Annotated in this window: 107 protein-coding genes and 1 pseudogene (2 of these 108 running past the window's edge); 41 read left to right on the forward strand and 67 right to left on the reverse strand. The window is 73.6% G+C overall.

All coding sequences use genetic code 11. The features are described from left to right. The 5 genes from ilvC to BLS43_RS10805 form a co-directional block, all read right to left on the reverse strand. Positions 1 to 799 carry the 5' portion of a ketol-acid reductoisomerase gene (gene ilvC, locus BLS43_RS10785; RefSeq protein WP_093081638.1) on the reverse strand. It extends 206 nt beyond the left edge of the window, so only the first 799 of its 1005 coding nucleotides appear in the window; the start codon lies at positions 797 to 799; its stop codon lies off the left edge, out of view. 76 nt (positions 800 to 875) lie between these two features. Next, a complete protein-coding gene (gene ilvN / locus BLS43_RS10790) occupies positions 876 to 1385 on the reverse strand; it encodes an acetolactate synthase small subunit (protein ID WP_093081642.1) in 510 nt (169 codons plus the stop codon). Then, the gene (locus tag BLS43_RS10795) at positions 1378 to 3375 is read right to left on the reverse strand and encodes an acetolactate synthase large subunit (RefSeq protein ID WP_245707421.1); all 1998 of its coding nucleotides are present in this window, start codon (positions 3373 to 3375) and stop codon (positions 1378 to 1380) included. The genes ilvN and BLS43_RS10795 overlap by 8 nt, the downstream gene beginning before the upstream one ends. A gap of 240 nt (positions 3376 to 3615) precedes the next feature. Next, positions 3616 to 4380 carry a maleylpyruvate isomerase family mycothiol-dependent enzyme gene (locus tag BLS43_RS10800; protein WP_218129781.1) on the reverse strand — a complete coding sequence of 255 codons (765 nt, stop codon included), beginning with the start codon at positions 4378 to 4380 and terminating at the stop codon, positions 3616 to 3618. Next, on the reverse strand, positions 4377 to 5051 hold the full coding sequence (locus BLS43_RS10805) for a TetR/AcrR family transcriptional regulator (protein WP_143030005.1): 675 nt from the start codon (positions 5049 to 5051) through the stop codon (positions 4377 to 4379). Before BLS43_RS10805 ends, BLS43_RS10800 begins: the two co-directional genes overlap by 4 nt. 76 nt (positions 5052 to 5127) lie before the next feature. Between BLS43_RS10805 and BLS43_RS10810 the strand changes: the two genes are divergently transcribed. The 3 genes from BLS43_RS10810 to BLS43_RS10820 all read left to right on the forward strand — a co-directional run bounded on the left by BLS43_RS10810 (position 5128) and on the right by BLS43_RS10820 (position 8469). Then, a complete protein-coding gene (locus tag BLS43_RS10810; protein ID WP_176921269.1) occupies positions 5128 to 5577 on the forward strand; it encodes a PH domain-containing protein in 450 nt (149 codons plus the stop codon). Between the two features lie 4 nt (positions 5578 to 5581). Continuing rightward, the gene (ilvD, locus tag BLS43_RS10815) at positions 5582 to 7423 is read left to right on the forward strand and encodes a dihydroxy-acid dehydratase (protein ID WP_093081656.1); all 1842 of its coding nucleotides are present in this window, start codon (positions 5582 to 5584) and stop codon (positions 7421 to 7423) included. Positions 7424 to 7494: 71 nt separating this feature from the next. Then, positions 7495 to 8469 (forward strand): aldo/keto reductase, encoded by a 975-nt coding sequence (locus BLS43_RS10820; protein ID WP_093081661.1) that lies wholly within the window; start codon positions 7495 to 7497, stop codon positions 8467 to 8469. A gap of 90 nt (positions 8470 to 8559) precedes the next feature. On the opposite strand, the gene BLS43_RS10825 is transcribed toward BLS43_RS10820, so the two are convergent. Both BLS43_RS10825 and BLS43_RS10830 read right to left on the reverse strand, forming a co-directional pair. Further along, a complete protein-coding gene (locus BLS43_RS10825; RefSeq protein ID WP_176921270.1) occupies positions 8560 to 9345 on the reverse strand; it encodes a phosphotransferase in 786 nt (261 codons plus the stop codon). A gap of 64 nt (positions 9346 to 9409) precedes the next feature. Further along, positions 9410 to 9994 (reverse strand): DoxX family membrane protein, encoded by a 585-nt coding sequence (locus BLS43_RS10830; RefSeq protein ID WP_093081671.1) that lies wholly within the window; start codon positions 9992 to 9994, stop codon positions 9410 to 9412. 103 nt (positions 9995 to 10097) lie between these two features. Between BLS43_RS10830 and BLS43_RS10835 the strand changes: the two genes are divergently transcribed. Further along, on the forward strand, positions 10098 to 10538 hold the full coding sequence (locus BLS43_RS10835; RefSeq protein ID WP_093081676.1) for a PPOX class F420-dependent oxidoreductase: 441 nt from the start codon (positions 10098 to 10100) through the stop codon (positions 10536 to 10538). Here the strand turns inward: BLS43_RS10835 and BLS43_RS10840 are convergent. Beyond that, a complete protein-coding gene (locus tag BLS43_RS10840; RefSeq protein WP_093081680.1) occupies positions 10535 to 11443 on the reverse strand; it encodes a 2-hydroxyacid dehydrogenase in 909 nt (302 codons plus the stop codon). The two genes, BLS43_RS10835 and BLS43_RS10840, sit on opposite strands and share 4 nt — an antisense overlap. A gap of 76 nt (positions 11444 to 11519) precedes the next feature. Here BLS43_RS10840 and BLS43_RS10845 point away from each other — a divergent pair, with 76 nt between their 5' ends. Then, entirely contained in the window at positions 11520 to 12662 is a 1143-nt protein-coding gene (locus BLS43_RS10845; RefSeq protein ID WP_245707422.1) for a PQQ-dependent sugar dehydrogenase, read from the forward strand. Positions 12663 to 12697: 35 nt separating this feature from the next. Here the strand turns inward: BLS43_RS10845 and BLS43_RS10850 are convergent, their stop codons facing one another. The 4 genes from BLS43_RS10850 to gatC all read right to left on the reverse strand — a co-directional run bounded on the left by BLS43_RS10850 (position 12698) and on the right by gatC (position 17096). Next, positions 12698 to 13387, reverse strand: coding sequence for a hypothetical protein (locus BLS43_RS10850; RefSeq protein WP_218129782.1), 690 nt, complete (start codon positions 13385 to 13387; stop codon positions 12698 to 12700). Between the two features lie 411 nt (positions 13388 to 13798). Further along, a complete protein-coding gene (gene gatB, locus BLS43_RS10855; RefSeq protein WP_093081685.1) occupies positions 13799 to 15301 on the reverse strand; it encodes an Asp-tRNA(Asn)/Glu-tRNA(Gln) amidotransferase subunit GatB in 1503 nt (500 codons plus the stop codon). Next, positions 15298 to 16788 (reverse strand): Asp-tRNA(Asn)/Glu-tRNA(Gln) amidotransferase subunit GatA, encoded by a 1491-nt coding sequence (gene gatA, locus BLS43_RS10860; RefSeq protein ID WP_093081690.1) that lies wholly within the window; start codon positions 16786 to 16788, stop codon positions 15298 to 15300. Before gatA ends, gatB begins: the two co-directional genes overlap by 4 nt. Continuing rightward, positions 16785 to 17096 carry an Asp-tRNA(Asn)/Glu-tRNA(Gln) amidotransferase subunit GatC gene (gene gatC, locus BLS43_RS10865; protein WP_093081695.1) on the reverse strand — a complete coding sequence of 104 codons (312 nt, stop codon included), beginning with the start codon at positions 17094 to 17096 and terminating at the stop codon, positions 16785 to 16787. The genes gatA and gatC overlap by 4 nt, the downstream gene beginning before the upstream one ends. A 244-nt stretch (positions 17097 to 17340) precedes the next feature. Between gatC and BLS43_RS10870 the strand changes: the two genes are divergently transcribed. Both BLS43_RS10870 and BLS43_RS10875 read left to right on the forward strand, forming a co-directional pair. Continuing rightward, positions 17341 to 18000, forward strand: a complete 660-nt coding sequence (locus BLS43_RS10870; RefSeq protein ID WP_093081700.1) for an ACT domain-containing protein — start codon at positions 17341 to 17343, stop codon at positions 17998 to 18000. Between the two features lie 15 nt (positions 18001 to 18015). Then, complete coding sequence (locus tag BLS43_RS10875; RefSeq protein WP_143030006.1) at positions 18016 to 19155, forward strand: helix-turn-helix domain-containing protein; 1140 nt, start codon at positions 18016 to 18018, stop codon at positions 19153 to 19155. Between the two features lie 45 nt (positions 19156 to 19200). Here the strand turns inward: BLS43_RS10875 and BLS43_RS10880 are convergent, their stop codons facing one another. The 4 genes from BLS43_RS10880 to ligA form a co-directional block, all read right to left on the reverse strand. After that, the gene (locus BLS43_RS10880) at positions 19201 to 20352 is read right to left on the reverse strand and encodes a fatty acid desaturase family protein (RefSeq protein WP_218129783.1); all 1152 of its coding nucleotides are present in this window, start codon (positions 20350 to 20352) and stop codon (positions 19201 to 19203) included. Between the two features lie 8 nt (positions 20353 to 20360). Further along, a complete protein-coding gene (locus tag BLS43_RS10885; RefSeq protein WP_218129784.1) occupies positions 20361 to 21410 on the reverse strand; it encodes a ferredoxin reductase in 1050 nt (349 codons plus the stop codon). A gap of 688 nt (positions 21411 to 22098) precedes the next feature. Further along, entirely contained in the window at positions 22099 to 22821 is a 723-nt protein-coding gene (locus BLS43_RS10890) for a 3-keto-5-aminohexanoate cleavage protein (protein ID WP_093081710.1), read from the reverse strand. A 173-nt stretch (positions 22822 to 22994) separates the two neighbouring features. Beyond that, positions 22995 to 25382 carry an NAD-dependent DNA ligase LigA gene (gene ligA / locus BLS43_RS10895; protein WP_093081715.1) on the reverse strand — a complete coding sequence of 796 codons (2388 nt, stop codon included), beginning with the start codon at positions 25380 to 25382 and terminating at the stop codon, positions 22995 to 22997. A 260-nt stretch (positions 25383 to 25642) separates the two neighbouring features. Here ligA and BLS43_RS10900 point away from each other — a divergent pair, with 260 nt between their 5' ends. Continuing rightward, complete coding sequence (locus BLS43_RS10900) at positions 25643 to 26263, forward strand: TetR/AcrR family transcriptional regulator (RefSeq protein WP_093082594.1); 621 nt, start codon at positions 25643 to 25645, stop codon at positions 26261 to 26263. A gap of 2 nt (positions 26264 to 26265) precedes the next feature. Here BLS43_RS10900 and BLS43_RS10905 read toward each other — a convergent pair whose 3' ends face one another. After that, entirely contained in the window at positions 26266 to 27495 is a 1230-nt protein-coding gene (locus BLS43_RS10905) for an MFS transporter (protein ID WP_093081727.1), read from the reverse strand. A 72-nt stretch (positions 27496 to 27567) separates the two neighbouring features. Here BLS43_RS10905 and pdxR point away from each other — a divergent pair, with 72 nt between their 5' ends. Next, positions 27568 to 28929 carry a MocR-like pyridoxine biosynthesis transcription factor PdxR gene (gene pdxR, locus BLS43_RS10910; RefSeq protein ID WP_425438538.1) on the forward strand — a complete coding sequence of 454 codons (1362 nt, stop codon included), beginning with the start codon at positions 27568 to 27570 and terminating at the stop codon, positions 28927 to 28929. Between the two features lie 13 nt (positions 28930 to 28942). On the opposite strand, the gene BLS43_RS10915 is transcribed toward pdxR, so the two are convergent. Further along, a complete protein-coding gene (locus BLS43_RS10915; protein WP_093081737.1) occupies positions 28943 to 30172 on the reverse strand; it encodes a uroporphyrinogen decarboxylase/cobalamine-independent methonine synthase family protein in 1230 nt (409 codons plus the stop codon). 147 nt (positions 30173 to 30319) lie between these two features. On the opposite strand from BLS43_RS10915, the gene BLS43_RS10920 reads away from it, so the two are divergent. Beyond that, positions 30320 to 31738 carry a multicopper oxidase family protein gene (locus BLS43_RS10920; protein WP_093081741.1) on the forward strand — a complete coding sequence of 473 codons (1419 nt, stop codon included), beginning with the start codon at positions 30320 to 30322 and terminating at the stop codon, positions 31736 to 31738. A gap of 17 nt (positions 31739 to 31755) precedes the next feature. Beyond that, a complete protein-coding gene (locus tag BLS43_RS10925; RefSeq protein WP_093081746.1) occupies positions 31756 to 32538 on the forward strand; it encodes a hypothetical protein in 783 nt (260 codons plus the stop codon). On the opposite strand, the gene mnmA is transcribed toward BLS43_RS10925, so the two are convergent. From mnmA to BLS43_RS10955, 6 genes are all read right to left on the reverse strand, one after another. Next, entirely contained in the window at positions 32531 to 33595 is a 1065-nt protein-coding gene (mnmA, locus tag BLS43_RS10930; RefSeq protein ID WP_093081751.1) for a tRNA 2-thiouridine(34) synthase MnmA, read from the reverse strand. The two genes, BLS43_RS10925 and mnmA, sit on opposite strands and share 8 nt — an antisense overlap. Next, positions 33592 to 34803 (reverse strand): cysteine desulfurase family protein, encoded by a 1212-nt coding sequence (locus BLS43_RS10935; RefSeq protein ID WP_093081756.1) that lies wholly within the window; start codon positions 34801 to 34803, stop codon positions 33592 to 33594. Before BLS43_RS10935 ends, mnmA begins: the two co-directional genes overlap by 4 nt. 97 nt (positions 34804 to 34900) lie before the next feature. Next, complete coding sequence (locus BLS43_RS10940; RefSeq protein WP_143030007.1) at positions 34901 to 35728, reverse strand: lysophospholipid acyltransferase family protein; 828 nt, start codon at positions 35726 to 35728, stop codon at positions 34901 to 34903. Next, positions 35725 to 36480: a GNAT family N-acetyltransferase gene (locus BLS43_RS10945; protein WP_093081766.1), complete on the reverse strand. Its 756-nt coding sequence runs from the start codon at positions 36478 to 36480 to the stop codon at positions 35725 to 35727. The genes BLS43_RS10940 and BLS43_RS10945 overlap by 4 nt, the downstream gene beginning before the upstream one ends. A gap of 140 nt (positions 36481 to 36620) precedes the next feature. Continuing rightward, entirely contained in the window at positions 36621 to 37568 is a 948-nt protein-coding gene (locus tag BLS43_RS10950) for an electron transfer flavoprotein subunit alpha/FixB family protein (RefSeq protein WP_093081770.1), read from the reverse strand. A gap of 28 nt (positions 37569 to 37596) precedes the next feature. Then, positions 37597 to 38382, reverse strand: a complete 786-nt coding sequence (locus BLS43_RS10955) for an electron transfer flavoprotein subunit beta/FixA family protein (protein WP_093081775.1) — start codon at positions 38380 to 38382, stop codon at positions 37597 to 37599. 314 nt (positions 38383 to 38696) lie between these two features. On the opposite strand from BLS43_RS10955, the gene BLS43_RS10960 reads away from it, so the two are divergent. The 3 genes from BLS43_RS10960 to BLS43_RS10970 are packed head-to-tail and all read left to right on the forward strand — an operon-like array spanning position 38697 to position 41205. After that, a complete protein-coding gene (locus BLS43_RS10960; protein ID WP_093081780.1) occupies positions 38697 to 39008 on the forward strand; it encodes a hypothetical protein in 312 nt (103 codons plus the stop codon). After that, on the forward strand, positions 39005 to 39745 hold the full coding sequence (locus BLS43_RS10965) for a class I SAM-dependent methyltransferase (RefSeq protein WP_093081785.1): 741 nt from the start codon (positions 39005 to 39007) through the stop codon (positions 39743 to 39745). Before BLS43_RS10960 ends, BLS43_RS10965 begins: the two co-directional genes overlap by 4 nt. Continuing rightward, on the forward strand, positions 39742 to 41205 hold the full coding sequence (locus BLS43_RS10970; protein ID WP_093081790.1) for a 1,4-alpha-glucan branching protein domain-containing protein: 1464 nt from the start codon (positions 39742 to 39744) through the stop codon (positions 41203 to 41205). The genes BLS43_RS10965 and BLS43_RS10970 overlap by 4 nt, the downstream gene beginning before the upstream one ends. 4 nt (positions 41206 to 41209) lie before the next feature. Here BLS43_RS10970 and BLS43_RS10975 read toward each other — a convergent pair whose 3' ends face one another. Continuing rightward, a complete protein-coding gene (locus BLS43_RS10975) occupies positions 41210 to 41980 on the reverse strand; it encodes a S1 family peptidase (protein ID WP_245707423.1) in 771 nt (256 codons plus the stop codon). Between the two features lie 102 nt (positions 41981 to 42082). On the opposite strand from BLS43_RS10975, the gene BLS43_RS10980 reads away from it, so the two are divergent. Continuing rightward, a complete protein-coding gene (locus BLS43_RS10980) occupies positions 42083 to 43378 on the forward strand; it encodes a glycosyltransferase family 4 protein (RefSeq protein ID WP_093081799.1) in 1296 nt (431 codons plus the stop codon). Between the two features lie 3 nt (positions 43379 to 43381). Here BLS43_RS10980 and BLS43_RS10985 read toward each other — a convergent pair whose 3' ends face one another. Next, positions 43382 to 44083: an acyltransferase gene (locus tag BLS43_RS10985; protein WP_093081803.1), complete on the reverse strand. Its 702-nt coding sequence runs from the start codon at positions 44081 to 44083 to the stop codon at positions 43382 to 43384. A 189-nt stretch (positions 44084 to 44272) separates the two neighbouring features. On the opposite strand from BLS43_RS10985, the gene BLS43_RS10990 reads away from it, so the two are divergent. Beyond that, entirely contained in the window at positions 44273 to 44848 is a 576-nt protein-coding gene (locus tag BLS43_RS10990; protein ID WP_143030008.1) for a response regulator transcription factor, read from the forward strand. Between the two features lie 8 nt (positions 44849 to 44856). Here the strand turns inward: BLS43_RS10990 and BLS43_RS10995 are convergent, their stop codons facing one another. From BLS43_RS10995 to BLS43_RS11010, 4 genes are all read right to left on the reverse strand, one after another. Beyond that, complete coding sequence (locus BLS43_RS10995; RefSeq protein ID WP_093081812.1) at positions 44857 to 45501, reverse strand: response regulator; 645 nt, start codon at positions 45499 to 45501, stop codon at positions 44857 to 44859. Beyond that, a complete protein-coding gene (gene macS / locus BLS43_RS11000; protein WP_093081816.1) occupies positions 45498 to 46619 on the reverse strand; it encodes a MacS family sensor histidine kinase in 1122 nt (373 codons plus the stop codon). Before macS ends, BLS43_RS10995 begins: the two co-directional genes overlap by 4 nt. A gap of 61 nt (positions 46620 to 46680) precedes the next feature. Further along, entirely contained in the window at positions 46681 to 47634 is a 954-nt protein-coding gene (locus tag BLS43_RS11005) for a class I SAM-dependent methyltransferase (RefSeq protein WP_093081820.1), read from the reverse strand. 15 nt (positions 47635 to 47649) lie between these two features. Continuing rightward, positions 47650 to 48597 (reverse strand): alpha/beta hydrolase, encoded by a 948-nt coding sequence (locus tag BLS43_RS11010; RefSeq protein WP_093081825.1) that lies wholly within the window; start codon positions 48595 to 48597, stop codon positions 47650 to 47652. Between the two features lie 97 nt (positions 48598 to 48694). On the opposite strand from BLS43_RS11010, the gene BLS43_RS11015 reads away from it, so the two are divergent. Then, positions 48695 to 49144, forward strand: coding sequence for a MarR family winged helix-turn-helix transcriptional regulator (locus tag BLS43_RS11015; RefSeq protein ID WP_093081829.1), 450 nt, complete (start codon positions 48695 to 48697; stop codon positions 49142 to 49144). Here BLS43_RS11015 and BLS43_RS11020 read toward each other — a convergent pair. From BLS43_RS11020 to BLS43_RS11030, 3 genes are all read right to left on the reverse strand, one after another. Continuing rightward, positions 49126 to 50034 carry a ribonuclease Z gene (locus tag BLS43_RS11020; RefSeq protein WP_093082598.1) on the reverse strand — a complete coding sequence of 303 codons (909 nt, stop codon included), beginning with the start codon at positions 50032 to 50034 and terminating at the stop codon, positions 49126 to 49128. The two genes, BLS43_RS11015 and BLS43_RS11020, sit on opposite strands and share 19 nt — an antisense overlap. A gap of 64 nt (positions 50035 to 50098) precedes the next feature. Beyond that, positions 50099 to 50878, reverse strand: a complete 780-nt coding sequence (locus BLS43_RS11025; RefSeq protein ID WP_093081833.1) for an enoyl-CoA hydratase/isomerase family protein — start codon at positions 50876 to 50878, stop codon at positions 50099 to 50101. Positions 50879 to 50897: 19 nt separating this feature from the next. Continuing rightward, positions 50898 to 51716 (reverse strand): ABC transporter ATP-binding protein, encoded by an 819-nt coding sequence (locus tag BLS43_RS11030; RefSeq protein ID WP_093081839.1) that lies wholly within the window; start codon positions 51714 to 51716, stop codon positions 50898 to 50900. Positions 51717 to 51735: 19 nt separating this feature from the next. Between BLS43_RS11030 and glgX the strand changes: the two genes are divergently transcribed. Both glgX and BLS43_RS11040 read left to right on the forward strand, forming a co-directional pair. After that, positions 51736 to 53754 (forward strand): glycogen debranching protein GlgX, encoded by a 2019-nt coding sequence (gene glgX / locus BLS43_RS11035; protein WP_093082601.1) that lies wholly within the window; start codon positions 51736 to 51738, stop codon positions 53752 to 53754. A gap of 96 nt (positions 53755 to 53850) precedes the next feature. Beyond that, positions 53851 to 54087 (forward strand): FmdB family zinc ribbon protein, encoded by a 237-nt coding sequence (locus BLS43_RS11040; protein ID WP_093081842.1) that lies wholly within the window; start codon positions 53851 to 53853, stop codon positions 54085 to 54087. Positions 54088 to 54134: 47 nt separating this feature from the next. Here the strand turns inward: BLS43_RS11040 and glgP are convergent, their stop codons facing one another. Beyond that, entirely contained in the window at positions 54135 to 56627 is a 2493-nt protein-coding gene (gene glgP, locus BLS43_RS11045) for an alpha-glucan family phosphorylase (RefSeq protein WP_093081845.1), read from the reverse strand. Between the two features lie 368 nt (positions 56628 to 56995). On the opposite strand from glgP, the gene BLS43_RS11050 reads away from it, so the two are divergent. The 7 genes from BLS43_RS11050 to glgB all read left to right on the forward strand — a co-directional run bounded on the left by BLS43_RS11050 (position 56996) and on the right by glgB (position 66723). Beyond that, positions 56996 to 58969: an alpha-1,4-glucan--maltose-1-phosphate maltosyltransferase gene (locus BLS43_RS11050; RefSeq protein WP_093081850.1), complete on the forward strand. Its 1974-nt coding sequence runs from the start codon at positions 56996 to 56998 to the stop codon at positions 58967 to 58969. Between the two features lie 177 nt (positions 58970 to 59146). Then, positions 59147 to 60076 (forward strand): SPFH domain-containing protein, encoded by a 930-nt coding sequence (locus BLS43_RS11055; protein ID WP_093081855.1) that lies wholly within the window; start codon positions 59147 to 59149, stop codon positions 60074 to 60076. Positions 60077 to 60079: 3 nt separating this feature from the next. Next, on the forward strand, positions 60080 to 60292 hold the full coding sequence (locus tag BLS43_RS11060; RefSeq protein WP_093081861.1) for a type II toxin-antitoxin system antitoxin: 213 nt from the start codon (positions 60080 to 60082) through the stop codon (positions 60290 to 60292). 73 nt (positions 60293 to 60365) lie between these two features. After that, positions 60366 to 61004: a GOLPH3/VPS74 family protein gene (locus BLS43_RS11065; protein WP_093081866.1), complete on the forward strand. Its 639-nt coding sequence runs from the start codon at positions 60366 to 60368 to the stop codon at positions 61002 to 61004. Between the two features lie 47 nt (positions 61005 to 61051). Then, on the forward strand, positions 61052 to 62785 hold the full coding sequence (gene treS, locus BLS43_RS11070; protein ID WP_093081870.1) for a maltose alpha-D-glucosyltransferase: 1734 nt from the start codon (positions 61052 to 61054) through the stop codon (positions 62783 to 62785). Continuing rightward, positions 62782 to 64176 carry a maltokinase N-terminal cap-like domain-containing protein gene (locus BLS43_RS11075; RefSeq protein WP_093081875.1) on the forward strand — a complete coding sequence of 465 codons (1395 nt, stop codon included), beginning with the start codon at positions 62782 to 62784 and terminating at the stop codon, positions 64174 to 64176. The genes treS and BLS43_RS11075 overlap by 4 nt, the downstream gene beginning before the upstream one ends. A 243-nt stretch (positions 64177 to 64419) precedes the next feature. Further along, entirely contained in the window at positions 64420 to 66723 is a 2304-nt protein-coding gene (gene glgB / locus BLS43_RS11080; RefSeq protein ID WP_245707425.1) for a 1,4-alpha-glucan branching protein GlgB, read from the forward strand. A gap of 40 nt (positions 66724 to 66763) precedes the next feature. Here the strand turns inward: glgB and BLS43_RS11085 are convergent, their stop codons facing one another. From BLS43_RS11085 to BLS43_RS11095, 3 genes are read right to left on the reverse strand one after another with little or no spacing between them, the layout of a single operon-like run. Continuing rightward, positions 66764 to 67933, reverse strand: coding sequence for a glycosyltransferase family 87 protein (locus BLS43_RS11085; protein ID WP_093081879.1), 1170 nt, complete (start codon positions 67931 to 67933; stop codon positions 66764 to 66766). 27 nt (positions 67934 to 67960) lie between these two features. After that, positions 67961 to 68947, reverse strand: coding sequence for a tetratricopeptide repeat protein (locus BLS43_RS11090; RefSeq protein WP_245707426.1), 987 nt, complete (start codon positions 68945 to 68947; stop codon positions 67961 to 67963). Positions 68948 to 68958: 11 nt separating this feature from the next. Continuing rightward, on the reverse strand, positions 68959 to 69819 hold the full coding sequence (locus BLS43_RS11095) for an SCO6745 family protein (protein ID WP_093082614.1): 861 nt from the start codon (positions 69817 to 69819) through the stop codon (positions 68959 to 68961). A 214-nt stretch (positions 69820 to 70033) separates the two neighbouring features. Between BLS43_RS11095 and BLS43_RS11100 the strand changes: the two genes are divergently transcribed. Then, positions 70034 to 70336 (forward strand): hypothetical protein, encoded by a 303-nt coding sequence (locus BLS43_RS11100; protein WP_093081884.1) that lies wholly within the window; start codon positions 70034 to 70036, stop codon positions 70334 to 70336. Between the two features lie 67 nt (positions 70337 to 70403). On the opposite strand, the gene BLS43_RS11105 is transcribed toward BLS43_RS11100, so the two are convergent. After that, complete coding sequence (locus BLS43_RS11105) at positions 70404 to 71087, reverse strand: alpha/beta fold hydrolase (protein WP_093081889.1); 684 nt, start codon at positions 71085 to 71087, stop codon at positions 70404 to 70406. After that, the gene (locus BLS43_RS11110) at positions 71080 to 71385 is read right to left on the reverse strand and encodes a thiamine-binding protein (RefSeq protein ID WP_093081894.1); all 306 of its coding nucleotides are present in this window, start codon (positions 71383 to 71385) and stop codon (positions 71080 to 71082) included. Before BLS43_RS11110 ends, BLS43_RS11105 begins: the two co-directional genes overlap by 8 nt. Positions 71386 to 71474: 89 nt before the next feature. On the opposite strand from BLS43_RS11110, the gene BLS43_RS11115 reads away from it, so the two are divergent. Continuing rightward, a complete protein-coding gene (locus BLS43_RS11115; RefSeq protein ID WP_093081898.1) occupies positions 71475 to 71978 on the forward strand; it encodes a MarR family winged helix-turn-helix transcriptional regulator in 504 nt (167 codons plus the stop codon). 39 nt (positions 71979 to 72017) lie between these two features. Here the strand turns inward: BLS43_RS11115 and meaB are convergent, their stop codons facing one another. Both meaB and BLS43_RS11125 read right to left on the reverse strand, forming a co-directional pair. Next, positions 72018 to 72941, reverse strand: a complete 924-nt coding sequence (gene meaB, locus BLS43_RS11120) for a methylmalonyl Co-A mutase-associated GTPase MeaB (RefSeq protein WP_218129785.1) — start codon at positions 72939 to 72941, stop codon at positions 72018 to 72020. Continuing rightward, positions 72938 to 74116: an acetyl-CoA C-acetyltransferase gene (locus BLS43_RS11125; protein ID WP_093081902.1), complete on the reverse strand. Its 1179-nt coding sequence runs from the start codon at positions 74114 to 74116 to the stop codon at positions 72938 to 72940. Before BLS43_RS11125 ends, meaB begins: the two co-directional genes overlap by 4 nt. Before the next feature lie 142 nt (positions 74117 to 74258). On the opposite strand from BLS43_RS11125, the gene mce reads away from it, so the two are divergent. The 3 genes from mce (at position 74259) to BLS43_RS11140 (ending at position 77611) form a co-directional block, all read left to right on the forward strand. After that, positions 74259 to 74729 (forward strand): methylmalonyl-CoA epimerase, encoded by a 471-nt coding sequence (mce, locus tag BLS43_RS11130; RefSeq protein ID WP_093081906.1) that lies wholly within the window; start codon positions 74259 to 74261, stop codon positions 74727 to 74729. A 216-nt stretch (positions 74730 to 74945) separates the two neighbouring features. Next, positions 74946 to 76277: a crotonyl-CoA carboxylase/reductase gene (gene ccrA, locus BLS43_RS11135; RefSeq protein ID WP_245707427.1), complete on the forward strand. Its 1332-nt coding sequence runs from the start codon at positions 74946 to 74948 to the stop codon at positions 76275 to 76277. Positions 76278 to 76387: 110 nt separating this feature from the next. Next, a complete protein-coding gene (locus BLS43_RS11140) occupies positions 76388 to 77611 on the forward strand; it encodes a DivIVA domain-containing protein (RefSeq protein ID WP_143030009.1) in 1224 nt (407 codons plus the stop codon). A gap of 256 nt (positions 77612 to 77867) precedes the next feature. Here the strand turns inward: BLS43_RS11140 and BLS43_RS11145 are convergent, their stop codons facing one another. The 5 genes from BLS43_RS11145 to BLS43_RS31645 all read right to left on the reverse strand — a co-directional run bounded on the left by BLS43_RS11145 (position 77868) and on the right by BLS43_RS31645 (position 85183). Next, a complete protein-coding gene (locus tag BLS43_RS11145; protein ID WP_425438536.1) occupies positions 77868 to 78128 on the reverse strand; it encodes a hypothetical protein in 261 nt (86 codons plus the stop codon). Between the two features lie 166 nt (positions 78129 to 78294). Continuing rightward, positions 78295 to 80079 (reverse strand): 3-hydroxyacyl-CoA dehydrogenase family protein, encoded by a 1785-nt coding sequence (locus tag BLS43_RS11150; RefSeq protein ID WP_093081920.1) that lies wholly within the window; start codon positions 80077 to 80079, stop codon positions 78295 to 78297. A 99-nt stretch (positions 80080 to 80178) separates the two neighbouring features. Beyond that, positions 80179 to 81642 (reverse strand): aldehyde dehydrogenase family protein, encoded by a 1464-nt coding sequence (locus tag BLS43_RS11155; protein WP_093081924.1) that lies wholly within the window; start codon positions 81640 to 81642, stop codon positions 80179 to 80181. Between the two features lie 144 nt (positions 81643 to 81786). Further along, entirely contained in the window at positions 81787 to 82446 is a 660-nt protein-coding gene (gene nucS, locus BLS43_RS11160; RefSeq protein WP_093082627.1) for an endonuclease NucS, read from the reverse strand. Between the two features lie 10 nt (positions 82447 to 82456). Continuing rightward, positions 82457 to 85183, reverse strand: coding sequence for an ATP-binding protein (locus BLS43_RS31645; RefSeq protein ID WP_176921273.1), 2727 nt, complete (start codon positions 85181 to 85183; stop codon positions 82457 to 82459). A gap of 70 nt (positions 85184 to 85253) precedes the next feature. Here BLS43_RS31645 and BLS43_RS11170 point away from each other — a divergent pair, with 70 nt between their 5' ends. Next, on the forward strand, positions 85254 to 86432 hold the full coding sequence (locus tag BLS43_RS11170; RefSeq protein ID WP_093082632.1) for an amidohydrolase family protein: 1179 nt from the start codon (positions 85254 to 85256) through the stop codon (positions 86430 to 86432). Positions 86433 to 86490: 58 nt separating this feature from the next. On the opposite strand, the gene BLS43_RS11175 is transcribed toward BLS43_RS11170, so the two are convergent. After that, positions 86491 to 87453, reverse strand: coding sequence for a helix-turn-helix transcriptional regulator (locus BLS43_RS11175; protein WP_093081932.1), 963 nt, complete (start codon positions 87451 to 87453; stop codon positions 86491 to 86493). 68 nt (positions 87454 to 87521) lie between these two features. On the opposite strand from BLS43_RS11175, the gene BLS43_RS11180 reads away from it, so the two are divergent. After that, positions 87522 to 88004: an NUDIX domain-containing protein gene (locus BLS43_RS11180; protein WP_176921285.1), complete on the forward strand. Its 483-nt coding sequence runs from the start codon at positions 87522 to 87524 to the stop codon at positions 88002 to 88004. Positions 88005 to 88015: 11 nt separating this feature from the next. Here BLS43_RS11180 and BLS43_RS11185 read toward each other — a convergent pair whose 3' ends face one another. Beyond that, a complete protein-coding gene (locus tag BLS43_RS11185) occupies positions 88016 to 88699 on the reverse strand; it encodes a TetR/AcrR family transcriptional regulator (RefSeq protein ID WP_176921274.1) in 684 nt (227 codons plus the stop codon). 25 nt (positions 88700 to 88724) lie between these two features. Here BLS43_RS11185 and BLS43_RS11190 point away from each other — a divergent pair, with 25 nt between their 5' ends. From BLS43_RS11190 to BLS43_RS11205, 4 genes are read left to right on the forward strand one after another with little or no spacing between them, the layout of a single operon-like run. Then, on the forward strand, positions 88725 to 89495 hold the full coding sequence (locus BLS43_RS11190) for an enoyl-CoA hydratase-related protein (RefSeq protein ID WP_093081948.1): 771 nt from the start codon (positions 88725 to 88727) through the stop codon (positions 89493 to 89495). A gap of 11 nt (positions 89496 to 89506) precedes the next feature. After that, on the forward strand, positions 89507 to 90382 hold the full coding sequence (locus BLS43_RS11195) for a transporter substrate-binding domain-containing protein (protein ID WP_093081952.1): 876 nt from the start codon (positions 89507 to 89509) through the stop codon (positions 90380 to 90382). 36 nt (positions 90383 to 90418) lie between these two features. Further along, positions 90419 to 90787 carry a YidH family protein gene (locus tag BLS43_RS11200; protein WP_093081958.1) on the forward strand — a complete coding sequence of 123 codons (369 nt, stop codon included), beginning with the start codon at positions 90419 to 90421 and terminating at the stop codon, positions 90785 to 90787. Beyond that, positions 90784 to 91104 carry a DUF202 domain-containing protein gene (locus tag BLS43_RS11205; RefSeq protein ID WP_093081963.1) on the forward strand — a complete coding sequence of 107 codons (321 nt, stop codon included), beginning with the start codon at positions 90784 to 90786 and terminating at the stop codon, positions 91102 to 91104. Before BLS43_RS11200 ends, BLS43_RS11205 begins: the two co-directional genes overlap by 4 nt. A 6-nt stretch (positions 91105 to 91110) precedes the next feature. Here the strand turns inward: BLS43_RS11205 and BLS43_RS11210 are convergent, their stop codons facing one another. Beyond that, complete coding sequence (locus BLS43_RS11210; protein ID WP_093081968.1) at positions 91111 to 91524, reverse strand: DUF6194 family protein; 414 nt, start codon at positions 91522 to 91524, stop codon at positions 91111 to 91113. On the opposite strand from BLS43_RS11210, the pseudogene BLS43_RS31980 reads away from it, so the two are divergent. Then, positions 91420 to 91716: pseudogene (locus BLS43_RS31980) on the forward strand (MerR family transcriptional regulator); the annotation flags it as partial. The gene BLS43_RS11210 and the pseudogene BLS43_RS31980 sit on opposite strands and share 105 nt — an antisense overlap. Positions 91717 to 91902: 186 nt before the next feature. Further along, complete coding sequence (locus BLS43_RS11215; protein ID WP_093081972.1) at positions 91903 to 92907, forward strand: hypothetical protein; 1005 nt, start codon at positions 91903 to 91905, stop codon at positions 92905 to 92907. Between the two features lie 60 nt (positions 92908 to 92967). Here BLS43_RS11215 and BLS43_RS11220 read toward each other — a convergent pair whose 3' ends face one another. Then, complete coding sequence (locus BLS43_RS11220) at positions 92968 to 93636, reverse strand: hemerythrin domain-containing protein (RefSeq protein WP_093081976.1); 669 nt, start codon at positions 93634 to 93636, stop codon at positions 92968 to 92970. Positions 93637 to 93721: 85 nt separating this feature from the next. On the opposite strand from BLS43_RS11220, the gene BLS43_RS11225 reads away from it, so the two are divergent. Continuing rightward, the gene (locus BLS43_RS11225; RefSeq protein ID WP_176921275.1) at positions 93722 to 96991 is read left to right on the forward strand and encodes an ATP-binding protein; all 3270 of its coding nucleotides are present in this window, start codon (positions 93722 to 93724) and stop codon (positions 96989 to 96991) included. A gap of 107 nt (positions 96992 to 97098) precedes the next feature. On the opposite strand, the gene BLS43_RS11230 is transcribed toward BLS43_RS11225, so the two are convergent. The 17 genes from BLS43_RS11230 to BLS43_RS11310 form a co-directional block, all read right to left on the reverse strand. Beyond that, positions 97099 to 99090, reverse strand: coding sequence for a protein meaA (locus BLS43_RS11230; RefSeq protein ID WP_093081985.1), 1992 nt, complete (start codon positions 99088 to 99090; stop codon positions 97099 to 97101). Positions 99091 to 99233: 143 nt separating this feature from the next. Then, a complete protein-coding gene (locus BLS43_RS11235; protein WP_093081990.1) occupies positions 99234 to 100109 on the reverse strand; it encodes a DUF1206 domain-containing protein in 876 nt (291 codons plus the stop codon). A 116-nt stretch (positions 100110 to 100225) separates the two neighbouring features. Continuing rightward, on the reverse strand, positions 100226 to 101497 hold the full coding sequence (murA, locus tag BLS43_RS11240; protein ID WP_093081994.1) for a UDP-N-acetylglucosamine 1-carboxyvinyltransferase: 1272 nt from the start codon (positions 101495 to 101497) through the stop codon (positions 100226 to 100228). 25 nt (positions 101498 to 101522) lie between these two features. Then, on the reverse strand, positions 101523 to 102104 hold the full coding sequence (locus BLS43_RS11245) for a cob(I)yrinic acid a,c-diamide adenosyltransferase (protein WP_093081997.1): 582 nt from the start codon (positions 102102 to 102104) through the stop codon (positions 101523 to 101525). Between the two features lie 9 nt (positions 102105 to 102113). Next, positions 102114 to 102539 carry a DUF2550 domain-containing protein gene (locus BLS43_RS11250; RefSeq protein ID WP_237193030.1) on the reverse strand — a complete coding sequence of 142 codons (426 nt, stop codon included), beginning with the start codon at positions 102537 to 102539 and terminating at the stop codon, positions 102114 to 102116. 21 nt (positions 102540 to 102560) lie between these two features. Beyond that, positions 102561 to 102947: a F0F1 ATP synthase subunit epsilon gene (locus BLS43_RS11255; RefSeq protein ID WP_093082000.1), complete on the reverse strand. Its 387-nt coding sequence runs from the start codon at positions 102945 to 102947 to the stop codon at positions 102561 to 102563. A gap of 7 nt (positions 102948 to 102954) precedes the next feature. After that, on the reverse strand, positions 102955 to 104388 hold the full coding sequence (gene atpD, locus BLS43_RS11260; protein WP_093082003.1) for a F0F1 ATP synthase subunit beta: 1434 nt from the start codon (positions 104386 to 104388) through the stop codon (positions 102955 to 102957). Continuing rightward, entirely contained in the window at positions 104388 to 105353 is a 966-nt protein-coding gene (locus BLS43_RS11265) for a F0F1 ATP synthase subunit gamma (RefSeq protein ID WP_093082008.1), read from the reverse strand. The genes atpD and BLS43_RS11265 overlap by 1 nt, the downstream gene beginning before the upstream one ends. 13 nt (positions 105354 to 105366) lie before the next feature. Continuing rightward, positions 105367 to 107013 carry a F0F1 ATP synthase subunit alpha gene (atpA, locus tag BLS43_RS11270; protein WP_093082012.1) on the reverse strand — a complete coding sequence of 549 codons (1647 nt, stop codon included), beginning with the start codon at positions 107011 to 107013 and terminating at the stop codon, positions 105367 to 105369. Positions 107014 to 107045: 32 nt separating this feature from the next. Continuing rightward, complete coding sequence (locus tag BLS43_RS11275) at positions 107046 to 107876, reverse strand: F0F1 ATP synthase subunit delta (protein ID WP_093082017.1); 831 nt, start codon at positions 107874 to 107876, stop codon at positions 107046 to 107048. Continuing rightward, positions 107876 to 108403, reverse strand: a complete 528-nt coding sequence (locus BLS43_RS11280) for a F0F1 ATP synthase subunit B (protein ID WP_093082021.1) — start codon at positions 108401 to 108403, stop codon at positions 107876 to 107878. The genes BLS43_RS11275 and BLS43_RS11280 overlap by 1 nt, the downstream gene beginning before the upstream one ends. A gap of 40 nt (positions 108404 to 108443) precedes the next feature. After that, positions 108444 to 108659: an ATP synthase F0 subunit C gene (gene atpE, locus BLS43_RS11285; protein ID WP_218129788.1), complete on the reverse strand. Its 216-nt coding sequence runs from the start codon at positions 108657 to 108659 to the stop codon at positions 108444 to 108446. A gap of 66 nt (positions 108660 to 108725) precedes the next feature. Further along, a complete protein-coding gene (gene atpB / locus BLS43_RS11290; protein WP_093082648.1) occupies positions 108726 to 109499 on the reverse strand; it encodes a F0F1 ATP synthase subunit A in 774 nt (257 codons plus the stop codon). A gap of 54 nt (positions 109500 to 109553) precedes the next feature. Further along, the gene (locus tag BLS43_RS11295; RefSeq protein ID WP_093082653.1) at positions 109554 to 109796 is read right to left on the reverse strand and encodes an AtpZ/AtpI family protein; all 243 of its coding nucleotides are present in this window, start codon (positions 109794 to 109796) and stop codon (positions 109554 to 109556) included. Between the two features lie 272 nt (positions 109797 to 110068). Then, positions 110069 to 110497 carry a Cg1360 family ATP-synthase-associated protein gene (locus BLS43_RS11300; protein WP_093082026.1) on the reverse strand — a complete coding sequence of 143 codons (429 nt, stop codon included), beginning with the start codon at positions 110495 to 110497 and terminating at the stop codon, positions 110069 to 110071. Between the two features lie 2 nt (positions 110498 to 110499). Next, entirely contained in the window at positions 110500 to 111696 is a 1197-nt protein-coding gene (locus BLS43_RS11305; RefSeq protein WP_093082030.1) for a glycosyltransferase family 4 protein, read from the reverse strand. Beyond that, positions 111697 to 112986 carry a serine hydroxymethyltransferase gene (locus BLS43_RS11310; RefSeq protein ID WP_245707428.1) on the reverse strand — a complete coding sequence of 430 codons (1290 nt, stop codon included), beginning with the start codon at positions 112984 to 112986 and terminating at the stop codon, positions 111697 to 111699. Positions 112987 to 113070: 84 nt separating this feature from the next. Between BLS43_RS11310 and BLS43_RS11315 the strand changes: the two genes are divergently transcribed. Further along, a protein-coding gene (locus tag BLS43_RS11315; protein WP_245707429.1) for a TetR/AcrR family transcriptional regulator crosses the window boundary here: on the forward strand, positions 113071 to 113586 show its 5' portion. Its footprint extends 180 nt past the window's final position; 516 of the gene's 696 nt are visible here — the first part of the coding sequence; its start codon is at positions 113071 to 113073; its stop codon lies beyond the right edge, outside the window.

Below are 113586 nucleotides of genomic sequence, written 5' to 3' on the forward strand. Positions count from 1 at the left end.
CGCGCGGACCACGGGTGAGGTCGCCGTACTCGGCGGTGTCGGAGATGGAGAAGCGCTCGTTGGCGATGCCGCCCTCGTACATGAGGTCGACGATCAGCTTGAGCTCGTGCAGGCACTCGAAGTACGCGATCTCCGGGGCGTAGCCCGCCTCGGTGAGCACCTCGAAGCCGGTCTGGACCAGCGCCGCCGCACCGCCGCAGAGGACGGCCTGCTCGCCGAACAGGTCGGTCTCGGTCTCCTCCTTGAAGGTGGTCTCGATGACGCCCGCACGGGCGCCGCCGATCCCGGCCGCGTAGGAGAGCGCGATGGACTTGGCGTTGCCCGAGGAGTCCTGCTCGACGGCGATCAGGGCCGGCACGCCCTTGCCGTCGACGTACTGGCGGCGGACCAGGTGGCCCGGGCCCTTCGGCGCGATCATGATCACGTCGACGTCCGCGGGGGCCTTGATCAGGTCGTAGCGGATGTTGAAGCCGTGGCCGAACGCGAGCACGTCGCCCGAGTTCAGGTTGGGCGCGATGTCGTCCGCGTAGATGAAGCGCTGCTTGGTGTCCGGCGCCAGGATCATGATCAGGTCGGCCCAGGCCGACGCCTCGGCCGGGGTGAGGACCTCGAGACCCTCGTCGGTGGCCTTCTGGCGGCTCTTCGAACCCTCGGGCAGACCGATCTTCACCTCGACGCCGGAGTCACGCAGCGAGAGCGCGTGCGCGTGGCCCTGCGAGCCGTAGCCGATCACGGCGACCCTGCGGCCCTGGATGATCGACAGGTCGGCGTCGTCGTCGTAGTAGATGTTGACACTCATGACGGGTGGTGGATCCTCTCGAAGGGGGTCTGGCGAAAGTAGTAGTGCCGATGGTCGGACCCTGACAAGCAGGTCCTCAGCGGGCCGACGCGGCGGTGATGGACCGGGGTCCGCGGCCGACGGCCACCATCCCGGAGTGCACCAGCTCGCGGATCCCGTACGGCTCGAGCATCCGGAGCAGGGCGTTCAGCTTGTCCATCGTGCCCGTCGCCTCGATGGTGAGCGCCTCGGGGGCGACGTCCACCACCTTCGCGCGGAACAGCTGCACGGTCTCCAGGACCTGGCTGCGCACGCCGGCGTCGGCGCGCACCTTGACGAGCATCAGCTCGCGCTGCACGGAGGCGGCGGGCTCCAGCTCGACGATCTTGATGACGTTGATCAGCTTGTTCAGCTGCTTCGTGACCTGCTCGAGGGGGAAGTCCTCGACGGACACGACGATCGTCATCCGGGAGACCCCGGGGGTCTCGGTCTGCCCGACGGCGAGCGAGATGATGTTGAACCCGCGCCGGGAGAACAGGCCGGACACCCGGGCCAGGACGCCCGGCTTGTCCTCGACCAGCACCGACAGGGTGTGGGTCTCACTCACCGGACTCCTCCAGGGCCTGGGCGGTGACGTCGGCGATCTCGTCGACTCCCGCGGCCAGCTCGTCGCCCTCGAACAGCGGCCGGACGGCGCGGGCGGACATGATCTCGTCGTTGCCGGTGCCCGCGGCGACCATCGGCCAGACCTGGGCGTCCGCGCCGACGGTGAAGTCGATGACCACGGGCTGGTCGTTGATCTCCATGGCCTGCCGGATGACCGCGTCGACGTCGTCCTTCGACTCGGCCCGCAGCCCCACGCACCCCATCGCCTCGGCGAGGAGCTTGAAGTCCGGGATGCGGTGCTTGTGGGTGCCGAGGTCGGTGTTGGAGTAGCGCTGGTCGTAGAACAGCGTCTGCCACTGCCGGACCATGCCCAGGTTGCCGTTGTTGATCACGGCGACCTTGATCGGGATGCCCTCGATCGCGCAGGTCGCGAGCTCCTGGTTGGTCATCTGGAAGCAGCCGTCGCCGTCGATGGCCCACACGACCTTGTCCGGCACGCCCGCCTTGGCGCCCATGGCGGCGGGGACCGCGTAGCCCATGGTGCCCGCGCCGCCGGAGTTCAGCCAGGTCCGCGGGTTCTCGTACTTCACGAACTGGGCGGCCCACATCTGGTGCTGCCCGACGCCCGCGGTGTAGACCGCGTCCGGGCCTGCGATCGCGCCGATCCGCTCGATGACGTACTGCGGCGACAGCGAGCCGTCGTCCGGCCAGTCGTAGCCGAGCGGGAAGGTCGTGCGCCAGCCGTCGAGCTGGGCCCACCAGGCGCCGAGGTCGGTGAGCTGCTCGCCGCGCACGGCGTCGGTCAGCTCGACGATGATCTCCTTGGCGTCCCCCACGATCGGGACGTCCGCGCGCCGGTTCTTGCTGATCTCGGCGGGGTCGATGTCCGCGTGGACGATCTTCGCGTCCGGCGCGAACGTGGCGAGCTGGCCGGTGACCCGGTCGTCGAAGCGCGCACCCAGGGCGATCAGCAGGTCGGACTTCTGCATCGCCCCGACCGCGGCCACCGTGCCGTGCATGCCGGGCATGCCGACGTGCTGGCGGTGGCTGTCCGGGAACGCGCCGCGCGCCATCAGGGTGGTGACGACGGGGATGTTCGTGAGCTCGGCGAGCTCGAGCAGCTCGGCGTGGGCCTCCGCCTTGATCACGCCGCCGCCGACGTAGAGCACCGGCTTGCGCGCGGCCGCGATCAGCTTCGCGGCCTCGCGGATCTGCTTGCTGTGCGGACGGGTGGTGGGGCGGTAGCCCGGCAGCCTCAGCTCCGGCGGCCACGAGAACGTGGTCTGGGCCTGCTGCACGTCCTTGGGGATGTCCACCAGGACCGGGCCGGGTCGGCCCGTCGACGCCAGGTGGAAGGCCTCGGCGATCGCCCGCGGGATCTCCGCCGGGTCGGTCACCAGCATGTTGTGCTTGGTCACCGGCATGGTGATGCCGGTGATGTCGGCCTCCTGGAACGCGTCCGTGCCGATGAGCGGCCTGGCCACCTGCCCGGTGATGGCGACGACCGGGACGGAGTCCATGTGGGCGTCCGCCAGCGGGGTGATCAGGTTGGTCGCGCCCGGCCCGGAGGTGGCCATGCAGACCCCGACCTTGCCGGTGGCCTGCGCGTAGCCGGTGGCGGCGTGCCCGCCGCCCTGCTCGTGCCGGACGAGGACGTGCCGGACCGACGTCGAGTCGAGCAGCGGGTCGTAGGTCGGCAGGATCGTCCCGCCCGGGATGCCGAAGACGACCTCGCAGCCGATGGACTCGAGTGACCGGACGATGGACTGGGCGCCGGTGACCTGCTCCGGCCCGGATCGCGGGCCGGGGACGACGGAGGCGGGCTCGTGGCGCACCTCGCCGGTCTTGTCGGGTCGATGCTGGTCGGCGCGCTGCTGGTCGGGTCGCTGCCCCGGGACGCCGGTCGGGCGTCCCGCGGGCACTCCGGTACGTCCCGGCGGCGGTGCCGGTTTCGGTCCCGGGGTGCCGGGACGGGGAGTCGCGGTGGTCATCTCTGCCTCACTACTGAGCCGAACATCATGGGTGCCGGACATGAAAAAACCCCCGTCGCCTGGGCCAGGCGGAACGAGGGTGGCGCGTCGGGTCCGAGTACTCGAAAGGTCCTCCTCAGACGGTGACGCGCCTGAAAAGTACGAGAATTCGGAGGTCGGACATGGCGAGGACGCTAGCACGCCGCGGGCGCGGGGCGTCAACCGGCTGGGACACCCCGTCCCGGATCGTGGGAGGCGGGGTCAGAACGGGACCTCCGTCGCCAGCAGGCCGGTGCCGCGTTCGCGCAGGCTGAGGGCCCGACAGAACTCCACGGCGTCCAGCTCGAGGGGCTCCCCACCGCCGCCGAACTCCCAGCGGCCGCCCGCCGGGCCGGTGAGCACGAGGGTGCAGGGCGCGCCGTGCCTGCCCGCCCACTCGGTCACGACGTCGGCCACGAGGACGCCGTCGTGGGCGGCGGTCAGGACGGGTTCGCGGCCGGTCGCCCGCGCGATGTCGACGCGGTGCATCCAGGAGTCCCGGGTGAGGATCGTGTCCAGCAGGAAGCCCATCGTCCAAGGCTCCCGCGCCCCGCCCGGCAGCTCGACCCCGCCGACCGGCATCGCCCGCAGGGCCGCGGGCCTGCGCCGCCTGCCTGCCGCCGCGCGCGGACCGGCCGCGGCGTAGCGCTCGACGATCTCCGCGGGCGCCATCCCGCCGCGCCGCGCGACCTGGCGGGCCGTCATGTGGTCGGTGCTGTTGCCGCCCGCCCGGTGCTGCGCCCACAGGGACAGGGCGAACTCGCCGGCGAAGCGCGGCAGCGACGCCCCGCACTCGGCCATGCCGAGCATGTGGCTCGCCATGTCCCGCACGTCCCAGCCGGGACAGTCGGTGGGCCGGGCCCAGTCGTCGGACCCGAGCCCGCCGAACAGGTCGAGGCCGCGGGCGTACTCGGCGGCGGCGAGGTCCATCGCGGTCTCGTGGTCCAGGGCGGCCCGGCGAGCGGAGGTCGGGGCGGGGGCGGTCATGGCAGCTCCTCGGGTGGTGGGGCGGGCGGGTCCTCGGGTGGTGGGGCGGGCGGGTCCTCGGGTCGTGCGGTGGGCGGGTCCTCGGTTGGGCGGGGCAGGGCGAGGTCGTCCGCCAGCAGGTCGACCATCCGGCCGAGCAACCGGACGTAGCGGTCGCCGCCGGGGTCGTTGGACCACTGGGCGGCCACGATCCCGCCGAGGGCGGCGACGAACAGGTCCACGTCGGCGTCGGACACGGCGGGCCCGAGCGCGCGGAACCGGGCGACGGTCCGCTCCATCGCCCGCAGCGAGGGCGCGTAGCTCTCCGGGCTCGGGGCGAAGTCCGGCAGCACGCGTTGGTCCATGAGCTGGTGGCGGACGAGGTCGGCGGTGGCGAAGCCGACATAGAACCGGGCGATCGCGTGCAGCGCCGCGCGCGGGTCGGCGGGCAGCTCCACGGCCTCGAAGGCCTCGGCGAACTCCTGCCACGCCTGCCCGAACATCGCGTCGTACAGCGCGTTCTTGGAGGCGAAATGCGTGTACAGCGACGGCGCGCGCATGCCGACGCCGTCGGCGACCGCCCGCAGGGTGAGCCCGCCCAGACCGTCCCGGCGGGCCACCTCCCAGGCGACGGCGAGGATCTCGCCGCGGGCCGACGCCCGCCGCCGATCCTGCCAAGTTTCTCCTAACACGATTCGGAACTATGGCCGTGATCAGCGATGACGTCCAGTCTCGCCGCTCGAACGGCGCAGTGGGACGATGGTGTGCGTGAGCGCAGAGAAGTCCCGGCCCGGCATGGCCGAGGGACACGTGTCCGCAGCCGACCCGGTCGCCCGCGGGGAGACGCCGTCCCGCCTGGTCTTCCGCCGGTCCTCGCTGGCGCTCGCGGGCGCGGCCTTCTTCCTCGTCGCGGCGATCCCGTTCGCGTTCGGGGCGCCGTGGTTCTGGCTGGTCTACCTGGTGCCGCTCGGCTACGCGTACTGGATCCTGCGGCTACGCACGGTGGTCGACGACGAGTCGGTCACCGCACGTCGTCTCCTCGCGAGCAGGCGCGTACCGTGGTCGGAGATCAGTTCGCTGCGACTGGGCAAGAAATCCCGGGTCAGCGCGGTGCTGACCGACGACTCGGAGCTACCACTCCCGACCGTCCGCGTCCGAGACCTTCCCGCGCTCGCCGCCGTCTCCGGCGGCAGGCTGCCCGACCCGGCTGGAGAGTAGAGCAATGCCGGCCCTTCGTTCCCGAGTCACCACCCACGGCCGCAACGCGGCCGGAGCCCGTTCCCTGTGGCGCGCCACCGGCATGGGGGACAGCGACTTCGGCAAGCCGATCGTCGCGATCGCCAACTCCTACACCCAGTTCGTGCCCGGCCACGTGCACCTCAAGGGCATGGGTGACCTCGTGGCGTCGGCCATCACGGCCGCGGGTGGGGTGGCGCGCGAGTTCAACACCATCGCCGTCGACGACGGCATCGCCATGGGCCACGGCGGCATGCTCTACTCGCTGCCCTCCCGCGAGGTCATCTCCGACGCGGTCGAGTACATGGTCAACGGGCACGCCGCGGACGCGCTGGTCTGCATCTCCAACTGCGACAAGATCACCCCGGGCATGCTGAACGCCGCGATGCGGCTCGACATCCCCACGGTGTTCGTGTCCGGCGGGCCGATGGAGGCGGGCAAGGCCGTCGTCGTCGGGGGTGTGGCGCAGGCGCCGACCGACCTGATCACCGCGATCTCGGCGTCCGCGTCCTCCGCGGTCGACGAGGACGGGCTGGCCGCCGTCGAGCGCTCGGCCTGTCCGACCTGCGGGTCCTGCTCGGGCATGTTCACCGCGAACTCGATGAACTGCCTCACCGAGGCCCTCGGGCTCTCGCTGCCGGGCAACGGCTCCACCCTGGCCACGCACTCCGCGCGCCGCGAGCTGTTCCTCGAGGCCGGGCGCACGGTCATGCGGCTGTGCGAGCGCTGGTACGGGTCGGACGACGCGTCGGTGTTGCCGCGCAGCATCGCCACCCGGGAGGCGTTCGAGAACGCGATGGCGCTCGACGTCGCGATGGGCGGCTCCACCAACACGGTGCTGCACATCCTCGCGGCCGCGCAGGAGGGCGAGATCGACTTCACCCTCTCCGACATCGACGCCGTCTCCCGCCGGGTGCCGTGTCTGTCGAAGGTCTCGCCGAACTCGGACTACCACATGGAGGACGTCCACCGGGCCGGTGGCATCCCCGCCCTGCTGGGCGAGCTCTACCGGGCCGGCCTGCTGAACACCGGGGTCCACTCGGTGCACTCGCCGTCGCTGGAGGAGTGGCTGGCCGAGTGGGACATCCGGGCCGAGTCGCCGTCGGAGCAGGCGGTCGAGCTGTTCCACGCCGCGCCCGGCGGGGTGCGGACCACGCAGGCGTTCTCCACGGACAACCGCTGGTCCTCGCTGGACACGGACGCCGCGGGCGGGTGCATCCGGGACCTGGAACACGCCTACACCGCGGACGGCGGGCTGGCGGTGCTGCGCGGCAACATGGCCGAGCGCGGCGCGGTGATCAAGACCGCGGGCATCCCCGAGGACATCTGGCGGTTCGAGGGCCCGGCCCTGGTCGTGGAGAGCCAGGAGGAGGCCGTCTCGGTCATCCTCCACAAGACGATCAAGCCCGGTGACGTCCTGGTGGTCCGCTACGAGGGCCCCGCGGGCGGGCCGGGGATGCAGGAGATGCTGCACCCCACCGCGTTCCTCAAGGGCGCGGGCCTGGGCGCGAAGTGCGCGCTGGTCACCGACGGCCGCTTCTCCGGCGGCTCCAGCGGGATCTCGGTCGGGCACGTGGCGCCCGAGGCCGCGGCCGGCGGCGCGATCGGCCTCGTCGAGAACGGCGACCGCATCCTGATCGACGTCCGCGAGCGCAGCTTGTCGATCCTCGTCGACGACGAGGTCCTGGCCGAGCGGCGCGCGAAGATGGACGCGAGCGAACGCCCCTGGACCCCGAAGGACCGGGACCGGGTGGTCAGCAAGGCCCTGCGCGCCTACGCCGCCATGGCCACGTCCGCGGACACCGGCGCCGTCCGCCACGTCCCCTGACCCCGTGAGTGGCAATAGTCGCCCGGGCGACTATTGCCACTCACGAGGGGGTCGGGCATAGGTTCGATCACATGAGCCTTCCCACCCGCACGCTCGGCGCCCTGACCGTCTCCGCACAGGGACTCGGGTGCATGGGCATGTCCCAGTCCTACGGCGCCGGGGACGACACCGAGTCGATCGCCACCATCCACCGCGCCCTGGACCTGGGCGTCACGCTGCTCGACACCGCCAACGTGTACGGGGCCGGGGTCAACGAGGAGCTCGTCGGCCGGGCGATCAAGGACCGGCGGGACGAGGTCGTGCTGGCCACCAAGTTCGGGGTCGTCCGGACGGACGGCGTCCAGGGGGCGCGGGGGGACGCCGCGTACGTGACGCAGTGCTGCGACGAGTCCCTCGCGCGGCTGGGCGTGGACCACATCGACCTCTACTACCAGCATCGCGTCGACCACTCCGTCCCGATCGAGGAGACGTGGGGTGCGCTCGCCGAGCTGGTCGAGGCGGGCAAGATCCGCTACGCGGGCATCTCGGAGGCGGGCGCCGCCACCATCCGCGCGGCCCACGCCGTGCACCCGGTCACGGCGCTGCAGAGCGAGTGGTCGCTGTGGACCCGCGAGCTCGAGGCGGAGATCGTCCCGACGTGCGACGAGCTGGGGATCGGCGTCGTCTCGTTCTCGCCGCTGGGCCGCGGCTTCCTGACGGGCGCGATCACCTCCACCGCCCAGCTCGGCGAGGGCGACATGCGGGCGACCCTCCCCCGCTTCTCCGAGGACAACCTCGCCGCCAACCTGGCGATCGTCGAGACCGTCCAGGCCGTCGCGGCCCGGCGCGGGGTGACCGCGGGCCAGGTCGCGCTCGCGTGGGTGCAGGCCAAGGGCGAGCACGTGGTGCCGATCCCGGGCACCAAGCGCCGCACCTACCTGGAGCAGAACGTCGCGGCCGCGACCCTGGAGCTGGCCCCGGAGGACGTCGAGGAGCTCGACGCCGTCGCCACCGGTGTGGCGGGCGCGCGCTACCCGGAGCATCTGCAGCGGAACGTGGGACGATGAGCGCTGACGCGCCTGTGCGTGGGCCGGGGGACGGCAGCGGCGTAGCCGCGGGGTGGGTGGGCGGAGTGGTGCTCTGGCACCACTTACCACTCACGACCGTAGGAGGGGTCCGAGGCGGGCCAGGGCGCCGGACGCCTCGTCGAGCATCTCCGCGACCCGGTCCGCGCCGAGGTGGTCGGCGGCGAAGCCCAGGTACTGGACGTGCGCGTGGACCCAGGCCCACTCCCGTTCGACGGCGGCGTGCGGGCCCTCCGGGAGCACCTCCCGGTAGGTCGTGAGGTCCGTCGAGCCCTGGGCACGCAGCACCGCGAGATCCAGGCCCGCGGGAGCGACCCGCGCGTTGCCCCAGTCGATCAGCGTGTCCCCCACCAGGTTCCCGCGGTGCGGATCGCCGTGGCACAGCGTCTTCGGCAGGGCGGCGAGCGCGTGCCCGATCCGCTCGTCGGTGGCCCAGGCCTCGACCCGGTCGGCGGAGTACCCGTTGCCGCGCAGCGAGACCGCGGTGCGCGCACACAGCGCCTGCCACCACGCCGCATCGACCACCGGGACCCCGCGCGGACGGTTGCGGGACCAGTGCCGGTGGACGTGGGCGAGGGTCCGCAGCGGGTCGCCGGGCCCGTCGTCCACCCAGGTGATCACCAGCGGGTCGGGGTGCAGCAACCGGGGCACGAGGGCGCCGTCGACCACCGCGATCGCCCGCAGCGCGGCGACCTCGACCGGGTCGCTCGGTTTGAGTACCACCAGGACGTCCCGGTCCCCCACCCGCAGCGTCGCCTGCTCGACCGCGCCGCTCGCGTACCCGCCCGACAACGGGGTGCGGGTGGTGATCTCGGCGGTCCCGCCCAGCCGTCGTCCGACGGCGGCGAGCCAGCTCACGGTCGTGAGTGGTAAGTGGTGCCAGAGCACCACTCGCCACGCACGGGCGGCGGAGCCGCGGCGCTCACCGCAGCCCGAACAGCACGCCCACGGCCACGCCCGCGCCGATGACCAGGCACAACAGCGCCCACGGCAGCGGGCGGCGCTGCCAGGTCCGCCCGTTGTCCAGGGCGATGCGGCCCGCGCCGACGAACAGCAGGGCGGCGGCACCGGCGGCCAGGGCGACGTCGAGCTCCATGGCGTTCACCGCGTCGGCCGCGAAGAAGGGACCGCCCCACTTCACCGTGATCGCGGCGGCCTTGACCGCGAGCAGCCCGGCGGCGGCGAGCGGGGTGAACAGGCCCACGACCAGCAGCGCACCGAGCAGGAGCTCGCCGACACCCAACGCCCAGGCGAGCGTGGAGGCCGAGGAGAAGCCGTAGTCGCCGATGATCCGGCCGGTCGCGTCGAGACCCAGCCCGCCCCACAGCCCGAACACCTTCTGCACGCCGTGCGCCAGGAACAACCCGCCGACGCCGAGCCGGAGCAGCAGCATGCCGAGGTCGGCGCCGCTGTTCCACGCCACCGGTCGCCGGTTCTCCCGCGTGTCCTGCGGCGGGGTCGTGCCGCCGAGGGTGCCGATGTCGAACTGGCGCGTGGGCTCGCTCATGGCCGCAGCGTATCGGCGAGTCGCCTGCTCACGGGGCTGCCACCGGGCGTGTTCAGGGTGAAGATCGGGGTTTGCCCCGACCGGGAGCGGGCAGCCGCCCGGCATGGCCGACACCCGGAACGGACCCGAGCTGCACCCCGACACCCGCGCGCTGGCGGAGGGGGCGAACTTCGCCGCCGTCGCGACCGTCTTCCCCAGCGGGCGCATCCAGAACCAGATGATCTGGGTGGGTGTCCGCGACGGGCGGCTCGTGCTCAACACCGAGACGCACCGGGCCAAGGCGCGCAACCTCGAGCGGGACGCCCGGATCACCGTGCTGATCCGGGACGAGCAGAACCCCTACCGCTACGCCGAGGTGCGCGGCCGGGTCGACGAGACGACCACCGGCGACGAGGCCCGCAGCCACATCGACGAGCTGTCGCAGAAGTACAACGAGCAGGACTACCCGCCCGAGATGATCAAGTCCGAGCGGGTGATCCTGTGGATCACCCCGGAGCGCCAGACCGTCGTGGACCAGAGCAACGACGTCGGCACCGAGGATTAGTAGCCGTCCCGCACCAGGTTGGGCGGCTCCTCCCCCCGCACGTAGGCCGCGATCTGCTCGCGCGCCACCCGCATCGCGCGGTCCAGGCCCCCGGGCGCCGCGCCGCCGACGTGCGGGGTGAGGAACAGGCCCGGCGCGCTCCAGAGCGGGTGGCCCTCCGGCAGCGGTTCCGGGTCGGTGACGTCGAGGGCCGCGCGCACCCGGCCCGCCGTCAGCTCCGCGAGCAGGGCGTCGGTGTCCACGACGGGGCCGCGGGCGGCGTTGACGAGCACCGCGCCCTCCGGCATGGCGGCGAGGAACCGGGCGTCGACCAGGCCGCGGGTCTGGTCCGTCAGCGGGATGACGAGGACGACCGCGTCGTGGTCCGGGAGCAGACCGGGCAGCTCGTCCACGCCGTGCACGCCCGCTCGCGCGCGCCGCCCGACGAGGGTGGTCCGGACGTCGAACGGGGTCAGCCTGCGCACGACGTGCTCCCCGAGGTCCCCCGCCCCCACGACGAGGACGCGCTTGCCGAACAGCCCCTCCGTGCCGTGGGAGTCCCACTCGCCGCGGTCCTGCGCACGGACGAACGCGGGGAAGTCCCGGTAGACCGCGAGCAGCGCCCCGACCACCCACTCCGCGGTGGCGCCGCCGTGCGCGCCCTTGCCGTCGGACAGCGCGACGCCGTCGGGCAGCCGGGGCAGCCAGGCCTCCGCACCCGCTGTGAGGATCTGGACCAGCTTCAGCTTCGGGAGCCGCCCGGGGAGGGCGAGTGCCGCCTCGTCGGCGGCCAGCGGCGCGACGAGGATCTCGGCCTCCGCCGCCTCCTCGGGCAGCTCGCCCTTCGGGTCGTAAAGGACCGCGCGGACGGGCAGATCGGACAACGCCTCGACGCCCCGGCGGTTCGGGACCAGCACCACGGTCATCCCCCGACGGTAATGGACCCGGTCCCGGGACACGGCTTTGACGGCTGACACACCTCCGGCTGCCTAGCCTGGTCCCGTGCGCCGCCACCTGTTGATCGTTCTGATCGCGGTGCTCGGCCTGCTCGCCGGGTGCGCGAGCTTCCCCGACGAGGGTCCGCGGGACTGGCAGGACAAGATCGAGGGTCAGGGCGAGCTCGGCGGGCCGCCGTCGGTCGCCGACCCGCAGGAGGACGACGGGGACTCCGGCGGCGGGGGCGGCAGCCCGCAGCAGGGCGGCCCCCAGGTCGCCGCGGGGTGTGTCGATCCGGACCCGCAGGTCGTCGCGACCTGTCTGGACCCCGTGGGCGCCGTCGCCGTGCTGCCGAACGGTCAGGCCGCGCTCGTCGGGGAGCGCGCGACCGGGCGGGTGCTGCGGGTGGAGCGGGACAAGGAGCCGGTCCTGGTCAGCACCGTGCCGGTGGACCCCAGCGGTGGCGGCGGGCTGACCGGGCTCGTGCTCTCCCCCACCTACGCCGAGGACCAGCTGGTCTACGCGTACGCGACCACGCCCGAGGACAACCGGGTGCTGCGGCTGGCGCCGCACGAACCGCCCAAGCCCGTGCTGACGGGGATCCCGAAGGGACCGTCCGGCAACGCGGGAGCGCTCGGGGTCGACGCGGGCAACACCCTGCTCGTCGCCACCGGCAACGCGGGCGGGGCGCCGCCGGAGTCGCTCGCGGGCAAGGTCCTGCGGATCGACACCCTCGGCCGCCCGGCCACGGCGAACCCGGACCCCGCCTCCCCCGTGCTGGGCACCGGGCTGGCCGCGCCCGGCGGGATCTGCACCGACGCCACCACCCAGTCGGCCTGGGTGACCGACCGGGCCGGCCCGCGTGACGTCCTCTACCGCGTCCGCCCCGGACCGCTCGGGCCGCCCGCCTGGACCTGGCCCGACCGCCCCGGCGTCGCGGGGTGCATGGCCCGGCCCGGCGTGATCGCCGTGGCCCTCGAGCGCGCCACCGCCCTGTCGGTGCTGCGCCCTGCGCCGGACGGCAGCTTCACCGGCGCGCCCGAGACCCTCCTGACGGGCGTGTACGGCCGGCTGACCGCCGCCACGCTCGGTTCGGACGGCCTCCTGTGGCTGGGCACGAGCAACAAGGCGGGCGGCACCCCCGTCCCCTCCGACGACCGGGTCATCCGCATCCAGCCGCCCTCCGGCGGGGGCGCGTCGCGGGCCTGACGGCTCGTGCGCGGCGAGTGGTGCTCCGGCACCACTCACGACGGACAGCGCGGGCACGGCCGCGGCGACCCTCCCCAGCCGAGCCGCCGCATCACCGACGCGACCTCCTGCGCGACGCCGCAGGGGTCGGCGTTCGTCTCGTCCCACCCGAAGACCAGCCTCGAACGCCCGGCGAGCTCCGCGGCGTTGGCCCGGCGACGGTCCCGGAACGCGCGCCCGGCCTGCAGGTGCGTGCGCCCGTCCAGCCGGACGGTGAGCGGCAGCCGGGCCCGGTCATAGGTGACGTCCTCCCACAGCACCACCCCGTCGACCGACACCGGGATCTGCCTGCCGCCGGTCGGGAGCCCGTGCGCCTGCTCCACCTCCACGACGTAGAGGTCCTCCAGGGCGGAGTGGACGCCCTCGCGGACCGCCTGCACCGCACTCCGCAGCGCCCGTCGGTACCTCCGGGGTGACCGCTCCGACAGGCGGATCTCCACGTCCACCGGGCGGAGGCGGCCACCCGTCATCAGCGAGATCAGCAGGCGCCGGGCCGCCCGCGCGTCCGGCTCCTCGACGGCGAGGTCCACGGCCGTGTCCGCGCGCGCGGTCCGCCGCGGCTCCGTCGGCACCACGATGTGGTCCATGGCCCGCGACCGGTGCACGACGACGCGATCGACCTGCGACACGGCGGACGCCCCGTACGGCACGGTGAGGTGCACCGGACCGGGCTCCCGCCGGACCATCGCCCACTCCTCCGCCGCCGTCCGGTGGCTCAGCACCGCGGGCGGCCCGCCGTAGAGCAGCGCGGCGGCGATCCGGGTCGCCCGTCGCGGGGCCGTGGTCCCGACGACGTAGACCCCGGGGCAGCCACCACCGCCACCGGCCCGCCTCGACCTGGGCGGTGATCGCGCTGCGCGTCATGCCGAGTTCGTGCAGCTGCCCGGACGCGACGGCGCCGTGCTGGCTCCGCAGGAGTGCCGCCACGGCAAGGGCGTCGACCCGGGGCGGGAGGACGAGCGCGGGGTGGGAGGTCCGAACCGACATGCCCGAAGCATCGGGCACGACCCGGTGTCCCGGGCCGGTTCAGCAGACCCTGTGGACAAGTCGTGCGTGGTAAGTGGTGCTCTGGCACCACTTACCACGCACGGGCAGCGTCAGCTGCCGACCCGCTCGATGATCAGCTCGCGGACCCGCTTGGCGTCCGCCTGGCCGCGGGTGGCCTTCATGACCGCGCCGACGATGGCGCCCGCAGCCTGGACCTTGCCGGCGCGGATCTTGTCCGCGACGTCCGGCTGGGCGGCCAGGGCCTCGTCGACCGCGGCGATCAGCGCACCGTCGTCGCTCACCACCGTGAGGCCGCGGGACTCCACGACCTCGTCCGGCTCACCCTCGCCCGCCAGCACACCGTCGACGACCTGCCGGGCCAGCTTGTTGTTCAGGTCACCGGCCGCGACCAGTGCGATCACCCGGGCGACCTGCCCCGGGGTGATCGGCAGCTCGGCGAGCTCGACGCCGCGCGCGTTCGCCTGCTGCGCGAGGTAGGCGACCCACCACGAGCGGGCCTCCCCGGCCGGGGCGCCCGCGGCGACCGTGTCGGAGATCAGGTCGATGGCCCCCGCGTTCACCAGGTCGCGGAGCTCCTCGTCCGAGATGCCCCACTCGGCCTGCAGCCGGGCCCGGCGCTCCCACGGCTTCTCCGGGAGGGTCCCCCGGAGCTCCTCCACCCAGGACTCGGAGGGCGCGATCGGGACCAGGTCGGGCTCCGGGAAGTACCGGTAGTCCTCGGAGGTCTCCTTGCGCCGCCCCGCGCGGGTGGTGCCGGACTGCTCCTCGAAGTGCCGCGTCTCCTGGACGATCTCGCCGCCCGCGTCCAGCACGCCCGCCTGGCGGGACATCTCGTACCGGACGGCCCGCTCGACCGAGCGCAGCGAGTTGACGTTCTTCGTCTCGGTCCGGGTGCCCAGCACCCCGGAGCCCGCCGGGGAGAGCGACAGGTTCACGTCGCACCGCATGGAGCCCTGGTCCATCCGCACGTCGCTCACGCCGAGCGACTTGATCAGATCCCGCAGCTGCGTGACGTACGCCCGCGCCACCTCGGGCGCCCGCTCGCCGGTGCCCGGGATCATCCTCGTGACGATCTCGATCAGCGGCACGCCCGCGCGGTTGTAGTCCAGCAGCGAGTAGTCCGCGCCGTGGATGCGACCGGTGGCCCCACCCACGTGCAGCGACTTGCCGGTGTCCTCCTCCATGTGGGCGCGCTCGATGCCCACCCGCACGACCTCGCCGTCGTCCAGCGTGACGTCCATGTACCCGTCGACGCAGATCGGCTCGTCGTACTGCGAGGTCTGGAAGTTCTTCGGCATGTCCGGGTAGAAGTAGTTCTTCCGGGCGAACCGGCCCCACGGGGCGATCGAGCAGTTCAGCGCCAGCCCGATCCGGATCGCGGACTCCACGGCCGTGCGGTTGACCACCGGAAGCGAACCGGGCAGGCCGAGGCAGGTCGGACAGACCTGGGTGTTCGGCTCGGCGCCGAAGGTCGTGGCGCAGCCGCAGAACATCTTGGTGTTCGTGGACAGCTCCACGTGGACCTCGAGGCCGAGCGTCGGCTCGTAGCGCGCCACGACGTCTGCGTAGTCGACCAGAGCAGGGGCAGTCATCGAGCCACCTCCGGAGCCACCAGGGCACCCTCGTCCGCCGTGCGCGACGCCTCGAACGCGGCGCCGACGCGGTACATCACGGCCTCGCCCAGCGCGGGCGCCATGATCTGCAGCCCGACCGGGAGCCCGTCCTCCTCCGCGAGCCCGGACGGCACGGACATGCCCGCCACGCCTGCAAGGTTGGTCGGGATGGTGGCCAGGTCGTTCAGGTACATGGCCAGCGGGTCGTCCACCTTCTCCCCGAGGGGGAACGCCGTGGTGGGCGCGGTGGGACTGACCAGCACGTCCGCCTTCGCGAACGCCGCGGAGAAGTCCCGGCTGATCAGCGTGCGGACCTTCTGGGCCTGGCCGTAATAGGCGTCGTAATAGCCCGACGACAGGGCGTAGGTGCCCAGGATGATCCGGCGCTTGACCTCGGGGCCGAACCCGGCCTCGCGGGTCGCCGCCATGACCTCCTCGGCGGAGGCGCCCTCGTCGACCCGCAGGCCGTAGCGCATCGCGTCGAACCGGGCGAGGTTGGAGGACACCTCCGACGGCAGGATCAGGTAGTACGCCGCCATCGCGTACTCGAAGTGCGGGCAGGAGACCTCCACGACCTCCGCGCCGAGCTTCTCGAGCCGCTGCAGCGCCGCGTCGAACGAGGCGCGCACGCCGGGCTGGTAGCCCTCGCCGCCCAGCTCCTTCACCACGCCGACCCGCAGGCCCGACAGGTCGCCCTGCGCCCCGATCCGCGCCGCCTCGACGACGGACGGCACGGGCCGGTCGATCGAGGTGGAGTCCAGCGGGTCGTGGCCCGCGATGACCTCGTGCAGCAGGGCCGCGTCGAGCACCGTGCGGGCGCACGGCCCGCCCTGGTCCAGCGAGGACGCGCAGGCCACGAGCCCGTAGCGGGACACCCCGCCGTACGTCGGCTTGACGCCCACGGTGCCGGTCACGGCCGCGGGCTGGCGGATCGAGCCGCCCGTGTCCGTGCCGATCGCGAGCGGGGCCTCGAACGCGGCCAGCGCGGCCGCCGAGCCGCCGCCGGACCCGCCCGGGATCCGGGAGAGGTCCCACGGGTTGTGGGTGGGGCCGTACGCCGAGTGCTCGGTCGACGAGCCCATGGCGAACTCGTCCATGTTGGTCTTGCCGAGGATCGTGATGCCGGCCGCGCGCAGCCGGGCCGTGACCGTGGCGTCGTACGGCGGGCGCCAGCCCTCGAGGATCTTCGACCCGCAGGTCGTGGGCATGTCCGCGGTGGTGAACACGTCCTTGAGGGCGAGCGGGACCCCGGCCAGCGGGCCGAGCGCGGTGCCCGCGGCCACCTGCTCGTCGACCAGGGCGGCGTTCGCGAGCGCGGCCTCGGTCCCGACGTGCAGGAACGCGTGGACCTCCCCGTCGACCTCGGCGATCCGGTCGAGATGGGCCTGCGCGGCCTCGACGGCGCTGACCTCGCGGCTCGCGATCTTCTCCGCGAGCTCGGCGGCGGTGAGACGGGTGAGGCTCATGCCTCCTCCCCCAGGATCCGCGGCACCCGGAAGCGGCCCTCCTCGGCGGCGGGCGCACCGGAGAGCGCCTGCTCCTGGGACAGCCCGGGCCGCAGCTCGTCCGGCCGGAAGACGTTCTCCAGCGGGACCGCGTGCGAGGTCGGCGGGATGTCCTCGGCGGCGACCTCGCCCACGCGGGCGACGGAGCCGAGGATGACGTCGAGCTGGCCGGCGAACGTGTCCAGCTCGGTCTCGGTCACGGCGAGCCGGGCCAGGCGGGCGAGGTGCGCGACCTCGTCCCGGGAGATGGCCCCGGATTCGGAGGGCATGAAGGGTGGGTCCCGTCGGTGTTGTGGAGGGGTGACGTGCCGGTCGCGGGTTGGTGGGCCACGGCCGTGCGACCGAGTCTATTCGCGCCCGCCGACAGTTCTCCGCAGCCCCGCCGGCAGGCCGACCACGGTCCTGTCAAGCCCCCGCGATCGTCCGACTACGGAGCGCGTTTGGCAGGATTCCCCCTGGCGGCGCCCCGGTGCCGTCCGTCGGTGTGCAGTGGTCGCAAGGAGGTCTGAAGGCGTGTCGTACCTGCTCCGGGTGGTCCTTCCGGACAAGCCCGGCATCCTCGGTGCCGTCGCGACCGCCCTGGGCGGCGCGGGCGCGGACATCCTGGGGGTGGACGTGGTCGAGCGGGTGGACGGCCAGGCCGTGGACGATCTCGCGATCGAGCTGCCCTCGGGCCGCCCGCCGGACGTCCTGATCACCGCCGCCGAGTCCGTGCCCGGCGTGCAGGTGGAGTCCGTGCGGCCCTACTCCGGGCGCCTGGACACCCACCGCGAGCTGGAGCTCGTCGACACCATCGCCTCCGACCCGGAGGCCGGCCTCGCGGTGCTCGCCGAGGAGGTGCCGCGGCTGTTCCGCGCGGGGTGGGCGATCGTCGCGGTACGCGAGGAGGGCCGCTCCTACCGGCTGGCCGACTCCTCCGCCGCCCCCGAGACCCGCGCGGGCGACCTGCCGTGGCTGCCACTGGACAAGGCCATGATCGTCGACCCCGAGGTGCACTGGGTGCCCGAACCGTGGAGCGCGCTGGACACCGAGCTGGCGGCGGCGCCCTTCGGGTCGTCGCAGCCGCCCAAGGCGCTGGTCGTGGGGCGGCCGGGCGGTCCGGCGTTCCGCCCGTCCGAGCTGGCCCGGCTGACCCACCTCGCGGGGATCGTCGCCGCCGTGCTGGGCGTCTGACCGTGGAGCGGCCGCGTGGATAGGCCGTGGTCGCGGGTGCCCGCCGCGACCGGGGCCGCGTTGCGGCCCGCCGTCGTCGGGGCGGCCGAGGCCATCATCGTCGCGGTCCAGGCCGAGGTGCCGGACTACCAGCTGCCGCTGCAGGGCAACTTCGGGCTGCGGCTGACCCAGGGCGTGGCGGTGGCCCTCGACCAGTTCGTGGGGCTGCTCGGCTCGGACACCGACCTGCCCGACACCCGGATGTACGCCGAGCTGGGACGCGTGGAGCACCGCCACGGCCGCACGCTGGCCGCCCTCCAGACGGCCTACCAGATCGGAACCCGCACCATCTGGCAGACGATCGGGGACAGCGCCGCGGCCACCGAACAACCGCCGAAGGTGATCTTCGCGCTGGCCGAGGCGCTGTTCTCCTACGTCGAGCAGCTCTCCGCCGCGTCCGTCGCGGGCTGGGCCGAGGAGGAGGCGATGCGGGCCGGGTCGGTGCAGGCCCGCCGGGTCGCCGTCGTCGAGGCGATGTTGGCGCAGCCGCCGGTCGAGCCCGCCGAGCTGGAGCGGCTCGCGTCGTCCGCGGGATGGACGGTCCCGGCGAAGGTCGCCGCGCTGGTCATCGAGGGCGCCGTCGAGGTCGCGTCCCGGATCCCGGGCGCGGTGGCGACGGATCTCGCGCCCGCGGGCGTGGCGTTCGTGCCCGCGGTGCGGGAGGACTGGGTCGACGTCGTCACCACCGCCGTGCGGGACCGCTGCGCCGTGCTCGGCCCCCCGGTGCCCGCGACCCGCGCCCGGCGCTCCGCGGCGCGCGCGCAGACCGCCTGGCCCGTCCACGCGGCGGGGTTGCTGGGCGAGACCGGCCTCCTGCGGTCCGACGCCCACCTCGTCGCCCTCCTGCTGGCAGGCTCCGCCGAGCTGGCCGCCGACCTGCGCGAACGGGTGGAGGAACCGTTGCGGGAGCTGCCCGCGGGCGCGGCGGCGCGGTCCGTGGAGACCCTGCGCGCCTGGCTCGACGCCCACGGCGACGTCACCGCCACGGCGGCCGCGCTGCACGTCCACCCGCAGACCGTCCGCTACCGCCTCGCGAGCCTGCGAGACGCCTACGGCGAGTCCTTGGACACCCCCGAAGGTCGCCTGGAGCTGGCCCTGGGCCTGCGCGCCCTCTGACCCGGCGCGCCCCTGACCCCCGCATCGTGGAGCGCCGGTGGGGCCTCAGGCGGCGAGGCGGGCCGGGGTGCGCCTGCGGGTGAGAGCGGTGACCCTGGCCTTCGGGCGCTGGACGGCGGCGCCGTAGCGCTCGTGGCCGCCCGGGAACGCCAGCCGGATGATCTTGCGCCAGACCTTCGCGTACTGCGTCGGCAGCGGGCCCGCGTTGTAGGGCAGGCCGTAGCGCTCGCAGATCTCCCGCACCCGCGGCGCGATCTCCGCGTACCGGTTGCTGGGCAGGTCCGGGAAGAGGTGGTGCTCGATCTGGTGGCTCAGGTTGCCGGTCATCAGGTGCATGGTCTTGCTGCCGGTCAGGTTGGCCGAGCCCAGCATCTGCCGGACGTACCACTGCCCCCGGGTCTCGCCCTCGAGCCGCTCCTCCTCGAACGTCTCGGTGCCGTCCGGGAAGTGGCCGCAGAAGATCACGGCGTGCGACCAGACGTTCCGCACGACGTTGGCCGTGAAGTTCGCCGCGAGGTTGGCGACGACGTTCGGCCCGGAGAGCAGCGGGAACAGGACGTAGTCCTTGGCCGCCTGCTTCCCGATCTTCTTCAGCGTGGTCTTGATCTGCGGCTTCGCCTCCTCCCACGACTTCTCGCCGGACGCGATCTTGTCCTGCTCGATGTCGTAGAGCGCGATGCCGTACTCGAAGATCAGCGCCAGCCCGACGTTCGTCAGCGGCTGGATCAGGTGCTTCGGCCGCCACTCCTCCTCGGGGGTGATCCGGAAGACCGTGTAGCCCAGGTCCCGGTCCTTCCCGCGGATGTTGGTGAAGGTGTGGTGCTCGAAGTTGTGCGAGCGCTTCCAGAACTCCGCCGGGTCGGCGTGGTCCCACTCCCACGTCGTCGAGTGGATCTTCGGGTCCCGCATCCAGTCCCACTGGCCGTGCAGGATGTTGTGCCCGAGCTCCATGTTCTCGAGGATCTTCGCCACCGACAGCGCCGCGGTGCCCGCGATCCACGCGGGCGGGAACTTGGCGAACATCAGGATCGCGCGGCCGCCGACCTCGAGGCCGCGCTGGGCCCGGATCACGGAGTGGATGTAGCGCGCGTCCCGCTCGCCGCGGGAGGCGAGGACCTCGTCGCGGATGGCGTCGAGCTCGGCGCCGAGGGTCTCGACCTGGTCATCGGTCAGGTGCGCAGCGGCACTCATCGTCATGGTGACTCCTACAGGTTGATGGTGCAGTCGCCGGTGGGAGCGGAGACACAGGTCCGGACGGGACGGCCGGGCTGGTCGGCGGCGTCGTGCAGCTCGCCGGTCTGCATGTCGCGGACGGCGCCCGCGGTGAGCTTCCCGACGCAGGTGTGGCAGATCCCCATGCGGCAGCCGCTGGGCATCAGGGCGCCCGCGGCCTCGCCCGCGGTGAGGATCGGGGTCTCGGGCGCGACGTCGGCGACGATCCCGCTGGCGGAGAGCGTCACCGTGCCGCCGGTGCCCGCGGTGTGGTCGGCGCGCTTGGGCTGGAACCGCTCCACCCGGACGTCCGGCCAGGCCTCGGTGAGCGCGTCGAGCAGGCCCGCCGGGCCGCAGGCGAGGACCTCGCGCGCGGGTCGGTCGGGCACCAGCTCGTCGAGCATCTCGGGGGTCGGGCGGCCGCGCGCCGAGGTGTGCCACTCGATCACCCGCACGCCCGGCAGGGCGCGCAGCTCGTGGCCGAAGACGACGTCCTCGGGCGTGCGCTCGACGTGCACGAGCACCGCGTCCGACAGGTCGTGGCTGCGCAGCATGGCCATGACCGGGGTGATCCCGCTGCCCGCCGTGACGAACAGCGGCTTGCCGGTGGGCGCGGTGAACTCGCCCTCCGGGGCGGCGATCCCCACCAGACTGCCGACCGGTGTGTCGTGCGCCAGCTTCCCGGAGACCAGACCGCCGGGGACGGCCGTGACCGTGACCTGCAGCAGGGACGCGCCGGGACGCGAGGTAATGGAGTAGGTCCGCCAGTGCCACACGCCGTCGATCCGCAGGCCGATCCCGGCGTACTGCCCCGGCAGGTGCGCCGCGTAGGCGAGCCCGGGGCGCAGGAACAGGGTCGTGGTGTCCGCGGTCTCGCGCACCACCCGCACCACCCGGGCCTGCGGCGCCCGCCGGGACCACAGGGGGTGGAGGCCGCCGAGGACGTCGTCCGGCAGCAGCGGGGCGGCGAGCGTCCGGGCCAGGGACCGGGCGTGCCGTCCGGCCTGCCACAGGTTTCCCCGAAATCCGGTTGCCATGCTCATGGTACGGACGGTAGTGACCGTGACCTCGCCGTGACCACCGCGCGACCCACGGCCCGGCACCGGTTTCTGTTGCCGAACCCACAACGCGCCGACCGGCTGGTGACGCGCGTCCACCGGCGGAACCCGACGCCCCCACCACACGTTCCCGCTGATGATCACAAGCGGGTGTCACGGGAGCGCGGTCGGTGGTGCGCTCCCGTGACACTCGCCGGGTCGGAGCGCGCCGAGCGTCACCGGAGCGCACCCGCGGCACCGCTCACGTCACACTCGAAACGATCAACCGCGAAGGTCACGAGAGCGTTGTGTCAACTGCACTCACGTGACACTCGCCGGGTGGGGACACGCCGAGCGTCACTGGAGCGCACCGGCGACAACGCTCACGTGACACTCGGGGAGATCACCTGCGAAGGTCACGAGAGCGTCGTGTCGACAGCGCTCCCGTGACACTCGCTGGGTTGGGGCGCGCGGGAGTCACGGGAGCGCACCAGCGACAACGCTCCGGTGACGCGCGGAGAGATCACCTGCGAGCGTCACCGGAGCGCACCGCCCACAGCGCTCGCGTGACACTCGCCGGGTGGGTGACACGGCGAGAGTCACGGGAGCGCACCGGCGATGACGCTCGCGTGACGCTCGGACGCGTCACCAGGTGGGTGCGCGGAGCTCCGGTGACACCCGCGGTGCGCTCGGGTCAGACGCGGATGGCGAGGGCGGAGCGGACGAGGTCGTCGTTGCCCGTGGCCAGCCAGCCGTCCGGGCGGACCAGCACGTCCTCGAAGCCGATCCGGGTGTCCACGCCCATGCGCAGCGCGTACTCGAGCACCGGCCAGGCGCCGTCCTCCTCGCCGTGCAGCAGCACCGGGACCGGCAGCTGGCCGAGCGCCCGCACGATGCGGATCGCCTCGGCGACGGCGGTCTCGGGATCGGAGACGACCGTCGACTCCGCCAGCACGCGCACGGTGCGCGGCGGGACCCCGCTCTGCCGCAGGGTCACCGCGTCCCCGCTGGTCCAGACGCCGAGCTCCACCCCGATGCCGACCTGCGCGGCCGCCTTGCAGACGTCCACCCAGCCCTTCTCGTGGACGTTCACCGAGCAGACGTCCGGCTTGCCCGCACCGAGCCGGCCCCAGCCGAAGACGGCCTCGATGCGCTTCGCCGGGTCCGGCTGGATCCAGCGGCCGGTGGTCACCCCGATCTCGACGCCGGGTGCCTCCTGCCGGATCAGCGCCACCGCGTCTCCGACGTGGACGGGCTCGATCGTCTCGTGGCCCAGCGGGTCCCGCGGGTGGACGTGCACGGACTGCACGCCGAGGCGGGCGACCGCGCGGGCGTCCCGGGCCAGGTGTCGGGCGAGCACGGGCAGCGCGGGGTGCGCGTCCTCGGGACGCGAACCGTTCAAGACCGCCTGCAGCACCGTGCCTCCTTCACCGACGTTCGTGCTCCGTCCCCGCACGGTTCGGACCCGGCGGACCGCCGACTGCGACGACCGGTGGGCTCGCTGCGGGGAACGGAAGGCACCACACTAGTCACCGCCGCGGCGCGGGCCGGGCCGGTACGCGCGCCGATCCCCCCAAGTGATGGTCACGATCACGATCCGGCTGCGGCCTCGGCGTGTCGGGTCGCCTCCTCCGGGCCCTGGGCCAGCAGGACCCGGAAACCCTCCTCGTCCAGGACGGGGACACCGAGCTCGCGTGCCTTGTCGAACTTGGAGCCCGGGGCGTCCCCCGCGACCAGGAACGCGGTCTTCTTGGAGACCGACCCGGCCGCGCGCCCGCCGCGGGCCATGATCGCCTCCTTGGCCTCGTCCCGGGAGAACTCCTCCATGGAGCCGGTGATCACGATCGACATGCCCTCGAGGGTGCGCGGCACGGACTCGTCCACCTCGTCGACCATGCGCACGCCCGCGGCCCGCCACTTCGCGACGACCTCCCGGTGCCAGTCCACGGCGAACCAGTCCCGCACGGCCGTGGCGATGGTGGGTCCGACCCCCTCGACCCCGGCGATCGGGGCGATCGCCGCCGCCACGGCCTTGGCCTGGGCGCGGGTGGCGGCGCGGGCCGCCTTCTCCGCCTCCTCGGCCAGGGCCTCCGGGTCGGGTTCGGCACCCGAGGTGTCCGAGCTGTCGGAGGTGTCCGAGGTGTCGGAGGTGTCCGAGGTGTCGGAGGGATCCGCCGGGTCCGAGGAATCAGAGGAATCAGAGGGGTTCGAGGGGCCCGCGGTACCCGAGCCCTCCGCGTCCGGGTCCTCCGCCGACCCGTCCGACGTGATCTCCACGCCCGCCTTCTCGGTCTCCACCCGCGCGGTCTCGGCAGCGGCCTCGATGGCCTCCATGGAGCGGAACTCCCTGGCCAGGGCCTGGGCCGCGGTGGGTCCGACGTGCCGGATCGACAACCCCACCAGCACCCGCCACAGCGGCCGGTCCTTGGCCGCCTCCAGGTTGGTCAGCAGCTTCCTGCCGTTGGCCGAGAGCACCCCCGCCTTGGTGCGGAACAGCTCGGTCTGGAGCAGATCCTCCTCGGTGAGGGCGAAGACGTCCCCCTCGTCCTGCACCACGCCGGACCTCAGCAGCGCGACGGCGGCCTCGTAGCCCAGGCCCTCGATGTCGAACGCCCCGCGCCCGGCCACGTGGAACAACCGCTCCCGCAGCTGCGCGGGGCAGGACCGCGCGTTGGGGCAGCGCCGGTCCACGTCCCCGGCCTTCTGCTGCACCAGCTCGGTGCCGCACTCCGGGCAGTGGGTCGGCATGACGAACTCGCGCTCGGCACCGGTGCGGAGGTCGACGACCGGGCCCAGCACCTCGGGGATCACGTCCCCCGCCTTGCGGATGACCACCCGGTCGCCGATGAGCACGCCCTTGCGCCGCACCTCGTCCGCGTTGTGCAGGGTGGCCATGGACACCGTGGAGCCCGCGACCAGCACCGGCTCCATCACCGCGAACGGGGTGACGCGCCCGGTGCGGCCGACGTTGACCTGAATGTCCCTGAGGGTGGTCGTGGCCTCCTCGGGCGGGTACTTGTAGGCGATCGCCCAGCGCGGCGCGCGCGAGGTCGAGCCGAGCCGACGCTGCAGCGCCACCTCGTCCACCTTCACGACCACGCCGTCGATCTCGTGCTCGATGTCGTGGCGGTGCTCGCCCCAGTACGCGACGTGCGCCACCACCTCGTCCACCTCGGTGAACACCTTCGTGCGGGTGGAGATCGGCAGGCCCCACGCCTGCAGCGCCTCGTACGCGTGCGACTGGGTGACCGGCGTGAAGCCCTGCCGCTTGCCCAGCCCGTGACAGATCAGCCGCAGGTTGCGCGACGCGGTGACCCGCGGGTCCTTCTGCCGCAGCGACCCCGCGGCGGTGTTGCGCGGGTTCGCGAACGGCGCCTTGCCCGCCTCGACCAGCGACGCGTTCAGCCGCTCGAAGTCCGCCAGGCGGAAGTACACCTCGCCCCGCACCTCGACGAGCGCGGGCACCGGGAAGTCCGCGGTGCCGGTGAGCTGCTCGGGCACCTCCTCCAGCGTGCGCATGTTCAGCGTGATGTCCTCGCCCGTGCGCCCGTCCCCCCTGGTCAGCGCGCGGGTGAGGACCCCGTTCTCGTAGAGCAGGTTGACGGCGAGCCCGTCGATCTTCAGCTCGCAGAGGTAGTGCGGGCGGCCGACCTCCTTGACCACCCGCTCCGCCCAGGTGCGCAGGTCCTCCTCGCTGAACGCGTTGTCCAGCGAGAGCATCCGCTCCAGATGGTCGTGCGCGGTGAAGTCGGTGGAGAACGTGCCGCCGACCCGCTGCGTGGGCGAGTCCGGCGTGCGCAGCTCGGGGTGCTCCTCCTCCAGCGCCACCAGCTCGCGCCAGAGCGTGTCGAACTGACCGTCCGACACGACCGGCGCGTCCAGCACGTAGTAGCGGAACTGGTGGTCCGCGACCTCGGTGGCCAGGGCGGCGTGCCGCTCCCGCGCCTCGTCCGGAACGCTACTGGTCGGAGTGCTCACGCAGGCAGGCTAACCAAGCTCTCCGACAGTTCCCGCCCACGCGGCCGACAACCGCCTGACCAGGGAGTCCAACTCCGCCAGATCGGCGGCGGGGAGCACCGAGAGCAGGTCCCGCTCGTTCGCGACGTGCTCGCCCACCGCTCGCCCGGATCGTGCTCGCCCGCGGGCTCCGCACCGACCTCCGGACGCTGGTCGAGATCGCCGAGAGCGTGCAGCCCTGACCGCACGACCTCTGCGCCCCGACCTCTACAGTGGGCGACGTGAACGCTCGTTCTCCGGCCGCCCTCGTCGCCGACACCGGCCGGGGGAACGAGGCCGCGATCCTCAACGCCGCGCTCGCCGCCTTCGGCGCGCAGGGCTTCAACGGCGCCTCGATGCGCGAGATCGCGAAGGGCGCGGGCACGAGCCTGTCGAACCTCTACAACTACTTCCCCTCGAAGTCCCACCTGCTCGCCGAGGTGCTCCGGCACGCGAACGACGAGCTCCACGCCCGGCTCACGCGCGCCGTCCGCGATGCGGGGGACGACGCGTCGAGCCGGATGCGCGAGGCGGTCCGCGCCTACGTCGGCTACGTGGTGGACCAGCAGCTCGCGATGCTCGTGTCGACCGCCGAGGTGCGCTACCTGCAGGGGCCGGAGCGCGAGCGGCTGGTCGCGGGCCGCGACGCCACCGAGGCGGTGTTCGCCGCGATCGTCGAGCAGGGCGCGGGGTCCGGCGAGTTCCGCACGCCCTACGCCGCCGACGCCGCCCGCGCCATCCTCTCGACCGTCAGCGCGATCGCCCTCTGGTACCGCGCCGACGGGCGCCTGTCCCGCGGCCAGTTGGCCGAGCAGCACGCCCGCTACGCACTCGCCCTCCTCGAGGCCCCGCTCCCGCACTGACCTCACGCCGCGCACGAACGGTCGTTCGTGTGCGCCGTCGAGCGGTGTGCCGCCCAGCGAGCCACCGGCCCCGTCGCGGCGCCCGCCACGAGGAACACGACGCCGAGGACCAGCCACCCGACGAACCCGCGCCCGTCGTCGGCGCCCTCGCCACCACCGATCACCAGGCCGGTCAGCAGGAGCGGTCCGGCGGCGCGGGCCACCGAGCTCGCCATGGCGAAGAAGCCCTGGTACTGACCCTGCCGCCCCGCCGGGGCCAGGTCGAAGGACAGCTGCCAGCCACCCGCGGAGAGCAGCACCTCGCCGCACACCTGGAGCACGGCCGCCACCAGCAGGATCGCGCCGGCCACCCAGGGCGAGGCCCCGAGCGCGGCGGCCGCGAAGGCACCGCAGGCGGCGAGCAGCAGGATCCCGGCCCGCCGGACCACCCGGCTCGCGCTCGGGACGTCCGACACCCGACGACCGGCCCGCATCTGCAGCAGCACCACACCGACGGTGTTCACCACGAACAGGCCCGCGACCGTCCACGCCGGGGCGGCGGTGCGGGTCGCGATCCACAGCGGCGCGACGACGCTCAGCATCGGCATGTAGAGCAGCATCACCGCCTGCAGCAGCGTGACCAGCGCGTACGGGCCGTCGTGGAGCACCTCCGAGCGCGCGGGCGCGGCGGCGGGGGCGTGGGACCCACGCGGGAGGCGGCGCAGCACGAGGGCGGCGGCGAGGAAGCCGAGCGCGTCGAGCACGAACACCGCGACGAACGCGGCGGGCGTGCCGACGAGCAGGGCCAGGCCCCCGACCGCCGCACCGACCCCGATCCCGGCGTTGCCGAGCGCCTGGATCCGCGCCCGGACCGCGGTGCGCTCCGCGGGCGCGACCACCGCGGCCAGCAGCGCCTGGCGCGCGGCGCCCGACCCGGTCTGGGCGGCGGCGTAGAGGCAGCACGCCAGGGTGAACGTGATCGGGTCGCGGACCAGCAGGAACGCGCCGATCGCGACGGCCGTGACCAGCCCCGCGACGATCGTGACCGGGCGGGGGCCGAGCCGGTCCGCCACCCTGCCCACGGGCACGCCCGCCAGCAGGCCGGTCGCCCACCCGACGGTGAGGCCGACACCGATCTCCAGCACCGACAGACCGACGACGCGGCTGAAGAACAGCGCCGAGGAGACGTAGAAGGCGCCGTCTCCGATCGAGTTGACCAGTTGGGCCTGGGCGAGCACGCGGGCGGGTCTCATGGGGACGACGCTAGGCTCGACGGCGGCCCGGTCGAAGGGCCAAGAATCGCCTACTCGATTGGGCCAATGAGCGTGGACTGGCAGCTCGACGCGGGCCCTCGTGGGGACCGCACCACCGCCCTGTACCAGCAGATCCGCGCCGCCGTGCTGGACGGACGGCTGCGTCCGGGCGACCGGCTGCCCCCGACCCGCGAGCTCGCCCTCCTCGTCCGGGTCTCGCGCGGCACGGTCACCGCCGCGTACGACCGGCTCACCGCCGAGGGGTTCCTCGAGGGGCGGGTCGGCGCGGGGACCTTCGTCGCGGCGGGCGTGCGCCCGGCCCGGACCCGCCGGGCCCCCTCCGGAGCCGCCCGCCCCCGGGAGGCCTTCCGCGGCCCGGCGCCCACCGCGGAGAGCGGCGGCTACACGGCCGACTTCACCGTGGGGGTGCCCGATCCGCGGCTCTTCCCGCTCCCCTCCTGGCGGCGCCTGGTCGCGGCCGAGCTGCGGGCCACGAGGCTGCCCGCCGGGTACGCCGATCCCGCCGGGCACGCCGGGCTGCGCGCGGCCGTCGCCCGGCACCTCGGGCTGGCCCGCGGGCTGCGGGCGGGGGCCGAGGACGTCGTCGTCACGAACGGGGCGCAACAGGCCTTCGACCTGGTCGGACGGGTGCTGATCGAGCCCGGCGCGGTCGTCGCCGTCGAGGAGCCGGGCTATCCGCCGGTCCGACGGCTGTGGGCGTCGCTGGGCGCGCGGGTGCAGGGGGTGCCGGTGGACGCGGAGGGCATCGTGGTCGAGCGGCTGCCCGCGCGGGCACGGCTCGTGCACGTCACGCCCTCCCACCAGTTCCCGCTGGGCGCGGTGCTGTCCGCGCGGCGCCGGGCGGCGCTGCTGGAGTGGGCCGAGCGGCGCGGCGCGGTGATCGTCGAGGACGACTACGACTCCGAGTACCGCTTCGCCGACCGCCCCCTCGAGCCGCTGCAGGCCAGGGACGCGCACGGCCGGGTCGTCTACGTCGGTTCCTTCTCGAAGACCCTGCTGCCGAGCCTGCGCCTGGGGTTCCTCGTCGCGCCCGCCTCGCTGCGCACCGCGCTGGTCACCGCGCGGCGGCTCACGGACTGGCACGGCGACCCCGTCCCGCAGGCCGCGCTCGCCCGCTTCATCGACGACGGCCTGCTCGCCCGGCACGTCCGCCGCACGCGGAACGAGTACGCCGCCCGCCGGGAGGCCCTCCTGCGGTCCCTGCCCTGGGCGCCGCTGCCGAGCGTGGCGGGCCTGCACGTGGCCGTGCTCGTGGAGGGCGCGGCCGAGATCGCGGCGCGGGCGGCGGCGCGCGGGGTCCGCGTCGAGACGCTGGACCGCTACTGCGCCGACGCGCCCCTCGACGGTCTCGCCCTGGGCGTCGGCCTGGTCGAACCGCACCGGATCCCTCGTGAGTGGCGATGGTCGCCATAGCGACCATCGCCACTCACGGGTCGGGAGGGAGTTCGTCGGGGTCCTGGAAGGCGTGGGCCAGGTCCCGGCACAGCTCCATCGCGCGGCGCGACCACTCGGGGGTGGACCGCGCCAGGCCCCCTGCGGGGGTGGGGACGGCGAGCTCGCCGAGGCGGACCCGGTCGAAGCCGAGGCGGTCGGCCAGGTCGTAGGCCCGGCGGGCCAGCTCGGCGGTCTCCAGCGGACGGCCCGGGTCGCGGGTCGGGACCAGCCCGAGGAACAGCGGCAGGCCCGCGTCCCAGACCTCCCCGACGGCGTCGAGCGCGGCGGGGACGGCGGTGTCGCCGGAGATCGAGCGCTGTGTGGCGTCCACGGCCAGCCCCGACGCGCCCACCTCGCGCAGCAGCGCGAGCGGCGGCCGGTCCCCCGGCACCCGCACCACCACGGGCACGTCGAGCGCGGTGATCAGCTCGCGCAGCGCGTCCTGGGCGTCCGGCCCGGGGACCGCCCGGACCGTCCCGTAGCCGGACGCCGTCGGCAGCGACCCGGCCACGACGGCGGCCAGCCGCGGCTCGTCGAGCTGCACCACCACCTGCGCCCCGGTGCGGGCCGCCACCTCCGCGACGTGCGCGGACAGCCCCTCGGTGAGGCTCGCCGCGAACTCGCGGGCGGCGCCGCGGTCGGTCAGAACCCGGTGCCCGGCGGCGAGCTCGACCTCGGCCGCGAGCGTCCACGGGCCCACGACCTGCACCTTCACCCAGTCCGGACGGGTGCGGTCGCAGGCCTCGTCGAAGGCGTCGAGGTCCGCGCGCAGCAGGTCGACGGCCCGGCGGTGATCGCGACCCGGGCGCGCGGTGACCCGCCAGCCGGTCGGGACGACCTCCACCGCGAGGTCCACCAGCATCCCCGCCGCGCGCCCGACGGGGTCCGCCCCGACGCCGCGGGCGGGCAGCTCGGGCAGGTGCGGCAGCAGCGGCAGCTCCCCCGCGACCAGCTCGGCGGCCGTGCGCGGATCGGTGCCCGGCAGCGACCCGAGGCCGGTGGCCGCGCCCGCGGGCCAGCGGCCGAGCTCGCGCTCGACGACCTCGACCTCCTCGACGACCTCGAACCGCGGCTCGGGGGCGACGGGCACGCCCGGCTTCGCGTCCGCCAGCCCGGCGGCGGCCAGGGCCGCGGCCAGCGGATCGTCCGCCGGCGGCGCGGGCTCCTTCGCGAGTCCGGCCGCAGCGAGGATGCGGGCCATCGGGTCGTCGGGCGTGCTCATGTGCGCGAGTGTCACACCCGCCCGCCCATCGGGGTGACTCGCCCCGAGTGCCCGATTCGTTATCGCTGGTCAGGTGCGGGAACTACGTACGCACCGGGTGTGGGAAACACCCTGTATCAGCGGCGGCCCCGGCTCCATCCTTGCGGCGTGGACCCCACGTCGCCGCGGCCGTCGCTGCTCGTCACCGCCGTGATCGCCGCGCTCGCGGCGCTCCTTTGCGTGGGCGCGTGCGCGGCGGTCGTGGCGTCGCCGCGGGTCGCGGGCCACCCGCACGGCGGGTCCGGACCGCGGAGCGTCAGCGACCTGACCGGCGCCGTCGACGGCCCGCCGGACGTCCGCTTCACCCTGACCGCCCGCGCCGCCCCGATCACCCTCCCGGACGGCTCGACGATCGACGGCCTGACCTTCGACGGCCGCGCGCCGGGTCCCGAGCTGCGGGTCCGGCAGGGTCTGCTCGTCGAGGTGGTGCTGCGCAACGAGTCCGTGCCCGAGGGCGTCACGCTGCACTGGCACGGCCTGGACGTCCCGAACGCGCAGGACGGCGTGGCGGGGGTCACCCAGGACGCCGTGCCGATCGGCGGCGAGCACGTCTACCGCTTCCGCCCGCAGCAGGTCGGGACGTTCTGGTACCACTCTCACCAGGACGCCGCCGCGACCGTGCCGCGTGGGCTCTTCGGCGCCCTCGTCGTGGAACCGGCCGAGCCCGCGGGGTCCGCCGCGGCCGACACGGTGCTGCTGGGCCACTCGTGGCCGCGCCGGGGGCAGGAGTCGATCCCGACCGTCGAGGGGTCCTTCGGCGCGGTCGCCCCGGGCACCCGGGTGCGGGCGAGATTGGTCAACACCGACTCGGACACCCAGACCTGGACGGTCACCGGGGCCCCGTTCCGGGTCGTCGCGATCGACGGCGTGGACGTCCACGGACCCACCGACCTGCGGGACGCCCGGCTGCGGCTGCCCGCGGGCGGGCGGTACGACGTGGAGCTGACCGCTCCACCGGGGCCGGTCGCGATCGGTGTCGGCGCGGCCTCGACCGTGCTGGGCGACGGTCCCGCGCCCGAGCCCCCGTCGGACGGTCCGGTCTTCGACCCGCTGCACTACGGCACGCCCGCGCCCACGCCGTTCGACGCCGCCGGGCCGTTCGCGAGCGACCAGACCCTGGTGCTCGACACCGTGGTCGGCCGCTCCCGCGGGATCCCGACCGTCCGCTGGACGATCAACGGGAGGCTGCACGACGACCTGCCGCCGATCCGGGTGACCGAGGGCGACCTGGTGCGGGTGACCCTCCGCAACGAGGGCGCCGACCCGCACCCCATGCACCTGCACGGCCACCACGCGCTCGTGCTGTCCCGCAACGGGGACACCGCCACGGGGAGCCCGTGGTGGACGGACACCCTGCTCGTCGAGCAGGGCCAGGAGTACGTCGTGGCGTTCCGGGCCGACAACCCCGGCATCTGGATGGACCACTGCCACAACCTCACCCACGCCGCGGCGGGGATGGTCCTGCACCTCGAGTACGCGGGGGTCTCGACGCCCTTCGTCGTCGGGGACGCGAACACACCGGAATAGTCCGACAGGAGACCGCCATGAACCGCACACGACTGCTGGGGACCGTCGCCGCGACCGCGGCGCTGGGGCTGGGGCTGGCCGCCTGCGGCGGCGCCGCGCCCGCCACACCGGCCGCCCCGGCGAGCGCCGCACCCGCGGCCGACCCCAACGCCGCCACCTGCGACAACCTGCTCAAGCTCGACGCGGTGCCCACGCCGGACGGGGATCCGAGCGCGCCGCCGGACCCGGAGGGGAACAAGACCTGGGGCAACGCGGTGCTGCCGCTGCTGACCGGGGCCGTGGCCACCGCGCCCGCGGAGGTGAGGACCCCGCTCAGCGCCCTGCAGCCCGTCGTGCAGGCCTCGGCGACCCAGGGCGCCCCGATCCCGTTCGACGACCCGGCGGTCACCGAGAACATCGCGAAGTACGAGTCCTGGGCGTACCAGAACTGCGGCTACCAGCAGGTCTCGGTGATGGGTGCGGACTACCGGTTCGAGGGGATGCCCGCCACGCTGAGGTCCGGGCCCACCGCGATCCAGATGATGAACCACTCGGCGGCGAACCAGGTGCACGTCATGCTGATCGCGAAGTCGCCGGACCCGAACCTGACCGTGGAGCAGGTCGTCGCGATGCCGATGGACCAGCTGATGACGCAGTTCCAGCCGCTGCCGGGCGCGGTGTTCGCGCCGCCCGGGCAGCAGGGCGGGCTCCTCGTGGACCTGGCGCCGGGGACCTACTTCTTCCTGTGCCCGGTCGGCGAGGAGTACGGGACCGCCCCGCACTTCCTGCAGGGAATGATCAACAAGGTGACCGTCACCTGAGGATGGTGGCGCTGCCGAGGACGACGTCCCCGGCCGGGTCCGCGCGGTAGAACGCGACGGCCTGGCCGGGGGCGACCCCGCGCAGGGGCTCGGCCAGGTCGACCCGCACCCCGTCCGTCGTCGGCGTGACCTCGGCGGGCGCGGTGCCGCCGTGGGCACGGACCTGCACGGTGCAGGCGAAGGGCCCGTCCGGCGCGCCCGCGCACCAGACCGGCGACCGCGCCGCGAAGGTCGAGACCTCCAGCGCGGTGCCGGGCCCGACGGTCACGGTGCCGCTGACCGGCTCGATCCCCAGTACGTAGCGGGGACGGCCGTCCGCGGCGGGGCGGTCGAGCCCGAGGCCCTTGCGCTGGCCGACCGTGAAGCCGTGCACCCCGTCGTGGGTGCCGAGGACCTCGCCGGACTCGTCGACCAGTGACCCGGGGCGGTCGCCGAGCCGCTCGCGCAGGAAGCCGCGGGTGTCGCCGTCGGGGATGAAGCAGATGTCGTGGCTGTCCGGCTTGGCCGCGGTGCGCAGCCCCAGCGCGGCGGCCTCCGCGCGGATCGCCGGCTTCTCGGTGTCCCCGACGGGGAACATCGCGTGCGCGAGCTGGTCCGGGCGCAGCACCGACAGGACGTACGACTGGTCCTTGCCCTCGTCGACCGAGCGGCGCAGCACGCCGCCGTCGAGCCGGGCGTAGTGGCCGGTGCACACGGCGTCGAACCCGAGGGCGAGAGCCCGGTCCAGCAGCGCGGCGAACTTGATCTTCTCGTTGCAGCGCAGGCACGGGTTCGGGGTCTCCCCCGCGGCGTAGCTCGCCACGAAGTCGGCGACGACGTCCTCGGCGAACTCCTCGGACAGGTCCCACACGTAGTACGGGATGCCCAGGACGTCCGCGACCCGCGCGGCGTCCGCGGAGTCCTCCCGCGAGCAGCACCCCCGCGAGCCGGACCGGAGCGCGTCCCGGGTGCGGGACAGCGCCAGGTGCACCCCCACGACGTCGTGTCCCGCGCGGACGGCCCGCGCGGCGGCGACCGAGGAGTCGACCCCGCCGGAGAGTGCGGCCAGGACCCTCATGCCTGCACGGCCGCCCGCCGCCGGGGCGCACCGGCCCGCCGCGCCCGCTCGACGACCGCGCCGATCGCCTCCACCGCCGCGTCGACGTCCGCCGCCGTGCTGGTGTGGCCCAGCGAGAACCGCAGCGAGCCGCGGGCCACCGCGTCGGTCGCGCCCATCGCCAGCAGCACGTGGCTGGGCTGGGAGACCCCGGAGGTGCAGGCCGACCCGGTCGAGCACTCGACGCCCTGCGCGTCGAGCAGCATGAGCAGCGAGTCGCCCTCGCAGCCGGGGAAGGACAGGTGGGCGTTGCCGGGGAGCCGGGAGGGCCCGCCGTCGATCACGCCGTCCCCCGGGTCGCCGTTCAGCGTGGCGTCGGGGACGATCGCGCGGATCCGGGCGACCAGGTCGTCCCGCAGGGTGGCGAGCGCCGCGACCCGCTGCGGGGCGTCCGCGACCGCCTTCGCCACCGCCGTCGACAGGCCGACGACCGACGGGGTGTCCAGGGTGCCGGACCGCACGTCCCGCTCCTGGCCGCCACCGTGCAGCAGCGGCACCGCCGCGACGTCTCGGCCGAGCAGCAGCGCGCCGGCCCCGTAGGGCCCGCCGAGCTTGTGCCCGGTCAGGGTCAGCGCGTCCACCCCGCAGGCCGCGAAGTCGATCGGCAGGATGCCGACGGCCTGCACCGCGTCGGTGTGGATCGGTACCCCGAACTCGTGGGCGACGGCCACCAGCTCGCGGATCGGGTTGACCGTGCCGACCTCGTTGTTCGCCCACATCACCGACACGAGCGCGGCGGTGTCGGGGGCCTCGGCGAGCGCGGCGCGCAGCGCCTCGGGGGTGACCCGGCCCGCGGCGTCCACCGGGAGCAGGACCAGCTCGGCGCCCTCGTGTTCCACCAGCCACTCGGCGGACTCGAGGACCGCGTGGTGCTCGATCGCCGACACCAGCACGCGGGTGCGGCGCGGGTCCGCGGCGCCGCGGGCCCAGAAGATCCCCTTCACCGCGAGGTTGTCGCTCTCGGTGCCGCCGGTGGTGAACAGCACCTCCGACGGCCGCGCCCCGACGGCCGCCGCGACGGCCTCGCGGGCCTCCTCGACCTCGCGCCGCGCGCGCCTGCCCGCCGAGTGCAGCGACGAGGCGTTGCCGGTGTGCGCCATCGCCTCGGTCATCGCGGCGATCGCGGCGGGGAGCATCGGCGTGGTCGCGGCGTGGTCCAGGTACGTCACAGCGCCGACCCCGCGCGTGCACGGGACCCCGGGACGGGCCGCCTCTCCTGGTCGTTCATCGCCCACAAGGGTAGACGCCGAGAACCGGCGGGGCTCCTCAGCCGGCGATCGCCCGTTCCGCGCGGGCGGCGAGGTCGCGGCGGTCGCCCGTCGGCGCCAGTGGGACGAGCACGGTCAGCGTGCAGTGCAGGCGCGGCAGCCGCAGCACCCGGAGCAGCGCCGTGGCGAGGGTCTCGTCGCCGAGGAACGAGCCCGCGGTGGTGGGGCGGCCGTCCGGCAGGGTCATCGTGATCCGGACGGGGCGGACGGGGACCCCGGCGTCGAGCGCCGCCTGGAACGGCGCCCGCCGGAACGGCCCGGACGCCGAGCCGCACCACGTCGTGCCCTCGGGGAAGACGCCGACGGTGTCCCCCGCCCGCAGCACGGCCGCGGTGGCGGCGACGACGCCGGGCAGGCTGCGCAGCCGCGCCCGCTCGACGAACAGGGCACCGGTCCGCGCGGCGAGCGGGCCGATCAGCGGCCAGTGCGCCACCTCGGCCTTGGCGACCATCCGGACCGGGGCCAGGACGCCCAGGGCCAGGACGTCGACCCAGGACAGGTGGTTCGCGACGACCAGCCCGCCGCGCCCGAGCGTCCCCTCGACGCGCACCCGCACCCCCGCCGCCCGCAGCAGCAGCCGGTAGAGCGTGGGCCGGGCGGGGACGAGGAGTAGCGGGGCCGCCACGAGCACGCCGAGCAGCGCGGCGAGCCGCCGCGCGACCCGCAGGTGCGCCGTCGGTCCGGCGGCGGGCAGGCACTCCGGCCCGCACGGCGACCACGGTGCCCAACCCGCCCGCTCGGCGAACGGCGGGACGCCGGGGTGTGTCGGGTGGAGCGTGCGCCCCGGCGCCGGCGCGGTCGCGAGCTCCCGCGGCGGCGCGCTCACCGCTCGCCCAGGAAGAAGTCCAGGTAACGCTGGTCGGCGTGGTCGAGGCCGAGCAGGACGAGGAAGTCCGCGCAGTCGAAGTCCGGGTCGTGGGCGGGCTCGCCGCACACCCACGCGCCGAGCCGCAGGTAGCCGCGCAGCAGCGGCGGCAGCGCCGTGGTCCGGTGCGGGGTGGCGCCGGTCCACGGGCGGTGCGGGGTGACCCGGTACTCCTCGGGGGCGAGGTGCGCGGCGACCACCTTCTCCCGGACCCCGGCCGCCAGCATCCCGCCGTCCGCGAGCGGGACGGAGGCGCAGCCGACGAGCCAGCGGTTGCCGGTCAGCAGCATGTAGCGGGCGATCCCAGCCCACACGAGCCCGACGACCGCGCCCGCCCGGTGTCCGGGGGCCACACAGGACCGCCCGGTCTCGACCAGCGAGGAGCGGATCGGGTCGAGCGCGGAGAGGTCGAACTCGCCGTCGGAGTACAGCGAGCCCGCCGCGGCGGCGCGCTGCGGCGGCAGCATCCGGTAGGTGCCGACGACCTCGCCGGTCGCGTCCTCGCGCACGACGAGGTGGTCGCAGAACGCGTCGAACCGGTCGACGTCGTGGCCCGGGGTCGGCGTGTGCAGCGTGGCCCCCAGCTCGTCGGCGAAGACCCGGTGGCGCAGCCGCTGGGCGGCCGCGACGTCGTCGGAGTCGGTGGTCAGCAGCAGCGAGTAGCGCGTCGCCGCGGCCTCGGGCGTCGTGACGAGCACCTGGGAAGTGGACACGGGTGCTTGGTATCGAGCGGGGCCGAACGGACCAGTGACCGGACGCGTCCCGGGCGTGAAACCCACGTGAACGCGAACGACCCCGGCCGCGGGCCGGGGTCGTTCGGGAGCTCAGGGGCCGCTCAGGCGGCTCGGGCTGCTCAGCCCTTGCGCTTGGCGACTTCCTCCTGCAGCTGGGGGGCGACCTTGAACAGGTCGCCCACCACGCCGAAGTCGGCGATCTCGAAGATCGGCGCCTCGGGGTCCTTGTTGACCGCGATGATCGTCTTCGAGGTCTGCATGCCCGCGCGGTGCTGGATCGCACCGGAGATGCCCAGGGCGATGTACAGCTGCGGGGACACCGTCTTGCCGGTCTGCCCCACCTGGAACTGGTGCGGGTAGAAGCCGGAGTCCACCGCGGCACGCGAGGCACCCACGGCCGCACCGAGGGAGTCCGCCAGGCCCTCGACCACGGAGAACTGCTCCGCCGACCCGACACCACGCCCACCGGACACGATCACCGAGGCCTCGGTCAGCTCCGGGCGGTCACCACCGGTGACCGGCTCGCGCGACTGCACCTGCGCCGACCGACCCGCACCCGAAGGCACCTCGACGGTCTCCTCCACGGCGGCGCCCTCGGCGTTCTCCACCTCGACCGAACCCGGCCGCAGCGTGATCACCGGGTGCGCGGTGTTCCACTTGGCCTCGGCGACGAACGCGCCGCCGAACACCGAGTGGGTCGCCGACTCCGCACCCACGGCCACCACGTCGCCCAGCAGCGCCGAGTCGGTCTTGACCGCCAGCCGGCCCGCGATCTCCTTGCCGTCGGCGGAGACGCCGATCAGCACCGCCGCCGGGTCCTTCGACCCCACCAGCGCGGCCAGCACCTCGACCTGCGGGGTCAGGAAGTCCGCCGAGTCGGTCTCGGCGACGTAGACCTTCGCCGCGCCGTAGGCCTTGAGGCCCTCGGACAGCTTGCCCGCGGTGCCCGCGGGGCCCACCACGACCGCCGACGGCTCACCCAGCGCGCGGGCGGCGGTCAGCAGCTCGAACGTGCTCTTCTTGATCTCCCCGTCGAGATGGTCGACGAGGACCAGGACCTCAGCCATGATCTTCTCCTGCTTCTCTTCGGGGGACTCAGATGAGCTTCTGGCCGACCAGGAACGCGGCGATCTTGCTGCCGCCGTCGCCCTCGTCCTCGACCTTCTCGCCACCGGACTTCGGGGGCTTCGGGTTCGACTCCGTGACCGTGGACCAGGCCGCGCTCAGGCCGACGTCCGACGGCTCGATCCCGGCGTCCGCCAGGGTCAGCGTGGTGACCGGCTTCTTCTTCGCCGCCATGATCCCCTTGAACGACGGGTAACGCGGCTCGTTGATCTTCTCGTTCACCGACACCACCGCGGGCAGCTCGGCGGTCAGCACGGTCACGCCGTCGTCCGTCTCGCGGCGCACGGTGACCGTGCCCCCGTCCACGGTCAGCTCGCGCGCGTGGGTCAGCGACGGCAGCCCCAACAGCTCGGCGACCATGGCCGGGACCGCACCGGTGCGCCCGTCGGACGCCTCGTTGCCCGCCAGGACCAGGTCGGTGCCCTCCAGCGTGCCCAGCACCTTGACCAGCGCCTTCGCGGTGCCGATCGCGTCCGTGCCGTGGATCGCCTCGTCCGAGAGGTGCACGGCCTTGTCCGCACCCATCGACAGCGCCTTGCGGATCGCGTCCGTGGCCCGGTCCGGGCCCATCGCGACAACGGTCACCTCGGACCCGTCGTTCGCCTCCTTGAGCTGCAGCGCGGACTCCACGGCACGCTCGTCGATCTCGTCCAGCACCGCGTCCGTGGCATCCCGGTCCAGGGTGTGGTCGCCCGAGGACAGTTTCCGCTCGGAGTAGGTGTCCGGCACCTGCTTGACCAGCACGACGATGTTCATCGGACCTCTTCGACCTCCTGCCGGGGGCGCACCGCCTCGGCGATGCGCCGCCTGTGCTCCACGTTCGGCCCACGGCCTGCGAGAGCCCCGGTGGCGCGGGGTCGTCGGGGCCGTCCGTGGCCGTCTGACTCGATGCCCCGATTCTTACTGTGCGGAATGCGAACAGCAAACGCACCTCGGGGTGAGCCTGCTCACCAGCCCCTCCACCAGCGATGATGACGCAGCGCGAGGTGTTCCACCCGGGAGCGCACACCGCGTGCGGGCCCGGCGCACTAGGGTCCGCGTGCGGCGACGGCGAGAGGGGTGCGGGCAGCGTGCTGGTGACGGGCTACGACGACCGGACGGGCCAGGGCTACGTCGTGCGGACCGGCACCGACCTCGTCCACGACGGGGAGCCCGGCACGCGGGAGGTCACCCACGCGGGCGTCACCGTGCTGCTGACCGACGGGCTCGCCCTGCTGCTCGACGACGCGCTCGCCCACCGCCCCGTGACCCGGCTCGGCTGGGCGGGCCCCGAGGTGCCGCTGACCCTGGACGACCACACCCTGCTGGCCTGGCTGAACGAGGCCGTCGGCGGCGTCGTCACCGTGGCCGGGGACCCCGGGCCGGACCCGCGCACCGCATGACGGACACACTCCCCCTGACGGGCGAGCGGACCGTCCCCGGCATCCCGGAGGAGAACTACTGGTTCCGCCGCCACGAGGCGGTCTACGCCGCGCTCGCGCCGCGGTACACCGGGCGGACGGTGCTCGAGGCCGGGTGCGGGGAGGGGTACGGGGCGGACCTGCTGACCGCCGCGGGCGCCACCGTGCTCGGCCTGGACTACGACGAGACGACCGCCGCGCACGTCGCGCGCCGCTACCCCCGCGTGGGGGTCGCCCGGGCGAACCTGGTCGCGCTGCCGGTGCGGACGGCGGGTGTGGACGCGGTGGTGTCCCTGCAGGTCGTCGAGCACCTCTGGGACCAGGAGGGTTTCCTGCGCGAGTGCCGCAGGGTGCTGCGCCCCGGCGGGGAGCTGGCCGTGTCCACCCCGAACCGGCTCACCTTCTCCCCCGGCCGCGACACCCCGCTCAACCCGTTCCACACCCGCGAGCTCGCCCCGACCGAGCTCGCGGAGCTGGTGCGCGACAGCGGGTTCACCGACGTCGAGGTGCGGGGCCTGCACCACGGCCCCCAGCTGCGCGCCCTCGACGCCCGCCACGGCGGTTCCCTCGTGGACGCCCAGGTCGCGGTGGCGCTCGCCGGCGGCACCTGGCCCGCCGACCTGCGGGCGGACGTCGCGGCCGTCGGCACGGACGACTTCGCCCTCACCCCCAACGCGCTCGCCTCGAGCCTCGACCTGCTCGTCCTGGCCCGCGCATGAGGGGCACGTTCTGCCTCGTCCTGCACAGCCACCTGCCCTGGGTCGCGCACCACGGCCGCTGGCCCGTCGGCGAGGAGTGGCTCTACCAGGCGTGGGCCCAGTCCTACCTGCCCCTGGCCGCGACGCTGCGGGAGCTGGCCGCGGAGGGCCGCGACGAGCTGCTCACCCTCGGCGTCACCCCGGTCCTCGCCGACCAGCTGGACGACCCGCACTGCCTCTCCGGCGCGCACGCCTGGCTGGCCGGCTGGCGGCTGCGCGCCCAGGAGGCCGCGCCGCGGCTGCCGGACCTGGCGCGCGACGAGCACCGGCGGGCGACCATGGCGCTCGCCGAGTTCGAGACCCACTGGCGCCACGGCGCCTCCCCGGTCCTGCGCGCCCTGCCCGTCGAGCTGCTGGGCGGGCCGGCCACGCACGCCTTCGGCCCGCTGCTCGACCCCCGCGTGCGGCGGTTCGGGCTGGCCGTGGGGCTGGCCGACGCCCGGCTCCGCCGCGGCGCCCGCCCGGCCGGGATCTGGGCCCCCGAGTGCGGCTACCGACCCGGGATGGCGGGCGAGTACGCGGCCGCGGGCGTGACCCACCTCCTGGTCGACGGCCCGGCCCTGCGCGGGGAGACGGCGTTCGCGCGGCCGGTCGAGGAGGCGGGCCACCCGGTCGGCCCCGTCGTCGTGGGCCGGGACCTCGACGTCACCTACCGGGTCTGGTCACCCCGCAAGGGCTACCCCGGCCACCGCGACTACCGGGACTTCCACACCTACGACCACGACTCCGGGCTCAAGCCCGCCCGGGTCACCGGGGCGGACGTCCCGCCGCACGAGAAGGCGCCCTACGACCCCGACCGGGCCGCCGCCCGGGTCGCGCTCGACGCGGCGGACTTCGTGGCGCGCGTCGGGCAGCGGCTGGACGAGCTGCACGCACGCCACGGCCGCCCCGCGCTGAGCGTCGCCGCCTTCGACACCGAGCTGTTCGGGCACTGGTGGCACGAGGGCCCCGACTGGCTCGCCGCGGTGCTGCGGGCGCTGCCGGAGGCGGGCGTCCGGGTCACCACGCTGCGCGGCGCGCTCGCCGACCCCGACCTGGTGGGCGAGCCCGTGGCGCTGCCGGAGTCCTCGTGGGGGGCGGGCAAGGACTGGCACGTCTGGGAGGTCCCGGACCTCGTGGCGCTGCACGACGAGGTGCAGGAGCGCCTGCTCACCACCGTCGACAAGCGCCGCTCCCCCGTCCGCGACCCGCTGCTCGACGCGCTCGCCGCCCAGGCCCTCCTCGCGCTGTCCAGCGACTGGGCGTTCATGGTCACCACGGGGTCCACCGTGGACTACGCGCGGCACCGGGCCCGGCTGCACGCCGACCGCGTCCGCACCCTCGCGGACCTGCTCGACGACGACCGGCGCGGCGCGGCGGAGTCGCTCGTCGCGACGTGGGAGCAGGCCCCCTTCGGCCACCTCGACGCCCGCGGGCTCTGAGGGCCTAGGAGGCGTCCGCGCGCACCTGCGGCTGCTCCGGGGGATCGACCGCCTCGTCTCGCAGCGACTCGAACCCGGGGTCCAGGTAGGTCGAGTACGAGGTGTCGAAGGTGTAGCCGCCCTGCTCGTAGCCGCCGGTCAGCCCCACGATCGCGCCGTCCGGACGCAGCCACGGCCCGCCGCTCGTCCCGTCCTCCAGCCCGGGAGCGGGCAGCTCCAGCTGGGTCGGCGAGTACTGCTCGGTGACGCCGGAGCGCACGGTGGGCGCGTCGTCCTCCATCGGGTACCCGACGGCGTCCACCGGGTCGCCCGCGCCGGGGTCGAAGGTCACCGGGAAGCCGCCGGTGACGTTCTGCACCGGGCCGTCGACGGTGAGGAACGCGACGTCGTAGTCCGGGTCGGCGTCCGCGATGAAGTGCGGGTCGACGGCCGCGCTGCGCACCGTCCACACCCCGTACGGTTCCTGCCCGTCGTGGTAGCCGGGGACGAAGGCCATCCCGGTCGCGGCGGGTGTCCCGTCCCCGGACGCGACGCAGTGCGCCGCCGTGAGCAGCAGGTCACCGGCGGGGCTGTCCACGACCGACGCGCTGCAGTAGTGGTCTCCGAGATCCTCGGCGGAGCCGTCGAAGAGGGCTCCGACGGCGGTCTGCGCGGTCGCGGTCGGACGCGGCTGGGGCAGCGGGGCCCCCGCCTCGGTGGCGGCGCACCCGGCCAGCAGGACCGCCAGCCCCACGGCGGCCGTCAGCCGCCGAGCCCCCCGCAGAGTCCCCCGCACAGCCACCCTCCGCCCGCGCCGAACGGCGATCCCGCACGATCGTCTCTCCGTGAAACGAGGGTACCGCCGAACGGTCACCCCGACTTTGCCAGGATGCCCCGGATGCGCGTGCTGCTGGTCTCATGGGAGTACCCGCCCGTCGTGGTCGGCGGGCTGGGTCGGCACGTGCACGCGCTGGCCCGCGCGCTCGCGGCCGCCGGGCACGAGGTCGTCGTGCTCTGTCGGCAGCCGACCGGCTCCGACGCGACCACCCACCCCACCGTCGACGAGACGGTCGACGGCGTGCGCGTCCTGCGCGCCGCGGAGGACCCGATCCACCTCGAGTTCGCCCGGGACCTCGTCGCCTGGACCCTCGCGATGGGCCACACCCTCGTCCGCACCGCGCTGACCCGACTCGGCGGCTGGCGCCCGGACGTCGTGCACGCCCACGACTGGCTCGTCGCGCACCCCGCGACCACCCTCGCGGACGTCCTCGGCGCGCCGCTGGTCGCCACGATCCACGCCACCGAGGCGGGCAGGCACTCCGGCTGGCTGCCCGGGCCGCTCAACCGGGCCGTCCACAGTGTCGAGTGGACGCTCGTGCACCGCGCGGACGCGGTGATCACCTGCTCGCGGGCGATGCGCGGCGAGGTCGCGCAGCTGTTCGACGCCGACCCGCCCGGGGGCGTGCACGTGGTGCACAACGGGATCGACACCCGCGGCTGGCGGGTCCGCCGGGACCGGGCCGCGGCCGCCCGGGCCCGGTACGCCCCCGGTGCCGGGCCGCTGCTCGCGTTCGTGGGGCGGCTGGAGTACGAGAAGGGCGTCCAGGACCTGCTGGCGGCGATGCCGCGGATCCGCCGCGCGCACCCGGGCACCCGGCTGCTGGTCGCGGGAACCGGGACGCAGCAGGGATTCCTCGCCGAGGAGGTGCGGCGGCTGCGGCTGCGGCGCGCCGTGACCTTCACCGGGCACCTCCCCGACCGCGACCTGTCCGCGCTGCTGGTCGCCGCGGACGCCGTCGTGCTGCCCAGCCGCTACGAGCCGTTCGGGATCGTCGCCCTCGAGGCCGCGGCGGCCGGGGCGACGCTCGTGGCCTCGTCCGCGGGCGGGCTCGGCGAGCTCGTGGTGGAGGGCGAGACCGGCTGGTCCTTCCCGCCCGGGGACGTCCCCGCCCTGGCCGCGGCCGTCGACCGCGCCCTGAGCGCCCCCGTGGCGTCGGCCGCGCACGCGAGACGGGCCCGCGCGCGCCTGCGCACCGACTTCACCTGGGCCGGCATCGCGGCCGAGACGGCCCGGGTCTACGCGGCCGCGCCCCGCCGCGGTCCGGCCGACCTCCCCCGTCCCAAGATCGCCACCGGCGACCTCCTCGCCGAGCTGAGCCTCAGGGCGATTCCGGGGGCGCCGGAATCGCCCTGAGGGTCATCTCGACAGGCGTTCCTGCACCGCGGCGTGCTGCTTGCGGGCCATGTCGGCGACCGCGGCGCGCTCGGCGGCGGCGGCCTCGTAGTCCGCCATGCGGTCCCGCACCACGCGGGCGGGCGCCCCGACGGCGATCGCGTGGTCCGGGACGTCCCCGCGGACCACGGCGTGGGCGCCGAGCACACAGCCGCGGCCGACCCGCGAGCCGCGCAGCACCGACACCTTCACCCCGACCCAGGTGTCCGGGCCGATCCGCACGGGCGCCTTCACGATCCCCTGGTCCTTGATCGGCAGGTGCACGTCCGCGGTGCGGTGGTCGAAGTCGGTGACATACACCCAGTCCGCGAGCAGCGTCGCCGCACCCACCTCGACGTCGAGATAGCAGTTCAGGGTGTTGTGCCTGCCCATGACGACCTTGTCCCCGATGCGCATCGAGCCCTCGTGGCAGCGCAGCGAGTTGCCGTCGCCGATGTGCACCCACCGGCCGATCTCGAGGCGTCCGTAGCCGGGGCGGGCCTCGATCTCGACGCCGCGCCCGAGGAACACCATGCCCTTGAGCACGACGTGCGGGTGGCGCAGCCGCAGCATCGCGAGCCGCCAGTACCGCAGCAGGTACCAGGGCGTCCACGCCCGGTGCCGGATCACCCAGCGCAGCGAGTCCAGCGTGAGGAACCGGGCCTGCTCCGGGTCGCGGCGGGTCATCGGTCGACCGTAATCGCGCCACCCCGTGAGTGGCGATGGTCGCTATGGCGACCATCGCCACTCACGGGGGAGGGTGGTCGCGGGCGGTGAGCGGGCGTAGGGCCGAAACGGTGATTCGCGGGCGGGCCACTCGCGGAGGCCACCGGGTCTGGGCATGATCCACTCTTCGGTGGGGGTGGACGTGTGGTCGTGATCGTCGTCGGGGAGGGGGACCTCCCCGAGCTGCCCCCGGACCTGGCGCCCGCGCGGGCCACCGCGCCCGCCGAGGCCGTGTCGACCGCGCGGACCGGGCCCGCGGACGTCGTGGTCGTGGACCTCGACGCCGGGGTGGCGGCGACCGTCGCCGTCGGGGCCCTGGCCGCGGAGCTGCCGCAGGTGCCCGTCGTGGCCGTGGCGTCCGATGCGGACCAGGTGCTCGACGTCGTGCGGGCCGGCGCGACCGGTTTCGTCCTGCGGACCGATCCCGCCCTCCCGCGGATCGTGCGCACCGCGGCGGCGGGGGGCACGGCGTTCGGCGACGGGCTCGCCGCCCTCGTGCTCGACGCCGCCGCCCACACCCCCGCGGGCCCCGTCCCGCACCTGACGGGGCGGGAGTCGGAGGTGCTGCGTCTCGTCGTCGAGGGCCTCACGGCCCGCCAGATCGCGACCCGGCTCGTGCTCTCGCCGCGCACGGTGGAGAACCACGTCCAACGGGTGCTGCGGAAGGTCGACGTCCCCGGCCGCGCGGCCCTGGTCCGGTACGCGATCGAGAACGGGCTGGCCTAGCGCCGTCGCTACTCCGCCAGACCCTGCTCGATGGCGTAGCGGACGAGCTGGGAGCGATTGTGCAGCTGGAGCTTGCGCAGCGTGTTCTGCACATGGCTCTCGACGGTCCGGTGCGACACCACGAGCCGCTCCCCGATCTGGCGGGCCGTGAGCCCCTTCGCGACCAGCCGCAGCACCTCGGTCTCGCGGTCGGTCAGCGCCGGGACCGCGGGCTCGCCCGCCGGCGTCTGGGCCAGGCGCCGATACTCCCCGAGCACCAGGCCCGCCAGCCCGGGGGTGAACACCGGGACGCCCTCGGCGGTCCGCTGCACCGCGTCCACCAGCTCCTCGACGCTCGCGGACTTGACCAGGTAGCCGGTGGCGCCCGCCTTGAGGGCCTCGAGGACGTCCGCGTGCTCGCCGCTCGCGGAGAGCACCAGGATCCGGGTCTCGGGCAGCTTCGCGACGATCCCGGTGATCGCCTCCACCCCGGAGGTCTCGCCGAGGTTCAGGTCCATCAGCACGACCTGCGGGCGGACGGCGGGCGCGATCCGCACCGCGGCGCCCGCGTCGGCCGCGGTGGCCACCACGTCCAGGCCGCGTTCGCCCAGGTCGCGGGCGACGCCCTCGCGCCAGATGGGGTGGTCGTCGACGACCATCACCGTCACGGTCATGTCACGCCCCCCGGCACTCGGATGATCCACTCTGTCCCGCGGCCCGGCCCGGTGTCCAGCTCCACGGTCCCGCCCACGTCCGCGACCCGGCCGAGGATCGACCGGGAGACCCCGATCCGGCCCTGCGCCTCGGCCTCGGCGAGGCGGCCCGCCGGGATGCCGGGCCCGTCGTCCCGCACGCTGATCTCGACGCCCGCGGCGTCGTCGAGCGGTTCGACGAGCACCCACGCGGGGGCGTCCGGGCCGACGTGGCGCTCGACGTTGACCAGGGCGGCCCGCACCACGGCGTCGAGCTCGGCGACGGTGCCCGCGGGCAGCTCGACGCTGTGCGCGGGCGCCGACACGGTGACCCGCGGTGACGCCAGGGCGCGCAGGGTCGCGGCGAGGTCCCGGTGCCCGGACGCGTCGACCTGGGCGTCCCCGCTGGTCAGCAACGTGCGCAGGGCGACCTCCTGCTCCCCCGCGAGCACCCCGAGCTCGGCGGCGCCACCGCCGAGCTCCGCGCCGCGGCGCTTGACGTGGGCGAGGACCTGCAGGACGCCGTCGTGCACCGCCCGGGCCAACCGCTCCCGCTCGGCGGTCGCGGCCTCCTCCGCGGCCGCGCGCCGCAGCCGGGTCGCCGCGCGGTCGAGCACCAGGGACGCGAACCCGACGGTCAGCCCCGCCAGCACGAGGATCTGGATGTCGCTGAGCTCGGTCAGCGTGACCCGCGACTTGCCGAGCACGAGCGCCGCCGAGATCAGCGCGGCGGACGCCAGCCCGCCCGGGACCCGGAACGCGATCGCGCAGCTCAGCACCGCGCCCGACGTCCAGATGGAGCCCATGCCCGGGGCGGACGCGTCGAGCTGGGCGTCGGTGACGATCAGCGGTGTGGTGAGCATGATCGCGGCCGAGACCAGCGGATCGGCGAGGGCGAACGGCCTGCGCACCTCGCCGTGGGTGAGGAAGACCCGGGCGAGCACCGCGGTCCAGCCCACCATCACGGCCAGCACCAGCCCCGCGCCGATCGGCGAGGCGTACTCGCGGAAGTGGAAGGCGGACACGCCGATCACCGTGAGCAGGGTGAGCACGCGGTACACCACGGCGCCGCGCCACAGCGGCTCGAGCGGATGGTCCACGTCGGTCAGTGTGCCCGCTGCCCCGCCCCGCCGTCCCGCTCGCCGGGCCTCGAACCGGGCTTCAGCGCGGCTTCACCCCGGTGATCAGGGCGTTGTAGAAGAACCGCCGCGGGACGACCCGGCCGAGGACGGCGTCGAGCGCGGAGAGGCGCTGCCAGGAGTGGTAGGCGAACATCGCCCAGTTCCAGCCGAGCCTGCCGGGCGGGACGGCGGCCTCGAACGTCCGCACCGGCCATCCCAGCATGGCCGCGGTGAGCTCCTCGGTGCTCGCCCGCACCTCCCGGGCGCCCGCCCGCGTCGCCATCGCCTCCAGGTCGGCGGGGTCGAACGTGTGGATGTCCACGACCGACTCCAGCGCGGCGGCCCGGCTGGACTCGTCCAGCTCGGCCTGCGGCCTGCGCCATCCCTGCAGCGGCGGCAGCTTCGTGATCGTGGTCGCCGCCTTCCAGGTGAGCTGGGAGAGCGTGCGGGCGTAGCGGTCGCCGATGGTCGTCGGCTCGCCCGCGAACACGAACCGCCCGCCCGGCCGCAGCACCCGCAGCACCTCCCGGAACGCCTGCTCGACGTCCGGGATGTGGTGCAGCACCGCATGTCCGACGACGAGATCGAAGGACTCGTCCGGGTAGGCGATGGTCTCGGCGTCGGACACCTTGCCGTCGACCGGCAGGCCGAGGTGCTCGGCGTTGCGCAGCGCGGCCGCGACCATGCCCGGGGAGAGGTCGGTGACCGAACCCCGCGTCGCCACCCCGGCCTGCATGAGGTTGAGCAGGAAGAACCCGGTGCCGCAGCCGAGCTCCACCGCGTGCTCGTAGGGCCGCCCGTCCCACGGCGCCGCGATCCGGAACCGGCCCGCGGCGTAGTCGATGCAGCGCTCGTCGTAGCTGATCGACCACTTCTCGTCGTAGGTCCCGGCCTCCCAGTCGTGGTAGAGCACGTTGGCCAGCTTGGGGTCCTTCCACGCGGCCTCGACCTGCTCGGCGGTGGCGTGCGGGGTGGGCACCTGGTCCGTACTCATGAGTACGGACCCTAGTCAGCCGTGCAGCGCCGCCCGCAGGGTGGCGACGGCCTGGGCGATGGCGCTCGTCGCCGCGCCGCTCTCGCGCAGCGTGTTCAGCATCATGAAGTCGTGCACCATGCCGAGGTAGCGGGTCGCGGTCACCGGGACGCCCGCGGCGCGCAGCTTGTCGGCGTAGGCCTCGCCCTCGTCGCGGAGCACGTCCGCCTCGTCGGTGATCACCAGGGCCGGGGGGAGCCCGGCGAGCTGCTCGACGGTCGCGCGCAGCGGTGAGGCGGTGATCTGCGCGCGGTCGGCCTCGTCGGTCGTGTACTGGTCCCAGAACCACTTCATGCCCTCGCGGTGCAGGAAGTAGCCGGTGGCGAAGCGCTGGTAGGACTCGGTGTCGAAGCTCGCGTCGGTGACCGGGTAGAACAGCAGCTGGGCGGTGAACGAGACGTCCCCGCGCTCCTTGGCCAGCAGCGTCAGCGCGGCGCTCATGTTGCCGCCGACCGAGTCGCCCGCGACCGCGAGCCGGGTGCCGTCGAGGCCGTGGGACGCGCCGTCCGTGCCGATCCACTGCGCGGCCCGGTAGCCCTGCTCGATGGCGACGGGGTAGCGGGCCTCGGGCGAGGGCGTGTACTCGACGAACACCACCGCGACGTCCGCGCCCACGGCGAGCTCGCGCACGAGCCGGTCGTGGGTGTGGGCGTTGCCGAACACCCAGCCGCCGCCGTGCATGTAGAGGACGACCGGCAGCGCCCCGGCGGCACCCCGGGGCTTCACGATCCGGAGGGAGAAGTCCCCGAGCGGGACCCACTCCTCGTCGACCGCAGGCTTCGCGATCTCGCCGGACTGCACCTCGTCGACGACCTTGCGGCCCTCGGTGGGCTCGAGCTGGTAGAGGAACGGCGGCGTGGCCGTCGCCTCGACGAAGGCCTGCGCCGCAGGCTCCAGGACCGGGCGGTCGATCTGCTCGCTCATCGTGCTCTCCGTTCTGCGTCGGACTGGCTGACGAGAAGAAACATAGCCCCCGATTAACTTGTGCGCAAGTTACTGTGACGCGTGCTATCCTCGGGGCGTGGAACCGACGGAGTCGCTGCTGCTCGACGACCAGCTCTGCTTCGCGATCTACGCCGCGTCCCGTGCGGTGACCGCGGCGTACCGCCCCCTGCTGGACGAGCTGGACCTGACCTACCCCCAGTACCTGGTCATGCTCCTGCTCTGGGAGCGCGAGAGCCTCTCGGTCAAGGAGGTCGCCGCCGCCCTGCACCTGGACTACGGCACCGTCACGCCGCTGCTCAAGCGGCTCCAGGGGATGGGTCTGGTCGCCCGGCGCAGGCGCACGGACGACGAGCGCGGCGTCGACGCCGTCCTCACCGACGAGGGGCGGGCGCTGCGGGAGCGCGCCCACGGCGTGCCCGTCGGGATGGCCGAGGCGTTCGGGCTGACGGACGCGCAGCGAGCCGACCTGCGGGACCGGCTGCGCGCCCTGGTCCGGTCGATGGACGCCTACGCGGGCGCCCGCTGAGCCGTTCTCGGCGGCACCGGGACCCGCATCAGGTCCTCGGCGACCACCAGCTCCCCGTCGAAGACCTCGCGCGCCTCGCGGACGAACGCCGACGGGTCGGTGTAGCGCTGGGAGAAGTGGGTGAGGACGAGGGTCCGCACCCCGCACTCCCGCGCGACGGTGGCGGCCTCGCGCGCGGTGAGGTGGCCGTAGGCGTGGGCGAGATCGGCCTCGCCGTGCAGGAAGGTGGACTCGACGACGAGCATGTCCGCCCGGTCCGCGAGCGCGAACACGCCCTCGCACAGCCGGGTGTCCATCACGAACGCGAACACCTGGCCCGGTCGGGGCGCGCTGACCCGGGCCAGGTCGACGCCGTCGAGCGAGCCGCGGGCCTGGATCTCCCGGACCCGCGGCCCGGTGATGCCGTGGCGGGCCAGCTCGTCCGGCAGCATGCGGATGCCGTCGGGTTCGGTCAGCCGGTAGCCGAAGGCCTCGACGGGGTGCTCGAGCCGCGCGACCGACAGCCCGGGCGCGACGGGCCCGTCGGCGGCGTGCGGATGCTCCACGATGTCCCCGCGCTCCAGGTAGGAGCTCGCGTACCGCAGCCTGCGGAAGTACTCGTGCCCCGACGCCGGGAAGTGCGCGTGCACGGGGTGGGCGACCTGGTCGAGGGAGATGCGCTGCAGCACCCCGGGCACCCCGAGGCAGTGGTCGCCGTGCAGGTGGGTGAGGCAGAGCCGGGTGATCGCGCTCGCCGGGATGCCCGCGAGCAGCATCTGCCGCTGGCTGCCCTCGCCGGGGTCGAACAGGTAGCCCTCGGCGTCCCAACGCAGGAAGTACCCGTTGTGGTGCCGGGTCCGGGTCGGCGCCTGCGAGGCCGTCCCGAGCACCGTCAGCTCACGCATCGCGATCGGAGCGCCTCCGGCGCTCGTGCGTGGTAAGTGGTGCTCTGGCACCACTTACCACGCACGGGGGTCAGCGGCCGGTGAACTCGGCCTTGCCGGGGCCGTTCTCGACGAAGGACTTCATGCCCGCGGCCGCGTCGTCCGAGGCGAAGACGCCGGCGAACAGCTCGGACTCCAGGTCCAGGCCGTTGCGCAGGTCCATCTCCAGGCCGCCGTCGATCGCCTTCTTCGCGGCGGCGTAGGCGAGCGCGGGGCCCTTCGTGAACTGCGCGACGTACTCGACCGAGCGGGAGTAGACCTCGTCCGCCGGGACGACCTCGTCGACCAGCCCGATCTCGAGCGCCTCCTGGGCGGTGACCATGCGGCCGGTGTAGATCAGGTCCTTGGCCCGGGCCGGGCCGACCAGCCGGGCGAGCCGCTGCGTGCCGCCGCCACCGGGGAAGATGCCGAGCAGGATCTCCGGGAAGCCGAGCTTGGCGTTGTCCCCGGCGATCCGGCGGTCGGCGCCGAGCGCGACCTCGAGCCCGCCGCCGAGCGCGTAGCCGGTGACCGCGGCGACCGTGGGCTTCGGGATGAGGGACAGCGCGCCGAGGCCCGCCGAGAGCCGCCGCGCGACCGGCGCCATGTCCGAGTAGGACATGCTCGCCATCTCCTTGACGTCCGCGCCCGCCGCGAGGGTCTTCTCGCCGCCGTAGACGATCACCGCGCGGACGTCCGCGCGCTGCGCGGCCTCCTCCGCGACCTGCAGCAGCTCGCCCTGGACCTGGCGGTTCAGCGCGTTCATGGGCGGGCGCTCCAACCGGATCGTGCCCACACCGTTGTCGACCTCGAGCCTCACGAATTCCGTCACGCGCCGACCCTAACCCGCCTCACCGCAGCCATGCGCTGTAGCGCTTGCGCCGCTTCTGCACGGCCAGCGGGACCCCGAACGTCTCGGTCAGGTTCTCGTCGGTGAGGACGTCGTCCAGCAGGCCGGCGGCCACGACCCGGCCCTCGCGCAGCAGCAGGCCGTGCGAGTAGCCGGGCGGGATCTCCTCCACGTGGTGGGTGACCAGCACGGACGCCGGCGCCTCGGCGTCCAGCGCCAGGGTGGAGAGCCGGCCGACGAGGTCCTCGCGGCCGCCGAGGTCGAGGCCCGCGGCGGGCTCGTCGAGAAGCAGGAGCTCGGGGTCGGTCATCAGCGCGCGGGCGATCAGCACCCGCTTGCGCTCGCCCTCGGACAGCGTGCGGAACTCGCGGTCCGCGAAACCCGCCATGCCGAGCTGCGCGAGCAGGGCGCCCGCGCGGCCGGTGTCCATCGCGTCGTAGCGCTCCCGCCACCGGCCGAGCACGCCGTACCCGGCCGAGACCACGACGTCGGAGACGAGCTCGTCGCCGGGGATGCGGATGCCGAGGTTCGCCGAGGTCAGGCCGATGCGGGGGCGCAGCTCGAACAGCGCGACGCGCCCGATCCGCTCACCGAGGACGTGCACGGTGCCGCTCGTCGGGTGCATCTCGGCGGCGGCGAGGCGCAGCAGGGTGGTCTTGCCCGCGCCGTTGGGCCCGAGGACCACCCAGCGCTCGTCGAGCTCGACGGACCAGTCCACCTCGTCCAGCAGCACGGTCTTGCCGCGCCGCACCGTGACCTTGTCCAACTTGATCACAAGGTCAGTGAGATCGGGCGCGGTGGGGGCTCCGGGGGTGCTCACCCCCTTATCCTCGCCGATCGTGCCGGTCTTCCCGTTGGGTGCCCATGTCGACTCCTCCGGAGCGCGCTTCGCAGTCGCCTCCACCAGCGCGGACGCGGTCGAGGTCTGTCTGGTGGACGACGATCTGGTCGAGCGCCGCGTCGAGCTCACCGAGCGGACGTTCGGGGTGTGGCACGGACACGTCCCCGGGGTGCGGCCGGGCCAGCGCTACGGCTACCGCGTGCACGGGCGCTACGCCCCGTGGGAGGGCACCCGGACCAACCCGCACAAGATCCTCGTCGACCCGTACGCGACGCGGATCACCGGCCGGGTCACCGACCTGCGCGCCGCCCGCGGCTGGGTGGACGACCCGATGACCGGGCCCGCGTCCACGATCGACTCCCTGGGTTCGGTGCCATTGTCGGTGGTGGAGGCCGCGGCGAGCACCCCGCTGCCGCCGCGGCCGGACGTGCCCTGGTCGGAGACGGTGGTCTCCGAGCTGCACGTGAAGGGCTACACGATGCGACACCCCGAGGTCCCGGAGGAACACCGCGGCACCTACCTGGGCCTCGCGCACCCGGCGGTGATCGAGCACCTGCGCCGCATCGGGGTCACCGCGGTCGAGCTGCTCCCGGTGTGCGCCAACGCCTCCGAGCCCTCGCTCGTCGAACGGGGGGCGAGGAACTACTGGGGCTACTCGACGCTGGGCTTCCTCGCCCCGCACGCGGACTACGCGTCGGTGCCCGGCGCCGAGACCGCCGAGTTCCGCACCATGGTCGACGCGCTGCACGCCGCCGGGATCGAGGTGATTCTCGACTTCGTCCCGAACCACACCTGCGAGGGCGGCGTCGGCGGGACCACGCTGTCCTACCGCGGGCTGGACGCGCGGGCCTACTACTCCCTCGGTGGCAACGGCCACGACGCCGACATCACCGGCACCGGCAACACCCTCGACGCCGGCTCCCCCACCGTCATCCGGCTGGTCTGCGACGCCATGCGGCACTGGGTGACCCGCTACGGCGTCGACGGCTTCCGCATCGACCTGGCCTCGGTGCTCGGCCGCCCGCGGTCCGGCGCGTTCGACCCGCACTCGTCGCTGCTCACGGCCATCGCGGTGGACCCCGTCCTCTCGACGACGAAGCTGATCGCCGAGCCGTGGGACGCCACCGGGGAGGGCTACCGGGTCGGCGGTTTCGGCGTCGCCTGGTCGGAGTGGAACGGCCGCTACCGGGACGCGGTGCGGGACTTCTTCCGCGGCCACGGGCACATCGCGGAGCTCGCCTCCCGGGTGACCGGGTCGTCGGACATCTACAAGCTCTCCGGGCGGCGGCCGTGGGCGTCGGTCAACTTCGTGACCGCGCACGACGGGTTCACCCTGCGCGATCTCGTCACCTACGAGCGCAAGCACAACGAGGCCAACGGCGAGCACAACCGGGACGGCACGGACGACAACCGCTCCCAGAACTTCGGCGTCGAGGGCGAGTCGACCTCCCCGGTGGTGCGGGCGCGGCGGCGGGCGGCGGCGCGGGCCATGCACGCGACCCTGCTGCTGTCGATCGGCACCCCGATGATCGTCGGCGGTGACGAGCGCTGGCGGACCCAGGGCGGCAACAACAACGCCTACTGCCTCGACGACGAGACGACGTGGGTCGACTGGGCGCCCGACGCGCTCGACCCCGGGGCCGCCGAGGCGATGACCGCCTTCACCGCGCGGCTCACCGCCATCCGCCGCTCCTCCCCCGACCTGCACCGGGACACGTTCCTCGCCGACACCGACGTGCGCTGGTGGAACCCGGGCGGGCGGGCGATGGAACCCCACGACTGGCACGACGGCCACGCCCGAACCCTGGGCCTGCTCACCCTGGAGTGGCTCTTCCTGCTCAACGGCGACGGCGGGGCGCAACCCTGCGTCCTGCCCGGCTCCGCGGCGCTGGTCCCGGTGCTGGACAGCAGCCGCGAGGACGGGTGCCCGGTCACGGACCGCCCGCTCAAGGGCGGCAGCACCGTGACCCTGCCGCCCCACTCCCTGCTGCTGTTGCGCCGCCTGCCCGCGTCGTGATCCACGGTCGGGGAGCGAGACGGTCGGGAAACGACCGCCCCGCTCCCCATGTGTGGATCATGGAGATCGACGACGGCGCGGCGTAGGCTCCCGCGCATGCCGCGCTACGAGTTCCGCTGCCGGGAGTGCGCCCGCGTCGGAGGGCACGCGACCTTCGAGGTCGACCGCCCGATGGCCGCGGCGGGCGACCCGGCCGCCTGCCCGCAGGGCCACAGCGACACCCGGAAGCTGCTCTCCACGATCTCGCTGGGCGGCCGCGCCGGAGCGGGCGCGCCCGCCATGGCACCCGCCGGCGGGGGCGGCGGGTGCTGCGGCGGAGGCTGCTGCGGCTGACCCCGTGAGCGGCGATGGTCGCCAGAGCGAGCATCGCCACTCACGGGTCAGGCCAGCACGACCTTGCCCAGCTCGGCCTGCGAGGCCAGCAGCGGGTGGGTCGGCAGCACGCGGACCGTGTAGCCCGCGAGCCCGGCGTGCGGGAGCGGGACCACCGCCTCGAAACGCTCGTCCCCGAGGTGCTTCATCGGCACCCGGACGGTGTCCTTCAGCTCGTCGGAGTCGTCCACCCGCCCGACGATCGCCTCGACCGTGACGTCCTCCGGGGTGAGGCCGTTCAGGTCGACGACCGCGCGCACGGTCATCGGCGCGCCGACGACCGGGGTGTCCGGCAGCCCGGAGGCGTCCACCCCCGCGACCTGCACCTTCGTCCACGCCGCGTTCAGCCGCGCCCGGTACGCGGCCACCGCGCGCGCCCCCGCGAACGCCGACTCCGTGACGACGCGCGCCGCCCGCGCGGCCGGGGCGTACCAGCCCTCGACGTACTCGCGCACCATCCGGGTCGCCTGGACCTCGGGGCGCAGCGTCTCCAGGGTGTGGCGCACCAAGCCCGTCCACTTCGCGGGGACGCCCTCGTCCCGCTCGTAGAAGGCGGGCGCGACCCGGGTCGCGAGCAGCTCGTAGAGCGCGTTCGCCTCGAGGTCGTCCCGCTTGTGCGGGTCGTCGATGCCGTCCGCGGTCGGGATGGCCCAGCCGTTGGCGCCGTCGTAGAGCTCGTCCCACCAGCCGTCCCGGATGGAGAGGTTGAGGCCGCCGTTGAGCGCGGACTTCATGCCCGAGGTGCCGCAGGCCTCCAGGGGGCGCAGCGGGTTGTTCAGCCAGACGTCGCAGCCCCAGTAGAGGTAGCGGGCCATCGACATGTCGTAGTCCGGCAGGAAGACGATGCGGTGCCGCACGGCCGGGTCGTCCGCGAACCGGACGATCTGCTGGATCAGGGCCTTGCCGCCGTCGTCCGCCGGGTGGGACTTGCCCGCGACGATCAGCTGGACGGGGCGGTGCGGGTCCAGCAGCAGGTCACGCAGCCGGTCGGGGTCCCGGAGCATCAGCGTGAGCCGCTTGTAGGTCGGGACGCGGCGGGCGAAGCCGACGGTCAGCACGTCCGGATCGAACACGTGATCGGTCCAGCTCAGCTCGGGCGTCGAGGCGCCGCGCTCGAGCCAGGCCGCCCGCACGCGGCGGCGGACCTCGTCGACCAGCCGCGCGCGTAGGGCGTTGCGCAGGCCCCACAGCTCGGCGTCCCCCGCGGTCACCGGACGGCCGGGCTCGCCGACCAGCGACGCCACGTCCGGGTTCTCCCAGGTGTGCCCGTGCACGCCGTTGGTCACCGAGCCGATCGGGACCTCGTCGGCGTCGAAGCCCGCCCAGAGCCCGCCGAACATGCCGCGCGAGACCTCGCCGTGCAGCTTGGAGACACCGTTGGCGCGCTGCGCCAGCCGCAGCCCCATGTGGGCCATGTTGAACATCGACGGGTCGTCCTCGGCGCCCATGGCCAGCAGCCGGTCCGTCGGGACGCCCGGGAGCAGCGCGTCGGTGAGGTAGCGGCGCACGAGGTCCAGCGGGAAGCGGTCGATGCCCGCCGGGACGGGGGTGTGCGTGGTGAACACGGTGCCCGCGCGGACCGCGGCCAGGGCCTGGTCGAAGTCCAGATCCTCCGACTGCAGCTCCCGGATGCGCTCCAGCCCCAGGAACCCGGCGTGGCCCTCGTTGGTGTGGAAGACCTCCGGCACCGGATGCCCGGTCGCCCGGCAGTACGCGCGCACGGCCCGCACGCCGCCGACGCCGATCAGGATCTCCTGCTTGATCCGGTGGTCCTGGTCGCCGCCGTAGAGCCGGTCGGTGACCGCGCGCAGGTCGGCGTCGTTGTCCTCGATGTCGGTGTCCAGCAGCAGCAGCGGCACCCGCCCGACGCCCGCCTGCCAGACCCGCGCGGCCAGCGTGCGGCCCTCGGGCATCGCCACCTCGACGAGCACCGGCGCGCCCGCGCCGTCCGTCAGCAGCTGCAGCGGGAGCCCCTGCGGGTCGAGGACCGGGTAATGCTCGAGCTGCCAGCCGTCCAGCGACAGCGACTGCCGGAAGTAGCCGGACTGGTACAGCAGCCCGACGGCCACGAGCGGCACCCCGAGGTCGCTGGCCGCCTTCAGGTGGTCCCCGGCCAGCACGCCGAGCCCGCCGGAGTAGTTCGGCAGCACCTCCGAGACGCCGAACTCCATGGAGAAGTAGGCGATCGCCGCGGGCAGGTCCTGCTGCACCTGGTACCAGCGGTCCTCGGTGAGGTAGCGCTCCAGGTCCGCGGCGCGGTCCCGCACCTGCGCGACGAGCTCGGCGTCCTCCGCGAGCTCGCGGAGCGTGCTCGACGGGATCTCGCCGAGCAGCCGCACCGGGTCCTCGCCGGACCGTTCCCACGCCGCCGGGTCCAGGGCGGCGAACAGCTCGCGGGTGGCCGGGTGCCAGCTCCACCGGAGGTTGGTGGCGAGGGTCTGCAGCGGGGCCAGCGGCTCCGGCAGCTGGGCTCGGACCGTGAATCGACGCAGGGCTCTCACCCGGCGGAGGCTAGCGGCTCCGCCGCTCGTGAGTGGTAAGTGGTGCCAGAGCACCACTTACCACGCACGGGCGGCGGAGCCGCGGGACCTCGATCGGGTGCTTTCCGGTCGGTGTCAGGACGGGTGAGGACCGGCGCGGGTGGAGCAGCCGGTCGTCACGCTGTGCGACCGTGGGGAACCGGGTCGCCCGGCGGCTCGGTGGGCGGTCGCCACCGCGCGGTGAAGAGCACGTGAATCTGCGACACGGAGGGCCGTCCGGTCACGCGAGGTGTGGACGGAACCGATACGGTTGTCCCGCACGCCACAGGGGTATCCGCCCGAGCGACGGGGTGCGCAATCGGCAACGAGACACGGGGGTGGCGTCCGTAATGACCGGTCGGCTCGGAATCGATGACGTCAGCCCCTGTGTGGGGGACGGTCGGCACCCGAGCAAGGCGGTCGTCGGCGAGGTCCTCCCCATCCGCGCCACGGTGTGGCGCGAGGGACACGACGCGGTGGCCGCGAACGTCGTGTGGAAGCGCCTCGGATCCCGCGACCAGGCCGAACACGTCCGCATGGCGCCGGACGGCGTGGGCACCGACCGGTTCTACGCGACCGTCGTGCCCGTGGAGCCGGGCCTGTGGACCTTCCGGGTGGACGCGTGGAGCGACCCGTGGGCAACCTGGCGCCACAGCGTCGAGGCCAAGATGAAGGCCAACCAGACCGCGGACGAGCTGGCCAACGACCTGGAGACCGGCGCCCGGCTGCTCCAGCGGGTCGGCCGCCGTCCCAGCGAGCGGGCGAACCGGGACCTGCTCTTCGGCGCCGCGAACGCGCTGCGGGACACCGCCATGCCGCTGAACGCCCGGGTCGCCCCGGCGCTGTTCCCGGCCGTGCACCAGATCATGGTCGAGCGCCCGGTCCGGGAGCTCATCACCCGCGGGCGCACCCAGCAGGTCTACGTCGACCGCGAGCGGGCCCTGTTCGGCTCCTGGTACGAGTTCTTCCCCCGCTCCACCGGCGGGCGGGACGAGACGGGGCGCGCCGTGCACGGTTCGTTCGTCACCGCGGCGAAGGAACTCGACCGCATCGCGGCGATGAACTTCGACATCGTCTACCTGCCGCCGATCCACCCCGTCGGCACCGTGCACCGCAAGGGCCGCAACAACTCCGTGCACGCCGAGGCGGGTGACGTCGGGTCTCCGTGGGCCATCGGCAGCAAGGACGGCGGACACGACGCGATCGACCCGGAGCTCGGCACGATCGACGACTTCGACGCGTTCGTCGCCCGCACCCGGGACCTCGGCATGGAGGTCGCGCTGGACTTCGCGCTGCAGTGCGCCCCGGACCACCCGTGGGTCGAGGCCCACCCGGAGTGGTTCACGGTGCGCCCGGACGGCTCGATCGCCTACGCGGAGAACCCGCCGAAGAAGTACCAGGACATCTACCCGATCAACTTCGACAACGACCCGGCGGGCATCTACGCCGAGTCGCTGCGGGTCGTCCTGCACTGGGTCGAGCACGGCGTGCGGATCTTCCGCGTGGACAACCCGCACACCAAGCCGCCGAACTTCTGGCACTGGCTGATCTGGCAGGTCAAGGCCCGCTACCCGGACGCGCTGTTCCTGGCCGAGGCGTTCACCCGCCCGGCGCGCATGTTCGGGCTGGCGCGGCTGGGCTTCACCCAGTCCTACACCTACTTCACGTGGCGCACGGAGAAGGAGGAGCTCGCCGAGTTCGCGCTCATGCACGCCGAGCACGCGGACGAGTGCAGGCCGAACATGTTCGTCAACACCCCGGACATCCTCCACGAGTCGCTGCAGACCGGCGGCCCGGCGATGTTCGCGATCCGCGCGGTGCTGGCGGCCACGATGTCCCCGACCTGGGGCGTCTACGCGGGCTTCGAGCTGTTCGAGGGCACCCCGGTCAAGCCGGGCTCCGAGGAGTACCTGGACTCGGAGAAGTACGAGCTGCGCCCGCGGGACTTCCACCAGGCGCTCAACGAGGGCCGCTCGCTGGAGCCCTTCATCGGCAGGCTCAACGAGATCCGCCGCACCCACCCGGCGCTGCAGCAGCTGCGCGAGATCCACATCCACGAGACGGACAACCCGGAGATCCTCGCCTACTCCAAGCAGGACCCGGCGACCGGCGACATCGTGATCGTGGTCGTCACGCTGAACTCCTACGACATGCGCGAGGGCTTCGTCCGCCTCGACATGCCGGAGCTGGGCCTGGACTGGTCGGACTCGTTCACCGTCACCGACGAGATCACCGGGGACACCTTCCGCTGGCAGGAGCGCAACTACGTGCGCCTGCAGCCGTGGGAGAACGTCGCGCACATCCTGCGCGTCCATCGCGCCTGACCCGAACCTCGCCGACGCCCGGTCCCGCACGCCGCGGGGCCGGGCGTCGTCGTGTGTCGGGTGACGCTTGGGCGGCCCAAGCGTCGCTCACCGACGCTTGGGCGTCCCAAGCATCACCCGGCTCGCCAAAGTGATATCACTTTGCTATGGTTGGCATGTCACGAAAGGAGGCCCCTCATGGCCGACACCTCCGCCACCGCCGCCCTGGCCCCCGACGAGGTCCCCGACATGCCCCCGGCCCACGTCGACGAGCGCCCGCTCGAGGGGGCGAACGGGTTCGCGATGCTCGCGCTCTCGCTGGTCCTCGTCCTCGGGGGCGTCGCGCTGCTGGCCCTGATGATCGAGATCGCGCCGGTGGTCTCCGGGCTCGGCGGGCTGCTGATCGTGGCCGGGCTGATCACGGCGATCGGGCTGACGGCCGTCGCCCCCGGCGAGGCCCGCGTGGTCCAGCTGTTCGGCCGCTACCTCGGCACGATCCGGACGAGCGGCTTCCGCTGGGTCAACCCGTTCACCGGCCGGCGCAAGGTCTCCACGAGGATCCGCAACCACGAGACCGAGCAGGCCAAGGTCAACGACGCGGACGGCAACCCGATCGAGATCGCCGCCGTCGTCGTCTGGCAGGTCCGGGACACGGCCAAGGCCTGCTTCGAGGTGGACGACTTCGTGGAGTTCGTGGCCATCCAGTCCGAGACGGCGGTGCGCCACATCGCCACCAGCTACCCCTACGACAACCAGGGCGCCCCCGGGCTCTCCCTGCGGGACAACGCCGACGAGATCACCGGCAGGCTCTCCGCGGAGATCGCGGCGCGGGTGGAGTCCGCGGGGGTGTCGGTGATCGAGTCCCGGATCACCCGGCTCTCCTACGCCCCGGAGATCGCCCAGGCCATGCTGCGCCGCCAGCAGGCGGGCGCGGTCGTGGCCGCGCGCGCCCAGATCGTCGACGGCGCCGTCGGCATGGTCAAGCTGGCCCTGGACAAGCTCTCCGCGCAGGACGTCGTGGACCTCGACGAGGAGCGGAAGGCGAGCATGGTCAGCAACCTGCTGGTGGTGCTCTGCGGCGACCGCGACACCCAACCCGTCGTGAACACGGGCTCGCTCTACTCGTAGGCCATGGCTGCCGAGAGGAAGAAGCTGCTCCTGCGGCTCGATCCCGCGGTGCACGACGCCCTGGTCCGCTGGGCGGACGACGAGCTGCGCAGCACGAACGCCCAGATCGAGTTCCTGCTGCGCCGAGCCCTGAACGAGGCGGGCCGCCTGCCGAAGGCGGCGGCCCCCATCCCGCGGCCCGGCCGCCCGCGCCGCGACGACCCACCCGACCCGTGAGCGGCGATGGTCGCCCTGGCGACCATCGCCGCTCACAGGATCTGAGCTGCACCGATCTTCCGAGGAGGCGTCCATGCACGACATCGCGACACTGACCTTGCCGCAGCGGCTGTACCTGCTGAGCTGGGACCGCGAGCGGAAGCGCTTCACCGGGTCCGGGGAGCGGGACCTGCTGCTGCGGGCCGGGGCGCTGGCCGAGCTGCTGCTCGCCGGCCTGCTGAAGGACGACGACGGGCGCGTCGCCGTCGTGAGCGGGGCGAAGCCGCCCGCGGACCCCTTCCTCGCCGAGGTCCTCGCGCAGGTCGAGGCCGGGAAGCCGCGCAAGTGGCAGCACTGGGTGAACCACCGCGCACGCCGGGCCCCGCAGGCCGTGCGGGACCAGCTCGCGGCCGGACGCTGGGTCAGCGTCGAGCCGCGCAGGCTGCTGGGGGTCTTCCCCGCCGACCGGGTCGTCGCGCGGGACCCGCGTGCGGTCCGGAAGCTGACCGACGCCGCCACCGCGGCCCTGCGCGCCCCGCGGGCCGACACGGTCCCGGCCGCCGAGGCGGCGGCCGCCGCCCTCGCCGCGACCGTGCTCCTGCGCACGGTCGTCTCCCGCAGGGAGGCCCGTGCGCGCCGGGAGCGGATCCAGACCCTCGGCGCGCGGATCGCGCCCGTGCCGACCGCGCTGCGCAAGGCGGTCGCAGGCCGACACGCCGCGGCGGCGAGCTGACCGCTCCGACCTGTGGATCCGGTTCGCCCCGGATAGAGTCGTCGGCGATGAGCGAGACGAGCGAGCACATCGTCGAGGAGCCCGGGGCCGAGGAGTTCGGCTCCGCCCGCGCGCTCGAGGTGGAGCCGGACTGGTTCAAGTCCGCGGTCTTCTACGAGGTCCTGGTCCGGGCGTTCAACGACTCCAACCGAGACGGGTTCGGCGACCTGCGCGGGCTGACCGAGAAGCTGGACTACATCCAGTGGCTCGGCGTGGACTGCCTCTGGCTGCCGCCCTTCTACGACTCCCCGCTGCGCGACGGGGGCTACGACATCCGGGACTTCCGCGCCGTCCTGCCCGAGTTCGGCACGGTCGACGACTTCGTCACCCTGCTCGACGAGGCGCACAAGCGCGGCATCCGGGTCATCACCGACCTGGTCATGAACCACTGCTCGGACCAGCACCCCTGGTTCGAGGAGTCCCGGCGCAACCCCGACGGGCCGTACGGGGACTTCTTCGTCTGGTCGGACGACGACACCCGCTACGCGGACGCGCGGATCATCTTCGTCGACACCGAGACGTCCAACTGGACCTACGACCCGGTGCGCGGCCAGTTCTACTGGCACCGCTTCTTCTCCCACCAGCCGGACCTGAACTACGACAACCCGGCGGTGCAGGAGGCGATGATCGACGTCCTGCGCTTCTGGCTGGACCTCGGCATCGACGGCTTCCGGCTCGACGCCGTGCCCTACCTCTACGAGCGCGAGGGCACCAACTGCGAGAACCTCACCGAGACCCACGCCTTCCTCAAGCGCTGCCGCAAGGTGCTCGACGACGAGTACCCCGGCCGGGTCATGCTCGCGGAGGCCAACCAGTGGCCGTCGGACGTGGTGGAGTACTTCGGCGACCCGGAGGTCGGCGGGGACGAGTGCCACATGGCCTTCCACTTCCCGCTGATGCCGCGGATCTTCATGGCGGTGCGGCGGGAGAACCGGTTCCCGATCTCGGAGATCCTCGCCCAGACGCCCGCGATCCCGTCCGGCGCGCAGTGGGGCATCTTCCTGCGCAACCACGACGAGCTCACCCTCGAGATGGTCAGCGACGAGGAACGCGACTACATGTACGCGGAGTACGCCAAGGACCCGCGGATGAAGGCCAACATCGGCATCCGACGCAGGCTGGCCCCGCTGCTGGAGAACGACCGCAACCAGCTCGAGCTGTTCACCGCGCTGCTGCTCTCCCTGCCCGGCTCCCCCGTCCTGTACTACGGCGACGAGATCGGCATGGGCGACAACATCTGGCTCGGCGACCGGGACGCCGTCCGCAGCCCGATGCAGTGGACGCCGGACCGCAACGCCGGGTTCTCCCAGTGCGACCCCGGCCGGCTCTACCAGCCGACGATCATGGACCCGGTGTACGGCTACCAGGCCGTGAACGTCGAGGCCCAGTCGAACTCGTCGACGTCCCTGCTGCACTGGACGCGGCACATGATCGAGGTGCGCAAGCGGCACACCGCGTTCGGCCTCGGGGACTTCCACGAGCTGGGCGGGTCGAACCCCTCGGTGCTGGCCTACGTCCGCACCCACGGGGACGGCGAGAACGACACCGTGCTGTGCGTCAACAACATGAGCCGCTTCCCGCAACCCGTCGAGCTGGACCTGTCGGAGTGGGAGGGGTGCGTGCCGGTGGAGCTCACCGGCGGCGTCCCGTTCCCGCGCATCGGGCAGCTCCCGTTCCTGCTGACGCTGCCCGGGCACGGGTTCTACTGGTTCTCGATCAAGCCCGTGGAGGACCCTGCATGACCGTGCTCGCCGAGGAGCTCCCCGCCCACCTGCCCGAGTACCTGGCCCGGCAGCGCTGGTTCCCGGCCAAGGGCCGACCGGTGTCGGAGATCGCGGTCGCCACCGAGCAGTCCCTGATCGACGACGGCGCGCTGCTGCTGGACCTGTGCCTGCTCCGGGTGGGCTTCGCCGACGGCCCCGCCGAGTTCTTCCAGGTGCTGGTGGGGCGGCGCCACGAGCCGGCGTCCGAGCTGGAGCACGCGACGATCGGCGCCGTGGGCGACCGCATCGCGTTCGACGCGATGTGGGACCACGAGGCCACGGCGTTCCTGCTCACGGCGCTGCGCGAGGGCCGGACGTACGGCGACGTGCGGTTCGTGCCCGAGCCGGGCGTCGAGCTGCCGGCGAAGGGGGTCGGGCGGCTGCTGGGGGTGGAGCAGTCGAACACCTCGGTGGCCTACGGCGAGAAGAGCATCTTCAAGCTGTTCCGCAAGGTCTCCCCCGGCCTCAACCCCGACCTGGAGCTGCACCGGGCGCTGCGCTCCGTCGGCTCGAACGAGGTCGCGTCTCTGCAGGGTGCCGTCGAGGGCCTGCTCGAGGGCGAGCCCGCCACCCTGGGCATGCTGCAGGACTTCGCGTCGAACTCGGCCGAGGGCTGGGCCATGGCGCTGACCAGCGTGCGGGACCTGTTCGCCGAGGCGGACCTCTACGCGGACGAGGTCGGCGGGGACTTCGCCGCCGAGTCCCGGCGGCTGGGCGAGACCGTGGCGGTGGCGCACCGGGAGCTGGCACAGGCGCTCGGGACGGGCGTCCGCCCCGCGGACGAGCTGCGCGCGCAGCTGGAGACCCGGCTCGACGCCGTCGTCTCCCAGGTGCCGGAGCTCGCCCCGCACGAGAAGGGGATCCGGGCCGTCTACGCCCGGTTGACCGGCGACATCGCGGTCCAGCGGGTCCACGGGGACCTGCACCTCGGGCAGACCCTGCGCACCCCCAAGGGCTGGCTGCTGATCGACTTCGAGGGCGAGCCCGCCACCCCGCTGCCCGAGCGGCGCCGGATGGACTCCCCACTGCGGGACGTCGCGGGGATGCTGCGCTCCTTCGACTACGCCGTCTACCACCAGGTGATCCTGGACGAGCACACCGACGAGAACGAGGAGCAGCAGCTGCTGCGCCGCGCGGACGAGTGGGCGATCCGCAACCGCTCCGCCTTCTGCGACGGCTACGCGTTCGCCTCCGGTTCCGACCCGCGCGCGCAGGCGGCGGTCCTGCGCGCCTACGAGCTGGACAAGGCCGTCTACGAGGTCATCTACGAGACCCGCTCGCGGCCCACGTGGGCGGTCATCCCGCTCTCGTCGATCACGCGGTTGGTGGCTGAGGAGGAGCGGGAGTCGGACCCGCAGATCTCGCTCTGAGCCGGCTCAGCCGACGGCCGCACCGTCATCCACGCACACTGCTGATCACCAGGCGCTGAGGGCTGAGTAGGACGCCGTTGCCGACCCTGAGCGCCTGGTGATCACCCACGGTGAAGATCATCAGGAGCTGAGGATTCTTGAGCGTGTCAGCCGGGTCCCTCGGACCGGGCGGACATGCGTCACAGCAACCCGTTCGGCGGAGCCGAGTGGGCGGCGAACCCCCGACGGCAATAGGGTTCCGGGGTGGCACACGAGGACACCCGCACGATCGACCCCTGCCCCCCGGACCAGGCGACGACCGACCGACTGCTGGGTGGCGCGCACCACAACCCGCACGGCGTTCTGGGCGCGCACCCGACGGGCGACGGCGGGACCGTCGTCCGGGTCCTGCGCCCGCACGCGGACGAGGTCTCCGTGCTGCGCAACGGCAACGAGAACGACGCGCACCCCCTGGTCAAGGTGCACGACGCCGGGCTGTTCTCCGGCGTGGTGGACGGCCCGGGCGGCGACTACCGGCTGCAGGTCCGCTACGGCGACCGCACGGACGTCGTGGACGACCCGTATCGCTGGCTGCCCACCCTCGGCGAGGTGGACCTGCACCTGATCGGCGAGGGACGCCACGAGCGCCTCTGGCAGGTGCTCGGCGCCCACCCGCGGGCCTACGACACCGCATCGGGCCAGGTCACCGGCACGAGCTTCGCGGTCTGGGCGCCCAACGCCCAGGGCGTGCGCGTGACCGGGGACTTCGACGGCTGGGCGGGCTGGGCGCACCCGATGCGCTCGCTCGGCTCGTCCGGTGTGTGGGAGCTGTTCGTGCCCGGCGTCGGCGTCGGGACCCGGTACAAGTACCGGATCCTGGGGCAGGACGGCGTGTGGCGCGACAAGGCCGACCCGATGGCGTTCGCGACCGAGGTGCCCCCGCAGACCGCGTCCGTCGTCACCGCCGAGCACCACGAGTGGCAGGACGAGCAGTGGATGGCGGCCCGCGCGCTGCGCCAGCCGCACGCCGAGCCGATGAGCGTCTACGAGCTGCACCTCGGGTCGTGGCGGCAGGGCAACGGCTACCGCCAGATCGCCGACCAGCTGGTCGAGTACCTGGACGAGACGGGCTTCACGCACGTCGAGCTGCTGCCGGTCGCCGAGCACCCGTTCGGGGGATCCTGGGGCTACCAGGTCACCTCCTACTACGCGCCGACGTCCCGCTTCGGCACGCCGGACGACTTCCGCTACTTCGTCGACACGCTGCACCAGCACGGCTATGGCGTGATCGTCGACTGGGTGCCCGCGCACTTCCCGCGGGACGAATGGGCACTGGCGAAGTTCGACGGCACCCCGCTCTACGAACACGCGGACCCGCGGCGCGGCGAGCAGCCGGACTGGGGCACGCTCGTGTTCGACTTCGGGCGCAAGGAGGTCAAGAACTTCCTCGTCGCCAACGCGCTGTACTGGTTCGAGTCCTTCCACATCGACGGGCTGCGGGTGGACGCCGTGGCCTCGATGCTCTACCTGGACTACTCGCGGCCGGACGGGCAGTGGCTGCCGAACATCCACGGCGGGCGCGAGAATCTCGACGCGGTCGCGTTCCTGCAGGAGATGAACGCGACCGTCTATAAGGAGCACCCCGGCGTCGTCACCATCGCCGAGGAGTCGACGGCGTGGCCGGGCGTCACGCGACCCACGTACATGGGCGGGCTCGGCTTCGGGTTCAAGTGGAACATGGGCTGGATGCACGACACGCTCGACTACGTCGGGCACGACCCGGTGCACCGCAGCTACCACCACAACCAGATGACGTTCTCGTTGATGTACGCCTTCAGCGAGAACTACGTCCTGCCGATCAGCCACGACGAGGTCGTGCACGGCAAGGGCTCGCTCTGGACCCGGATGCCCGGTGACGACTGGAACAAGGCCGCGAACGTCCGCGCGCTGCTCGCGTTCATGTGGGCCCACCCGGGCAAGCAGCTGCTGTTCATGGGCCAGGAGTTCGGCCAGGAGCGGGAGTGGTCCGAGGAGCGCTCGCTGGACTGGGAGCTGCTGGCGAACCCGCTGCACGGCGGGATCAAGACCCTGGTCGGCGACCTGAACCGCAGCTACCGGGAGCACCCGGCGCTGTGGACCATGGACGTCTCGCCCGAGGGCTTCTCGTGGATCGACGCCAACGACGCGGCCGGCAACGTGCTGTCGTTCCTGCGTCAGGGCACCGACCACGACGGCCGCCCGGCCGTGCTGGCCTGCATCGCCAACTTCTCCGGCCAGCCCAAGTCGGACTACCGCGTGGGCCTGCCCTTCGCGGGGCGGTGGAAGGAGCTGGTGAACACCGACTCGGGGTCCTACGGCGGCTCGGGCGTCGGCAACCTCGGCACCGTGGTCGCGGACCGCACGCCGTGGCACGCCCGGCCGGCCAGCGCGGTGCTGACCCTCCCGCCTGCCGCCGTGCTCTGGCTCGTCCCGGAGGAGTCGGGCGGCCCGGTGCACCCGAAGCGGGCCCTCCCCGCCGAGCCCGCCCCCGAGGTCGGCCCGGCGGACGAGGACGTGCGGGACTTCTAGCCCCCGGCACTTCGAGACCACCGGCGAACGGCGCGTTCGCTCACCAGGTGTGAGCGAACGCGCCGTTCGTCCGTGTCCGGCGGGTGCTCCGGAGCAGCGTGATCCAGTAGGCCACCAGGATCGCGGTGTAGAGGCCGCGCCCGAGCGGGGTCCACGGGTTCCCGTCGGTCCACAGCTCGCCCCAGCTGACCGGGATCAGGGGCAGCGCGAACAGGGCGAGCGCCCACTCCCGGACCAGCCCGCCCGCCACCGCGACGAGGATCCCGGGCCAGAGCAGCAGCAGATAGTTGTGCCACGAGATCGGGGACATCAGCAGCCCCGCGGCGATCACCGCGAACGGGGCGGTCCCCGCCGAATCCGCGCCGCGGCGATGGATCCACACCAGCGTCCCGACGAGGGCGACGAAGCCCAGCGCCGTCCCGATCGCCGAGGGCAGCCCCAGGCGGAGGAGGAAGCCGGGGAGGGCGGCGTTGTCCAGCACGTCCGGCACCGGCTCGGAGAAGCCGATCCGCAGCCACTCCAGCGCACTCGACGGCCCCGCCGCGAGCGCGCCGACGACGGTCGCCGCCCCCGCCCCCGCCACGCCCGCCCAGAAGGCGGGCCAGCGACGCTGGGCCAGGGGCAGCAGCAGGACCGGCGCGAGCGAGGGCTTGAGCGCCACCGCCACCCCGTAGCAGACGCCCGCGGCCCGGGGATGGCCGCGGCGCTCGCAGAGCCACCCCGCGACCAGCAGCGCGAGCAGCACGCCGTAGATCTGCCCCAGCACCAGCGTGCCGTGCAGGGGTGAGGACAGGGCCATGGCGACCGTCGCGCCGACCGTCCACCCCCAGCCCAGCCGGAGCTCGCGGCATACCACGACCACCGCCGCGAGCACCAGGACCAGCGTGAACGCCGCGAACACCCGGTAGGCGAGCAGCGGGTCCAGCCCGGCCAGCGGCGCCAACACCAGGCTCAGCAGCGGCGGGTTGAGGTTGCGCAGCTTCGCGGTGGTGTCGTAGATGTCGGCGCCCTGGGTCAGCGCGACGGCCGAGTGCCAGAACGTGTCGAAGTCGACGTGCAGCTCGCGCATGTCCGTCGACGGCAGCAGCGTGAGCAGCCCGTTCGGGTGCGCGATCGTCAGCCCGACGGCGAGGGCGACCGCCCCGAGCGCCACGACGACCGACGCGGCCCGCAGCACCGGACGACGGACGGGCGAGGCGAGGACGGACACGGGGAGCGACGGTAGCCGGGCGGCCGCCTAGAACAACGCGCGGCCCAGGGCGCGGCGGGCCTTCGTGACCCGCTCGTCGTCCGTCGGGAACAGCTCGAAGAGGCCGACGAGGTGCTCACGGACCTTCTCCCGGTCCTCCCCCAACGTGCGCGCGACGGTGTTCACCAGGCGTTGGAAGGCGGCCTCGACCCGGTCTAGCGCCACCTCGGCGTCCGCCGCGGCGAGCTGGGCCGCCACGTCCTCCGGGGCGGCGTCGGCCGCGGCGATCGCGGCCGGGTCGGCGGACTCCGCGCGGGCGAGGAAGCGCACCTGCGCGAGCGCGGCCTTGGCCTGCTCGTTCGCGGGCTCCTGGGCGAGGATCGCCTCGTAGGCGGCCACCGCGGCGGGGTAGTCGCCCGCCTCGAGGGCCTCCTCCGCCGCGGTGAACCGCGGGTCCTCGGGCTCCTCGACGGGCTCGGCGCCGCCCTCGGCCGCGGCACGGGCCTCGCCCTCGGCGATGCCGGGCATGCGGTCGCGCAGCGCGTCGAGCAGGCGCTGGATCCAGCTCTTGACCTCGGCCTCGGGCAGCGCGCCCTGGAACGCGTCGACCGGCTGGCCGCCCACGACCGCGACGACCATCGGGATCGACTGCACGCCGAAGGCCTGCGCGATCCGCTGGTTGGCGTCGACGTCCACCTTCGCCAGGATCCAGGCGCCGCCGCTCGCCTGGGCGAGCCGCTCGAGCACCGGGGAGAGCTGCTTGCAGGGTTCGCACCAGGTCGCCCACAGGTCCACGATCACGGGGACCTGCAGGGAGCGCTCCAGGACGTCGTTCTGGAAGCTCTGCTCGCTGACGTCGATCACGTACTGACCGGCGGTGGCGGCCGGCGCGGCACCCGCGGGCGCCGCCTGGGCGCGCGCGGCCGCCTCGGAGCGGGCCTTCAGCGCGGAGAGGTCCACGGCGCCCGCCATCGCGGACGACAGCGCCGCGGTCTGGGCGGCCTGCCGGGGGTTGGGTCGAGACACGCCGTCCATCCTGGCACGACTCACCCCGCGACGAGGGGGCGCATGCCCATCGGGTTGTCCGCCATGAAGTCGCCCGCGGCGAGGATCCGCGCGACGAGCGGGCCGGCCAGCTCCTGCAGCCGCGCGGACCGCGCGTCGCCGAGGGCCTGCCAGGCGCGGTCGGCGAGGGTGTCGGTGCGGGCCTCGACGTCGGTGGAGAGGGTCCATCCCGCGGGCGTCAGCCGTCCGCCGCCGACCAGCCCGCGCCGCGCCAGCCGGTCCTGCGCCGCCGCCCACTCCTCGGCCGTCCAGCCGCGCCGCTCGCGCAGCCGCTCGGGGTCGATGTCCTGGGCCGCGGCGAACACGACGAGGGCCTCGCACGGATCGATGTCGGCCCCGACCAGCGCGGCCACGTGCCCGTCGCCGCGTTGTTCGCGCAGGATCGTCTGGGCGTGCCAGAGGACGAGGTGCGGGGCGTCCGGCCACGGCAACGCCGCGTTGGCGGCGGCGAGCGCCCGGCCCGCCGTCGACACCGACGCGGCCGCCGTGCGCGCCAGGTCCGCGGCCTCGGCGACCTCGGGGGCGTCGACGTCGAGCGAGCGGCGCAGCGCCGTGTCGACGGCGGCCAGGCGCGCCTCGAGCAGCCGCTCCGGCGGGGCGACCGACCAGATCTGCGGGACCGAGCGCGCCACGAACCCCGGCGCGAAGTTGTAGAACAGCGCGGTGACGACCTCGGCGGGCGCGGCGCCCAGCGGCGCGGCCCGCTGTCCGAAGTAGCCGCGCCAGAACCCGCGCAGCCCGAGCCCCTCGGCCGCCTCCCGCGCCTCCGGCGCGAAGTACGTCACGGCGTGCAGGGGCTCCAGCGCCCGCCACATGCGGCGGGCTCGACTCTCCGACTCCATGTCCCGACCGTAGGGCGCCGGGGCCGCGCGCACTACGCCGATCCGGTGGCGGCGGGTACCCGCGGTGCGAGTCGGGACCGGCGTCGATCACCGGACCGGCGGAGCACCAGCTCCGCGCCGCGCTCGTTGGACAGACTGACGTGACCGCGAGGTCACTCTGCGTAGAAGCGGACGGTCGATCCCCCGAGAGCCGTCCCCCGACCGGAGGATCCCCATGAGCGAGAACACCACCGATTCCAGCACGGCGACCACCGACCGCCTGCTCGCCGAGGCCCGCAAGAAGACCGCGCGCCAGCAGAGCCCGGTGCTGGGCAAGGCGGCCCTGATCGTCGGGATCATCGCGCTGGTCGTCAGCCCGATCTCGATCGCGGGCTGGGTCGGCGGCCTCGCCGCGCTGGTGCTGGGCGGCCTCGCGGTCCGCGACGAGCAGACCGCGAAGTTCGGCAAGATCGCGCTGGTCCTGGGCTTCGTCGCGATCCTGGTCGGCGTGTTCTTCTTCACGATGAACATCGCCTGATCCCCGCCCCCTCCCCGGCGAACGGCGCGTTCGCTCACACCTGGTGAGCGAACGCGCCGTTCGCCGTTCAGGCACTCGCGATGATCTCCGCGAGCTCACGGGGGCGGGTGAGCATCGGGAAGTGGTCGCCCGGCAGCTCACGCAGGGTGAACCCCCGCTCGCGGGCGATCCGCCGGGAGGCCTCCGGGGCGGCCATCGGGTCGGCCGCGCAGACCACCGACGTCGTCGGGACGGCGGGCCAGGCCTGCAGCGGGGTGACCTCCTTCGTCACCGTCCAGGCCTGGGGGCGCAGCCGCGCCACCGCCGGCTCGGCCAGCTCCGGGGGCACGCCGGCGTACATCGCCCCGAGCGCGGCCTCGACGGACCAGGAGGTGGTGCCGTCCGCGTTGCGGGTCGGGCTCGCGATCGGCCGGGGCAGGATCGACGGGTCCTCCTTGACCAGGTCCATGTGGGACCGCCCCGGCTCCGGCACCATGGCCGCCACCAGCACCAACGCCCGCACCCGGTCCGCCGCCCGCGCGGCGAGCACCGGCGCCGTCAGCCCGCCGAGCGAGTGCCCGACGACCACCAGCTCCCCCTCGGGCAGCGAGACGGCGGTCGCGTAGTCCGCGGCGCCCAGGCCCGGCCGGTCCGTGGGCAGGTCCGGCGCGACGGACCGCAGCGACCGCTCGGCCAGGGCCTCCTGCAGCGGCGCCCAGCAGGAGCCGCGGTGCCAGGCGCCGTGCAGCAGGACGACGGTCGGGTCAGCCACCCAGCGCCTCGTCGATCCGCGCCACCTTCGCGGTGAGCTGACCGGTGTACCCCGGGCGGATGTCCGCCTTGAGCACCAGGCTCACCCGCGGCGAGACGGCCTGCACGGCCTCGACCGCCGCCTTCACCACGGCCATCCCCTCGTCCCACGTCTCGGACTCGATGGTGGTGAACATCGACGTCGTCTCGTGGGGCAGGCCGGAGGCCCGGACGACGCGGACGGCCTCGGCGACGGCGGCGCTGACGCTGCCGTCCTCGGCCGCGGTCCCGGACGGGGCGATGCTGAACGCGAAGAGCATGTGCCCAGCCTAGGCGGGCGCCGATGATCCTCGGCGGGCCGAGGATCATCGGCGCCCGCCTGAGATCAGCCCTGCTAGCGTGCCGTTCCATGGCATCGCACGGCCCCCTCCCCTTCGACCCCATCGACCGGGCGGCCGAGCTGTGGGCCGAGCGCATCGGGCCGTCGTCGACGATGCGGGCCGTCACCAGCGTGATGCGGGTGCAGCAGATCCTGCAGGCGGCGGTGGACGCCGCGCTCAAGCCGCACAACCTCACGTTCGCCCGCTACGAGGCGCTGGTGCTGCTGTCGTTCGCGCGCACCCGGAAGCTGCCGATGCGGGTGATGGGCGAGCGCCTGCAGCTGCACCCCACGAGCGTCACCAACATCGTGGACCGCCTGCAGGGGGACGGCCTGGTCCGCCGCATCCCGCACCCCACCGACCGCCGGGCCACCCTCGTCGAGATCACCGAGGAGGGCCTGGCCCGGCTGGAGAAGGCGACGAAGTCCGTCACCGCGGACGACTTCGGCCTGGTCGGCCTCGACGAGGACGAGAAGACCACCCTGTTCGCCCTGCTCGGCCGCATCCGCTCCGCCAGCGGGGACTTCGCCTGAGCCGTGAGCGGGGATAGTCGCTCCAGCGACCATCCCCGCTCACAGGGTCTGGAGCGCCCGATCGGCGGCGGCGTAGGGGTCCAGGTCGCCCGCGACCACGGCGTCCGCGAACTCGGCCACCGCCGAAGACGACAGCCGCACCCGGATCTTCTCCAGCGCGATCGCCTCGATCTCCGCGGCCGCCCGCCGACGCCGCCGCACCGCCCCCTCGCCGGAGGACGCCAGCCAGGTGCGGTGCTCCTCGATCGCCTTCGCGAGCCCGTCGACGCCCTCGCCGCGCGCGGCGACGGTCCGGCAGATCGGCGGCTTCCACGCGTCCTGCCGCGAGCCCAGCGACATCATGTACCGCAGGTCGCGGACGGTCTGGGCGGCGCCGTCCCGGTCCGCCTTGTTGACCACGAAGACGTCCGCGATCTCCAGGATCCCGGCCTTGGCGGCCTGGACCCCGTCCCCCATCCCCGGCGCGAGCAGCACGAGGGTGGTGTCGGCCAGCGAGACCACGTCGATCTCGGACTGCCCGACGCCGACGGTCTCGACGAGCACCACGTCGCACCCCGCGGCGTCGAGCACCCGCAGGGCCTGGGGGGTGGCCCAGGCCAGCCCGCCGAGGTGCCCGCGGGTGGCCATCGAGCGGATGAACACGCCGTCGTCCAGCGCGTGGTCGCCCATCCGGACCCGGTCCCCGAGCAGCGCCCCGCCCGAGAACGGCGAGGAGGGGTCGATCGCGAGCACGCCGACCCGCTTCCCCTCCCGCCGCAGCTCGGTGACCAGCGCGGACGTGGTCGTCGACTTGCCGACGCCCGGGGAACCGGTCAGCCCGACCACCTGCGCCCGCCCCGTGTGCGGGGCGAGCAGCGCGGCGATCTCGGGCAGGTCCGGCGACCCGCTCTCGACGCGGGAGATCAGCTGGGCGACCGCGCGCGGCCGCCCCTCCAGCGCCTGGGCGACGAGATCAGCGATCACACCGTCAGGATGAGCGCGTCGCCCTGCCCCCCGCCACCGCAGAGGGCGGCCGCGCCGACGCCGCCGCCGCGGCGCTTGAGCTCGAGGGCGAGGTGCAGCGCGATCCGGGCGCCGGACATGCCGATCGGGTGCCCGACGGCGATGGCGCCGCCGTTGACGTTGACCTTGTCGTCCGACAGGCCGAGCTTGCGCGCCGACACCACCCCGACGGCCGCGAACGCCTCGTTGATCTCGATCAGGTCGAGGTCGGCGGGGGTGATGCCCTGCTTCTCGCACGCCTTGGTGATGGCGTTGGCCGGCTGCTCCTGCAGCGACGAGTCCGGCCCGGCGACGACGCCGTGGGCGCCGATCTCGGCCAGCCACTCCAGCCCCAGCTCCTGGGCCTTGGCCTTGCTCATCACGACCACCGCGGCGGCACCGTCGGAGATCTGCGACGACGAGCCCGCGGTGATGGTGCCGTCCGCGGCGAACGCGGGGCGGAGCTTGCCGAGGCTCTCGGCCGTGGTGTCGCCGCGCACGCCCTCGTCGGTGGTGAAGACGATCGGGTCGCCCTTCCGCTGCGGGATGGAGACCGGGACGATCTCGTCGTCGAACACGCCGTTCTTCTGGGCGGCGGCGGCGCGCTGGTGGCTGCGGGCGGCGAACTCGTCCTGGTCGGCGCGGGTGAGCTCGTAGCGGTTGTTGTACTTCTCCGTGGACGCACCCATCGCGACCTGGTCGAACGCGCAGAACAGGCCGTCGTAGGACATGTGGTCGACGAGCGTGGTGTCGCCGAACTTCGTGCCCTCGCGGGACTTGGGCAGCAGGTGCGGGGCCTGGGTCATGGACTCCTGGCCGCCCGCCACCACGATGTCGAACTCGCCCGCGCGGATCAGCTGGTCCGCCAGCGCGATCGCGTCGATGCCGGAGAGGCAGACCTTGTTGATGGTCAGCGCCGGGACGTCCATCGGGATGCCCGCGGCCACGGCCGCCTGGCGGGCGGGGATCTGGCCCGCGCCCGCGGTGAGCACCTGACCCATGATCACGTAGTCGACCTGCTCGGGCGCGACGCCCGCCTTCTCCAGGGCGCCCTTGATGGCGACCCCGCCCAGCTGCGCACCGGTGAAGCCCTTCAGCGAGCCGAGCAACCGGCCGATCGGCGTACGTGCACCTGCGACGATGACGGACTCGGTCACGACGAACCTCCAGTAGCTACTCCGGAACCGGGATCTGGTCCCGGACGATACCTGCGCACCCGACGCCGGAGACGGCCCGAACGGAGGGGGTGAGCAGGCGCACAGACCCACGACCCGGCCGTCGGATGCGATTCTGCTCCGCATGACGACTCAGACGGAGCAGCCCGCCGGTGCGCTCGGCTCCCTGCTCACCCAGATCGACCACGTGGGCATCGCGGTCGCGGACCTCGACGCGGCCGTCGCCTGGTACGCGGACGTGTTCGGGCTGGTGAACACGCACGAGGAGGTCAACGAGGAGCAGGGGGTGCGGGAGGCCATGCTCGCCGCACCCGGCGCGGACCCCGGGACCTCCACCCGCATCCAGCTCCTGGCCCCGTTGCGCCCGGACTCGACGATCGCGAAGTTCCTGGACCGCAACGGCCCCGGGCTGCAGCAGCTCGCGTACCGGGTCACGGACGTCGAGGCGGCGATGGCCGCGCTCACGGCGAAGGGCCTGCGCCTGCTCTACCCCGAGCCCCGCCGCGGCACGGCGAACTCGCGGATCAACTTCATCCACCCCAAGGACGCCGGCGGCGTGCTCGTGGAGCTCGTGGAGCCCGCGACCGACCACTGAGTCGCCCACCGAGCCGCCCACCGAGCCGGCCACCGCGCTCACCCGGAGCCCCTCCGATCGGACGGTCGGAGGGGCTTCTTCGTCGATTCAGCCCGCCGCCGGCGGTGGCCTGCGTCACGATCCGACCCATCTCCGCAGTACGGCACCACAATGCTCCGGGTACCATACTGCGCAGTAACTGATCGGTATCCCACGCAAGCCACCGGAGGCCAAGCCGTGCAGGAGATCCTCGACGCCATCCTCGCCGAGCGTTTCGACGACGTCGGTGGGCTGGCCGTGCCGGACAGCTACCAGGCCATGACCGTCCACGAGGACGAGGCCGGGATGTTCGAGGGCATCGAGACCCGCGACAAGGACCCGCGCAAGAGTCTGCACCTGGACACCGTGCCGACCCCCGAGCTCGGGCCTGGCGAGGCGATCGTCGCCGTGATGGCCAGCGCCATCAACTACAACACCGTCTGGACCTCGATCTTCGAGCCGGTGTCCACCTTCGGCTTCCTCAAGCGCTACGGCCGCGAGTCCGAGCTGGCCAAGCGCCACGACCTGCCGTACCACATCGTCGGGTCCGACCTGGCGGGCGTCGTGCTGAAGACGGGCCCGGGCGTCAACGCCTGGAAGCCCGGCGACCGGGTGGTCGCGCACTGCCTGTCCGTCGAGCTGGAGAGCCCGGACGGGCACGGCGACACGATGATGGACCCGCAGCAGCGGATCTGGGGCTTCGAGACGAACTTCGGTGGGCTCGCCCAGCTCGCGCTGGTCAAGTCCAACCAGCTGATGCCCAAGCCCGACCACCTGACGTGGGAGGAGGCGGCCTCGCCCGGCCTGGTGAACTCCACCGCCTACCGGCAGCTCGTCTCCCGCAACGGCGCGGACATGAAGCAGGGCGACACCGTCCTGATCTGGGGCGCGAGCGGCGGGCTCGGCTCGTACGCCACCCAGTTCGCGCTCAACGGCGGCGCGACGCCGATCTGCGTCGTCTCCTCGCCCGAGAAGGCGGAGCTCTGCCGGGCCATGGGCGCAGAGCTGATCATCGACCGCAACGCCGAGGGCTACAGGTTCTGGAAGGACCCGCAGACCCAGGACCCGCGCGAGTGGAAGCGGTTCGGGGCCAAGATCCGCGAGCTGACCGGCGGCGACGACCCGGACATCGTGTTCGAGCACCCGGGCCGCGAGACCTTCGGCGCCTCGGTCTACGTCGCGCGCAAGGGCGGCACGATCGTGACCTGCGCGTCCACCTCGGGCTACATGCACGAGTACGACAACCGCTACCTGTGGATGAACCTGAAGCGGATCGTCGGCTCGCACTTCGCGAACTACCGCGAGGCCTGGGAGGCGAACCGGCTGATCGAGAAGGGTCTGGTCCACCCGACCGTCTCGAAGGTCTACCCGCTGGCGGACACCGGCCAGGCGGCCTACGACGTCCACCAGAACTCCCACCAGGGCAAGGTCGGCGTGCTCGCGCTGGCCCCCGAGGAGGGCCTGGGCGTGACCAACCCGGAGAAGCGGGCGAAGTACGAGGCCGCGATCAACCGGTTCCGGGGCGTCTGAGCGGGTTCTGCGCCGTTCTGAGCGGTTCGGTCTCCTCCGTCGGGTGACGGTGCCCACCAGCCCGCGTGCGTCACGCATCGTGGGCACCGTCGCCCGGTACGGTGACCGACATGGTCGGTGAACCGGAGAACGCCCCGCACGACGCCGGTTACAGCGCCGAGATCCGGGCCGGGTTCCGCATCTCGCGTCGGGGCTACGACCAGGACCAGGTCAACGCGCACCTGCGCCGGATCGACGCGGACGTCCGGCTGCTCGCCGCGGACCGGGACGCCGCGGTCGAGCAGGTCGCGCGGCTGACCCAGGAGCTGGAGCGCGCCCGCGGCCAGGTCGAGACGATGCGCAGGCAGGTGCAGCGGCTCGCGGGCCCGCCGGACAGCGTGGCGGGCATGAGCGAGCGCATGCGGTCGATGCTGCGGCTGGCCGAGGACGAGGCGCGCGAGTCCCGCGAGACCGCCGCCGCCGAGATCGCCGCCGACCGGGCCGCGGCCGAGGCGGAGATCGCCGCCCTGCGGGCGCGGGCCGAGCAGGAACGGGACGAGCTCGTCACCCGAGCCCGGCTGCGCAGCGAGCGGATGGTCGCCGAGGCCAAGGCGCTGCAGGCCCAGGCCGCGCAGGACAAGCTCGCCGCCGACGAGGAGATCGCCGGCGCGACCGCGGCCGCCGCCGCCGAGCGGGACCGGCTGCAGGCCGAGTCCGAGGCCCGACGGCTGTCGGTCGAGGAGGACTTCCAGCTCGCCATGGACCAGCGGCGGGCCGAGGCGCTCGGCGCGCTGCTGGCCGAGAAGGCCGAGATCGAGCGGGAGACCGGGGGGCTGCGCAGCGCCGCGGACACCTACGCCCGCGAGGTCCGCGCCGAGGCCGAGGCGGCGAGCGATGCCACGGTCCGCTCGGCGGAGAAGCAGGCCGCGCGGCTGGTCGCCGCGGCCGAGGCGCGCGTCGCCGAGCTCACCGACCTGCGTGCGCGGCTCGCCACGCAGCTCCGCGCGGCGCAGGGTGCGCTGGGCGCCGACCTCGACGCGCTCGCACCCCTCCCCGAGGAGTCCCCGCGAGTCCCCCACCCCGGACACGCAAGGCCCTCATCCGAGACACGCGCGTCCGACACCGCAGCACGCAGGTCGGACACCGCAGCACGCGGATCGGACACCGCAGCACACGCGTCCGACGCCACCGCGGCACCCGAGTCCGACACCACCGCGGCCGAGCCGGACGGCGTCGCGACGCCGCCCGCGGCGACCCCCGCGCCCGGGGACGCCCCTGCCGTCCCCGAGCAGCCCGCCCCGCGCAGGCCCCGCCCGAGCCCGGAGCGCCAGGCGGCCTCGCGCGCCCGCGTCTGAAGATCCTTCCGAGCGTCACGGGAGCGCATCGGCGGGAGCGCTGTCGTCACGCCCGCCGACCGTGATCGTTCCGAGCGTCACGCGAACGAGCGCCGGCGCACCGTCAGGTCACTCTCGCAACGATCACACCCGACCCGTCCACGGTCGCACGTTTCGTGCGCTCACTGCTGTGCGCACCACGCTGAGCGCACGCGAACAGCGATCATGCCGCGCTGAGCGCACGAAACGTGCAGAGGTGGATCGCCGTCCCACGCGATCAGCGGCGGCGCAGGCCCGGCCTGCGGCGCCCGCGGGCGTTCCAGCAGGGCAGGTGCCAGTGCCGCCGGTCCTCGACCGAGCCGTACTCCCCCGCGGGCCAGGTCACCACGTGCCCCACGCCCGCCGGGATGAGCTGGTCGCACCCCGGGCAGCGGTAGTCCTTGACCGACGACCCGCCGGGCACGTGCCGGACGGCCCACTCGCCGTCCGGCCCGCTCTCGGCACGGGTGATGATTCCTGCGGACAGGGGCGCGGACACGGGACGACCCCGCCCTCGCTCGGAGGTGCGGGGTCGTCGACCGCGTGCCATGACCTCCACGGTATCCACGCCGCGCGGCGACGTCCGCCTCGCGGGCCGTGGCGCGCGACTCACCCGGCGGGACCGGGCGACTCGCGTGTCCGAGGTCGGGGACTCGCGGGCTCGGCTAGCGGGTGGCGTAGTCCCGGAAGCCCTGCCCGGTCTTGCGGCCCAGCCTGCCCGCGGTGACCAGGTGCTCCAGCAGCGGGGCCGGGGCGAAGCCGGACTGGCGGAACTCGCTGAACAGCGAGCGCTCGATCGCCAGCGACACGTCCAAACCCACGACGTCGAGCAGCTCGAACGGCCCCATCGGCAGCGCACAGCCCGTCTTCATCGCCGCGTCGATGTCGTCCGCCGTGGCGTAGTGCGCCTCGAGCATCTTGACCGCGTCGTTGAGGTACGGGAACAGCAGCGCGTTGACGATGAAGCCCGCGCGGTCGCCGCAGGAGACGGCGACCTTCCCGAGCTTCCCGCAGACCGCGAGTGCCGTGGCCGCCACGTCCGGCGAGGTGCCGATCGTGGAGACGACCTCGACCAGCTTCATGACCGGGGCCGGGTTGAAGAAGTGCAGGCCGATCACGTCGCCGGGCCGGTTCGTGGCCGCCGCGCACTCCACGACCGGCAGCGACGACGTCGTGGTGGCGAGGATCGCGCCCGGCTTGCAGATCTCGTCCAGGGCCCCGAACACGGCCCGCTTGACCTCGAGCTCCTCGGCGATGGCCTCGACCACGAGGTCGACGTCCGCGAAGTCCTCCAGCAAGGTCGTGGGGGTGATCCGGCCCAGGGTCGCGTCCTTGTCCTCCTCGGACAGCTTGCCCCGCACCACGGCCTTGTCCAGCGCCTTGCGGATCCCGGCGATCGAGGCCTCGACCTTGGACTCGCTGCGCCCGCGGACGATGACGTCGTACCCCGCCTGGGCGAAGACCTGCACGATGCCCGAGGCCATGGTCCCCGTGCCGACCACGCCGACCCGCTGGACCTCCCGCGGGGTGACGCCCTCCGGGATCGTGGACGACGGGGTGAAGGCGTCCGGCACGACCTTGCTGCTGTGCGCCTTCTCGTAGGTGTAGAAGCCGCGGCCGCTCTTGCGGCCCAACAGGCCCGCGGTGATCATCTGCTTGAACACCGGGGCGGGCGCGTGCATCAGGTTGCGCGACTGCGCGTACATCGTCTCGAGGATCTCGTACGCGGTGTCCAGCCCGATCAGGTCGAGCAGCGACAGCGGGCCCATCGGGTAGCCACAGCCGTAGCGCATGGCGGCGTCGAGGTCCTCGCGCGAGGCGTAGCGGGACTCGAACATCCGCGCCGCGTGGTTGAGATAGCCGAAGAGCAGCGCGTTCGCGATGAACCCGGCGCGGTCGCCGATCACGACCGGCACCTTGTCCAGGGTCGCGGCGAAGGCCTGCAGGTCCTCGACGACGTCCGCCTCGGTGACGACCGTGCGCACCAGCTCGACCAGCTTCTGCACGGGCGCCGGGTTGAAGAAGTGCATCCCGACGACCTTGCCCGGGCGCGCGGTGCGCACCGACAGCTCGGTCACCGAGAGCGAGGACGTGTTCGACGCCAGGATCGTCTCCGGCCCCACGTGCTTGTCGACCTCGGCGAACACGCTCGCCTTGAGGTCGAGCGACTCGGGCACCGCCTCGACGACGAGGTCGCAGGGCGCCAGGTCGGCCAGCGACGTGGTGGTGGTGATCCGCCCGAGGAGCTCGGCCGCCTGCTCCTCGGTCATCTTGCCGCGCTCGATGGCGCGGCGGGTCGAGGTCTGCAGGTGCTCCCTGCCGCGCTCGACGGCCTCGGTGCTCACCTCGGCGGCGATCACGTCCAGGCCGTTGCGCGCGAACACCTCCACGATGCCGGCGCCCATCGTGCCCAGGCCGACGACGCCGACCGTCCGGAACTCGCGTGCCACGCGATGACCTCCCGCTGCTTCGAGGGTATTGCTACTCGCGGGTCAGTCTTCCAGACTCGGCCGCTTGGGAAACCATGCGTGAGGCCGGCGCCACCCCTCCTATCGGCCGTGGCGCGCCTTGACCAGCCCGAGCATCGTCTGCATGTGCTTCGCGGTCCGCCGGAAGCTGGTCACCGGGACGGGCAGGGCGAACCGCTGCCGAGCGACGGCCTGGGGCCGGGTGAACTCGCGCAGCCCGTCCTCGCCGTGGATCCGCCCGAACCCCGAGTCGCCGACCCCGCCGAAGGGCAGCGCGGGGATCCCGGCGAACGAGATCACCCCGTTCACGCTCACCATCCCGCAGCGCAGCGACTCGGCGAGCCGCTCGCCGTCCTTGCTGAAGATCGAGGCGCCGAGCCCGTAGCCGGTGGCGTTGGCCCGGCGGACGGCCTCCGCGGCGTCGGGCACCCGGTTGACGACGATCAGCGGGCCGAAGGTCTCCTCGGTCACCGCCGCCGAGTCCTCCGGGACGTCCGCGATCACGACCGGGTCGATCGTGGTGCCGTGGAAGGAGTCCGCGCCGCCGACCAGGGCGCGCCCGCCCTTCGCCAGGGCGTCGGACACGTGCCTGCGCACGACGTCGGTCTGCGACGGCATCGTCATCGGCCCGAAGTCGGTGCCCGCCGTCAGCCCGCGGGTCTTGGCGACCAGCCGGGCCGTGAAGTCCTCGGCGACGGAGTCCACGACGTACACCCGCTCCACGCCGACGCAGGTCTGGCCCGCGTTGGACAGCCCGCCCCACACGGCGGCGTCCGCGGCGGCCTCCAGGTCGGCCGAGGCATCGACGATCAACGCGTCCTTGCCGCCGCACTCGATCAGCACCGGGGTCAGCGACTCGGCACAGGCGGCCATGACGCGCCTGCCCGTCGCCGTCGAGCCGGTGAAGGCCACCTTGGCCACCCCGGAGGTGCACAGCGCCGCGCCGGTCTCCCCGAAGCCGGTCACGACCTCCAGCAGGGTGTGCTCCGGGGTCACCTCGCGCAGCGTGTCCGCGAGCACGAGCCCGACCCCGGGGGTCAGCTCGCTCGGCTTGAACACCACGGTGTTCCCCGCGGCCAGCGCGTAGGCGATGGACCCCATCGGGGTGAAGACCGGGTAGTTCCAGGGCCCGATCACGCCGACGACACCGAGCGGCTGGTAGGCCAGCGTGGCCGCCTGGTTGGCGCCGAGCATCCCGGCGGGGACCTTGCGCCTGCCCAGCGTCTTCTCCGCGTGCTTGGCGGCCCAGTCGACGTGGTCCACGGCGAGGACCAGCTCGAGGCGGGCGTCGTCGAGCGGCTTCCCGGTCTCGGCGGCGACCACCTCCGCGACCTCGTCCAACCGCCTGACCAGCGCCTTCTTCCAGTCCAGCAGCCGCGAGCGGCGACCGGAGAACCCGAGCCCGCGCCACCAGCGCGCCGCCGCCTCGGCCCGCGCGACGGCGGCCCGGACGTCCTCCTCGGTGTGCACGAGATGGTTCCCCACGACCGCCCCCGTTCGCGGGTCGAGGGAGTCGAAGGTGCGCGCGGCAACGGTGCTGGTCACCGGACCACCCTAGGCCCGCGGACGCGTCCCCCGCGGGCCTGCCGAGACCCTCCCGGACCCGTGAGCGGCGATAGTCGCCAGGGCGACTCCGCTCACCCACCCCGCCGCCTCCGGCGGCTGCCGACCCCCGGCCGCCGCTCACAGTCAGAACAGGCGCAGGTCCTTCGAGTCCATGCCGCGCAGCGCGTCGTAGTCGACGGTCAGGCAGCGGATCCCGCGGTCCTCGGCCAACGTCCTGGCCTGCGGCTTGATCTGCTGCGCCGCGAACACCCCGACCACCGGCCCGAGCAGCGGGTCCCGGTTCATCAGCTCCAGGTACCGCGTCAGCTGCTCGACGCCGTCGATCTCCCCCCGGCGCTTCACCTCGACGGCGAAGTGGGCGCCCGCGGCGTCCCGGCAGAGCAGGTCGACCGGGCCGATGGCCGTCATGTACTCGCGGCGGACCAGGCTGAAGCCCTCGCCGAAGGTCTCGGGATGGGCGGCGAGCAGCTCCTGCAGGTGCGCCTCCACCCCGTCCTTGACCAGGCCCGGGTCCACGCCGAGCTCGTGGCTCGAGTCGTGCAGCACCTCGTCGATCGTGATCACCAGCGACTCGTCCGCCTTGTTCCGGACGGTCCACACGCCGGGCTCCTCGGTGAGCCAGCAGGGCGGGCTCATCCAGTTCAGCGGCTTGTAGGCGCGGTCGTCGGCGTGGATGCTGACCGACCCGTCCGCCTTGACCAGCAGCAGGCGCGGCGCCATGGGCAGGTGCGCGGTGAGCCGACCGACGTAGTCGACCTGGCAGCGGGCGATGACGAGACGCACCCGGCGCACCCTACCGATGCCCGCGCGCGACCCACGCGGCGATCTGGCTGCGGCCGGAGAACCCCAGCTTGGCCAGGATGTGCTGCACGTGGGTCTCGACCGTGCGCTCGGAGATGTGCGCCGCCGCGGCGATCTGTCTGTTCGTCAGGCCCTGGGCCACGAACGCGGCGATCTCGGCCTCGCGGGCGGACAGCGGGCCGGAGCCGGTCTGCTCCAGCCGGGCGAGGAGCGGCTTGAGGCCCAGCAGGCGGGCCGTCGCGAGGGCCGCGCGGGCCAGTTCCTCCGCCTCCGCGCGGTCCGCGCGATGGTCGCGGCGGCGGAGCTCCTCGGCCAGCCGGGCCTGTGCGGCGGCGGTGAAGGGATCGAGACGTGCGGCGGCGTTGATCTCGACGGCCCGGCGCAGGTGCCGGACGGCCTCCTCGGACCGCCCGGCCCCGATCGCGGCGACGCCCGCGGCGAACTGCATCGAGCCGGACGTCGTGATCGCCCCCGCCCCGCCGACCAGGTGCAGGTCCGCGTGGGGGCGCAGCCAGAGGTAGCAGGCCTCGGCGGCCGCGCGGTCGCCGAGCTCGGTGGCGACGACGGCCCGGCAGGCCTCCACCACGAGCGACGAGTAGTTGGGGATCCGCGGCGAACCGGTGGGAGGGATCCGCCGGTACCAGGGGACCGCCAGGTCACGACGGCCGTCGGTGACGTACCAGAGGGCGATGTTGGCCTGGATGAGCAACGCCTGCGGAGCCGACGCGGCGGCGGCGATGGCGAGGAGGTCGGCCCGGTCCGCCTCGTCGTCCCCGGTCTGGACGGCCACGAGGTAGCGGACCGCCATCGCCGTCAGGCGGACCCCCTCGTGCCCGCCCTCCACGCCGAGCTCCTCGACCTCCCGGTTGAGCGCGTGCAGCTCGGCCCACCGGCCGCGGCCGAACAGGGGCGCGATGCGGCAGCGCAGGAGGTGCACCTCGGCGAGGGGCCTGCGCAGCCGCGCGACGAGCGGGGCGAGGCGCTCGACCTCGGCCTCGGCCTCGTCGACCCGGCCGGCCTGCAGCAGCGCGTCGAAGCGCCAGAGCCGACCCCACAGGGCGTCGTCGGGATCGCCGGTGCGGTCGGCGAGCGTGAGCAGGCGGGTGCCGAGCTCGAGGCGTTCGGCGTTGCCGTCGGGTCCGGCGCGGGCGAGCTGGCGGGCGCGCAGCGCGTCGGCGAGGGCGCGCGGATCGTCGAGGCGTTCCGCCATGGCCAGGGCCTCGGCGCTGATCCGGTCCATGACCGCGGTGTCCCCGGCCAGCGCGTGGGCGTGCGCGTGCTGCGCCAGGAGCCGGGCCCGCAGGGCGGAGTCCGCTTCGGGCAGCGCGGCGAGCGCCTCCGCCGCCCAGGGACCGGACAGCCGCAGCCACTCGAACTCGGAGACCGCGGGCAGCACCAGCGCCGCCCGGGCCAGGCCCTCGACGTCACCCAGCTTGCGGGCCAGCGCCGCGGCCTCGACGGCGCGTTCGGAGGCCGCGCCGATCGCGTGCGACCAGCCCAGCACCTCCGCGGTGCGCAGCAGCAGCGCCAGACGCTCGGCGGGCGGGTCGGCCCGCTCGTCGAGGACCCGGCCGAGGAGCCGGGCGGCCTCGGCGTGGGCGAGGGTGCGCAGGGCGAGCTCGCCCGCGTCCCGGGCCCAGCGCAGGGCCGTGTCGCGGTCGCCCGACGGCAACGCGGCGAGCGCGTGGCCCGCCAGCTCGGGCAGGACGTCCGGGTCCGCGGCGCGGGGCGCGAGCGTGCGGGCCAGCGCGGCGTGGATCGCGGAGCGGTCGGGCAGGTCCAGGAGCAGCGCCTCCCGCACCAGGTCGTGGGGGAACCGGACCCGGCTGCCGGTGCGCAGCAGCACGCCCTCGGCGAGGGCGGGGGCGAGCACGGCGAAGGGATCGGCGGGCGGCCCGCTCCCCAGCTGCCCGGCGAGCCCGGCCACCAGGCCGGCGTCGCACTCGCGGCCTGCCACCGCCACCCAGCCCAGGGCCTGCCGGCAGTCGGCGGGCAGCCGCGCCACCCGGCGGGCGACGACGTCTCGGACCGACCCCGGGACGGAACCGGGTGCGGTGCCGAGCGCGGTGACGAAGAACGGGTTCCCCCCGGTCCGGGCGGTCAGCCCGGCCGCGGCCGCCGCGTCCCCGGTGAGCCGGGCGACCTCGTCCTCGGCGAGCCCCCGCAGGTCCAGCCGGGTGCCCGGGACGGCGTTCAGCGGGGTCCGCAGCTCCGCGGGCCGACAGGTCCCGATCAGCAGGAGCCGCGCGCCGGGCTCGCGGGCCACGTGGGCGAGCAGCGCGACGGCGTCCGGGTCGGCCCACTGCAGGTCGTCGAGGACCAGGACCAGGCCGGCTGGAGCGGCGGCCGCGGCGAGGAACCCCCCGACGGCGTCGAACAGGGCGAACCGCTCGGCGGGACCCGCGGCCGCGTGCGGCGGGGGCGGTCCGTCGAGCGCGGCGAGGGACGCGGGCACCTCGCCGCCGGAGGCCCTCCAGGAGCGCACGATCCGCCGCCACGGCCAGTAGGTCGGGGCACCGCGGTCCTCGCTGCACCCGCCCCACAGCACGGGGACGGCGCGGGCCCCGGCGAGCCGCTCCAGCTCGGACGCGAGCCGGGTCTTGCCGATCCCGGGCTCCCCCGCGAGCAGGACGGCTCCGGGCTCGCCGGCGAGGGCGGCCTCCAGCCGGGCCGTGAGCGCGGCGAGCTCCGCCGCCCTACCCACGAAACGGGGGTCCACGGGCGTATCGGTACCACGGATCCGTGGTTTCCACGATGGCCGGTTCGTCCCGAACCCGTACACCAGGGGCATGACCCTCCTCGCTGTCCGCGCCGACCGCCTCTTCGACGGCCTGACCTGCACCGACCACACCCTCCTGCTCATCGAGGACGGCCGGGTCGTCCGGGTGGGCGGCCCCGTCCCGGACGGGGCCGAGCTGCTCGACCTGCCGGGGGCGACGCTGCTGCCCGGGCTCGTCGACACCCACGTCCATCTCGCCTTCGACGCGAGCCCCGACTCGGTCGCCGCGCTGGCCGCCCGCGATCCCGACGCGGAGCAGGAGGCCATGGCCGAGGCCGCCACCGCGCAGCTCCGCGCGGGGGTCACCACGGTCCGGGACCTGGGCGACCGGGACTACTCCGCGCTGCGCCTGCGGGCCTCCGCGAGACCGCTGCCGACGATCGTCGCCGCCGGGCCGCCGATCACGTCGCTCGGCGGGCACTGCCACTACCTCGGCGGCGAAACCCGCTCCGGGGACGCGACCGTCCGGGCGGCGGTGCGGGAGCGCGCCGAACGCGGCTGCGACGTGATCAAGGTGATGGCCAGCGGCGGGGGCCTCACCCCCGGCACCGACGTGCTGGCCCCGCAGTTCACCGCCGCCGACCTGCGCGCCGTCGTCGACGAGGCCCACCGCCACGGGCTGCCGGTCACCGCCCACGCCCACGCACTGCCCGCCGTGCGGCAGGCGCTCGACGCGGGCGTCGACGGGATCGAGCACCTGACCTGCCTGACCGAGAACGGTGTGGAGGCCTCCGACGCGCTGATCGACGAGCTGGTGCGGCGGCGGGTCGCGATCGGGGCCACGGTGGGGTTGGTCCCGGTGCCGGGGATGGTGCCGCCGCCCCACCTGGCGAAGAACCTGCCCGCGATCCTCGACACGCTGCGCAGGCTGATCGCGGCGGGGGCGGTCGTCGTCGCCGGGACGGATGCGGGGATCGCCCCCGTGAAGCCCCACGGCGTGCTGCCGCGGGGGCTCGCCGACCTGGTCGCGCACGGGATGACCCCGCTCGCGGCGCTGCGCGCGGGGACCGCGACGGCCGCCGCCGTCGTCGGGCTGGGGGCGCGCAAGGGCCGGCTCGCACCGGGTCTCGACGCCGACGTCCTGGCCGTCGCGGGCGACCCGACGCGGGACATCGCCGCCCTGCTCCACCCGGTCGCGGTGCTCCGCGAGGGCGAGCGGGTCCTGGAGCCGCTGGAGCCGGTCCGATGAGGATGATCCTGCACCGGCTCAGGGAGACCCTGTGCTCCCAGCCGACCTGGTACTGGAGCTACGGCGGGTTCGTGGCGCCGGAGTTCCTCTCCCACAACGCCCTGCCGTGGTCGGCCAGCCTCGACCGCAGCTCCGGGTCGAGCGCCTCCACGTCCCCGCCGAGCGAGACGAGCTGACCGGCCGCGACGTCGAGGGACTCGACGGCGAGGGTCAGCTCGCGCCACCCCTCGCCGTCCGGCTCGCCGGCCCCCGCGACGGCGGCGGCCGCCGCCTCGACGTCCGTGACCCGCTTCAACGCCCGCAGCCCCCGCGGGGAGACCCGGATCCGGACCGTCTCGCGCAGCATCGTCGCCGCGAACGCGGCGGCGGACTCGGCCCACCACGCCGGGAGGTCGAAGTCGGGGCGCTCGAACCGCTCGTCGAGCAGGCTCGCCTCGGTGATCCGGGCCGCCCGGTACGTCCTGACCTGGCCCTCCACCCGCGCGACGAGATACCAGACCCCCGCCTTGAGCACGAGCCCGAGCGGGTCCACCGTGCGCGCCGCCCGGTACACGATGGACACGCGACGCTGCTCCCAGAGCGCCTCGGCGAGCGTGCCGAGGTGCGCGACCTCGGCGGGCTCCTGGAACCAGCCGGGCGCATCGAGGTACACCCGCTCGGCGACCGTGCGGGCGTGGGCGTGCAGCTCCTCCGGCAGGGTGGCGAGGATCTTGGCCTGCGCTCCCGCCAGCGCCGTCCCCATGCCGAGCTCGGCCAGCAGCTGCGGCGCGCCCATGGTGAACAGCGTGGCGGCCTCGGCGCCGGTGAGCCCGTCGAGCCGGGTGCGCCAGCCGTCGACGAGCCGGATGCCGCCGCCGGGGCCGGGTTCGGTCCACAGCGGCACCCCGACCTCGGTCAGCGCGGCGACGTCCCGGTAGATCGTCCGCTCGGAGACCTCCAGCTCGGCGGCCAGCTCGGCCGCCGTGGCCGACCGGCGGCGCTGCAGCACGAACAGCAGGGCCATCAGCCGGGACGCGCGCACGGGACCGATCGTGGCAGGCTCTCGGGGTGGACACCCTCTCGACCCGGCAGGTCTACGCGAACAGCTGGATGAGCGTCCGGGAGGACGGGATCCGGCGGGCCGACGGCAGCGAAGGCGTGTACGGCGTCGTCGACAAGCCGACGTACGCCCTGGTCATCCCCCGTGACGGCGACCGCCTGCACCTGGTGGAGCAGTTCCGCTACCCGATCGGGATGCGGCGCTGGGAGTTCCCCGCGGGCACCGCGCCGGACCGCGCCGACCAGGACCCCGCCGAGCTCGCCGTCCGCGAGCTGGTCGAGGAGACCGGCCTGCGGGCGGGGCGGATGGAGCGGATCGGCCTGCTCGACGTCGCCCCCGGCATGTCGAGCCAGCGCGGCCACGTCTTCCTCGCGACGGAGCTGGTGCAGGGCGAGCCCCGGCGCGAGCACAGCGAGCAGGACATGCGCCAGGCCTGGTTCACCATCGCGGAGTTCGAGCGCATGATCGCCGACGGCGAGATCACGGACGCCCAGTCCATCGCCGCCTACCAACTCATGCGGCTCCGTTCCTGACCCCCCCGCCATCATGTGAGGCGGTCGAGTTCCGCGGTGTGGGTGCGGTACGCGTGGGCGATCCGCGCCGCCAGGGCCCGGTCGGGGGTGCCGGGGAGCTCGAGGGCGGCGCGCAGGGTGTCCGCCAGCAGGTCGGCGCGGGCGTCCGGATCGGCGGGGCCCGGCGCGGTCGGCACACCGTCGAGGAGGAAGAAGCCCGTGGTCACGGCGGCGAAGACGCGCAGCTGGGCGTCGACCGGCTGGTCCGTGCGGAGCAGGCCCGCCTCCCGGAGCAGCCCGAACCACTCCCGGCCCATCCGGGCGCGGACGGCGGCGATCGCGCCGAGGGTCTCCGACGCCTCGTGCGCGAGCCTGCCGAGCACCTCGGCGTCGCCGAGGTAGATCCTGCGGGTGACGGGATCGTCGAGCAGCTCCCGGTACAGCTCGCGGACGGCTCGGGCGGGCATCGCGGCCGCCGGGTCGCGCTCCATCCGCTCGGCCATCCGCAGCAGCACCGCGCCGTGAATCCGCAGCAGGACGCCGAGGAACAGCGCCTCCTTGGTGCGGTGGTGCAGGTAGACGGTCCCCTTGCCGATCCCGGCCTCGGCGGCCACGTCCGCGACCGTCACCCGCTGGTACCCCCAGCGGACCAGCAGATCGGCGGCGGCGTCGAGCAGCCGGTCGGCCCTCGTGACCAGATGGCCGGGTCCGGTCATGCAGTCAGCGTATACCGTGACCCGCATGGGCTACGAGCACCTTCTCGTCAAGGAGGACGGGGACACCGTCCGGATCACCATGAACCGGCCGGAGCGGCGCAACGCGCTGTCCGAGGACCATCTCCGCGAGCTGCTCGACGCGTTCGAGCAGGCCGGGGCGAGCTCCGCGACCGGGATCGTGCTGGGCGCCGAGGGCAAGGCCTTCTCCGCGGGCCACGACTTCGCGGACGTCGCGGCGCGGGACCTGCAGGGCGTACGACAGCTGCTCACCCTGTGCACCGAGCTGATGCAGACCATCCAGGCCGTGCCGCAGGTCGTGATCGCGAAGGTGCAGGCCATCGCGACCGCGGCGGGCTGCCAGCTCGTCGCGACGTGCGACCTCGCCGTCGCCGCCGAGTCGGCGAGCTTCGCGCTGCCCGGGGGCAAGGGCGGCTGGTTCTGCCACACCCCCGCCGTCCCCGTGGCGCGCACCGTCGGCCGCAAGCGGCTGATGGAGCTGGCGCTCACCGGCGACCCGATCGACGCCCGCACCGCGGTCGAGTGGGGCCTGGTCAACCACGCCGTCCCGGACGCCGAGCTCGACGCCCGCACGGACGACCTGCTCGCCCGCGCCACCCGCGGCAGCCGCTTCGGCAAGGAGGTCGGCAAGCAGACGCTCTACGCCCAGCTCGACCGCCCCGAGGCGGACGCGTACGCGATCGCCGTCGAGGTCATGGCGTCGATGTCGCAGTCCGCGGGCGCCAAGGAGGGCATGGCGAGCTTCCTCGAGAAGAGGCACCCGGTCTGGCCCGACTAGGGTGCCGGGCGATGCTGTCTCGCAGAGCGTTCCTCGCCGGCTCCGCCGGTCTGGCGGCCCTGCCGACGCTGACGACGCTCGCGGCCTGCGGGACGAGCGGCACCACGTTCGAGCGGATGCGCGCGGCGGGTGTCGCCCGGATCGGGATCGCGGGCGAACGCCCCTACGGCTACCTGAACGGCGACGGCGCCGTCACCGGGGAGGCGCCGACCGTCGCCCGCGCCGTGCTCGCAGACCTCGGGGTGGGCGGCGTCGAGGCGGTGCAGGTGCCCTTCGCCCGGCTGCTGACCGGCCTGCTCGACGGGCAGTACGACCTCGTCGCTGCCGGCACCACGATCACCCCGAGCCGATGCGCCCGGGTGGCGTTCTCGCGCCCGGACTTCTTGGCGCCCTTGGCCTTCCTCGTCCCGGAGGGCAACCCGCAGGGGCTGCGCACGCTCGGTGGCGCCTCCCGCTCCCGTACCCGGCTCGGGGTGCTCGAGGGCTCGGCCGAGCAGGACTACGCGCTCGCCGCGGGGGTGTCCCCCACCGCGATCACGACCTACGACGGCCAGAGCACGCTGTACCGGGCCGTCGCGAACGGCGAGGTCCCCGCCGCCGTCCTCACCCGCCTGTCGCTGCTCGACGAGCAGTCCCGCAATCCGGGATCCCGGCTGCAGGTGACCCCGGGGTTCGCACCCTCGACCACGCCCACCGGCGAGCCTGTCTACCCCGTGGGGGCCTTCGCGTTCCGCCCGGCGGACACCGATCTCGTCGTGGCGTTCGACACGGCACTGACCGACCTGCAGACCTCCGGGCGGTGGCTGGAGACGGTGCGCCCCTTCGGTTTCGACGACGAGAACCTCCCGCAGGCCGGCCTCACCACGGCGCAGCTCTGCACTTCTTGATCCCACAGCTGGGCGAAAAGTCCGTACATTTAGCGGGTGGCCGTCGTCGAATCCCGCTTCCCCGCCCGCCTGTTCCGGGTGGGCGACGAACCCGACCCGCGCTTCTCACTCGCCAACGAACGCACGTTCCTGGCCTGGATCCGGGCGGCGCTGGCGCTGATCGCCGCCGGCGTGGCGCTCGAGGCACTCGGCCTGGCCCTGCACCCGGGGTTCCGGACGGCGGCGTCGATCCTGCTGGTGGTGGCGGGGCTGCTCACCCCGCTGCAGGCCTGGCTGGGCTGGTACGCCACCGAGAAGGCGCTGCGCCGGACCCGCCCGCTGCCGCCCGCGCTGCTGGCCCTGCCCACGGCGGTCCTGGTCGTCGTCGCCGGGCTCCTGGTGTTCCTGGGGATCCTCTACCGGTGAGCGTCGTCGACCCCGGGCTGCAGCCGGAGCGCACCGGCCTGGCCTGGCGGCGCACGACCGTCTCCCTCGCCGTGGTGTCGCTGGCGGGCACCCGGCTGCTGCCCGACCCCGTCGGCCTCGTGGGCCTCGCCGGTCTCGTCGCCGCGATCGCCCTGCTGGTGCTGGGCGAGCGGCGCTACCGCCGGGTCCGCCGCGCCCTCGCGCGCGACCCGGACGCGGCCGTGGCGGGCGGGCTGCTCGTCCCCCTCACCGCGGCGACCACCCTCCTGCTGGGAGCGGGCGCGGCGGTCTACGTGCTGGCCGCCGGGGTCGGCTGACCAGGGTCACGCTCGCGGCGCGGCCGCGGCGTGGGCCCGGGCGAGCAGCTCCTCCAGGACGGCCCGGGTGTGCTCACCCGGATTCACCACGGACACCCAGCCGCCGTAGACCGGGTGCGCGAGCAGAACGTCCGTCGCGGTGCGGTCCGTCGACTCGACGAGCTCCCCCGCCGTGCGCCCCACATGGACGTTCACCCGGTACCGGCCGGGCCGGTCCAGGTCCGACGACGGCTCGCCCGGATAGTCCTTCGTGACGATCGTGGCGTAGGGCTGCGTCCGCTCGGGCACCACCCCGCTCGGGGAGTGGTAGAAGAAGTGATCGCCCCAGGCGAGCTCGGGGAACCCGCTCCCCTCCGCGGGGGCCAGCTCCAGCACCCCCTCGAAGCCGCGCAGGGTCGCCAGCACGTCGTCGATACTCATGGGTGCAGTATCGGCAGCTCGCCCTCGCCGCGGGGCCGGTGGAGGCGCGGCGGGTGCTGCAGCACGTGGGCGTTGCGGTTCTGGGAGTCCGAGGGCCTGCTGCACCCCACCCGGGTGGGCCGCGCCGCCCGCGCCTACCCGGTCGCGGCCGTGCGTGAGGCCCGGATCGTGGTCGCCCTGCGCACCGCGGGCCACCGCATCCCGAGCTGCGCGCCACGATGGCGGCGTTGCGCGAGACGACCGCGCGTCCGCTCGAGTCCCTCGACGCCCACCTGGCGTCGCTCACCACGCGCACCCTCGCCCTGCTCCCGCGGGCTCGGGGCTCGCCGAGCTCGTGTCCGGAGGGTGACCGGCGGCGATGTGGTGGAGGATGGCGGCATGGCACTGCTGCGCATCGCGGGCATTCCCGTCCCCGGCCCGTCCGACCTGCTCGACGGGGCCAAGGCCGTCGTCGGCTGGTCCGGGGAGGTCGTCGAGATCGCGGCGGGCATGCCGGAGCGGGCCGCCGCCCTGCTCGACGACGTCACGGGGTTGGTCGGGCGCATCGGCGGGATCGCCGAGCGGGTCGAGGGGCTGCTCACGCAGGTCGAGGGCATCGCGGGCCGCGCCGACGGCCTGATCGAACGGGTGGACGGCACCGCGACCGAGGCGCAGGCGCTGATCACCCGCGTCGGCGGCACCGTCACGGCGGTGGAGGGGCTGCTCGGGCAGGTCGGCGGCACCGCGACGCAGGCGGACGAGCTGATCACCCGCGTGGGCACGACGGCCCGGCAGGCGGACGCGTTGATCGTGAGCGTCGGCGGGACGGCGGGCGAGGCGGACGCGCTCATCACCCGGGTCGGCGGCACCGCGGGTGCCGCCGAGGAGCTCGTCGCCCGGGTCGGCGGGGTGGCGGGGGACGCGGAGCGGATCGTCCTCTCCGCCGGGTCGGTCGCGGACGAGGCGCGCAAGGTCGTCGCCGGGGCGAACGCGGTGGCGGACGACGCGGCGGGCGTGGTGTCCCGGGCGGGCACCGTGGCGGGGCGGGCGGACGACCTGGTGCAGGACGCGTCGGGGCTCAGCGCCCAGGCGGGCGCCATGCTCGAGACCTACAAGCCGATCACCGAGAAGGCCGCCCCGCTGGCCGCGAAGTTCGTCGACGAGTTCTCCGAGGCCGAGCTGCACGCCGCCATCCGGATGGTCGACCAGCTGCCCCAGCTGGTCGAGCACCTGGAGAACGACGTCATGCCCATCCTGACCACGCTCGACCGCGTGGGGCCGGACGTCCACGACCTGCTCGACGAGCTCAAGGGCGTCCGGCAGGCCATCAACGGGATCCCCGGCTTCTCGTTCTTCCGTCGCCGCGGCGAGGAGCGGGAGGCCGAGGAGGCGGCGGCGGAGTAGCCGCCCGCACGGTCCGCACCCACGCGCACCGCTCGACGTCCCAGTAGTGGCGCCGGTCCATCACGCCACCTCCCCGAACAGGCGCCGACAGTGCCGGGTGTGGATGCCGGGCGCGATCCGGGGCAGCAGCACCCGGGCGGGCGGGGGCGCCTCGGCGAGCATCGCGCGCAGCACCGCGGGATCGCCCTCGGCCATCATCATCCCGAAGAACAGCGGCAGGGCCGGTTTCGGGATCGCCTGGAACCCGGCCTCCCCGAGCGCGGCCCACTCCGCCGCCGTGAGGTGGGCCGCGGCGAGCGGCAGGATCTCCCGCTCCTCCATCCGCAGGTGGTCCTTGAGCAGGGTGTAGAGCTCGGCGAGGTCGTCGACCAGCGCGAGGCCGGTGTGCCGGTCCGTCCAGGAGTCGAGCGCGACGCGGACGGCGGCGACCAGCTCCTCGATGCGGGCGTGCTGCTCCTCGCCCGTGTCGAGCGCCGCCGCGGGCACCCGGGCCCGCAGCAGCGGCAGGAGCAGCCGGTCCTCCCCCTCGTGGTGGTGGTCGAGGATGTCGAGCAGCAGGCGGACGTGGCGGACCACGCGGGCGCGCTGCCGGCGGGTCTCCGTCCGCACGACGGCGGTCGGGGCCATCCGGATCTCCCGGAGCAGGGCGGTGTGGACGACGACCATGTCGCGGGTGTCGACGGGCGCGGGGACCGCGGTCGGGGTGGGGTCGGGACGGGTGGCGGGCATCGGGCTGTTCCTCTCTCGGTGGTGTGCGCCCAGCCTCGGGGACGGCGTGTGCACGGCACTTGCACGGCCGTGTCACGCTGACCGGGTGGGGTTGACCGTCCGGGTGCTCGGCCCGGTGGAGATCGCAGGCGACGACGGCCCCCTGCCCGTGCGCCGCCTCCTCGAACGCGGTCTGCTCGTCCGGCTGGCGCTGGCGGGCGGGACCGGCGTGGCGGACGAGCGCCTGGCCGCGGACCTGTGGGAGGGCGAGCACTCCGGGGTCGCGCGGCTGCGCGTCGTCGTCTCCCGCCTGCGGCGCAGCCTCGGCGGCTCGGCGGACGCCGTCGTGCGCGTTCCGGGCGGCTACCGGCTCGACGCGGACGTCGTCGACCTGCGGGCCGCCGAGGCCGCCGCAGCCCGGGTGCGGGCCGATCCGGAGGCCGCGCGGGACGCGGCCGCGGAGTCGCTCGCCGCCTGGCGCGGCGACGCCCTCTCGGACCTGCGGTCGCTTCCCTTCGCCCGTCGCGAGGGCGAGCGGCTGGACGCCTGGCGGGCGGAGCTGACGGCGGCGCGCCTGCGGGCGGACCTCGACCTGGGGGCGGGCCCCGGGATCGTCACGGAGCTGGCCCGGCTCGCGGCGGAGGCCCCGCTGGACGAGGCGGTGCGCGGGATGCTGGCCACCGCCCTCTACCGCGCCGGGCGGCAGGCGGACGCCCTCGCGGAGCTCGCCGCGCTGCGCCGCGACCTCGCGCGCGAGCTGGGGGTGGACCCGACCGCCGAGACGGCCGAGCTGGAGGTGCGCCTGCTGCGCCAGGACCCGGCGCTGCGGCCGATCTCGCGCGCGGTGGAGCGGGGGGCGGGCGTCGAGGTCCGGTCGGGCGGGATGGTCGGCCGGGAGCCCGAGCTGCGGGTGCTGGCCGACCGCCTGGACGCCGCGCGCTCCGGGGAGGTCGGTGTCGTGCTCGTGGAGGGTCCGCCGGGGATCGGGCGGACCCGGCTGCTGGAGGCGCTCGGCGAGCTCGCCGCCGCGCGCGGGTTCGCGGTGCGGTGGGGCCGCGCGACCGAGGGTGCCCCCGCGTTCTGGCCGTGGCGCCAGGCGTTGCGCCACGACGCCGGTCCGCTCGCCCCGTCCGAGGTCCCCGTGCCGACGGCGGCGCCCGACGACCGGTTCGGGCTGTTCGAGACGGTCGTCGCGCACCTGGAGGGGGTGGCGGGAGACGGGCTCGTCCTGCTGCTGGACGACCTGCACCGGGCGGACGTCGGCTCCGTGCTCCTGCTGGCCCACCTCGCGGGCGGCGCGGGCCGGGCCCCACTGCTGGTCGCCGCCGGCCTGCGCCCCGACGGGCTCGATCCCGACCGCGCTCAGGCCCGCACCGAGCTGCTGCGCAGGCCGCGGACCACCCGGATCGGGCTGGGCGGACTCAGCCCGGACGCCGTCGGCGCGCTGCTCGCGCTCGTCCGCGGCGAACCCGGCGATCCCGAGGTCGCGGCGAGCGTGGCGGCGCGGACCGGCGGCAACCCGCTGTTCGTCCGGGAGCTCGCCGCCGCGGCGACCGTCCCACCCACCGCCGCACCCGCCGCGCTGCCCACCGCGATCCGGGACGCGGTCCGCACCCGGCTCGACGCGCTGGGCCCGCGCGGCGCGTCGGTCCTGGCGGCGGCGGCCGTGCTCGGCGAGGAGGTCGACGCCGAGCTGGTCGCGGACGTCCTCGCCCAGCCGGTCGAGGACGTGCTCGACCGGCTCGACGAGGCCGTCGCCGCGGGCCTGCTGGGCGACTCCGACGGGGTGCGCTTCGCCCAGGAGATCGTCCGGGAGGCCGTGGCCTCGGACGTCGGGTCCGGGGCGCGGGCCCGCCTGCACCTGCGGGCGGCGGAACACCTCGAGCGGACCGGGACCCGGGTCCCGGAGATCGCCCACCACCGGCTCGCGGCGGTGCCGCTCGGCGACCGCGCCCGGGCCGTCCGGGCCGCCGTCGCCGCCGCCGAGCTGGCCGTGCGGCAGTTCGCGTTCGAGGACGCGGTCCGGCTCTACGACCGGGCGGTCGGGACGGGCGCCGCGCTCGACACGGCCACCCGGGCCGAGCTGCTGCTGGGTCGGGCGCACGCCCAGCACCTGGATCACGACGTGGCGGGGGCGATGCGCAGCGGTGCGGAGGCCGGTGCCCTCGCCGAGCAGCTCGCCGACCCCGTCCTCCTCGCCCGGGCCGCCATCCTCCTGCCGGACGTCGCGGACGCGAACTGGCTGACGACGTCGAGCCGGTGGTGTCGCGCGGCGCTCGGGACGCTCCCCGGCGAGGACGGCGCGCTGCGCGCGCGGCTGCTCGCCCAGCTCGCCGTCGCCTCCGTGTGGGCCGACGACCGGGTCGGCCCCGATCCCGTCGACGTCGTGGGGTCGACGGCGCTGGCGATGGCCGAGCGGGTCGGGGACACCCCGGCGCTGCTGACCGCGCTGCGCGCCCGCCAGCTCGCCCGGTCCGGGCCCGACGGCAACCACGACCGGCTCGCGGTCGCGGACCGGATGCTGGCGCTCACCCGCGAGGTCGGCGACCCTGCCGAGCTCTGGGGGAGGCTGTGGAGGTTCGACGCGCTCGTCCAGCTGGGGCGGGTCGACGAGGCCGAGGAGGAGCTCGACCGGCTGGAGCCGGTCGTCGCGCGGCTGCGCCGCCCGCTGGCGCGCTGGCACCTCGTCCGGAACCGGGGGTTGCTGCTGGCCGCACGCGGTCGGTTCCCCGAGGCGCGGGCGGCCGCCGACGAGGCGGTGCGGGTGGCGGCGCGAGGGAACCACCGCGCCGCCGAGTACCCCGCGCACACGCTGCGGCTCAGCATCGCGCTCCTGACGGGGGACCCGGTCGACCCGGCGGTCTTCGAGGTCGAGCGGTACCAGCCGCCGCCGCGGCTGCTCAGCATGATGGCCGCCGAGTGGCACGCCGCCCACGGCGACCTCGACGAGGCCCGGCGCCTGCACGCCCGGCTGCCGCGGCCCGAGACGGTCCCGCTCAAGCCGTTCATGGTCCTGCCGTTCCACGCGAGCGGCGGCGCACTGGCCGCGGCGGTGGGGGACGCCCAGGGCATCGACCACGCCTACGCCCAGCTGCTGCCGTACGGCGACCTGCACGTCACGGCGGGCGCGGGCGCGGGCCTGACCGGCGGGTCGGTGCGGCTGGTCCTCGGCACCCTCGCCGCGGCGCAGGGGCGCACGGACGTCGCGGTCGACCACCTGCGCGCGGCCGTCGCGGTGAACGAGGCCGCGGGGCTGCGCCCCTGGGCGGTCCGCGCCCGGATCGCGCTGGCCCGGCAGCTGGGGGACGCGGATGCCGCTGCGACCGCGGCCGCGGAGGCCACCGCGCTGGGCATGCCGACCGGCCTCCGGCACTGACGCTCGGGACGCCCAAGCACCGCTGAGCGACGCTTGGGCGTCCCAAGCGTCAGCTCAGCGCGTCACGGGCCCGAGCGTCACGGGCCCCGAGCGGCACGGCCCGAGCCTCACCCCAGCCCGTGCACCTCGCGGACGAGCGTGACGATCTCGTCCATCATCTCGGTGAGCTGGTAGTCCTTCGGCGTGAAGACCGCGGCGACGCCCTTCTCCTTGAGCGCCTTCGCGTCCTCGGCGGGGATGATCCCGCCGACGATCACCGGGACGTCGTCCGCACCCTGGGCGCGCAGCCCGTCGACCACCGCGGGGACGACCTCGAGGTGCGAGCCGGACAGGATCGACAGCCCCACGACGTGCACGCCCTCCTGCACCGCCGCCGCCACGATCTGCGCGGGGGTGAGCCGGATGCCCTGGTACACGACCTCGAACCCGACGTCCCGGGCCCGCACGGCGACCTGTTCGGCACCGTTGGAGTGCCCGTCGAGGCCGGGCTTGCCGACCAGCATCCGCAGGCGCGTGCCGAGCTCCTCGCCCGTCGCGCGGACCCGCTCCCGCACCTCCGCGATCTCCACCGCGGCCTCCCCGCCTGCGACCGCCGCCGACACCCCGGTCGGCGCCCGGAACTCCCCGAACACCGCGCGCAGCGCCCCGGCCCACTCCCCCGTCGTCACGCCCGCCTTGGCGCAGTCGACGGAGACCTGCATGAGGTTCTCGTCCGTCTTGGCGGCGTCCTGCAGCCGCCGCAGGGCCTCGTCCACCGCGGACTGGTCGCGGGCGGCCCGCCACTCGCGGATCGCCGCGACGGCCGCGGCCTCCGTGGCCGGGTCGACGGTCTCGATCGCCGCCGCGTCGCCCTGCAGCGGGCTCGGCTCGGTGGTCTGGAACCTGTTGACGCCGACGACGACGTCGTCCCCGGACTCGATCCGCCTGCGGCGCTCGGCCAGCGCGGTGACCAGCTCGCCCTTCATGTAGCCGTTCTCGACGGCCGCGACCGCGCCGCCCATCTCCTGCACCCGGTCGATCTCGGCCTGGGCGGCCTCGACGAGCTCGGTCACCTTGGCCTCGATCACGACCGAGCCCTCGAAGATGTCCTCGTACTCGAGCAGGTCGGTCTCGTAGGCGAGCACCTGCTGCATGCGCAGCGCCCACTGCTGGTCCCAGGGCCGCGGCAGGCCGAGCGCCTCGTTCCACGCGGGCAGCTGGATCGCGCGGGCGCGGGCGTCCTTGGACAGGGTGACGGCGAGCATCTCCAGCACGATGCGCTGGACGTTGTTCTCCGGCTGGGCCTCGGTGAGCCCCAGCGAGTTGACCTGGACCCCGTAGCGCATGCGGCGCTGCTTGGGGTTCTCGACGCCGTAGCGCTCCAGGGTGATCCGGTCCCACATGCGCGCCAGGGCGCGGAGCTTGCACATCTCCTCGACGAACCGCAGCCCGGCGTTGACGAAGAACGAGATCCGGCCGACGACGTCCCCGAACCGCTCCGGCGGCACCTGGCCGGAGTCGCGCACCGAGTCCAGCACCGCGATCGCGGTGGACAGCGCGTACGCGAGCTCCTGGGCGGGGGTGGCCCCGGCCTCCTGCAGGTGGTAGCTGCAGATGTTGATCGGGTTCCACTTGGGGATCTCGGTGACCGACCAGGCCACCATGTCGGTGATCAGGCGCAGGCTCGGGGCCGGCGGGAAGACGTAGGTCCCGCGGGAGAGGTACTCCTTGATGATGTCGTTCTGGGTGGTGCCGGCGAGCGTCGCCCGGTCCGCGCCCTGCTCCTCCGCGACCGCCACGTACAGGGCGAGCAGCCACATCGCGGGCGCGTTGATCGTCATCGAGGTGTTGGCCTCGGCGATCGGGATGCCGTCGAACAGCGTGCGCATGTCGCCGATGTGGCTGACCGGCACGCCGACCTTGCCGACCTCACCCTTGGCCAGCTCGTCGTCCGGGTCGTAGCCGGTCTGGGTGGGCAGGTCGAAGGCCACCGAGAGGCCCGTCTGGCCCTTCTCGAGGTTGCGCCGGTACAGCGCGTTCGACTTCTCGGCGGACGAGTGGCCCGCGTAGGTCCTGATCACCCACGGGCGGTCGCGCTCACGATCGGTCGGGTACGGCACCGGACACCTCCACGTCGAAGAACAGCCCCGGAGGCGAAGCTTGCGGAGCCGACCATCGAGCAGAGCGTACTGGCCGGTAGCGCCCGCCACACCTGCCGTGTGAGATAGTACGCGCCCTGCCCGGCAAACCGATCAGGCCTCCGTCAGACCCGGTGGTACCGGGCGTCGAAGAAACAGAAGATCCCGTACGCCGCGATGCCCAGGGCCACGACGGTCAGGATGACCACCCCGAAGGGCTGCGCCGCGAGCGTCCTCAGCGCGGAGTCCATGCCGTTGGCCTCGTTCGGGTCGAAGCGCACCGCCGCGGAGACGATCAGCACCCCCAGCACCCCGATCGCCACGCCCTTCGCGACGAAGCCGACCTGGCCGAGGCGCTCGTCGAGCATCCGGGCCCGCCGGTCCGCCCCACCGAGGTCCTGGTCCTCGGTGAACTTCTTCTTCGCACCGTGCCAGGCCATGACCCCGGCGCCGATCACCACGCCGACGCCGACGATCCCGACGATGACCTGACCGCCCGGCAGGCCGAGCACACCCGCGGTGGCCTGCCCCCCGCCGCCGCCCTGCGCGCCGCCGTGGACCGCCGCGGAGGCGGTCAGCACGGCGAGACCGGCGTAGACCACGGCCTGCCCGGCGCTGGTCAGGCGCTTGACCAGCTTCTTCTTCTCGTCGTCGACGTAGCCGAACCCCCAGATCGCGGAGGTGATCCGCCACAGCACCACGCACACGAACCCGATGAAGAGCACCCACAACAGGACGCGGCCGAAGGGCTGCTGCGCGATGGTCGACACCGCGCCGCTCTGGTCCGCCTGCCCACCGCCGCCGAACGCCACCTGCAGCGCCAGCCAGGCGATCAGCAGGTGCAGCACCCCGTTCGCGGCGATCCCGACCCGGGCGCCCTTGCGGACGGGCTCGCTGCGCCCGGCGCGCCGAGCGCTCCCGCCGCTCGGAGCGGCGTCCCGGACAGAGCGTGCGGCGCTGCGAGCCCGGTCGCCCAGGCTGCCCGACGTCGATGTGGACATGGTTCCTCCGTAGCCGGTCGGCCCCCCGACCCGGGAGAGGTATGCCCCTTATCGGCGCCCTCGAACCCTCCGTCGTCACCCTGCGTCCGCGCGCCGATCACACGATCGGGGCACCCCTACCGGGCGGGGTCGGCCGCCACGCGCTCGATGTCCGCGCCCAGGCCACGCAGGTTCTCGACGAAGCGGGGGTAGCCGCGGTCGATGTGGTCGACGTCCCAGACCTCGGTGGTGCCCTCGGCGCAGAGTCCGGCCAGCACCAGGCCCGCACCGGCGCGGATGTCGCTGGCCCAGACCGGGGCGCTGGAGAGCCGCTCCACCCCCCGGACGACGGCGTGGTGGCCGTCGGTGCGGGCGTCCGCACCCAGGCGGACCATCTCGTCGACGAAGCGGAACCGCGCCTCGAAGACGTTCTCCGTGATCATCGAGGTGCCCTCGGCGACTGCGGTCAGCGCGATCGCCATCGGCTGCAGGTCCGTGGCGAACCCGGGGTAGGGCAGCGTCACGAAGTCGACGGCCTGGGGACGCCGCCCGCCCATCGCCACCGAGAACTCCTGCTCGCCGACCGTCGTCTCGGCGCCCGCGCTGCGCAGTTTGTCCAGCACCAGGTCGATGTGGTGCGGGTCCACGCCCCGCACGGTGACCTCGCCGCGGGTCATGCAGGCGGCGAAGGCCCAGGTCGCCCCGACGATCCGGTCCCCGATGACGCGGTGCTCGGTGGGCTGCAGCGAGGACACGCCGTGCACGGTCAGCGTGGACGAGCCCACGCCCTCGAGCCGGGCGCCCATCTGCTGGAGCATCACGCACAGGTCCACGATCTCGGGCTCGCGGGCGGCGTTGTCGATCACCGTGGTGCCCGTGGCGAGCACCGCCGCCATCAGGATGTTCTCGGTGGCGCCCACGCTGGGGAAGTCCAGCCAGATCTGGGCGCCGTGCAGGTCGTCCGCCTGCGCGACGACGCGGCCGTGCTCGATCTCGGTGGTCGCGCCCAGCTTGCGCAGGCCGTTGGCGTGCATGTCCAGCGGGCGCGAGCCGATGGCGTCCCCGCCGGGCAGCGGGACGATGGCCTTGCGGCAGCGCGCGACGAGCGGGCCGAGCACACAGACCGAGGCCCGCAGCTTGGACACCGGCCGGTAGTCGGCCTGGCTGCCCGGCTCGGCGGGCACGTCGATCGTCACCGTGCCGCCGTCGATCGCGACCGTGCAGCCGAGGCTGCGCAGGACGTCCGCCATCAGCGGCACGTCCAGGATCTCCGGGCAGTTCGTGAGGGTGGTCGTGCCCTCGGCCAGCAGCGCCGCCGCCATCAGCTTCAGCACGCTGTTCTTCGCCCCGACGACGTCGACGACGCCCGAGAGCCGGGCCCCGCCCCGCACCGCGAAATGCTCCGTCACGAACAGCGACGGTAGCGGTTCGGACTCAGCGCCCCGACTCGGGGCCGCCCGGCTGCCACAGCACGTCACCGTCCGGATTCGCACAGCGACCGAGGATGAAGAGCAGGTCAGAGAGCCGGTTGAGGTACTTGGCGGTGAGCGGGTTGGTCCGTTCGGCGTCCTGCTCCAGGAGCGCCCAGACGCTGCGTTCCGCCCGACGGGCCACTGTGCGCGCCACGTGGAGATACGCCGCGCCGGGCGTGCCACCGGGGAGGATGAACGACGAGAGCTTCGGCAGGCCCTCGTTGAACTCGTCGCACCAGCCCTCGAGCCGGGTGATGTAGCGCTCCTCGACCCGCAGCGGCGGGTACTCCGGGTCCGGGACGATCGGCGCACACAGGTCCGCGCCGACGTCGAACAGGTCGTTCTGCACCTGCCGCAGCGGCACCAGCAGCCGCTCGTCCAGCTGCCCGACGGTCACCGCCACCCCGACGGCGGCGTTGCACTCGTCCGTGTCGGCGTACGCCGCGAGCCGCACATCGGTCTTCGACACCCGCGAGAAGTCCCCGAGCGCGGTCGTCCCGGAGTCCCCGGTCTTGGTGTAGATCCTGGTGAGGTGCACGGCCATGAGCCGAGCCTAACTGGCCTGCCGGTACCCCGGGGGCGCCGCTTCGAGCCAGGAGAGGAAGCCGGTCAGGACGTCCGCGCTCATCGCCAGCTCGACCTCGTGGGCGTCGTCCCGGCACCGGATGACGGACGTCGCGTACGGGATGGCGAAGGACTCCCCGGGCAGCGGCGCGCGCCGGTCGACGATCTCGAGGTCGTTCCGGTCGATGGCCACCGTGGGCCCCACCCGGAAGCTGGTGAGCCGGTACCAGGCGAACTCGTCGCCGCGGTAGCGACCGACACCGAAGTGCCAGTCGGTGACCGCGAAACGGCGGCGCAGACACAGGTCCACGCCGCCGCCACGCATGAGTCGCACCCGCCGCACGGCGAGCCAGCCGAGGGCGAGACACACGAGCACCAGGACCACACCGACGATGATCGCCACGGTCTCGGCCACAGGTGCTCGTGCTCTCCAGACCTACGCCGAGGCGGATTCCGCGGCTTTGAGCCGCACCTCGGCCCGCTTGCGGGCCGCCACCTCGTCCGGCTCGTCCCCGGTCGCACGGGACAGCGCCGCCTGCGCACGCTTGACGTCGATCTCGTCCGCCTGCTCGGCGAACTCCGCCAGGATCGAGACCGTCTCCGGCCCGATCGAGAGGAACCCGCCGTGCACGGCGACGGTCAGCGACGGGCCGTCGACCGGGTCGATCCGGACGACGCCCGCCTCCTCGAGCTGCGCGAGCGTCGGCTCGTGGCCGGGCATGATGCCCAGCTCACCCTCGGTCGTGCGGGCGAGCACGAAGCTCGCCTTGCCCGACCAGAGGCGCCGCTCGACCGCGACCAGCTCCACGGTCATCTCTGCCATCAGACGATCAGCCCTCGAGCTTCTTGCGGTTCTTGTCGAGGTCCTCGAGGCCACCGCAGAGGAAGAACGCCTGCTCGGGCACGTCGTCGAACTCGCCCTTGGCGATCTTGTCGAAGGCCTCGATGGTCTCCTTGAGCGGGACCGTCGACCCCGGCTGGCCGGTGAACTGCTCGGCGACCAGCAGGTTCTGCGACAGGAAGCGCTCGATGCGCCGCGCCCGGCCGACGAGCTGCTTGTCCTCCTCGGACAGCTCGTCGATACCCAGGATGGCGATGATGTCCTGCAGGTCGTTGTACTTCTGCAGGATCCGCTTGACCTCGTTGGCGACGCGGAAGTGCTCGTCGCCGATGTACTGCGGGTCCAGGATCCGCGAGGTCGAGGTCAGCGGGTCGACCGCCGGGTAGATGCCCTTCTGCGAGATGGGGCGGGAGAGCTCCGTCGTCGCGTCCAGGTGGGCGAAGGTCGTCGCCGGGGCCGGGTCGGTGTAGTCGTCCGCGGGGACGTAGATCGCCTGCATCGAGGTGATCGAGCGGCCGCGCGTGGAGGTGATGCGCTCCTGAAGCTCGCCCATCTCGTCCGCCAGCGTCGGCTGGTAACCGACGGCGGACGGCATGCGGCCGAGCAGCGTGGAGACCTCGGACCCGGCCTGGGTGAACCGGAAGATGTTGTCGATGAAGAGCAGCACGTCCTGGTTCTGCTCGTCACGGAAGTACTCGGCCATGGTCAGGGCCGACAGGGCGACGCGCATACGCGTGCCCGGAGGCTCGTCCATCTGGCCGAAGACGAGCGCGGTGTCGTTGATGACGCCGGACTCGGTCATCTCCGTGATGAGGTCGTTGCCCTCACGGGTGCGCTCGCCGACCCCGGCGAACACCGACGTACCACCGAAGTTCTTGGCGACACGGGTGATCATCTCCTGGATGAGCACCGTCTTGCCGACGCCGGCGCCGCCGAACAGGCCGATCTTCCCACCCTGCACGTACGGGGTGAGCAGGTCGATGACCTTGATGCCGGTCTCCAGCATCTCGGTGCGACCCTCGAGCTGGTCGAAGTTCGGCGCCTTGCGGTGGATGCCCCAGAGCTCACCGGTCGGCGTGAAGTCCTTGTCGTCCAGGCAGTCGCCGAGCGCGTTGAACACGTGGCCCTTGACCTGGTCGCCCACGGGGACCGAGATCGGACGGCCGAGGTCCTTGACCTCCTGGCCGCGGACGAGGCCGTCCGTCGGCTGCATGGAGATGGCGCGGACCAGGTTGTCGCCCAGGTGCTGGGCGATCTCCAGGGTCAGCGTCTTGGACAGCTCACCGAACTCGATCTCCACGGTGAGGGCGTTGTAGAGCTCCGGCACCTGGTTGCGCGGGAACTCGACGTCGACGACCGGGCCCGTGACCCGGACGACCCGGCCAACCCTGGTCTGGGTCGCGGAATCAGCAGTGGCGGTCATCAGCTCTCACTTCCTGCGGTCACAAGAGCGTCGGCGCCACCGACGATCTCGCTGATCTCCTGGGTGATCTGTGCCTGGCGGGCCTGGTTGGCCTCCAGTGTCAGAGTACGGATCAACTCGTTCGCGTTGTCCGTCGCGGCCTTCATGGCCCGCTGCCGGTTCGCCGACTCGCTCGCCGCCGACTCCAACAGGGCCGCGAACAGCCGCGCCCCGATGTACTTCGGCAGCAGCGCGTCGAACAGCACGTCCGCGCTGGGCTCGAACTCGTACAGCTGCTTGACGTCGTTCGGGTCCGACCGGATGGGCTCGGCCTCCCCGGCCACCGTGTCCACCTCGTCGGCGTACTCGACCTCCATGGGCGCCATCCGCCGCGCCTGCGGCAGCTGGGTGACCATGTTCTTGAACTGCGTGTACACGAGGTGCAGCTCGTCGACGCCCTCGACGCCGTCCGCGTTGCCCTCCGCGTCGTCCTGCCCCGCCATGAACGCGGTCACGAGCTCGCGCGCCGCCACCGCGGCGTCCTCGTAGCTCGGCTGCTCGGAGAAGCCCGTCCAGCTCGCCGCGACCGGGCGCCTGCGGAAGCGGTAGTAGCTCACGCCCTTGCGCCCGATCACGTAGAGCACCGGCTCCTTGCCCTGCTCGCGCAGGAGCGACTGGAGCTGCTCGGCCTCCTTGAGCACGTTGGCGTTGTAGCCACCGCACTGGCCGCGGTCACTGGTCACGACCAGCACCGCGGCGCGCTTGGCGTTCGGCCGCTCGACGAGCAGCGGGTGGTCCAGCGCCGAGTTGGAGGCCAGCTCGGTGAGGACCGCCGTCATCTGCTCGGCGTACGGCTTCGCCTCCTCCACCCGGGCGCGGGCCTTCGCGATCCGCGAGGTCGCGATGAGCTCCATCGCCCGAGTGATCTTCTTGATGGACTGCGTCGACCTGATCCGCCGCCGCAGCACACGGATCTGTGCCGCCATGGGTCCCTACCCGTCAGCTCGAAGCCGGCGCCGGCTTGTTGACCTTCACCGTCTCCTGGTCGACCTCGTCGGCCTCGAGGGCCTCCGCCTTGGCCTCCTTGACGACCGACGAGCCGTCAGACGCGGTGAAGTCCTTCTTGAAGTCGTCCACGATGCCCTGCAGCCGCTCGACGTTCTCGTCCTTGAGCAGCCCGGTGTCCCGGATCTCCGCGAAGACGCCCTCGTGGTTGCGCCGCACGTGCGCGAGGAAGTCCGACTCGAACCGGGCCACGTCCGCGACCGGGACCGAGTCCAGCTGGCCGGTGGTGCCCAGCCAGATGGAGACGACCTCCTCCTCGACCGCGAACGGCGCGTACTGCGCCTGCTTCAGCAGCTCGACGAGGCGCTCGCCGCGACCCAGCGCCGCGGCCGAGGCCGCGTCGAGGTCCGAGCCGAAGGCCGCGAAGGCCTCGAGCTCGCGGTACTGCGACAGGTCCAGCCGCAGCGAGCCGGACACCGCCCGCATGGCCTTGATCTGCGCCGACCCGCCGACCCGGGAGACCGAGATGCCGACGTTGATGGCCGGCCGGACACCCTGGTTGAACAGGTCCGACTCCAGGAAGACCTGGCCGTCGGTGATGGAGATGACATTCGTCGGGATGTAGGCCGACACGTCGTTCGCCTTGGTCTCGATGATCGGCAGGCCGGTCATCGAGCCGCTGCCGAGCTCCTTGTTGAGCTTGGCGCAGCGCTCCAGCAGGCGGGAGTGCAAGTAGAAGACGTCACCCGGGTAGGCCTCGCGGCCCGGCGGGCGGCGCAGCAGCAGCGAGATCGCGCGGTAGGCCTCGGCCTGCTTGGACAGGTCGTCGAAGACGATCAGGACGTGCTTGCCCTGGTACATCCAGTGCTGGCCCAGCGACGACCCGGTGTAGGGGGCGAGCCACTTGAAGCCTGCCGGGTCGGAGGCCGGGGCCGCGACGATCGTCGTGTACTCCAGCGCGCCCGCGTCCTCGAGCGACTGCCGGACACCGGCGATCGTCGAGCCCTTCTGGCCGACGGCGACGTAGATGCAGCGGACCTGCTTCGTCGGGTCGCCCGACTCCCAGTTCTGCTTCTGGTTGATGATCGTGTCGACGCAGACGGCGGTCTTGCCCGTCTTGCGGTCACCGATGATCAGCTGGCGCTGGCCCCGGCCGATCGGCGTCATGGCGTCGATGGCCTTGATGCCGGTCTGCAGCGGCTCGCGGACCTCCTGGCGGTCCATCACGCCCGCGGCCTGCAGCTCGAGGATGCGGCGCGTCTCGGCCTCGATGTCGCCGAGCCCGTCGATGGGGTTGCCCAGCGGGTCGATCACGCGGCCGAGGAAGGCCTCGCCCACGGGCACCGAGAGGATCTCGCCGGTCCGCTTCACGGACTGGCCCTCCTCGATGCCGGCGTAGTCGCCGAGGATGACCGCGCCGATCTCGCGCGCGTCCAGGTTCAGCGCGACGCCGCGCACCCCGCCGTCGAACTCGAGGAGCTCGTTGGTCATCGCCGAGGGCAGGCCCTCGACGTGGGCGATGCCGTCACCGGTGTCCGAGACGGTCCCGACCTCTTCACGGGCCGTGCCGGTCTCCAGCGACGAGACGTAGCCGGCAATCGCGCTCCGGATCTCCTCCGGGGAGATCGTCAGCTCTGTCATGGCAGTCGTCTGTTCCTTCTTCTCGTGAGGTGTCAGCTCGGGATGGCCCGACGGGCGGCGGCGAGCTTGCCGCTCACGCTTCCGTCGATGACCTCGTCGCCGACCCGGATGACCATGCCGCCGAGCAGGCTCTCGTCGAGCTCGGTCTGCAGCGCGATCTCCCGCCCGTAGATCCGGGTGAGGGAGGCGGTGAGCTGCTGTTCCTGCGCCGCGGTCAGCGCCACGGCCGTGCGCACGTAGGCGACGGACCGGCTGCGCCGGGCGGCGGCGAGCTCGGCGAGCTCCTCGGCCGCGACGTCCAGGTGCCGGGCCCGCGGGGTGCGGACCAGGTCCCGCAGGAGCGCGGAGGTGACGGGGTAGACCTTGGTGCCGAGCACCGCGTCGAGCAGCTCGACCCGCTTGTCGGCGGGCACGTCGGTGTCCGCCAGCAGGGTGGTCAGCTCCGGCTCGCGCTCCAGGATCCGGCCGAACCGGAACAGCTGGTCCTCGACGTCGTCGAGGGCGCGCTGCTTCTCGGCCGCGGCCAGCAACGCCGTGCGGGCGAGCGACTCGGTGCCCTCGACCAGGTCGATCGGGTGGGACCAGCGGGCCTCGACGAGGTCGGTGACCGTGTCCAGGGTGGCCGCGGAGACCTTGCCGCCGAGCACGCTCGACGCCAGGGACGCGCGCTGCTCGCCGCTCGTCGCCGGGTCCGAGAAGGCCCGCCGCAGCGCCCGCTCGGCGACGAGCAGCCGCGTGACCGCGTACAGCTCCTCGCCCAGCTTCTGCCGGTCGCCCGCCGCGAGCGGCGCGAGCCGCTGCTCGAAGCTCGTCGACACCGCGTCCAGGGCCTCGCGGCTCGTGGCCGCCAGAACCAGTGCCATCAGCGCGCCCCCATCCCGTCCAGGTCGGCCAAGAAGCCGTCCACGGTGGCCGACCGGCGGGCCGGGTCGGCCAGCTCGGCGCCGAGGAGACGCTCGGCGAGGTCGGCGGACAGGCCGCCGATCTCCCCGCGCAGCGAACGCTGCGCGGCCTCACGCTGGGCCGTGGCCTGCTGGTCGGCCTGCGCGCGGATGCGCGCGGCCTCCTCCTCGGCCTCGGTCCGGAGCTCGGCCTTGATCTGCTGCGCCTCGGCCCGGGCGTCGTCTCGGATGCGGGCGGTCTCGTCCCGCACGCCGTCCAGCCGGCTCTGGGCGCTCTTCTTGAGCTCCTCGGCCTCCGCCTCGGCCTCCTCGGCCCGCGCCAACCCGGTGCGGATCGACTCGGTCTTCGCCGCGTAGGACTTGTTGAGCGTGGGCAGGCCCGCTTTCGCCAGCACCCACAGCAGGAGCGCGAAGGCGATCAGACCGACGATGATCTCGACGGTGTGCGGCCAGATGGGGTGCAGCTCCCCCTCAGCAGCCAGAATCATGGGTGTGTGCTCCTCCGCCTACGACCCGGGAAGGGGTCGATCAGGCACCGAGCGCGAACGCGAGCACCAGGCCCAGGATGGCGAGCGCCTCGGAGAGGGCGAAGCCGATGAACGCGATGCCCTGCAGCTGGCCGCGGGCCTCCGGCTGGCGCGCCACGCCGTTGATGAAGGCGGCGAAGACGATGCCGACACCGATACCGGGGCCGATGGCCGAGAGGCCGTAACCGATGGTGTTGAGGTTACCGACGATGTTCACGGTGACCGCTTTCCTTTCGAGATGTCCGCGGACGGCTCCGCGGGCTGACGAGGGTCTGGGGGGCGACTAGTGGTCGTCCGCGAGCACGGTGCCGATGTACGACGCCGTGAGCATCACGAAGATGTAGGCCTGCACGACCTGGATGAAGGCCTCGAAGAAGGTGAAGACGAGGCCCATCGCGAAGGCGAAGGGCGAGAGGACCTTCAGCAGGATGCTGTCCGCGACGACGAGCATGTACTCGCCACCGAGGATGAACAGCACCAGCAGGAGGTGGCCGGCGAACATGTTGCCGAACAGTCGCAGCGACAGGGTGACCGGCCGCAGGATGATGTTCGACAGGAACTCGATCGGCGTGAGGATGATGCGCACCCACCACGGCACGTCCGGCGGCCAGGTGGAGATCCGCATGTACCCGCCGAAGCCGTGGTGCCGGATGCCGGCGTAGGTGAACACCAGCCAGACCAGCCCGGCCAGCGCGTAGGGCACGCCCGGGTGGCTGAACGTGGGGAACTGCAGGATCGGGATGATCCCGAACAGGTTGTTCACCAGCACGAACGCGAACAGCGCGGTCAGGAACGGGACGTACTTCAGGAACTCCGGCCCGATCATGTCCCGGGCGATCGAGTTGCGGACGATCCCGTGGAAGGACTCGCCGAGGAACTGGCCCTTGCTCGGCACCAGCTGCATCCGGCTGGTCGCGACCCGGAACAGCACGACGATGATGATCGCCGCGAGCACGAGCTGCAGAACCGGCTTCGTGACGGACCCGAAGAGGGCCGGAAGCTGGAAGGCGTCGACCCCGGGCGCCTCGAAACCCGGGGCCGGGGCGGTGGCCGTCATGGTCACCCAATGCTCCTTTCGGTTCCGCGGGCGGGACCTGCGGAATCGAGACGATCAGGACTTAACGTACCTGACGTAGATCAAGTACATCGAGGCCGCCGCGCCGGCCAGCAAACCGGCCACCGTGAAGCCCCGCAGGTCGAACAGTTCGTCCACACCCCACCCGATCCCCCCGAAGAGGAGGATGCCGGTCAGGAGGTGCGACAGAGCGGTCCAGGCCTCGGCCGGATGCGGCGTGCGGGCCGGTTTCTGTCCACCGGCCGCGCCGCTCACCTCACGCGGCTGTTCCTGCTCCATCACGAGGGACCCTATCAGCCGTATTACGCACTCCTTACCGGGCACGACCTGCCCGGACCGCTCGGACGGGGCGATCCTCACCGTCCGCGAACCCCGGAACCGGCCGGACGTCGCTCTATCGCCTGTAGAAGTTCGAAATCGGACGTGACGCAGGTCGCTTTGAGACTGCGATCACGGACACATCGGACACCTCGGACAGGTTCGCGAAGTTCACTCGTTCAGCCGAACGAGTGGGAGGGGACGCCCCCTCCCGTGGGACAGCTCGGGGCTGCTCAGACGTCCACGGACGGGGCCTTGGCCCGGACGAACCCGATGCACTCCCCCACGATCCACGCCAGGGTGACGCCCGCCAGGGAGAAGGCGAAGGTCTGGTTGTCGAACAGCGACGTCCCGCGGAACACGATCACGAACACCAGGAGCACGACGAACTTCCCGGCGAACGAGGCCATCGCCCCGACCATCACCCCGCCCGGGGTGGCCCGGGCCGTCGCGCGCATGACCCAGGTCCCCGCGAACCCGAGCACGAGCCCGATCACCACGCCGACCGCGCCGCCGACGAGGCCGTGGGTGCCGCGGAACACCAGGCTCAGCACCAGGGCGACGACGGCCGCGCCGACACCCCCGATCACCGCGTACCGCTGCATGGCGGCGGCCAGCTTGAGCACCGTCGTGACGTGCGGGGGGTCCTGCGGGGTGGTCATGCTCAACTCCGGGTCGCTGTCGGTGGCCGGGCCCGTGCGGTCGTGCGCGCCCGGGGCACCGCGGTGGCCAGCACCGCCACACCCAGGCCGAACGCGACCGTCCAGAGCACGAGGGCCGGGTCGTCGATCAGGGCGAGGGCCACCGCGCCGAACGCGAGGATCCCCGCCCACAGGTAGATCAGGAGCACCGCGCGCCGCTGGCTGTGCCCGATCTCGAGCAGGCGGTGGTGCAGGTGCATCTTGTCAGGTGAGAAGGGGCTCATCCCGGCCCGGGTCCGCCGGACGACCGCCATCAGCAGGTCCAGGATCGGCACGAACGCCACCGCGAGCAGCACGATGAGCGGCGCGAACAGGGCGAGGATGTCCGACCCGTCCGTCGTCGTGGTGATCGGGATGCGGCCCGACGCGCTCGTCGTGGCCGCCGCGAGCATCAGCCCGATCAGCATCGAGCCGGAGTCCCCCATGAAGATGCGGGCCGGGTTGAAGTTGTGCGGCAGGAAGCCCAGGCAGGCCCCGGCCAGCACCGACGCCATCAGCGCGGGTGGGTAGGCGGCGGCGTCGTTGCCGTTCTCCTGGACCAGCCCGATGGCGAACGCGCAGGTGGCGGTCGCGGCGATCAGGCCGATGCCGGCGGCGAGCCCGTCGAGCCCGTCGACGAAGTTCATCGCGTTGACCAGGGCGACCGTCAGCACGACGGTGAGCACCACACCCTGCTCGGGCCCGAGCGACAGGATCGAGCCGGAGATGCCGGTGCCCCCGCCGCCCCACGGGATCCAGAACACCGAGAACTGCACGCCGAACAGGACGAGCACACCCGCGGCGGTGACCTGACCGGCCGCCTTGGTGATCGCGTCGAGCTCGTAGCGGTCGTCCAGGGCCCCGACCAGCACCAGGAGGGCGGCGGCGAGGAGCACGCCCTGGACGTCTCGCGAGTAGTCGAACGCCAGCCGCAGCGCCGGGAGCTGGGCCGCCAGCCCGATCCCGGCGAGCACGCCGCCGAACATCGCCAGCCCGCCCCACCGGGGTGTCGGGGTGACGTGCACGTCCCGGCCGCGGGGCCAGGCCACCGCGCCGAGCCGGAGCGCGAGCACGCGCACCAGCCCGACCAGCAGGAACGTGACGACGGCGGCCACCAGCCCGACCAGCAGGTACTCCCGGATGGGGAGACCCAGGCCGAAGCTGGACTGGGCGAGCGGCATCTACCGAGCGTAGGCCGGGACCCGGGAGACGAGGGCGGTGACCCGCTCGGCGACGTCCGCCAGCCCGCGGTCGCCCGCAGGCGTGCCGTGCTCCGCCTTGACCGCGCGGGCCAGCAGCGAGGCGATCTCGGCCATGTCGCTCTCGACCATGCCCTGGGTGGTGGTGCTCGGCGAGCCCACCCGGATGCCCGACGGCTTCATCGGCGGGGCCGGGTCGTACGGGATCGAGTTCTTGTTCAGCGTGATGCGCGCGAGGTCGCAGCGGGTCTCGGCCTCGGAGCCGGTGACGCCGATGGGCCGCAGGTCGATGAGCGCGAGGTGGGTGTCCGTGCCGCCGGAGACCGCCCGCATGCCCTCCACCTCGAGGCCCTTCGCCAGCGCCTGGGCGTTCGCGATGACCTGCGCGGCGTAGGCCTGGTACTCGGGCTGCGCCGCCTCCTTCATCGCGACGGCCTTGGCCGCGACCGCGTGCATCAGCGGGCCGCCCTGCGAGAACGGGAAGACGGCCTTGTCGATCGCCTTGGCGTGCTCGGCCTTCGTCAGGATCATGCCGCCGCGCGGGCCGCGCAGCACCTTGTGCGTGGTGGCCGTGACGACGTCCGCGAAGGGCACCGGCGACGGGATGGCCTTGCCTGCGACCAGGCCGATGAAGTGCGCCGCGTCGACCATCAGCGTGGCGCCGACCTCGTCGGCGATCTCGCGGAAGAGCGCGAAGTCGATCAGCCGCGGGTAGGCGGTGGCGCCGGCGATGATGATCTTCGGCCGGTGCTCGCGGGCCAGGTCGCGGACCTGGTCGTAGTCGATGAGCTCGCTGTCCTCGCGGACGGTGTAGCTCACGGCGTGGAACCACAGGCCGGAGAAGTTCACCTTGGACCCGTGGGTGAGGTGGCCGCCCTGCTTGAGGTCCATGGCCAGCACGGTGTCGCCGGGCTTGGCGAACGCGGCGTAGGCCGCGAGGTTCGCGCTGGCGCCGGAGTGCGGCTGCAGGTTGACGTGCTCGGCGCCGAAGAGCTCCTTCGCGCGCGCGTTGCCGATCTCCTCGGCGACGTCCACGACCTGGCAGCCGCCGTAGTAGCGGCGACCCGGGTAGCCCTCGGCGTACTTGTTGGACAGCGTGGAGCCCAGGGCCGCGAGGACGGCCGGGCTGGTGAGGTTCTCGCTCGCGATGAGCTGCAGTCCGCCGCGCAGGCGCTCCAGCTCGTCGAGGACGACACCGGCGATCTCCGGGTCCTCCTGCTGCAGGGCCCCGAAGTCCGGGCCCCAGAACGGAATGTCGCTGCGCTCGCTCACGAGGCACCAGGCTACCTGCGGGTTCGCCCGGATCCCATGCCGGATCGGTGCTCACATCCGTGTTCAGTGCTCTACGGTGGTGCGGTGAGTTCTCCCCGGTCCGCACCCCGCACCGCCCGCGCCCGAGTGCGGGCCCAGCTCACCGCCGAGATCGTCGAGGTCGCCCGGGCCCACCTCGCCACCGCGGGGGCCGCCCAGCTCTCGCTGCGCGCCGTGGCCCGTGAGCTGGGCATGGTCTCCTCCGCGGTCTACCGGTACTTCCCGTCGCGAGACGACCTGCTGACCGCGTTGATCATCGAGGGGTACGACGCGCTGGGGGCGGCCGTCGAGGCCGCGGGCGGGGACTCGCTCCTGCAGCGGTGGTTGGCGGCCTGCGCCGCGGCCCGGGAGTGGGCTCTGGCACACCCCCACGAGTACGCCCTGCTCTACGGCTCCCCCGTCCCCGGCTACCAGGCCCCTCAGGACACGATCGCCCCCGCGGGCCGGGTGGCCCTGGTCCTGGCGGGGATCGTGCGGGACGGGATCGCCGCGGGCGAGATCGCGGTGCCCGAGGAGTCCGCCCCGGTCAGCCGGGAGATGCTCGACGCGGTGGACCTTCCG

This window comes from Pseudonocardia oroxyli (assembly GCF_900102195.1).
Taxonomy (GTDB): domain Bacteria; phylum Actinomycetota; class Actinomycetes; order Mycobacteriales; family Pseudonocardiaceae; genus Pseudonocardia; species Pseudonocardia oroxyli.

Excerpts from the sequence above, each read along its gene's own strand:
- BLS43_RS10795 (WP_245707421.1), bottom strand. The coding sequence starts at position 3,375 with ATGACCACCGCGACTCCCCGTCCCGGCACCCCGGGACCGAAACCGGCA.
- BLS43_RS10800 (WP_218129781.1), bottom strand. The coding sequence starts at position 4,380 with ATGACCGCCCCCGCCCCGACCTCCGCTCGCCGGGCCGCCCTGGACCAC.
- ilvD (WP_093081656.1), top strand. The coding sequence starts at position 5,582 with ATGCCGGCCCTTCGTTCCCGAGTCACCACCCACGGCCGCAACGCGGCC.
- BLS43_RS10820 (WP_093081661.1), top strand. The coding sequence starts at position 7,495 with ATGAGCCTTCCCACCCGCACGCTCGGCGCCCTGACCGTCTCCGCACAG.
- BLS43_RS10830 (WP_093081671.1), bottom strand. The coding sequence starts at position 9,994 with ATGAGCGAGCCCACGCGCCAGTTCGACATCGGCACCCTCGGCGGCACG.
- BLS43_RS10835 (WP_093081676.1), top strand. The coding sequence starts at position 10,098 with ATGGCCGACACCCGGAACGGACCCGAGCTGCACCCCGACACCCGCGCG.
- BLS43_RS10840 (WP_093081680.1), bottom strand. The coding sequence starts at position 11,443 with ATGACCGTGGTGCTGGTCCCGAACCGCCGGGGCGTCGAGGCGTTGTCC.
- BLS43_RS10850 (WP_218129782.1), bottom strand. The coding sequence starts at position 13,387 with ATGGTCCGGCGGGAGCCCGGTCCGGTGCACCTCACCGTGCCGTACGGG.
- gatB (WP_093081685.1), bottom strand. The coding sequence starts at position 15,301 with ATGACTGCCCCTGCTCTGGTCGACTACGCAGACGTCGTGGCGCGCTAC.
- gatA (WP_093081690.1), bottom strand. The coding sequence starts at position 16,788 with ATGAGCCTCACCCGTCTCACCGCCGCCGAGCTCGCGGAGAAGATCGCG.
- gatC (WP_093081695.1), bottom strand. The coding sequence starts at position 17,096 with ATGCCCTCCGAATCCGGGGCCATCTCCCGGGACGAGGTCGCGCACCTC.
- BLS43_RS10880 (WP_218129783.1), bottom strand. The coding sequence starts at position 20,352 with ATGACGATGAGTGCCGCTGCGCACCTGACCGATGACCAGGTCGAGACC.
- BLS43_RS10885 (WP_218129784.1), bottom strand. The coding sequence starts at position 21,410 with ATGAGCATGGCAACCGGATTTCGGGGAAACCTGTGGCAGGCCGGACGG.
- BLS43_RS10905 (WP_093081727.1), bottom strand. The coding sequence starts at position 27,495 with ATGAGACCCGCCCGCGTGCTCGCCCAGGCCCAACTGGTCAACTCGATC.
- BLS43_RS10915 (WP_093081737.1), bottom strand. The coding sequence starts at position 30,172 with ATGAGCACGCCCGACGACCCGATGGCCCGCATCCTCGCTGCGGCCGGA.
- BLS43_RS10925 (WP_093081746.1), top strand. The coding sequence starts at position 31,756 with ATGAACCGCACACGACTGCTGGGGACCGTCGCCGCGACCGCGGCGCTG.
- mnmA (WP_093081751.1), bottom strand. The coding sequence starts at position 33,595 with ATGAGGGTCCTGGCCGCACTCTCCGGCGGGGTCGACTCCTCGGTCGCC.
- BLS43_RS10950 (WP_093081770.1), bottom strand. The coding sequence starts at position 37,568 with ATGGCTGAGGTCCTGGTCCTCGTCGACCATCTCGACGGGGAGATCAAG.
- BLS43_RS10955 (WP_093081775.1), bottom strand. The coding sequence starts at position 38,382 with ATGAACATCGTCGTGCTGGTCAAGCAGGTGCCGGACACCTACTCCGAG.
- BLS43_RS10965 (WP_093081785.1), top strand. The coding sequence starts at position 39,005 with ATGACGGACACACTCCCCCTGACGGGCGAGCGGACCGTCCCCGGCATC.
- BLS43_RS10970 (WP_093081790.1), top strand. The coding sequence starts at position 39,742 with ATGAGGGGCACGTTCTGCCTCGTCCTGCACAGCCACCTGCCCTGGGTC.
- BLS43_RS10980 (WP_093081799.1), top strand. The coding sequence starts at position 42,083 with ATGCGCGTGCTGCTGGTCTCATGGGAGTACCCGCCCGTCGTGGTCGGC.
- BLS43_RS10985 (WP_093081803.1), bottom strand. The coding sequence starts at position 44,083 with ATGACCCGCCGCGACCCGGAGCAGGCCCGGTTCCTCACGCTGGACTCG.
- BLS43_RS10995 (WP_093081812.1), bottom strand. The coding sequence starts at position 45,501 with ATGACCGTGACGGTGATGGTCGTCGACGACCACCCCATCTGGCGCGAG.
- BLS43_RS11005 (WP_093081820.1), bottom strand. The coding sequence starts at position 47,634 with ATGAGTACGGACCAGGTGCCCACCCCGCACGCCACCGCCGAGCAGGTC.
- BLS43_RS11010 (WP_093081825.1), bottom strand. The coding sequence starts at position 48,597 with ATGAGCGAGCAGATCGACCGCCCGGTCCTGGAGCCTGCGGCGCAGGCC.
- BLS43_RS11040 (WP_093081842.1), top strand. The coding sequence starts at position 53,851 with ATGCCGCGCTACGAGTTCCGCTGCCGGGAGTGCGCCCGCGTCGGAGGG.
- BLS43_RS11050 (WP_093081850.1), top strand. The coding sequence starts at position 56,996 with ATGACCGGTCGGCTCGGAATCGATGACGTCAGCCCCTGTGTGGGGGAC.
- BLS43_RS11055 (WP_093081855.1), top strand. The coding sequence starts at position 59,147 with ATGGCCGACACCTCCGCCACCGCCGCCCTGGCCCCCGACGAGGTCCCC.
- BLS43_RS11060 (WP_093081861.1), top strand. The coding sequence starts at position 60,080 with ATGGCTGCCGAGAGGAAGAAGCTGCTCCTGCGGCTCGATCCCGCGGTG.
- BLS43_RS11065 (WP_093081866.1), top strand. The coding sequence starts at position 60,366 with ATGCACGACATCGCGACACTGACCTTGCCGCAGCGGCTGTACCTGCTG.
- treS (WP_093081870.1), top strand. The coding sequence starts at position 61,052 with ATGAGCGAGACGAGCGAGCACATCGTCGAGGAGCCCGGGGCCGAGGAG.
- BLS43_RS11075 (WP_093081875.1), top strand. The coding sequence starts at position 62,782 with ATGACCGTGCTCGCCGAGGAGCTCCCCGCCCACCTGCCCGAGTACCTG.
- BLS43_RS11090 (WP_245707426.1), bottom strand. The coding sequence starts at position 68,947 with ATGGACGGCGTGTCTCGACCCAACCCCCGGCAGGCCGCCCAGACCGCG.
- BLS43_RS11095 (WP_093082614.1), bottom strand. The coding sequence starts at position 69,819 with ATGGAGTCGGAGAGTCGAGCCCGCCGCATGTGGCGGGCGCTGGAGCCC.
- BLS43_RS11100 (WP_093081884.1), top strand. The coding sequence starts at position 70,034 with ATGAGCGAGAACACCACCGATTCCAGCACGGCGACCACCGACCGCCTG.
- BLS43_RS11110 (WP_093081894.1), bottom strand. The coding sequence starts at position 71,385 with ATGCTCTTCGCGTTCAGCATCGCCCCGTCCGGGACCGCGGCCGAGGAC.
- BLS43_RS11115 (WP_093081898.1), top strand. The coding sequence starts at position 71,475 with ATGGCATCGCACGGCCCCCTCCCCTTCGACCCCATCGACCGGGCGGCC.
- mce (WP_093081906.1), top strand. The coding sequence starts at position 74,259 with ATGACGACTCAGACGGAGCAGCCCGCCGGTGCGCTCGGCTCCCTGCTC.
- BLS43_RS11140 (WP_143030009.1), top strand. The coding sequence starts at position 76,388 with ATGGTCGGTGAACCGGAGAACGCCCCGCACGACGCCGGTTACAGCGCC.
- BLS43_RS11170 (WP_093082632.1), top strand. The coding sequence starts at position 85,254 with ATGACCCTCCTCGCTGTCCGCGCCGACCGCCTCTTCGACGGCCTGACC.
- BLS43_RS11180 (WP_176921285.1), top strand. The coding sequence starts at position 87,522 with ATGAGCGTCCGGGAGGACGGGATCCGGCGGGCCGACGGCAGCGAAGGC.
- BLS43_RS11185 (WP_176921274.1), bottom strand. The coding sequence starts at position 88,699 with ATGACCGGACCCGGCCATCTGGTCACGAGGGCCGACCGGCTGCTCGAC.
- BLS43_RS11190 (WP_093081948.1), top strand. The coding sequence starts at position 88,725 with ATGGGCTACGAGCACCTTCTCGTCAAGGAGGACGGGGACACCGTCCGG.
- BLS43_RS11195 (WP_093081952.1), top strand. The coding sequence starts at position 89,507 with ATGCTGTCTCGCAGAGCGTTCCTCGCCGGCTCCGCCGGTCTGGCGGCC.
- BLS43_RS11210 (WP_093081968.1), bottom strand. The coding sequence starts at position 91,524 with ATGAGTATCGACGACGTGCTGGCGACCCTGCGCGGCTTCGAGGGGGTG.
- BLS43_RS11215 (WP_093081972.1), top strand. The coding sequence starts at position 91,903 with ATGGCACTGCTGCGCATCGCGGGCATTCCCGTCCCCGGCCCGTCCGAC.
- BLS43_RS11220 (WP_093081976.1), bottom strand. The coding sequence starts at position 93,636 with ATGCCCGCCACCCGTCCCGACCCCACCCCGACCGCGGTCCCCGCGCCC.
- BLS43_RS11235 (WP_093081990.1), bottom strand. The coding sequence starts at position 100,109 with ATGTCCACATCGACGTCGGGCAGCCTGGGCGACCGGGCTCGCAGCGCC.
- BLS43_RS11245 (WP_093081997.1), bottom strand. The coding sequence starts at position 102,104 with ATGGCCGTGCACCTCACCAGGATCTACACCAAGACCGGGGACTCCGGG.
- BLS43_RS11255 (WP_093082000.1), bottom strand. The coding sequence starts at position 102,947 with ATGGCAGAGATGACCGTGGAGCTGGTCGCGGTCGAGCGGCGCCTCTGG.
- atpD (WP_093082003.1), bottom strand. The coding sequence starts at position 104,388 with ATGACCGCCACTGCTGATTCCGCGACCCAGACCAGGGTTGGCCGGGTC.
- BLS43_RS11265 (WP_093082008.1), bottom strand. The coding sequence starts at position 105,353 with ATGGCGGCACAGATCCGTGTGCTGCGGCGGCGGATCAGGTCGACGCAG.
- atpA (WP_093082012.1), bottom strand. The coding sequence starts at position 107,013 with ATGACAGAGCTGACGATCTCCCCGGAGGAGATCCGGAGCGCGATTGCC.
- BLS43_RS11275 (WP_093082017.1), bottom strand. The coding sequence starts at position 107,876 with ATGGCACTGGTTCTGGCGGCCACGAGCCGCGAGGCCCTGGACGCGGTG.
- BLS43_RS11280 (WP_093082021.1), bottom strand. The coding sequence starts at position 108,403 with ATGATTCTGGCTGCTGAGGGGGAGCTGCACCCCATCTGGCCGCACACC.
- atpB (WP_093082648.1), bottom strand. The coding sequence starts at position 109,499 with ATGACGGCCACCGCCCCGGCCCCGGGTTTCGAGGCGCCCGGGGTCGAC.
- BLS43_RS11295 (WP_093082653.1), bottom strand. The coding sequence starts at position 109,796 with ATGGAGCAGGAACAGCCGCGTGAGGTGAGCGGCGCGGCCGGTGGACAG.
- BLS43_RS11300 (WP_093082026.1), bottom strand. The coding sequence starts at position 110,497 with ATGACCACCCCGCAGGACCCCCCGCACGTCACGACGGTGCTCAAGCTG.
- BLS43_RS11305 (WP_093082030.1), bottom strand. The coding sequence starts at position 111,696 with ATGCCGCTCGCCCAGTCCAGCTTCGGCCTGGGTCTCCCCATCCGGGAG.